At 66.2% G+C, this 113,948-nt stretch carries 103 protein-coding genes, 1 tRNA gene and 2 pseudogenes (2 of these 106 running past the window's edge); 37 read left to right on the top strand and 69 right to left on the bottom strand.

The window, feature by feature from the left end; genetic code table 11:
* The 3 genes in view from epsC to QE385_RS16070 are tightly spaced (each overlapping or abutting the next) and all read right to left on the bottom strand, a layout consistent with a single transcriptional unit that may run on beyond the window.
* A protein-coding gene (gene epsC / locus QE385_RS16080; RefSeq protein ID WP_307103536.1) for a serine O-acetyltransferase EpsC crosses the window boundary here: on the bottom strand, positions 1 to 935 show its 5' portion. 31 nt of this gene lie to the left of the window's left edge; 935 of the gene's 966 nt are visible here — the first part of the coding sequence; it begins with the start codon at positions 933 to 935; its stop codon lies off the left edge, out of view.
* On the bottom strand, positions 932 to 2,011 hold the full coding sequence (locus tag QE385_RS16075; RefSeq protein WP_307103534.1) for a histidinol-phosphate transaminase: 1,080 nt from the start codon (positions 2,009 to 2,011) through the stop codon (positions 932 to 934). Before QE385_RS16075 ends, epsC begins: the two co-directional genes overlap by 4 nt.
* Positions 2,011 to 4,647 (bottom strand): TonB-dependent siderophore receptor, encoded by a 2,637-nt coding sequence (locus QE385_RS16070; RefSeq protein WP_307103532.1) that lies wholly within the window; start codon positions 4,645 to 4,647, stop codon positions 2,011 to 2,013. Before QE385_RS16070 ends, QE385_RS16075 begins: the two co-directional genes overlap by 1 nt.
* 201 nt (positions 4,648 to 4,848) lie before the next feature.
* Here QE385_RS16070 and QE385_RS16065 point away from each other — a divergent pair, with 201 nt between their 5' ends.
* The 4 genes from QE385_RS16065 to QE385_RS16050 all read left to right on the top strand — a co-directional run bounded on the left by QE385_RS16065 (position 4,849) and on the right by QE385_RS16050 (position 10,485).
* Positions 4,849 to 5,538, top strand: a complete 690-nt coding sequence (locus QE385_RS16065) for a TetR/AcrR family transcriptional regulator (protein ID WP_307103530.1) — start codon at positions 4,849 to 4,851, stop codon at positions 5,536 to 5,538.
* A 150-nt stretch (positions 5,539 to 5,688) separates the two neighbouring features.
* Complete coding sequence (locus QE385_RS16060; RefSeq protein ID WP_307103528.1) at positions 5,689 to 7,893, top strand: TonB-dependent receptor; 2,205 nt, start codon at positions 5,689 to 5,691, stop codon at positions 7,891 to 7,893.
* A 22-nt stretch (positions 7,894 to 7,915) separates the two neighbouring features.
* Positions 7,916 to 9,238 carry an LLM class flavin-dependent oxidoreductase gene (locus QE385_RS16055; RefSeq protein WP_307103526.1) on the top strand — a complete coding sequence of 441 codons (1,323 nt, stop codon included), beginning with the start codon at positions 7,916 to 7,918 and terminating at the stop codon, positions 9,236 to 9,238.
* Positions 9,235 to 10,485, top strand: a complete 1,251-nt coding sequence (locus QE385_RS16050; protein WP_307103523.1) for an MFS transporter — start codon at positions 9,235 to 9,237, stop codon at positions 10,483 to 10,485. Before QE385_RS16055 ends, QE385_RS16050 begins: the two co-directional genes overlap by 4 nt.
* A 351-nt stretch (positions 10,486 to 10,836) precedes the next feature.
* Here QE385_RS16050 and QE385_RS16045 read toward each other — a convergent pair whose 3' ends face one another.
* The 4 genes and pseudogenes from QE385_RS16045 to QE385_RS16030 all read right to left on the bottom strand — a co-directional run bounded on the left by QE385_RS16045 (position 10,837) and on the right by QE385_RS16030 (position 15,291).
* Entirely contained in the window at positions 10,837 to 12,267 is a 1,431-nt protein-coding gene (locus QE385_RS16045) for an IS1182 family transposase (protein ID WP_307103522.1), read from the bottom strand.
* Positions 12,268 to 12,541: 274 nt separating this feature from the next.
* Positions 12,542 to 13,098 (bottom strand): annotated as a pseudogene (locus QE385_RS16040) (IS481 family transposase); the annotation flags it as partial.
* Positions 13,099 to 13,295: 197 nt separating this feature from the next.
* On the bottom strand, positions 13,296 to 14,282 hold the full coding sequence (locus QE385_RS16035; RefSeq protein WP_307103520.1) for an alpha/beta hydrolase: 987 nt from the start codon (positions 14,280 to 14,282) through the stop codon (positions 13,296 to 13,298).
* 181 nt (positions 14,283 to 14,463) lie between these two features.
* Complete coding sequence (locus tag QE385_RS16030; RefSeq protein ID WP_307103518.1) at positions 14,464 to 15,291, bottom strand: oxidoreductase; 828 nt, start codon at positions 15,289 to 15,291, stop codon at positions 14,464 to 14,466.
* A 106-nt stretch (positions 15,292 to 15,397) separates the two neighbouring features.
* Here QE385_RS16030 and QE385_RS16025 point away from each other — a divergent pair, with 106 nt between their 5' ends.
* A complete protein-coding gene (locus QE385_RS16025; protein WP_307103516.1) occupies positions 15,398 to 16,306 on the top strand; it encodes a LysR family transcriptional regulator in 909 nt (302 codons plus the stop codon).
* On the opposite strand, the gene QE385_RS16020 is transcribed toward QE385_RS16025, so the two are convergent.
* Positions 16,303 to 16,734 carry an Rrf2 family transcriptional regulator gene (locus QE385_RS16020; RefSeq protein WP_011632476.1) on the bottom strand — a complete coding sequence of 144 codons (432 nt, stop codon included), beginning with the start codon at positions 16,732 to 16,734 and terminating at the stop codon, positions 16,303 to 16,305. The genes QE385_RS16025 and QE385_RS16020 overlap by 4 nt on opposite strands.
* Before the next feature lie 87 nt (positions 16,735 to 16,821).
* On the opposite strand from QE385_RS16020, the gene QE385_RS16015 reads away from it, so the two are divergent.
* Complete coding sequence (locus QE385_RS16015) at positions 16,822 to 17,601, top strand: class I SAM-dependent methyltransferase (protein ID WP_307103511.1); 780 nt, start codon at positions 16,822 to 16,824, stop codon at positions 17,599 to 17,601.
* A gap of 235 nt (positions 17,602 to 17,836) precedes the next feature.
* Positions 17,837 to 18,772, top strand: a complete 936-nt coding sequence (locus tag QE385_RS16010; RefSeq protein WP_307103509.1) for a YiiG family protein — start codon at positions 17,837 to 17,839, stop codon at positions 18,770 to 18,772.
* Between the two features lie 361 nt (positions 18,773 to 19,133).
* Here the strand turns inward: QE385_RS16010 and QE385_RS16005 are convergent, their stop codons facing one another.
* Positions 19,134 to 19,934 carry a TetR/AcrR family transcriptional regulator gene (locus QE385_RS16005; protein WP_307103507.1) on the bottom strand — a complete coding sequence of 267 codons (801 nt, stop codon included), beginning with the start codon at positions 19,932 to 19,934 and terminating at the stop codon, positions 19,134 to 19,136.
* Here QE385_RS16005 and QE385_RS16000 point away from each other — a divergent pair.
* Positions 19,924 to 23,085, top strand: coding sequence for a bifunctional cytochrome P450/NADPH--P450 reductase (locus QE385_RS16000; protein ID WP_307103505.1), 3,162 nt, complete (start codon positions 19,924 to 19,926; stop codon positions 23,083 to 23,085). The genes QE385_RS16005 and QE385_RS16000 overlap by 11 nt on opposite strands.
* A gap of 213 nt (positions 23,086 to 23,298) precedes the next feature.
* Positions 23,299 to 23,931 carry a tyrosine-type recombinase/integrase gene (locus QE385_RS15995; protein WP_093334517.1) on the top strand — a complete coding sequence of 211 codons (633 nt, stop codon included), beginning with the start codon at positions 23,299 to 23,301 and terminating at the stop codon, positions 23,929 to 23,931.
* Positions 23,932 to 24,083: 152 nt separating this feature from the next.
* Here QE385_RS15995 and QE385_RS15990 read toward each other — a convergent pair whose 3' ends face one another.
* Positions 24,084 to 25,484 (bottom strand): HAMP domain-containing sensor histidine kinase, encoded by a 1,401-nt coding sequence (locus tag QE385_RS15990; protein ID WP_307103500.1) that lies wholly within the window; start codon positions 25,482 to 25,484, stop codon positions 24,084 to 24,086.
* The gene (locus QE385_RS15985) at positions 25,481 to 26,197 is read right to left on the bottom strand and encodes a response regulator (RefSeq protein ID WP_058752450.1); all 717 of its coding nucleotides are present in this window, start codon (positions 26,195 to 26,197) and stop codon (positions 25,481 to 25,483) included. Before QE385_RS15985 ends, QE385_RS15990 begins: the two co-directional genes overlap by 4 nt.
* 117 nt (positions 26,198 to 26,314) lie before the next feature.
* Between QE385_RS15985 and QE385_RS15980 the strand changes: the two genes are divergently transcribed.
* Positions 26,315 to 26,692, top strand: a complete 378-nt coding sequence (locus tag QE385_RS15980) for a hypothetical protein (RefSeq protein ID WP_307103498.1) — start codon at positions 26,315 to 26,317, stop codon at positions 26,690 to 26,692.
* Between the two features lie 4 nt (positions 26,693 to 26,696).
* The gene (locus QE385_RS15975) at positions 26,697 to 29,114 is read left to right on the top strand and encodes a TonB-dependent receptor (protein WP_058752448.1); all 2,418 of its coding nucleotides are present in this window, start codon (positions 26,697 to 26,699) and stop codon (positions 29,112 to 29,114) included.
* A 154-nt stretch (positions 29,115 to 29,268) separates the two neighbouring features.
* Here QE385_RS15975 and QE385_RS15970 read toward each other — a convergent pair whose 3' ends face one another.
* From QE385_RS15970 to QE385_RS15960, 3 genes are all read right to left on the bottom strand, one after another.
* Complete coding sequence (locus QE385_RS15970) at positions 29,269 to 30,519, bottom strand: aminotransferase class V-fold PLP-dependent enzyme (RefSeq protein ID WP_307103496.1); 1,251 nt, start codon at positions 30,517 to 30,519, stop codon at positions 29,269 to 29,271.
* Positions 30,519 to 32,918 (bottom strand): TonB-dependent siderophore receptor, encoded by a 2,400-nt coding sequence (locus QE385_RS15965; RefSeq protein WP_307103493.1) that lies wholly within the window; start codon positions 32,916 to 32,918, stop codon positions 30,519 to 30,521. The genes QE385_RS15970 and QE385_RS15965 overlap by 1 nt, the downstream gene beginning before the upstream one ends.
* Before the next feature lie 350 nt (positions 32,919 to 33,268).
* On the bottom strand, positions 33,269 to 34,183 hold the full coding sequence (locus QE385_RS15960; protein ID WP_307103490.1) for a helix-turn-helix domain-containing protein: 915 nt from the start codon (positions 34,181 to 34,183) through the stop codon (positions 33,269 to 33,271).
* Between QE385_RS15960 and QE385_RS15955 the strand changes: the two genes are divergently transcribed.
* Positions 34,149 to 34,436 carry a hypothetical protein gene (locus tag QE385_RS15955; RefSeq protein WP_307103487.1) on the top strand — a complete coding sequence of 96 codons (288 nt, stop codon included), beginning with the start codon at positions 34,149 to 34,151 and terminating at the stop codon, positions 34,434 to 34,436. The two genes, QE385_RS15960 and QE385_RS15955, sit on opposite strands and share 35 nt — an antisense overlap.
* 625 nt (positions 34,437 to 35,061) lie before the next feature.
* Positions 35,062 to 36,269 (top strand): IS3-like element ISGbe2 family transposase gene (locus QE385_RS15950; RefSeq protein WP_307098189.1). Its coding sequence is split into 2 segments (ribosomal slippage): positions 35,062 to 35,386 and positions 35,386 to 36,269, totalling 1,209 coding nucleotides; the frame shifts between segments, so codons are not numbered across the junction.
* A gap of 572 nt (positions 36,270 to 36,841) precedes the next feature.
* Here the strand turns inward: QE385_RS15950 and QE385_RS15945 are convergent.
* The 6 genes from QE385_RS15945 to QE385_RS15920 form a co-directional block, all read right to left on the bottom strand.
* Positions 36,842 to 37,333: a hypothetical protein gene (locus QE385_RS15945; RefSeq protein ID WP_307103485.1), complete on the bottom strand. Its 492-nt coding sequence runs from the start codon at positions 37,331 to 37,333 to the stop codon at positions 36,842 to 36,844.
* An 83-nt stretch (positions 37,334 to 37,416) separates the two neighbouring features.
* Positions 37,417 to 38,624, bottom strand: a protein-coding gene (locus QE385_RS15940; RefSeq protein ID WP_307098189.1) for an IS3-like element ISGbe2 family transposase whose coding sequence is annotated in 2 segments (ribosomal slippage) — positions 37,417 to 38,300 and positions 38,300 to 38,624 — 1,209 coding nt in all. Because the reading frame shifts where the segments join, the coding sequence is not laid out codon by codon here.
* 36 nt (positions 38,625 to 38,660) lie between these two features.
* Positions 38,661 to 38,975, bottom strand: coding sequence for a hypothetical protein (locus QE385_RS15935; RefSeq protein ID WP_307103483.1), 315 nt, complete (start codon positions 38,973 to 38,975; stop codon positions 38,661 to 38,663).
* A gap of 269 nt (positions 38,976 to 39,244) precedes the next feature.
* Positions 39,245 to 40,108 (bottom strand): hypothetical protein, encoded by an 864-nt coding sequence (locus tag QE385_RS15930; RefSeq protein ID WP_307103481.1) that lies wholly within the window; start codon positions 40,106 to 40,108, stop codon positions 39,245 to 39,247.
* A gap of 2 nt (positions 40,109 to 40,110) precedes the next feature.
* Positions 40,111 to 41,022, bottom strand: a complete 912-nt coding sequence (locus QE385_RS15925; RefSeq protein WP_307103479.1) for a DUF5677 domain-containing protein — start codon at positions 41,020 to 41,022, stop codon at positions 40,111 to 40,113.
* A 350-nt stretch (positions 41,023 to 41,372) separates the two neighbouring features.
* Entirely contained in the window at positions 41,373 to 42,056 is a 684-nt protein-coding gene (locus tag QE385_RS15920) for a hypothetical protein (protein WP_307103477.1), read from the bottom strand.
* 121 nt (positions 42,057 to 42,177) lie between these two features.
* Here QE385_RS15920 and QE385_RS15915 point away from each other — a divergent pair, with 121 nt between their 5' ends.
* Positions 42,178 to 43,521 (top strand): hypothetical protein, encoded by a 1,344-nt coding sequence (locus QE385_RS15915; RefSeq protein ID WP_307103475.1) that lies wholly within the window; start codon positions 42,178 to 42,180, stop codon positions 43,519 to 43,521.
* 656 nt (positions 43,522 to 44,177) lie between these two features.
* Here the strand turns inward: QE385_RS15915 and QE385_RS15910 are convergent.
* The 3 genes from QE385_RS15910 to QE385_RS15900 all read right to left on the bottom strand — a co-directional run bounded on the left by QE385_RS15910 (position 44,178) and on the right by QE385_RS15900 (position 48,761).
* The gene (locus QE385_RS15910) at positions 44,178 to 46,742 is read right to left on the bottom strand and encodes a DEAD/DEAH box helicase (protein WP_307103473.1); all 2,565 of its coding nucleotides are present in this window, start codon (positions 46,740 to 46,742) and stop codon (positions 44,178 to 44,180) included.
* A complete protein-coding gene (locus QE385_RS15905) occupies positions 46,739 to 47,755 on the bottom strand; it encodes a DUF1837 domain-containing protein (RefSeq protein ID WP_307103471.1) in 1,017 nt (338 codons plus the stop codon). The genes QE385_RS15910 and QE385_RS15905 overlap by 4 nt, the downstream gene beginning before the upstream one ends.
* 916 nt (positions 47,756 to 48,671) lie before the next feature.
* A tRNA-Ser gene (locus QE385_RS15900) sits at positions 48,672 to 48,761 on the bottom strand.
* Positions 48,762 to 48,907: 146 nt separating this feature from the next.
* Here QE385_RS15900 and hspQ point away from each other — a divergent pair.
* The 14 genes from hspQ to lptG all read left to right on the top strand — a co-directional run bounded on the left by hspQ (position 48,908) and on the right by lptG (position 62,491).
* Entirely contained in the window at positions 48,908 to 49,273 is a 366-nt protein-coding gene (gene hspQ / locus QE385_RS15895; protein WP_373424686.1) for a heat shock protein HspQ, read from the top strand.
* Positions 49,274 to 49,434: 161 nt separating this feature from the next.
* The gene (gene rplU / locus QE385_RS15890; RefSeq protein WP_007405484.1) at positions 49,435 to 49,734 is read left to right on the top strand and encodes a 50S ribosomal protein L21; all 300 of its coding nucleotides are present in this window, start codon (positions 49,435 to 49,437) and stop codon (positions 49,732 to 49,734) included.
* Positions 49,735 to 49,776: 42 nt separating this feature from the next.
* Positions 49,777 to 50,043: a 50S ribosomal protein L27 gene (gene rpmA, locus QE385_RS15885; protein WP_183951678.1), complete on the top strand. Its 267-nt coding sequence runs from the start codon at positions 49,777 to 49,779 to the stop codon at positions 50,041 to 50,043.
* A gap of 204 nt (positions 50,044 to 50,247) precedes the next feature.
* Positions 50,248 to 50,775: a GNAT family N-acetyltransferase gene (locus QE385_RS15880; RefSeq protein WP_307103469.1), complete on the top strand. Its 528-nt coding sequence runs from the start codon at positions 50,248 to 50,250 to the stop codon at positions 50,773 to 50,775.
* A 369-nt stretch (positions 50,776 to 51,144) separates the two neighbouring features.
* Positions 51,145 to 51,519 carry a TadE/TadG family type IV pilus assembly protein gene (locus tag QE385_RS15875; RefSeq protein ID WP_307103467.1) on the top strand — a complete coding sequence of 125 codons (375 nt, stop codon included), beginning with the start codon at positions 51,145 to 51,147 and terminating at the stop codon, positions 51,517 to 51,519.
* Entirely contained in the window at positions 51,516 to 53,135 is a 1,620-nt protein-coding gene (locus QE385_RS15870; protein WP_307103465.1) for a pilus assembly protein TadG-related protein, read from the top strand. Before QE385_RS15875 ends, QE385_RS15870 begins: the two co-directional genes overlap by 4 nt.
* Positions 53,136 to 53,196: 61 nt before the next feature.
* Positions 53,197 to 54,246, top strand: coding sequence for a GTPase ObgE (obgE, locus tag QE385_RS15865; RefSeq protein WP_307103463.1), 1,050 nt, complete (start codon positions 53,197 to 53,199; stop codon positions 54,244 to 54,246).
* Between the two features lie 190 nt (positions 54,247 to 54,436).
* The gene (proB, locus tag QE385_RS15860) at positions 54,437 to 55,537 is read left to right on the top strand and encodes a glutamate 5-kinase (RefSeq protein ID WP_307103461.1); all 1,101 of its coding nucleotides are present in this window, start codon (positions 54,437 to 54,439) and stop codon (positions 55,535 to 55,537) included.
* Positions 55,534 to 56,430 carry an SDR family oxidoreductase gene (locus tag QE385_RS15855; protein WP_307103459.1) on the top strand — a complete coding sequence of 299 codons (897 nt, stop codon included), beginning with the start codon at positions 55,534 to 55,536 and terminating at the stop codon, positions 56,428 to 56,430. The genes proB and QE385_RS15855 overlap by 4 nt, the downstream gene beginning before the upstream one ends.
* 67 nt (positions 56,431 to 56,497) lie before the next feature.
* Positions 56,498 to 56,743, top strand: coding sequence for an acyl carrier protein (locus tag QE385_RS15850; RefSeq protein WP_294272475.1), 246 nt, complete (start codon positions 56,498 to 56,500; stop codon positions 56,741 to 56,743).
* A 22-nt stretch (positions 56,744 to 56,765) separates the two neighbouring features.
* Positions 56,766 to 58,028 (top strand): aminotransferase class I/II-fold pyridoxal phosphate-dependent enzyme, encoded by a 1,263-nt coding sequence (locus QE385_RS15845; RefSeq protein ID WP_307103457.1) that lies wholly within the window; start codon positions 56,766 to 56,768, stop codon positions 58,026 to 58,028.
* Between the two features lie 117 nt (positions 58,029 to 58,145).
* Complete coding sequence (locus QE385_RS15840; RefSeq protein WP_373424728.1) at positions 58,146 to 60,011, top strand: ATP-binding protein; 1,866 nt, start codon at positions 58,146 to 58,148, stop codon at positions 60,009 to 60,011.
* A gap of 186 nt (positions 60,012 to 60,197) precedes the next feature.
* Positions 60,198 to 61,397 carry an LPS export ABC transporter permease LptF gene (gene lptF / locus QE385_RS15835; RefSeq protein ID WP_307103453.1) on the top strand — a complete coding sequence of 400 codons (1,200 nt, stop codon included), beginning with the start codon at positions 60,198 to 60,200 and terminating at the stop codon, positions 61,395 to 61,397.
* Positions 61,394 to 62,491, top strand: a complete 1,098-nt coding sequence (gene lptG / locus QE385_RS15830; RefSeq protein WP_307103452.1) for an LPS export ABC transporter permease LptG — start codon at positions 61,394 to 61,396, stop codon at positions 62,489 to 62,491. Before lptF ends, lptG begins: the two co-directional genes overlap by 4 nt.
* 421 nt (positions 62,492 to 62,912) lie before the next feature.
* On the opposite strand, the gene QE385_RS15825 is transcribed toward lptG, so the two are convergent.
* The gene (locus QE385_RS15825) at positions 62,913 to 64,007 is read right to left on the bottom strand and encodes a fatty acid desaturase (protein WP_307103450.1); all 1,095 of its coding nucleotides are present in this window, start codon (positions 64,005 to 64,007) and stop codon (positions 62,913 to 62,915) included.
* Between the two features lie 135 nt (positions 64,008 to 64,142).
* On the opposite strand from QE385_RS15825, the gene QE385_RS15820 reads away from it, so the two are divergent.
* Entirely contained in the window at positions 64,143 to 65,294 is a 1,152-nt protein-coding gene (locus QE385_RS15820) for an N-acetyltransferase (protein ID WP_307103448.1), read from the top strand.
* A 48-nt stretch (positions 65,295 to 65,342) separates the two neighbouring features.
* Here the strand turns inward: QE385_RS15820 and QE385_RS15815 are convergent, their stop codons facing one another.
* From QE385_RS15815 to QE385_RS15780, 8 genes are all read right to left on the bottom strand, one after another.
* A complete protein-coding gene (locus QE385_RS15815; RefSeq protein WP_307103446.1) occupies positions 65,343 to 65,600 on the bottom strand; it encodes a hypothetical protein in 258 nt (85 codons plus the stop codon).
* 28 nt (positions 65,601 to 65,628) lie between these two features.
* The gene (locus QE385_RS15810; protein WP_307103444.1) at positions 65,629 to 65,850 is read right to left on the bottom strand and encodes a hypothetical protein; all 222 of its coding nucleotides are present in this window, start codon (positions 65,848 to 65,850) and stop codon (positions 65,629 to 65,631) included.
* Positions 65,851 to 66,357: 507 nt separating this feature from the next.
* Entirely contained in the window at positions 66,358 to 67,134 is a 777-nt protein-coding gene (gene xth / locus QE385_RS15805; RefSeq protein ID WP_307103442.1) for an exodeoxyribonuclease III, read from the bottom strand.
* Between the two features lies 1 nt (position 67,135).
* On the bottom strand, positions 67,136 to 67,474 hold the full coding sequence (gene erpA, locus QE385_RS15800) for an iron-sulfur cluster insertion protein ErpA (RefSeq protein WP_307103440.1): 339 nt from the start codon (positions 67,472 to 67,474) through the stop codon (positions 67,136 to 67,138).
* Positions 67,475 to 67,644: 170 nt separating this feature from the next.
* Positions 67,645 to 68,385, bottom strand: a complete 741-nt coding sequence (locus QE385_RS15795) for a M23 family metallopeptidase (protein WP_307103438.1) — start codon at positions 68,383 to 68,385, stop codon at positions 67,645 to 67,647.
* Positions 68,386 to 68,474: 89 nt separating this feature from the next.
* Positions 68,475 to 69,299: a ferritin-like domain-containing protein gene (locus tag QE385_RS15790; RefSeq protein ID WP_307103437.1), complete on the bottom strand. Its 825-nt coding sequence runs from the start codon at positions 69,297 to 69,299 to the stop codon at positions 68,475 to 68,477.
* A gap of 2 nt (positions 69,300 to 69,301) precedes the next feature.
* Positions 69,302 to 69,757: a peroxiredoxin gene (locus QE385_RS15785; RefSeq protein WP_307103435.1), complete on the bottom strand. Its 456-nt coding sequence runs from the start codon at positions 69,755 to 69,757 to the stop codon at positions 69,302 to 69,304.
* A 4-nt stretch (positions 69,758 to 69,761) separates the two neighbouring features.
* A complete protein-coding gene (locus QE385_RS15780; RefSeq protein WP_307104768.1) occupies positions 69,762 to 72,422 on the bottom strand; it encodes a bifunctional [glutamine synthetase] adenylyltransferase/[glutamine synthetase]-adenylyl-L-tyrosine phosphorylase in 2,661 nt (886 codons plus the stop codon).
* A gap of 109 nt (positions 72,423 to 72,531) precedes the next feature.
* Between QE385_RS15780 and QE385_RS15775 the strand changes: the two genes are divergently transcribed.
* Positions 72,532 to 72,699: a hypothetical protein gene (locus QE385_RS15775; protein WP_307103433.1), complete on the top strand. Its 168-nt coding sequence runs from the start codon at positions 72,532 to 72,534 to the stop codon at positions 72,697 to 72,699.
* Between the two features lie 110 nt (positions 72,700 to 72,809).
* On the opposite strand, the gene QE385_RS15770 is transcribed toward QE385_RS15775, so the two are convergent.
* The 3 genes from QE385_RS15770 to QE385_RS15760 form a co-directional block, all read right to left on the bottom strand.
* On the bottom strand, positions 72,810 to 73,448 hold the full coding sequence (locus QE385_RS15770; RefSeq protein ID WP_307103431.1) for a sigma-70 family RNA polymerase sigma factor: 639 nt from the start codon (positions 73,446 to 73,448) through the stop codon (positions 72,810 to 72,812).
* Positions 73,449 to 73,566: 118 nt separating this feature from the next.
* Complete coding sequence (locus QE385_RS15765; RefSeq protein ID WP_307103430.1) at positions 73,567 to 73,704, bottom strand: hypothetical protein; 138 nt, start codon at positions 73,702 to 73,704, stop codon at positions 73,567 to 73,569.
* A 63-nt stretch (positions 73,705 to 73,767) separates the two neighbouring features.
* The gene (locus tag QE385_RS15760; RefSeq protein WP_183951702.1) at positions 73,768 to 74,568 is read right to left on the bottom strand and encodes a response regulator; all 801 of its coding nucleotides are present in this window, start codon (positions 74,566 to 74,568) and stop codon (positions 73,768 to 73,770) included.
* 270 nt (positions 74,569 to 74,838) lie between these two features.
* Between QE385_RS15760 and QE385_RS15755 the strand changes: the two genes are divergently transcribed.
* The 3 genes from QE385_RS15755 (at position 74,839) to QE385_RS15745 (ending at position 77,012) form a co-directional block, all read left to right on the top strand.
* Positions 74,839 to 74,988 carry a NepR family anti-sigma factor gene (locus tag QE385_RS15755; RefSeq protein WP_307103427.1) on the top strand — a complete coding sequence of 50 codons (150 nt, stop codon included), beginning with the start codon at positions 74,839 to 74,841 and terminating at the stop codon, positions 74,986 to 74,988.
* Between the two features lie 12 nt (positions 74,989 to 75,000).
* Positions 75,001 to 76,593 carry a sensor histidine kinase gene (locus QE385_RS15750; protein WP_307103426.1) on the top strand — a complete coding sequence of 531 codons (1,593 nt, stop codon included), beginning with the start codon at positions 75,001 to 75,003 and terminating at the stop codon, positions 76,591 to 76,593.
* 284 nt (positions 76,594 to 76,877) lie between these two features.
* Positions 76,878 to 77,012, top strand: a complete 135-nt coding sequence (locus QE385_RS15745; protein ID WP_007405456.1) for an entericidin A/B family lipoprotein — start codon at positions 76,878 to 76,880, stop codon at positions 77,010 to 77,012.
* Positions 77,013 to 77,237: 225 nt separating this feature from the next.
* Here QE385_RS15745 and tatC read toward each other — a convergent pair whose 3' ends face one another.
* From tatC to argS, 8 genes are all read right to left on the bottom strand, one after another.
* The gene (tatC, locus tag QE385_RS15740; protein WP_307103423.1) at positions 77,238 to 78,020 is read right to left on the bottom strand and encodes a twin-arginine translocase subunit TatC; all 783 of its coding nucleotides are present in this window, start codon (positions 78,018 to 78,020) and stop codon (positions 77,238 to 77,240) included.
* On the bottom strand, positions 78,017 to 78,490 hold the full coding sequence (gene tatB / locus QE385_RS15735; RefSeq protein WP_307103421.1) for a Sec-independent protein translocase protein TatB: 474 nt from the start codon (positions 78,488 to 78,490) through the stop codon (positions 78,017 to 78,019). Before tatB ends, tatC begins: the two co-directional genes overlap by 4 nt.
* Positions 78,491 to 78,519: 29 nt before the next feature.
* Entirely contained in the window at positions 78,520 to 78,756 is a 237-nt protein-coding gene (locus QE385_RS15730; RefSeq protein ID WP_007405493.1) for a Sec-independent protein translocase subunit TatA, read from the bottom strand.
* 141 nt (positions 78,757 to 78,897) lie between these two features.
* A complete protein-coding gene (scpB, locus tag QE385_RS15725) occupies positions 78,898 to 79,503 on the bottom strand; it encodes an SMC-Scp complex subunit ScpB (RefSeq protein ID WP_307103419.1) in 606 nt (201 codons plus the stop codon).
* Positions 79,500 to 80,225 (bottom strand): ScpA family protein, encoded by a 726-nt coding sequence (locus QE385_RS15720; protein WP_307103417.1) that lies wholly within the window; start codon positions 80,223 to 80,225, stop codon positions 79,500 to 79,502. The genes scpB and QE385_RS15720 overlap by 4 nt, the downstream gene beginning before the upstream one ends.
* Positions 80,226 to 80,566: 341 nt before the next feature.
* The gene (locus tag QE385_RS15715; protein WP_307103415.1) at positions 80,567 to 81,571 is read right to left on the bottom strand and encodes a glycoside hydrolase family 3 N-terminal domain-containing protein; all 1,005 of its coding nucleotides are present in this window, start codon (positions 81,569 to 81,571) and stop codon (positions 80,567 to 80,569) included.
* A gap of 52 nt (positions 81,572 to 81,623) precedes the next feature.
* Entirely contained in the window at positions 81,624 to 82,367 is a 744-nt protein-coding gene (locus tag QE385_RS15710; RefSeq protein ID WP_307103412.1) for an SPOR domain-containing protein, read from the bottom strand.
* The gene (argS, locus tag QE385_RS15705; RefSeq protein WP_307103410.1) at positions 82,367 to 84,091 is read right to left on the bottom strand and encodes an arginine--tRNA ligase; all 1,725 of its coding nucleotides are present in this window, start codon (positions 84,089 to 84,091) and stop codon (positions 82,367 to 82,369) included. The genes QE385_RS15710 and argS overlap by 1 nt, the downstream gene beginning before the upstream one ends.
* A gap of 224 nt (positions 84,092 to 84,315) precedes the next feature.
* On the opposite strand from argS, the gene QE385_RS15700 reads away from it, so the two are divergent.
* Positions 84,316 to 84,612, top strand: a complete 297-nt coding sequence (locus tag QE385_RS15700; RefSeq protein WP_307103408.1) for a hypothetical protein — start codon at positions 84,316 to 84,318, stop codon at positions 84,610 to 84,612.
* Positions 84,613 to 85,353: 741 nt separating this feature from the next.
* Here the strand turns inward: QE385_RS15700 and QE385_RS15695 are convergent.
* The 21 genes from QE385_RS15695 to QE385_RS15595 all read right to left on the bottom strand — a co-directional run bounded on the left by QE385_RS15695 (position 85,354) and on the right by QE385_RS15595 (position 109,496).
* Entirely contained in the window at positions 85,354 to 86,520 is a 1,167-nt protein-coding gene (locus QE385_RS15695; protein WP_307103407.1) for a deoxyguanosinetriphosphate triphosphohydrolase, read from the bottom strand.
* Positions 86,517 to 88,562: an SPOR domain-containing protein gene (locus QE385_RS15690; protein ID WP_307103405.1), complete on the bottom strand. Its 2,046-nt coding sequence runs from the start codon at positions 88,560 to 88,562 to the stop codon at positions 86,517 to 86,519. The genes QE385_RS15695 and QE385_RS15690 overlap by 4 nt, the downstream gene beginning before the upstream one ends.
* Positions 88,563 to 88,921: 359 nt before the next feature.
* Positions 88,922 to 90,439 (bottom strand): cell division protein FtsZ, encoded by a 1,518-nt coding sequence (gene ftsZ / locus QE385_RS15685; protein WP_307103403.1) that lies wholly within the window; start codon positions 90,437 to 90,439, stop codon positions 88,922 to 88,924.
* A 119-nt stretch (positions 90,440 to 90,558) separates the two neighbouring features.
* Complete coding sequence (gene ftsA / locus QE385_RS15680; RefSeq protein WP_307103401.1) at positions 90,559 to 91,818, bottom strand: cell division protein FtsA; 1,260 nt, start codon at positions 91,816 to 91,818, stop codon at positions 90,559 to 90,561.
* 7 nt (positions 91,819 to 91,825) lie between these two features.
* Positions 91,826 to 92,779: a cell division protein FtsQ/DivIB gene (locus QE385_RS15675; RefSeq protein ID WP_307103399.1), complete on the bottom strand. Its 954-nt coding sequence runs from the start codon at positions 92,777 to 92,779 to the stop codon at positions 91,826 to 91,828.
* Complete coding sequence (locus tag QE385_RS15670; protein WP_307103397.1) at positions 92,776 to 93,708, bottom strand: D-alanine--D-alanine ligase; 933 nt, start codon at positions 93,706 to 93,708, stop codon at positions 92,776 to 92,778. Before QE385_RS15670 ends, QE385_RS15675 begins: the two co-directional genes overlap by 4 nt.
* Before the next feature lie 169 nt (positions 93,709 to 93,877).
* Positions 93,878 to 94,765, bottom strand: coding sequence for a UDP-N-acetylmuramate dehydrogenase (gene murB, locus QE385_RS15665; protein ID WP_307103395.1), 888 nt, complete (start codon positions 94,763 to 94,765; stop codon positions 93,878 to 93,880).
* On the bottom strand, positions 94,762 to 96,177 hold the full coding sequence (murC, locus tag QE385_RS15660; RefSeq protein WP_307103393.1) for a UDP-N-acetylmuramate--L-alanine ligase: 1,416 nt from the start codon (positions 96,175 to 96,177) through the stop codon (positions 94,762 to 94,764). The genes murB and murC overlap by 4 nt, the downstream gene beginning before the upstream one ends.
* Complete coding sequence (gene murG, locus QE385_RS15655) at positions 96,174 to 97,325, bottom strand: undecaprenyldiphospho-muramoylpentapeptide beta-N-acetylglucosaminyltransferase (RefSeq protein ID WP_307103391.1); 1,152 nt, start codon at positions 97,323 to 97,325, stop codon at positions 96,174 to 96,176. Before murG ends, murC begins: the two co-directional genes overlap by 4 nt.
* Positions 97,322 to 98,503: an FtsW/RodA/SpoVE family cell cycle protein gene (locus QE385_RS15650; protein WP_307104767.1), complete on the bottom strand. Its 1,182-nt coding sequence runs from the start codon at positions 98,501 to 98,503 to the stop codon at positions 97,322 to 97,324. The genes murG and QE385_RS15650 overlap by 4 nt, the downstream gene beginning before the upstream one ends.
* Positions 98,504 to 98,550: 47 nt before the next feature.
* Positions 98,551 to 99,837, bottom strand: coding sequence for a UDP-N-acetylmuramoyl-L-alanine--D-glutamate ligase (gene murD, locus QE385_RS15645; RefSeq protein ID WP_307103389.1), 1,287 nt, complete (start codon positions 99,835 to 99,837; stop codon positions 98,551 to 98,553).
* Positions 99,834 to 100,904, bottom strand: a complete 1,071-nt coding sequence (gene mraY / locus QE385_RS15640; RefSeq protein ID WP_307103386.1) for a phospho-N-acetylmuramoyl-pentapeptide-transferase — start codon at positions 100,902 to 100,904, stop codon at positions 99,834 to 99,836. Before mraY ends, murD begins: the two co-directional genes overlap by 4 nt.
* Positions 100,904 to 102,283, bottom strand: a complete 1,380-nt coding sequence (murF, locus tag QE385_RS15635) for a UDP-N-acetylmuramoyl-tripeptide--D-alanyl-D-alanine ligase (protein ID WP_307103383.1) — start codon at positions 102,281 to 102,283, stop codon at positions 100,904 to 100,906. Before murF ends, mraY begins: the two co-directional genes overlap by 1 nt.
* Positions 102,280 to 102,411 carry a hypothetical protein gene (locus tag QE385_RS15630; protein WP_307103381.1) on the bottom strand — a complete coding sequence of 44 codons (132 nt, stop codon included), beginning with the start codon at positions 102,409 to 102,411 and terminating at the stop codon, positions 102,280 to 102,282. Before QE385_RS15630 ends, murF begins: the two co-directional genes overlap by 4 nt.
* Positions 102,408 to 103,838 (bottom strand): UDP-N-acetylmuramoyl-L-alanyl-D-glutamate--2,6-diaminopimelate ligase, encoded by a 1,431-nt coding sequence (locus QE385_RS15625; RefSeq protein WP_307104765.1) that lies wholly within the window; start codon positions 103,836 to 103,838, stop codon positions 102,408 to 102,410. The genes QE385_RS15630 and QE385_RS15625 overlap by 4 nt, the downstream gene beginning before the upstream one ends.
* Positions 103,839 to 103,848: 10 nt before the next feature.
* Entirely contained in the window at positions 103,849 to 105,567 is a 1,719-nt protein-coding gene (locus tag QE385_RS15620) for a penicillin-binding protein 2 (protein WP_307103379.1), read from the bottom strand.
* The gene (locus QE385_RS15615) at positions 105,564 to 106,226 is read right to left on the bottom strand and encodes a hypothetical protein (RefSeq protein ID WP_307103377.1); all 663 of its coding nucleotides are present in this window, start codon (positions 106,224 to 106,226) and stop codon (positions 105,564 to 105,566) included. Before QE385_RS15615 ends, QE385_RS15620 begins: the two co-directional genes overlap by 4 nt.
* The gene (rsmH, locus tag QE385_RS15610) at positions 106,223 to 107,194 is read right to left on the bottom strand and encodes a 16S rRNA (cytosine(1402)-N(4))-methyltransferase RsmH (RefSeq protein WP_307104763.1); all 972 of its coding nucleotides are present in this window, start codon (positions 107,192 to 107,194) and stop codon (positions 106,223 to 106,225) included. The genes QE385_RS15615 and rsmH overlap by 4 nt, the downstream gene beginning before the upstream one ends.
* 14 nt (positions 107,195 to 107,208) lie before the next feature.
* On the bottom strand, positions 107,209 to 107,724 hold the full coding sequence (locus QE385_RS15605) for a division/cell wall cluster transcriptional repressor MraZ (protein ID WP_307104761.1): 516 nt from the start codon (positions 107,722 to 107,724) through the stop codon (positions 107,209 to 107,211).
* Positions 107,725 to 108,181: 457 nt separating this feature from the next.
* Positions 108,182 to 108,430, bottom strand: coding sequence for a hypothetical protein (locus tag QE385_RS15600; protein WP_307103375.1), 249 nt, complete (start codon positions 108,428 to 108,430; stop codon positions 108,182 to 108,184).
* A gap of 100 nt (positions 108,431 to 108,530) precedes the next feature.
* Positions 108,531 to 109,496: a cysteine synthase A gene (locus QE385_RS15595; RefSeq protein ID WP_307103373.1), complete on the bottom strand. Its 966-nt coding sequence runs from the start codon at positions 109,494 to 109,496 to the stop codon at positions 108,531 to 108,533.
* 185 nt (positions 109,497 to 109,681) lie between these two features.
* On the opposite strand from QE385_RS15595, the gene QE385_RS15590 reads away from it, so the two are divergent.
* The 3 genes from QE385_RS15590 to aat all read left to right on the top strand — a co-directional run bounded on the left by QE385_RS15590 (position 109,682) and on the right by aat (position 111,654).
* The gene (locus tag QE385_RS15590) at positions 109,682 to 110,068 is read left to right on the top strand and encodes a hypothetical protein (RefSeq protein WP_307103371.1); all 387 of its coding nucleotides are present in this window, start codon (positions 109,682 to 109,684) and stop codon (positions 110,066 to 110,068) included.
* A 117-nt stretch (positions 110,069 to 110,185) separates the two neighbouring features.
* The gene (locus QE385_RS15585) at positions 110,186 to 110,899 is read left to right on the top strand and encodes a ParA family protein (RefSeq protein WP_307103369.1); all 714 of its coding nucleotides are present in this window, start codon (positions 110,186 to 110,188) and stop codon (positions 110,897 to 110,899) included.
* Positions 110,896 to 111,654, top strand: a complete 759-nt coding sequence (gene aat / locus QE385_RS15580) for a leucyl/phenylalanyl-tRNA--protein transferase (RefSeq protein ID WP_307103368.1) — start codon at positions 110,896 to 110,898, stop codon at positions 111,652 to 111,654. The genes QE385_RS15585 and aat overlap by 4 nt, the downstream gene beginning before the upstream one ends.
* Before the next feature lie 35 nt (positions 111,655 to 111,689).
* On the opposite strand, the pseudogene QE385_RS15575 reads toward aat, so the two are convergent.
* The 5 genes and pseudogenes from QE385_RS15575 to QE385_RS15555 all read right to left on the bottom strand — a co-directional run.
* A pseudogene (locus QE385_RS15575) lies at positions 111,690 to 111,923 on the bottom strand (DUF2155 domain-containing protein); the annotation flags it as partial.
* A 206-nt stretch (positions 111,924 to 112,129) separates the two neighbouring features.
* The gene (locus QE385_RS15570) at positions 112,130 to 112,522 is read right to left on the bottom strand and encodes an NADH:ubiquinone oxidoreductase subunit NDUFA12 (protein ID WP_307104758.1); all 393 of its coding nucleotides are present in this window, start codon (positions 112,520 to 112,522) and stop codon (positions 112,130 to 112,132) included.
* A 197-nt stretch (positions 112,523 to 112,719) separates the two neighbouring features.
* Positions 112,720 to 113,190 (bottom strand): DUF192 domain-containing protein, encoded by a 471-nt coding sequence (locus QE385_RS15565; protein WP_373424727.1) that lies wholly within the window; start codon positions 113,188 to 113,190, stop codon positions 112,720 to 112,722.
* A 36-nt stretch (positions 113,191 to 113,226) separates the two neighbouring features.
* Complete coding sequence (locus QE385_RS15560) at positions 113,227 to 113,790, bottom strand: cold-shock protein (RefSeq protein WP_307103364.1); 564 nt, start codon at positions 113,788 to 113,790, stop codon at positions 113,227 to 113,229.
* Positions 113,791 to 113,922: 132 nt separating this feature from the next.
* On the bottom strand, positions 113,923 to 113,948 hold the final stretch of the coding sequence (locus QE385_RS15555) for a regulatory protein RecX (protein WP_307103362.1). The gene runs 505 nt beyond the window's last position; 26 of the gene's 531 nt are visible here — the last part of the coding sequence; its start codon lies off the right edge, out of view; it ends in the stop codon at positions 113,923 to 113,925.

Here is a 113,948-nt window from a genome sequence, read left to right as displayed (position 1 = left end):
CGCGCGGCTTCGGTGACGTGTCCAATCGGTACGGCACTCCCCACCGTCTCGCGCTCCGCGAAAGCCTGATGGATGACAGCGCCAGGCGGCACGCTTTCGGTCAGCCACACGCTGCCGCCGATCACCGCCCCCGCACCGATCGTGACCCGGCCCAGCACCGTGGCGCCGGCGTAAATCACCACATGGTCTTCCACGATCGGGTGACGCGGCAGGCCCTTGACCAGCGAGCCGTCCTCCTGAGCCGGGAAGCTGCGCGCGCCCAGCGTCACCGCCTGATACAGGCGCACGTGGCTGCCGATCACGGCCGTTTCACCGATGACGACCCCGGTGCCGTGGTCGATGAAGAAGCGCTCCCCGATCGCGGCGCCGGGATGGATGTCGATGCCCGTGGCCGAATGCGCCAGCTCGGCAATGATGCGCGCGACGAGCGGGACACCGAGCCGGTATAGCCGGTGGGCGATACGGTGATGGATCATCGCCCGCACGCCGGGGTAGCAGAGCAACACCTCATCCACGCTGCCCGCCGCCGGGTCCCCAGCGAAAGCCGCCTCGACGTCACCGTCGAGAAGCCGGCGGATGTTCGGCAAGTCGTTCCCGAATGCGGCAACCATACTGCCAGCGCGTGCATTCACGTCGCCTGCCGCCGCCTCGTCACGATACGCCAGTTCCAGACGCACCTCGGCGCCCAGCTGAGGCAGCGCACGACCGAGCGTCTCCATGACATAAGCACGCTCATTGTCTGGACGTACGGTATCCGGGCCCAGCCGCAGCGGAAAGAGCGCGCCCTTCAGGTCGGCGAGGATGCCCTCGATCCGTCGCCGCGACGGGAAGCCTTCGACGCCCTGGTCGGCGCCGTTGCGGTGCCGGGCACGCCAATCGTCACGCGCGGCCCCCAGTCCGTCGGCTACTGCCGCCAGATTTGGCGCACCGGTCATCCGACCACCTGCCGCAGCACGGCAAGAAAGCGGTCGTTCTCCACCGGTCGTCCGACCGTCACGCGTACCCAGTCATCGAGCGGGGGGAAGGGTCGAGCAATCTCGATGCCTGCGGTGGCGGCCGCAGCGCGAAGGCGGCTTGCTGAGGGCGTGCGGAAGAAGACGAAGTTCCCATGCGCATCGGTGTGGCGGAGGGATAGCGCGTCGAGCGCCGTGTGAAGCCGCCGCCGCTCCCCCGCCGTCCGGTCGCGCACCATGGCGACATGGCCCTGGTCCGCCAGCGCCGCGCCGGCGGCCGCAAGCGCAGGACGGGACAGGGAATGCGGCGCGCCGATCCCCGCCTGACGCAAGGCGGTCGCCAGTGGTGCCTGCGAAACGGCATAACCGATCGACAATCCTGCCAGCCCATAGATCTTGGCGAGGGTGCGGAAGACGAGCACGTTGCGCCCCGCCCGCACATGCCGGATCGCCGACAACCCGGCGAGGTCGTCATATTCGAGATACGCCTCGTCCACCACAGCCAGCGTCCGGCGGGAGATATCCTCCAGAAAGGCGTGCCACGCCCCCGCCTCGCTGACCGTGCCGGAGGGGTTGTGCGGGTTCACCAACGACACGGCCAGCGTGTCCGCGCCGACCGCGCGGGACAATGCGGGCAGGTCGTTTTCAAAACGCGCATCAAGCGGCACCGGCCTGCCCCGCCCACCAAGCGGGGCCGCGGCATCGACCAGCGCCGTATAGCCGGGTGCCGAGAAGACGATCTCGCCGCCCCCTGCCCGCCTGCGCGCCAGGAACAGCCCGAGTGCTTCGAGCACTTCGCCGATCACGACCTGCTCGGGCGCGACGCCTTCGAGGCGGGCGATCTGCCGGGCGAGCGCGTCCACCTCGGCCTGCTCGACATAGCGCTCCACGCCAACCGCCGCCGCACGGATGGCGGGCGCGACATTTGGCGACGGCCCCCAAGCGTTCTCGTTGAGTGACAGCCGGGTCCGTGCGGCAAGACCAGTCCCGATCGCCGGTGTCGCGGCCACCGCCACGCCCATCGCGATCCACTCGCGCCGGTTGAGCAGCGCCGCCATCAGAAGCTCACTCCGGCACGAACATAATAAAAGGCACCGCTAAATCCGAAGGGTGAGAATTCGCTGTACGGAAAGACGCCGAACGTATCGGCGCCGGTCAGCGCGGCGGTCGACCGGATGTTCTCGGTCGGGTAGACATTGAACAGATTGTTGGCGCCCACCGTCACCGCCAGGTTGCGGTTGACCTGCCCGGTGAAGCTGAAATCGGTCACCCATTTGGGCTCCAGTTGCTGGATCACATCGACATTGCCCCGCGTCCCGGACTCGGTCGGCAATGTGCGATAGGGCGTCGATCCTTGCGCGATCAGGGCGACGGCGGCAGGCGTCTGGTTGGTCAGCGCTACTTGCTCGACACGGCCATAGCGGGTGGCGCGCACATCGAAGGTGATCGGCCCGGTCCGGAAGGTCGTCCCCAGCGCCACCTTGTCGCGCGGCTGGCCACGCTCGACGCGCGTCCGTTCGACGACGTCGAACAGCGGTGTCGTGATACCAAGCGCCGTGATTTGCGGGGGTGTTGCCGCGATACGGCGCAGCCGTGTCTGATTATGATTATACGCCGCCGTCAGCTTCAGGTCGCCCCATCCGCCCAGCGGAGTCGCATAGGCCGCGGTCACGTCGACACCTTGCGTCCGTGTGTCGACCGCGTTGGTGAAGTAGCGGACGCTGGTCACGCCCGGAATACCGATGCCGGCGAGATAGTCGCGCAGACGGCGGCTGCCCGACGCATCGACATAGTTGGACGACAGCATGATCCGGTCGTCGATGTCGATATGATAATAGTCGACCGACGCCGTCAGATGGCCAGCCGCGTACGTCAGGCCACCGCCGAAGTTGGTCGACGTCTCGGGTTTCAAGGCCTGGGCGCCAAGGGCCTTGGCGAGAGACGAGCCGACCGGCGCGGTGCGGACGAGGACGAATTCGGGGAAACCGGTCGTGTTGTTGACGATCGTCCGGCTGCTGGTCGAGCTGAAATATTGCTGGGCGAGGCTGGGCGCGTGGAAGCCGGTGCCGATGGACCCGCGCAGGGCGAACCCCGCCGGCAGGGCGAGGCGCGTCGACGCCTGCCCGTTCCAGGTGTCGCCGAAGTCCGAATAATGCTCATAGCGTCCGGCGAGATCGACCGTCCAGCCGCGCAGCGGTTCCAGCCCGGCTTCCGCAAAGGCGCTGATCGCGTCGCGGTGGACATCGACCACGTCGCTCGGCTGGATCCCTGCGAAACCCTGCGACCCGATCGTCGGGATCGCGCCGGCATTGGGGCCGTCGAGCACGCGTGCGGGCCCATATTGATAGCTGGCCAGTTCACCGGCGCCGATCTTGTAGCCGTCGCGGCGATATTCGGCCCCGATCGCGACGTCGATCGGCGCGGCCAGCCCCACCTCGACACTGTTCGACAGGGTCAGGTCGGTCGTCCACTGCGAATTCCCATAGCGGCCGTTGTAGAAGCGCGTCGGGCTGGCGGTGCCCAGCGTGGCGTTGAGCGTATTGCGGGTCCGATACTCGATGCGGTTGCCGCCATAGACGCTCGACAGGTCCCACTTCCAACCGGCCAGATCGCCGCGCAGGCCGAGCGCGCCAGTATAGTCTGTACTTTCTGTATCGACGAAAGGCAGGAAGCCGTTCGGGTAGATCGCACGGACATTCTCGTCCTGCCCCGGACGGCGGAACGAGGCGTTGCTCTTCGCCTTGCTCAAGCGATAGCCGCCAAAGCCATAGAGTTCGACGCTGCCGAGCGGCTTGCTGAGATTGACCAGGACGGATCCGTCCTTGAGGTCACCCTGATCGGCGAAGCGCCAGACGTTGCGGTCGACACTGGCCTCGCGCGGGTCGAGCCGTGTTCCCGTGACGCCGCCCGGCGGATTGAGCCCAATCCCCGGCCCATAGCGCGACGACAATGGCTGTGGCGCGCCCGTGGGCGAAAGGCCGAAATAGAATTGCCGCGTGTCCGGCTCGGCACGGTTTGCCGCCTGATGATCGCGATAATAGCCGGTGACGTTGACGAAGCCGTCCTCCCCCAGCTTCAGCCCGCCGCCCAGCGAGACCTCATAGGTGTCGCCACCGCCGTCATAGGTCGTGCCCGCGCTGGCCGTAGCGTGCAGCGCGGTATCGGTCTGAAGCAGGATGTTGATGACGCCCGCGATCGCGTCGGAGCCATATTGCGCCGAGGCACCGTCGCGCAGGATCTCGATACGGCCGATCCCTGCCGCCGGGATCTGGTTGAGGTCGGTCGGCGTCGCGCCCTTGCCGATCGTGCCGCCGGTATTGACCCAGGCCGCGCCGTGCAGTCGCTTGCCGTTGACCAGCACCAGCGTCTCGTCGGGTGACAGCCCCCGCAGCGAGGCGGAGTGGATATGGGTGTTGCCGTCCGGCGTCGTCGGATTGGCGAAGGAGAAGGACGGCGCAAGCTGGCGGAGCACCTCGCTCGTCTCCTGATAACCCGAAGCGCGCAATTCGTCGCCGCGCAGTACGTCGATCGGCACCGGTGAAGTCGTGACGGTACGTTCGCCAGTGCGCGTCCCGGTGACCACGATCACGTCGCCAGGCTCTACCTGTTCGGTACCCGCTTGAGGCGCCGCCTCCTGTGCGGCCGCCGTGATGGGTGCAACGCTGGCCAGCAGCCCCGCCACGATGATCTTCATCCATCAACCCCCTTGCTGATCGGGCGGAACCTATTGGTGCTCGCCTCTCGAGCATATCCCATGCATTTAGTAGGATTTGATAGAAATGATTGGGCGCGATTAAGCTCCAGTCTTCGCTCCCCGTCATTGCCAACCTCCCCCAAGGCCCGCTGCCGAAAACGACGATCGATTTCTCCCCCGACGCCTCTATCCTGACCGACCATGCCCAAGCTCATCGCCCATCTCAGACCCGTGACGCTGTTCGACATCGAGGGCGACGAAACGCCCTCGAAGCGCCGGCTGGCCGACGCCGGAGAGCGGCTGATGGGAACGCACGGCATCGACACGCCGTCCCTGCAGGAGATTGCGGCTGCGGCGGGTCAGGCGAACAAATTCGCGGTGCAATATCATTTCGGCGGGCGTGACGGATTGATCGATGCCATCTTCGCAATCCGGATGCGGCACATCGTCGCACGGCGCCAGGAATGTGTCCGCTTGGCCGAAGAACGCGGATTGATGGAGGATCTCAGCAGCTTGCTGGAGGCGGTGTTCCTGCCGATGTCTGAGCAAGTCGACGCGAACGGGCACCACAGCTACGCTCGGCTCCTGTTGCAATATACGACGCGGATCGGCTTCGATCCGCAGCGCCGCGATGATCCGTTCAATGCGCGACGAGGGCTCGCAGTGACCTTGATGGAGCGGATGGCCGGGCTGCTGAACCTCACGGCGCAGCAGTTCGAACTCGGCTTCTCCCAGCAGCATTTTGCGATGATCGTCGGGCTCGCGGCACGCGACAATTTTGCTTTTCGCGGGCGCGCCGCGCTGTCGCTGGAAGAGCTGATCGATCAGACCATCGCCATGGCCGTGCCGGCACTGCAGGCAGCGGCCCGGTTCGTACTTAACCGGGGCTGAGCCACCAGACGAAGCGAAAGTTGCATCAGCGCAACCAAAACCATCTTCAATCCCCATCAATCTAATGGGATAAGTGACAACACTTAATCCGCGCTAGATGCGTTCATGGGGGGAAGGTCGATGGCTGGTCGCCAATCCAAGGTTCCAGGCTTGGGATATGCATGGCTATGGCGTGCGGGCACGCTTGCCGCCGCGCTCGTTCCCGCCGTCGTCCACGCGGCCCCGCCACAGGACCAGACGGGGCCGCAGAATCAGACGGGGCTGTCCGACATCGTCGTCACGGCGCAACGCCGCAGCGAAAGTTCGCAACAGGTGCCGATCTCGATCCAGACCCTGGATGCGAAGGCGCTCGACACGCTCGGCGCGCGCCGCCTGAGCGACGTGGAGGTCGCCACGCCGTCCCTGTCGTTCGGCGACGGCAGCGAACAGGGGCGCACCGGCATTCGCGGCGTCATCGACTACTCGCGCAACGCCGGCTATGACTCGCGGGTCGGCGTCTATGTCGACGGCGTGTATTACAGCCGGTCCTGGATGAACAACCTGACGCTGCTCGGCATCCGGCAGGTCGATGTGTTGCGGGGACCGCAGGGAACGCTGTTCGGCAAGGACACCGATGCGGGCGCGCTCTCCATCACCACGATCCAGCCGTCGAAGGCGCTGGGCGGCGAGATCAGCGCGGACATCGGCAATTTCGGCTATCGCCAGATCGCCGCGCGCAGCAACCTGCCGCTGAACGACGACGTCAGCCTGCAACTCAGCGGCGCCCATGTGCAGAGCGATGGCTATTACCGCAACGTCCTGCTCGGCAAGCGCAACCAGGGCATCAACTCCGACGCGTTCCGCGCGCAACTCCGGCTCAACCCCAATGACGGGCTTGATGTCACGCTTGCGGCGGATTTCACCGACGACGACAATTCGACGCTCCACTATACCTATGTGCCCCCAGCGGGCAGCGATCCGTTCGAAATCCGATCCTATGTCGACGATGGGGCGCGTCGTCGGATGGGCGGCGTCTCGCTGACCGCGCAGAAGGACGTTGGCGGAGGATTCCAGGCCACGTCGATCACCGCGTGGCGATCGGGCCACCAGTTCCTGCACTTCAACAACGAAACCGGCCCCACGCCGATTCTGACCGCGGACCTGCGCCAATATACGGACCAGTTCTCGCAGGAATTGCGGATCGCTTCGCCACGCGAGCGCCGCTACGATTTCGTCGCGGGCGTCTTCTACTTCTGGGGCAACAACCGTGACCGGCAGGCGCTGACCTTCGGCTCGGGGCTGCGCGCACTCGGCCTCGGCAGCGCCGTGGGCAAGGTCGCGACGCTCGGCACGTCGGTCAGCAGCGACTCCATCGCCGGCTTCTTCCAGGCGAACATCCGGCCGTCGTCGCTTGTCGAACTGTTCGCCGGTGCGCGGCTGACCCATGAGCGCAAACGGCTGAACGACATCACCACCGCCGACCCGACCGGGCTGTTCTCTGCCCCAATCAGCGGCTACCGCGATGCGCTCGCCAACACCTTCTTCACGCCCAAGGGTGGCATCAACCTGCACCTGCGGCGTAACATGCTGTTGTTCGGCACGATCGGTCGCGGCTTCAAGAGCGGCGGGTGGAACGTCGAGGCGACCAGCCCCGCCGCCTTCGCCGCCGGCATCCGCTTCCGGCCCGAAACGGTGACCAGCTACGAAGTCGGGTTCAAGAGCGACTTTTTCGATCGCCGTGCCCGCGTCAACGTCACCGGCTTCTACGAGAAGTTCGACGATTTCCAGGTCTTCACCTTCGTCAACGCCACCGTCGGCGGCCGCACGGTGCTCGCCAGCAGCCTGTCGAACGTCGGCAAGGTTTCGTCCAAGGGGATCGAGACGGAGATCGCGGTCATCCCCGTCACCGGCCTGACGCTGGCAGCCCAATATACCTACAACCAGAGCGTGTACGACCGGTATCCGGGTGGCGGCGGTACGGTGGGCAACACCGTACTCGATGCCGATGGTGTACAGACGCCCTATGCGCCGCGTCACAAGGCCTATGTGTCGGCCGATTACGAGACAGCACTGGGTTCGGGTCTGCCGCGCTTGCAGGCACATGTCGGCTATAGCGTGCAGTCCTCCGAGAATTTCGACCCGAAGGTCGCGAACCCGGTGTATGGGAAAGCCTATTCCATTCCGGGTTACGACCTCGCCGATGCGCGGATCGGGCTGACGTCCGCCAATGGCCGATGGCGGGCATCGCTATGGGGCCGCAACATCTTCGACAAACACTATATCCGCTTCGCCAATCGCACCGCGATCCTCGGCAACGCCGCGCTCCTCTACGGCACGCCGCGCACCTATGGCGCAACGCTCGGCTACACGTTCTGAGCGCGCTGGAGGGATCATCGTCATGACCAACTCCCGCCAGATGAAGCTGGGCGCCTTTATCATGGGCGTCGGCCATCATATCGCCGCGTGGCTCCATCCCTCGGTCGAGCCGCGTGATCTGGTGTCGCTCGATCATTATGTTCGGATTGCACAGGCGGCGGAAACGGCGCGGTTCGACGCCCTGTTCTTCGCGGACAATGTCGCCGCCCCGCCGCTATCGCCTTTGTCCGCGCAGGCCGCCCCGGTCTATTATCTCGAACCGTTGATGCTGCTCGGTGCGCTGGTTCCGGCAACGGAGCGGATCGGACTGGTCGCGACGGTGTCGGCGACCTACCTGCCGCCCTATCACCTTGCCCGAAAGTTCGCGACGCTGGACCATATCAGCGGCGGGCGCGCCGGATGGAATTGTGTGACGTCCGGCTCCGATGCCGAAGCGCGAAATTTCGGCCTCGATGCCCAGATCGGCCATGCCGAACGCTATGAGCGGGCCGCCGAATACATCCACGTCGTCAAGGCGTTGTGGGACAGTTGGAACGACGGGGCGCTGCTGTTCGATCAACCGGGCCGCCGCTTCTTCGATCCTGCGAAGGTCCGGGCGATCAATCACGACGGGCGCCACTTCCGCGTTCGAGGCCCGCTACAAGCCGGACGCCCAATCCAGGGGCATCCGGTAATCGCGCAGGCCGGATCGTCGGCGGACGGCATCGCACTGGCGGCAGCCACCGCCGAACTCGTTTTCACCGCGCAACAGTCGCTGGATGAAGCGGTCGCGTTCGCCGACACGGTCCGCGACCGAGCCGTCGCGGCGGGACGTCAACGCAAGGACGTGGTGGTGATGCCCGGATTGATGCCCTTCGTTGCTGACACGCAGGAAGAGGCGCAACGCCTGCACGATGACCTGCAGGCGCTGGTCGATCCGCAGATCGCAATCGGGCTTGCTTCTGCGATGATGGGCGCGGACCTCGGCCAGTATCCACTCGATGGTCCCGTCCCCGACCTTCCGCCCACCGAGGGCTGGCAGAGTCGGCAGAAGCTGTTCTTCGACCTTGCCCATGCGGAGGGGCTGACAATCCGCGAACTGGCCGTCCGCGTTGCCGTCGCGCGCGGTCACAAGGTCGTCATCGGCACTGCTACGCAGATCGCTAACGAAATGGAGGCGTGGTTCCAGGCTGGGGCAGCGGACGGGTTCAACATCATGCCGCCGACCCTTCCGTACGGACTGAACGACTTCGCCCGGCTCGTCGTCCCCGAACTGCAGCGGCGCGGACTGTTCCGTACGGAATATGAGGGCGATACGCTGCGGGCGAACCTGGGGCTGGCCCGCCCGGCAGGACACACGTCATGAGCACCCGCTCGCTCTATCGCGGTTGGCATATGGTCGGGGCGGTGCTCGTCGCCCTGATGCTCTGCGGGACCACAACCATCGTCGCGACCTTCGGGATCGTTACCGCGCATTTGACCCGTTCCTTGGGCTGGACCCAGGGCGCGATGGCAACCGCGCTGTCGCTGTTCCTGCTCGCGACGACGCTGGCAGTGCCCGTGGTCGGCATCGCCGTCGACCGTTTCGGGTCGCGGCGCACGGCGGCGGCAGGCATTATCGCCTTTGCAGCACTGCTTGCCCTGGCCGGAGGAACGATCACCTCGCTGCGCGGGCTGATGCTCTTCTATTCCCTGTTCGGCGCAGTCGGCGCGTTCACCAATCCGATCGTCTACATCAAGGCCCTATCCGCCTGGTTCGATCGCCGTCGCGGCTTCGCGCTTGGCCTCGCGGTCGCGGGCCAGGGTGTAGGCGGTGCGATCCTGCCGATGGCCGTCGAATATGTCAGCGAAGCCTTCGGTTGGCGTTACGCCTTCTATGCTCTGGCCGCTGCCTTGATGCTGTTCGTCCTGCCGCTGGTCGCCCTGTTCGTGCGCGACGATCCGGCAGAGGCCGCCGCCGATGCCGCCGATCCTGAGCATATCGATCATTCTATGGCGCAATCGGGCCTGACGGTCGCCCAGGCCCTACGGACCCGCGCCTTCTGGATCATCATCGCGGTTTTCCTGCTGTTCGGCATGACCAGCTACGCGCTGACAGCGAATTTCGTCGCGCTGATGCTGGAACGTGGGGCCGGCACGCTTCCGCAGATTGCGATGCTGTCGTCGCTCGCCGGCGTCGCGATGATCGCCGGCAGATTGGTATTCGGCTGGCTGCTTGATCGCTTCCCCGTCCCGATCGTGGGCGCGGGCGGCGTCCTGTGCGCAGCAGCCGCGTTAGCCATCCTGCTACGCGTAGACACCATCGGCATTGCCGCCGTCACGATGAGCGTGCTGATGGGCATTGCGATGGGCGCCGAGACCGATCTCCTCTCGATCCTCGTGGGACGATATTTCGGGCAGCGCGCGATCTCGCGTATCTATGCATGGCACAACGTCAGTTTCCTGCTCGGTGCCGCGATGGGACCGCCCCTGTTCGCCACGCTGCTCGGCCGTTTCGCCAGCGCGGACATCCCCATCCTCACGCTGATAGCCTTCGTCATCCTGTCGGCAGCGCTGCTCTTGATGCTCAGGAAACCTGAGTGGTTAGTTGAACTTCAGCGTCAACTCCCCTGACCAGGCGTTCTGGTTCGATAACTGGTTGGTGTTGTCAGTCCAATGCGAACCGCTCTCCGCCCGATACATCGCGGTCTTTGAGGGCACCGGCTTAGCTTGCAAGGTTATGCCACTCCACCAGCGCGGCGGAGCGTCGTTCCCGGTAGGTCTGGCGATCGATGAGGTGGCGCCGAAAATTGGCCTTCGAGGATGCCAGACCGTCCGAAAACTCGCTGGCTGTGGGAGCTGCAGGGGTTCCTCTTGGCGAACTGGCGCAAGAACCGGGATCTTGCCTCTATGTGCGCCGTGCGGCCGGGATATGCATCCTACCCGCTGTCCAGGACATGACGATGGCGTGTTCAGCGATGTGGCTCACATCTGCACCGCTCGGATCAGTCCCGGCACGCCGATGAGGGTGATGGCGCGCCTGAGATTGTAGGCGAGCGCCGTCAGACTGAACTCGGCACGCACCTTCTCCAGCCCGCGCATGAGGAACGCGCCCTGGTTCATCCACTGCTTGATCGAGCCGAACGGGTGTTCGACCGTGGACTTGCGGATGGCGAGGATGCCGGGCCGTTCCGCGAGGCGTGCCGCCATGCGCTCGATGACCGCCTCGTGCTCGCCGCGATTGACGCGCCGCCAGCGCCCCTTGGTGCAACGTGCCTTGATCTGGCAGCCGGCACACGCCGCGGGGCTGGAATACTGGACCGACAGATGCCCGCGCGTCACCGAGGCGTAGCGCGTGTCCAGCACCTGTCCGCCGGGGCAGTGATAGACGTCGGCCTCGGGATCGTAGCGGAACCGCTCCTTGGGAAAGAGGCCGTTGCCGGCCGCGGTGCCACGATGCGGGCGGGGGATGTAGGGCGTGATGCCGGCCGCCTCGGATGCGACGATATCGTCGCCCGCGTGATATCCCATGTCGGCGACCGCATCGATCCGCTCGACCCCGAGTGCCTCCATCGCCGCACCGGCGGTGGGTGCCAGCAGGCCCATGTCGTTGCAGGCATTGGTGACGTGCTGTTCGACGATCAGGCTATGTTTGGCGTCGACTGCCACCTGGGCATTGTAGCCGACCGTGACTTTCGAATGCGCGACCATGAGGCGCGCATCGGGATCGGTGAGCGAGATCTGCCCTTCGCCGCTGTCCTGCAACTGGCCCAGCAACGCTGCGCTCGCCTGGCGCTGCTCACGCAGCCGCGCGATCTTGGTCGCCAGCGCCTCGCCGCGACCGGTGCCGGCACCATCCTCACCGCGGTCGATCTCGTCGAGTTCGGCCAGGTAGCGCTCCAGTCGCGCATCGGTCGAAGCGAGATACGTTGCCAACCGCTCGCGGCTGAAGTTGCGCGCCCGGCTGTTCACCGCCTTCAGCCGCGTGCCGTCCACCGCCAGCAACTCGCGCCCGAACAAATCCAGCTTGCGGCACAGTATCACGAAGGCGCGGAACACCGCCTTGAACGCAGCCCGGTTTTCGCGACGGAAGTCGGCGATGGTCCGGAAGTCCGGCCGCACCCCGCGCAGCAGCCAGATCAGTTCGAGATTGCGCGTCGCCTCCATCGCCAGGCGCCGGCTCGACCGCACCCGGTTGAGATAGCCGTACAGATACAGCTTGAGCATATCGGCCGGATCGTAACCCGGCCGTCCCGTCGCCTTCGGCCGTGCGCGCTGGAAACCGGAACCGCCCAGATCGAGGTCGTCGACGAAGGCGTCGATGAACCGCACCGGGTTGTCCGCCGCCACATAGTCCTCGACCGACGCCGGCAGCAGCAGCGCCTGGTTCCGAGCATGTCCCTCGATGTACGCCATGCCAGACGATTACACCGCCGCGATGCGCACGGGAATCATGATCCGCGTTTTCGGACGGTCTCGATGCGGAAACGGGAATGGTCGGACCGAACCAATTGCCGCTTGCGGGAGGACAGATTTCCTGCCCCAGCTTCTAGGTTTGGGGCGAAAGCGGATGCCCTCCCCTTCACCTCGATGACCCACTTGCAGACGCTCAACGCGCCCGAGTCCAGCCCTACAATCGGACATCCATTCATCTCGGCTTGAGCAGCGACCTCCGGTGGCGGTGCTCCCATACGGCTTTCAGCAGGTGTTCGAGGAACTCCCACGCTGTCCGGCGATCGGCCTTGTCGACCAGTTGCGTGACGGCGAACTTGCTTGTGCGGTCGATGCCAACAAACAGGTATAGCTTGCCTTCGGCGGTCTGGACCTCGGCGATATCGATGTGGAAGAAGCCGATCGGATAACGCTTGAAGCGCTGCCGCTTCGGTTTGTCGCCTTCGATGTCGGGCAGGCGGGAGATGCCATACGCTGCAGGCAACGATGCAACGCTGACCGCGTCAGGTGCGGCATCGGCGGCTGCAACGCATAGAGACAGTCGTCGAGCGGCAGCAGCGTGTGGCGCCGGAACGCTACAACCATCGCCTCCTCCGCCTCGGACAAGGTCGTTGAATGAGGGGCCTTTGGCCCGGTCTTCAGGTCCTCAACGGTTGCTCGCTTGCGCCATTTCGCGACCGTCTTCGGGTTGATCCCCAGCTCACGGCTCAGCGTCGAGAGCGAAGCTTGCGATCGCTGTATTGCTGCTCGGACGGCGTGCGCGGTCGTGGCGCATCCATGACGAACTTGTCCCATACAGCCTCCTTCCATTCCAACGAAAGGATCGCACCATCAAACCGTGGGATCAAACACCTAGCCGGGTCTGAAGGCGCCGATGCGGTGAAAATCTGCGACAAATGGTCAAAGTAGCGGCAGCTCGACTATGAGGCATCAAGTCGCATTGAAACCGAATGCATCGCTGTTTTCATTGGGTACAATTTTGAAAGAGTACGTCACTGCCAGCGAGCTTTAACGAACCGGGCTAGCTCGGCCGCCAAGTCGTCGTCCTCCGGGGTGTTCCCTTGAAATCCTCCGTGCGGCATCCCTTCAAAGACATGCAGTTCGGCATCCACATCCGCTTGGCGCAGTGCACGGTGCATCCGTACAGCGTTGGACAGGAAGAGGTCTCGCGTGCCGGATTGAAGGAAAGCCGGCGGCAGGCCTTTTAAATCTCCGAACAATGGCGAGAGATAAGGATGCGACAGGTCTGCCCCACCGGCATACAGCGCGTTGTTCCGCATCAATGATCCGGGCAGCACGACATCCACCATCTGATTAACCTGGAAACTGTCGCCGGACTCGGTCAGATCGACCTCTGGAGACAGGAGAACCATGCCGGCGGGCATGGGCAGCCCTTCGTCCTTCGCGCGCAGGAGCATCGCGACAGCAAGGTTGCCGCCCGCCGATCGCCCGCCCACGACGATGCGCGACGGTGCGTGCCGTTCCAGCACGTAGCGATACGCCGCCATCGCGTCATCCAATGCCGCCGGATAGGGATGCTCGGGCGGCATCCTGTAATCGACGCCGTAGCTGAGCGCCCCAAGCCGATCCGCCTGCATTCGCGCCTGCACGCGACACGCCTCGCCGCCACCAAACACGAACGCTCCGCCATGGAAATCCACATAGGCGCCATCCGGCACCGATATGGTCTCGGGCGTCGCGACATGGATCGTGGTCTCGCCGATGCGAAGCGTCTCGGCGCTGGCACGCAACGTACCGGCCAGCGCTTTCACTGCAGCCGCATAATGCCCGTCCGCTGCCGCCTTGATCTTCATCCAGCCCGCATGATCGTCCGGCGGTGGCATCAAGTAGAGCGCGTTGATCGGGACGCCATCGTCATTCACCAGTCGTTCGAGACTGGCGCGAGCCTCCTGGCTTATCGATGAGGGGAAGGGTATCAAACGGCCCTGGACCATGATGCCGCTCTTCTGGTCGGTCATGTCGTTGCGCTCCTCATGACGCGCGCCGGATCGCAGCTGCGCCGCAAGCGATGATGACAGGGCCCAAGCATTGCGTCAAAGCGCCCCCTCCCCTATTCCCGCAAACGGACCTTGAGCGGGTTGGTCTTGCACCGCTGGGTGGCGCCGTCGTTTAAGGTGATAGCTGCTCAGGCCCAGCCGCTCAGGCATCTTCCTCATAATCGGTCGAACGCGTTACGCTTTCCCAGCGATCCATCTCGTCGATCACCACGTCGAGCTTCTCTCGGGCACGTCGCAGCGCGTCGCTCCCAAGCAGCAGATGAAGCGGCGGATTGGGCGTGTCGACCAATTCGAGGATCGCCGCAGCCGCCTTGTCCGGATCGCCGATCTGGCGCCCGGCCATCGCGTCAAGCCGTGCGATTCCGGTCCCGACGCTTTCGGCATACTGCTCGCCGCCCTGACTGCGGCGGATTGAATGACCGCTGAGAAAGTCGGTGCGAAAGGCACCGGGTGCGATGGCCGTGGCCTTGAGACCGAAAGGCGCGACTTCCTGGGCTAGGCTCTGTGTTAGGCCTTCGAGCGCGGATTTGGTCGCCGAATAGAGGCCGGATGATCCCGCCGGCGCACGGCCTGCGATCGAGGTGATGTTCAGGATGTGACCGCTGCCCTGCCGCCGCAAGACGGGAAGCGCGGCGCGGATGATGGCAAAGGGTGCAAAGACGTTGACCGCGAACAGCCGTTGAAACTCGGCGTCCGTCGCTTCCTCGATCGCCCCGAGCAGGCCATAGCCGGCGTTGTTGACCAGCACGTCGATGTGGCCAACCTTGTCGAACGCCGCACTTACAGCCGGTGCGATCGCCGCCGCATCGGTGAGATCGACGGTCAGGACATGCAGCGTACCATGACCCACTTCCAAATCCGGCGCAGCCTCGCGCACCGTGCCGACGACGGTGTCGCCTCGAGCGAGCGCTGCCTGCGCGAGCGCCTTGCCGAGGCCGCGGGAAATACCCGTGATGAACCATGTCTTCATAGCTGTTCTCCTTCACCGCCAGATGTAGCGCTTCACTCCAAGCGGATAATCGACCATTTGCTACCCAGGCTTGTAAGGTCAGCTTCACAATGCTGAGATGCCCCCTATGATCCATCCCAGCGAGTTCGGTGCCTTGCGCGCCTTTGCAGCCGTCGCCGAGCAACGGAGTTTCAGCCGGGCGGCCGAGCAGTTGGGGGTATCGTCCTCGGCGCTGAGCCAGTTGATCCGCGGCCTGGAGGAGCGGCTAGGCATCCGCCTGCTCCATCGCACCACCCGCAGCGTGTCGTTGACCGAGGCTGGCGCCGCGCTGCTCGGTGATATCGCACCCGCGATCAACAGCCTGACGGGCGCCCTGGAGCAGGCGCGTACTGCCGCGAAGCTGCCGGCCGGTACAGTCCGCCTGCACTGCTTCCATGCTGCCGCAGACAGGTTCGTGGTGCCGATCCTGCCAAGGCTGGCGCGCGCATTCCCCGACATCACGCTCGATCTCACGATTGATGACACGGTCGTCGACATCGTCGGCAGCGGCTATGATGCCGCAATCCGTATCGGCGAGGTGATCGAACGCGACATGGTCGCACTTCGGCTAGGCGAGGATATTCGCCAACTGGCTGTAGCCGCGCCCGCATACTTGGCCGAGCACGGCGTTCCGCAAACGCCAAAGGATCTGCTCCAGCATCGTTGCATCCGCTGGCGCTGGCCGGGGCAGCCCGGCCCCTATGCATGGGAGTTTTTCGAGAAGGGCCACTGGTTCTCGGTGGCGGTCGAAGGGCCGTTGATCACCAGCAGCCGCGCCGTGATGGTGGACGCCGCGCTTGCTGGCATCGGGATCGCCTTCCTCAAGGAGGAGTCTGTCGTCGACGCTTTTGCGCAAGGTGCCCTCGTTCCGCTGCTGGCGGAGTGGTCGGTTCCCTTTCCCGGCTATTATTTGTGTTACCCCCAGCAACGGCAGATGGCACCGGCCCTGCGCGCGGTAATCGATATGATCAGATCGGGTGAGGATGCGGCTTTCTAGCTAGCCGCATCGCAGTGTGCGTCGAAATCGCGCGCCAGTTCGGCCAGGCTGACGGAATCGAGGCGCGCCACCAGGAGCGCCTCGGCGTCACGGAGCACACCCTCCAGCGCAGTATTAACGGCTTTCTCGACAGCGCAGTCGGCATTGGCGTTCTCATGGCCGATAGCGAACAGGCGGGGTCCGCCAACCGCGCGGTGTACGTCCAGCAACGAAACATTCTTCAAGGGCTGCGCGATCACCCAGCCGCCGCCATGGCCCTTTTCCGACCGCACATACCCTGCATCTCGAAGACCAGCCATCGTGCGCCGTACCACGACCGGGTTGGTACCCAGCATGCGGGCGAGCGCCTCGGAGGTCATTGGTCCCTCATGCCGCGCCATGTGGAGCAGCACATGGAGCATTCGCGAAAGGCGGCTGTCGTTACGCACGATGTGATCCTTCACGGCGCCATCGAGATTGGCAAGGGCTCAGTATCACGATACTTATAATGTTACATGATTCGCGGAGCGTCGATTATGCCTGCCTATGAAAACCCAGATCATTGGGACACAGCCGCCCAGCATTATGAGAAAACGGCGCATCCATTCACGTCCCTTTATGCCGAGGCGGCACTCGCAAAGGTCGCTCTGACATCAGAAAGCCACGTGCTGGACGTGGCGGCCGGGACTGGCGCGCTGACGTTGGCAGCGGCGCGTACCGGCGCACCCGTGCTTGCGACCGACTTCTCCCCCGGCATGGTGGCGCGCATCGCTGCTGCGAACCTGCCCAATGTCGAAGCATGCGTCATGGATGGACAGGCCCTAACTCTGGAAGACGGCCGTTTTGATGCGGTCTTCTCGATCTTCGGAGTCATCATGTTTCCTGACTGGCGCAAGGGTCTATCGGAAATGGCACGAGTAACGCGGCGGGGTGGCCACGGCGTGGTCACGACTTGGCAGGATGGCGGGGCGGCAACCTTTCTCCTGCTCGGCCAGATCCGTCGCAAGCTGTTTCCCGGGCGCGACGGCATGACCATGCCGAATGCGGTCAAGGCGTTGAGCGACCCGAGCGATTTTGCCCGCGAATTCATCGCCGCGGGATATCAGGATCCCCAAATCCAACATGTCACCCACGACTATGCGCTCGATGTCAGCGCACTTGCCGAGCCCGATACCTTGTTCGGTATGTCCCCCGACTGGATCAGCTTGAGCGATACCGAGAGGGCCGCCGTCGTTGCTGAGGTGCGAGACATGGCTGGTGATCAAATGATCCTGCCCATCCCTTCAACCGCTCTCATCGGTGTAGCCAGGCGCTGACCATCATTGTGCTACGAGATAGCGATCGCAATCGAAGAACAGCAGATCCACTTGGATGGAGCACAAAACTTTACCCATCAGTGCGGTTATAAAAATTCCCAAATTTGAAAGGCGTACCCAAGGGGGGCATAGGGAGCGCCGCGGTCCGAAAGTCTTTCCAGCCAAAGACTTTCAGCCGCCTGTTGGCATCAACCAAACTGAGGTCGTTTTTGTGTTCAGGATACTGCTTCGCTCCATGGCTCTTCCCGCTTGCGTGCTCGCGCTCTCCGCGTGCGGAAGCAAGGGAGAGGGAAATTCAAGCGCGGTGACAGCGGCTGCCGACCAGAACGAGATGCAGAAATACAATGCCTATGTCGAAGCGGCCAATACGGCGCGCACGCCCTTTGCCGACATAGTGGCCACCTATCAGCGCTCTATCAAACCGGTTTTCGACAGCGGCAAAGACCTGACAAAACTTTTCTTTCCGTCCGATCCGGGCATCGACCGGATCAAGGCGCAGTTGGACAAGGCTTTAGCCATGAAGCCCGCCATGCCGGAACTCGACGCGGCGGCCCGAACCTATAGCCAAGCGCTTGCCAAGGTCGCGCCGCTCTATCGTGATATGGCGAACTATATTGAGGCCAAGACTTATGTGAGCGACAACGGCGCCCATGGCCGCGAGCTCCAGCCAGCGCTGCTTACCGCCTTGAACAATGTTGCATCGGCCCAGGCTACCTATGCAAAAGCCATCGACGCCGCGGACCGCGCGCGCATCAAGGCGGCGTTCGAGGCAGCAAAGAAGGATACCCTGGACTATTATCGCAAAGGCACGGTCTATTATCTCAAGGAAAGCATGGATCATGCCTCCGGCGTGCTTGATGGCAAGGGATTGGGCGACCAGAAGGCGGCATTCAAAGCGTCCCTGGACCAGTTCAACACCATGGCCGTCCAGTTCGACAACAAGGTCCGCGAGAAGGACAAGACGGCATGCGCGAGCTTTATGCTGCACGCCAATGCCTATCTTGCAGCCGGGCGCGATATCATCCAGCGCACCGAGGACGGCACCTATGCCAAGGATCGCAAGAATGGCGCCTCGTTCCAGATGATGAAGCCGAAGGCGGTAGAAGACGCCGAAACGCTACTCCAGACCTACAATAGCGTCGTCAATGACCTCAATGTCAGCCAGTGCTGACATCTGAGATGGTTTTGTGAACCAACTGGCATCCCATTCCTCGATTTCGTAGGAATGGGATGCTGAGGCGAACGGCACCAAAAACGGGCGGACTTTTTACAAATGACACACTACCGGACATTCAGGATGCCTTATCCGCTTCCCAATTCCAGACGCTTGTTCACGTGCATCGTAGGCGTTAATGGACAGAGTATATCGGTCGATTGACGTTTACAGAGGCTGTATTGCGTCTGCTACCATGCCTGAGTAGCACACGTCCGGACTGATCTTCCGCCGACCATTTCCAGAACTAGCAAGAGGGGCAACCAGTCAGTCTCTTTCGAGAGTGTGGGATATGATCCTGCAAAGTGCTGGGTGTAGGTCAGCAAGCGTCCAAGAGAACACCGGTAAGAAAAATGGTGACGGCACGCTCAATAAGACGCTGCAATCCGGTATCAGTCGGCGGGCCTGACAAGCCAAGCGCGGCGTCGCGCAATACATCGGCCACGACCATCGAGACCAGCATCATCGCGGTGCCGTCCGGGTCGTCAATGGTCATTCGCCCTACCGACATATAGGCGGCAAGTTGGTTGGCGAGCGGCCTGATCCCATAAGTCTTGATCGTCTCAATATAGATACGCGCGACATCGGGGAACTGCGCGCCTTCGCTCATAACGAGGCGGTAAGAGGTTATGCCTTCGTCCGAGAAGGCGAGATGGCAGAACGCCGTCAGATAGCCCGTCAACCATACCCTGGGCGGCGCATCGGGGTTGGGCGGTCCGGCCGTCGCGGCCAGTTCGCCAACCACAGAGCGGATCACCGCGAAAAGCAGTGCCTCCTTCGACGCCACATGGCGATAGATTGTCTTTTTCGACATCATCGCGGCCGTCGCGATCCGCCCGACATTGGCCTTGGCAAAACCGTGACGACCAAATTCCGCGCGTGCGCTTTCCAAGAGGCGGGGCGGCAGACGGTCGGTCAGAGGCGCTTCATTCATCCTCGTCCGATACGCCAATTCCGCCAAAAAGAGCACCTTGGAAACCGATGGGTTTCCAATTCTCATGTGGGCTCCTACATAGCGGATGAGGAGCAAACCGATGGGTCGTCGACACGATCGTCCGAACGCCGGGTCGATCATCGATGCCGCCGTCATGACCTGGAGGCACTGAACGATGGCCACCATTCCGCAACCCAAAGGCTATCCCCTGATCGGCAACATCGCCGCGCTCGATCCCAAGGCGCCGGTGCAGAGCCTGATGCGGCTGGCGCGTAAGCATGGCCCGCTGTTCCGCATCGAGATGTTCGGACGCGGTCTGGTGATCGTCGGCAGCCAGGCCCTGACCGAGGAGTTGTGCGACGAGACGCGCTTCAAGAAGGCACTGCACCGCCCCTTGCAGGAGGCACGCTATGTCGGCGGAGACGGCCTGTTCACGGCGCATGACGAGGAGCCGAACTGGGGCAAGGCACACCGCCTGCTGATGCCCGCTTTCGGTCCGCTCGGGCTGCGATCGATGTTCGACCGCATGTACGATATCGCGGAACAGATGATGGTGCGGTGGGAGCGGTTCGGCGAGGGTGCCACCATCGACGTGGCCGACAATATGACCCGGCTGACACTCGACACGATTGCACTGTGCGCCTTCGATTATCGGTTCAACAGCTTCTATCAGGACGCGATGCACCCCTTCGTCGCGGCGATGGTGGGGGCGCTGGAGGAATCCGGACGGCGGTCGCGGCTGCCACCGGGGGCGGGCAAGCTGATGCTGCTGCGCAATCGCCGGTTCGAAGCCGATATCAGGATCTTGCGCGACGTCTCCGACCTGTTGATCGCGGAGCGCCATGGCGACCCGCGCCTGGGCGAACGTGGCGACCTGCTGGACCGGATGCTGACGGCGCGCGATCCCGAGACGGGCGAGATGCTGAGCCGCGAAAATATCGGCTATCAGATGATCACCTTCCTGGTGGCCGGGCATGAGACGACCAGCGGATTGCTCAGCTTCGCCACCTGGCTGCTGCTCACCCATCCGGAAGCGCTCGCCAAGGCGCAGGCGCATGTCGACGACGTGCTCGGCGGCCATGTGCCGACGATCGACGATATCGGACGGCTGACCTATGTCGAGCAGGTCCTGCAGGAGACGCTGCGGCTCTGGCCCACCGCGCCGGCGTTCGGCGTCCATCCACGCGAGGCGACGACGATCGGCGGCCGCTATGCTGTCAGCCCGGATGACACGCTGCTCATCCTGACGCCTGTCCTTCACCGCGACCCCACCGTCTGGGACGAGCCGGAAGCGTTCCGCCCCGAGCGGTTCGCGCCCGAGGCCGCCGCCAAGCTGCCGCCCCATGCCTGGAAGCCGTTCGGGAATGGCCAGCGTGCTTGCATCGGGCGCGGCTTTGCCATGCAGGAGGCGATCTTGGTCATGGCGCTGATGCTCCAGCGCTTCGACATCAGCCTGGCCGACCGCGACTATAAGCTCGAGGTGAGCGAGACGCTGACCCTGAAGCCCGCCAACCTCCATATCCATGCGCGTCGCCGGGACGGAGCGACGGCACGGCCGCGCAGCACGGCGCAAGACGCCCCGACACGTCCGCTGACCGCGCCAACAGAACCGAGCCCGGGCGACAATGGGCCCCTTCTCGTCCTTTACGGCAGCAACACCGGCACCAGCGAAGCCTTCGCCCAGCGGATCGGCGCCGATGCCGCCGTGCAGGGCTATGCCGCGACCGTCGCGCCGCTGGACGACTACGCCTCCGGGCTGCCCGAGGGCGTGCCCCTGATCGTCGCCACCGCTTCCTATGAAGGACGCCCGCCCGACAATGCGGCGCGGTTCGTTACTTGGGTCGAAGGCTTGCCCGACCATGCGCTGGACGGGCGACGTTATGCGGTGTTCGGGTGCGGCAATCGGCAATGGGCCCGCACCTGGCAGGCGATCCCCAAGCGGGTCGATGCCGCATTGGCCAAAGCAGGCGCGCAGGCCCTCCATCCGCGCGGCGAAGGCGATGCCGCTGGCGATCTGTTCGGCGCTTTCGAGACTTGGTATGCCGGTCTCTGGCCGTCGCTTGCAGCGTCACAGGGACGCGAACCGGCCGTTCAGGCGCAGCCCCGGATCGACGTGGAAGTGCGGCGCGGGACGCGCGAACGCCTGCTCAAGCTCGACGAGCTGCGACACGGCACCGTCCTCGCCAATCGCGAGCTGGTCGACTTGCACCGCCCTAGTGCCCGCTCGAAACGGCATATCGAGATCGCCCTACCCAAGGGCATGACCTATCGCGCTGGCGACTATCTGGCGGTGTTGCCGAGCAATCCGCCCGAAACGGTGCGCCGCGCGCTCACTCGCTTTGGCCTGGAGCCAAACACGGAAGTGATCGTCCATGGCGCGCCTGGTTTGCCCTCTGCCCTGCCCGTCGACAGGCCGGTCACGGCCGAGACGCTGTTCGGCGACTATCTGGAGTTACAGCAGCCCGCGACGCGTGGGCAGATTTCGGCGATCGCCACGACCATAGCCTGCCCGCCGGAGCGCAAAGAGGCCGAACGGCTGGCGCAGGAGGACGTCTATGCCGCGGAGATATTGGCGCGGCGGGTGACGCTGCTCGACCTGCTGGAGCGCTTCGCATCGGCTGACATGGCACTTGGCACGTTCATCGCGGCCCTTCCCCCGATGCGCGCCCGCCAATATTCGATCGCCTCGTCACCGCTCGTTGATCCAAACCGGTGTGCGCTCACGGTATCGGTCCTGCAGGCGCCGGCACTGGGGGGCGATCGGTTGCATCAAGGCGTCGCGTCGACCTTCCTCGCCCGGCTGAAGGAAGGCGATACGCTCGGCGTGGCGGTGCGACAGAGCCAGGCGGGATTTCATTTGCCAGCCAATCCGCTGACCCCGGTCATCATGGTTTGCGCGGGTAGCGGTATCGCGCCGTTCCGTGGCTTTCTTCAGGAACGTGCCGTGCGCAAGGCCGCCGGCGAACTGCTTGGCCCGGCCCTGCTCTTCTTCGGCGTGCGCGATCCCGATGGCGATTTTCTGTATCGCGAGGAACTGGAGGGTTGGCAGGACACGGACGTCGTTAGTCTGCGGATGGCCTTTTCCGCGACGGGTCAGGACGGGATCGTTCACGTCCAGGATGCCATCTGGCGGGATCGTGAGGAGATAGCTGGTCTGTTCCGCGCGGGGGCACGCATCCTCCTCTGCGGCGATGGCGAGCACATGGCGCCAGCCGTGCGCGAAGTCTTCATCCGCATCTACGAGGCTGAAACCGATGCCAGTCACGTCGAAGCACTGGCCTGGGCGGAGCGGATCGAGCGGGAGGGCGTACGCTATGTCGCCGACATTTATGCATGATGTCAGGTCGAGCGCTTATCTTCGACAGGTGCATGCCTTGCCGGGCACTAAAACGGCCTACCCCAATCCCAGTCGTTCATAGAATTCCTAGGCGGCACCTGAAACCGACCGCTCGTTCAGCATGACCATTGGCCAATCAACCACGTTTCAGAACGATCGGTTTACCCCGCCTGCGTAAGCTGCTTTGGCAATTTGGCCCGATGGAGGTGATCAATGGGTCATTCGTCGATGGACCCTGCCTTTCATGAACTTCGGCCTTGGAACGAGGGCCGGCTGATCGGTGCGAAGCGCGCTCTGAAACAGCAACAGGTATGGGCTATTCGCTTCTGGCTCGACCAGCATAGACGACTGCGCGACCGCGCGTTGTTCGACTTCGCCATCGACAGCAAGCTGCGCGGCTGTGACGTGGTCAGGGTGCGGATCGGAGATGTAGTTTCTGGCGGCCGGGTCCGTGACCGAGCCGTCGTGGTTCAGCAGAAGACCAGACGGCCAGTCCAGTTCGAACTAATGGACACGGCACGCAAGACGATGCGGGCATGGCTGGAGCGTCGTGGCGGAACACTGAACGACTTCGTTTTCCCAAGTCGAAACGACTACATGGCCCACATGAGCACCCGCCAATACGCTCGCCTCGTGCACGAATGGGTGGTCGGCATCGGCCTTCCAGCTCAAGATTATGGTACACACTCGCTTCGGCGCACGAAAGCATCGATCATTTACAAGGCGACCGGCAACCTCCGCGCTGTTCAGATTCTTCTCGGCCACGCCAAGATCGACAGCACAGTGCGGTACTTGGGGGTTGATGTTGAGGATGCCTTGGAACTGGCAGAACGCACCGAGGTCTGAACAGACCCAGATGCGGTCATTCGGGATTGCCCGGTAGCTTCCCGCATTCTGCCGTTCGTTCATATCGAGACAAGGGTAGTATCGGGCCCTCACCCAGCATAGGCCACCGAGCCCAGTACACTGGCAAAGCCGCTAATTCTTGCTTCACGATCCTATTGGACAAGCGCAGGGACGGCCAACTTCGCGATCGTCCCGCCGCCCTCCGCCTCGTCCAACGATAATGTCCCGCCGTGTAGATCCGCAAATGTCTGCACGATACTGAGCCCCAGTCCCACTCCGCCCGTGTCTCGGCTGCGCGAGGCGTCGCCACGCTCGAACGGGCGCAATAATCGAGCACGGTCGGCGGGCGGGATGCCGGGACCTGCGTCGATCACACGGACGATGGCGGCGTCGTCTTCGGTGGCAATCTCAACCCGGCCGCCCCCGGCATAGTCTTCGGCGTTACGAACAAGATTCTCGACCGCGCGGCGAAAGGCCGGCTCGACTGCGATCACCGTAACCTCCGGTCCGTCGATCAGACGCACAGTCAGCAGGTCTGCCACAATCTCGGCGACCATCGTCCGGACCTGCACCGGGTGTCGCGATGCGTTGGCGGTGCGGGCATAATCAAGGACATCGGCGATCATCGCGCCCATGCGGTCGGCGTCGGCGGCCATGCGGGCGCGCTGTGGCTCCGGCACCGCTTCGATCCGCAGCTTAAGGCTGGTCAGCGGGGTACGCAGGTCGTGTGCGACAGCGGTCAGCATGCGCATGCGTTCATCGGTTTCGGCGGACAGGCGCGCGCGCAGGTGGAGGATCGCGCGCGCGGCATCCTGCAATTCGCGCGGCCCTTGTGCTTGCGGTGGATCGCGGCCGTCATCGATCGCCAACGCCAATGCGCGAAACGGTCGGGTGAGGCGTCGGGCGAACAGCCAGACTAGGGGCGCTAGCACCGCGAGGCTGGCGACGAGCGCGACCAGCACCTTCAACCGCCACCCGCCAAAGGTCGGGGATTGTGGCGCAACGGTCAGCCATCGGCCATCCGCCAGACGCACGCTGGCGGTAAATGCGGGTTGTGGCAATGTGAGCAGGACCTTGCCGATCAGCGAATCCGTCATACCTCTCGGAACGATCCGCATGGGCAGCACGCCCTGGCGGCGGATAACGACCGGTCCGCTGGGCCGGGTGCCGCCCGGCCACAACATCTTGCCGGCGGCCTCGCCCTTGCCGCGCGCCGTGAAGACGACGACACCGTCACCGCGGGTCGGACGCGCAGCTCGATCGAGCCAAACGACCCGTACGTCCGCAATGGGACGGCCGATTGCCTGCGCCAGAACCGGCTGGAGCAGCACCGCCGGCGACCCGTCCGGGGGACTGCCGAACGTGCGGGCCAGACCGGCGTTCGTACCCCGCAGCGCTGCGACGGCCTCAGCGACGGTCATACGCACAGCGGGCGGATCGGGCATCAGCAGGACGATGCTGGCGGTGATCGCGACGCTGAGCACGGCGATCGCGACGCTGAACCCACCAATCGCGGTCAGGGCGCTCGGTCGCCGCCAGACGCTGCGCATCATGCCGGTCGAACCGCGGGCAGAAAGCGATAGCCAGCCCCCCGAACCGTTTCGATCAACGGGGCACTATCACCTTCCGCCAGCTTGCGACGCAACCGGCTGATGGCGATGTCGATCGCCCGATCATAGGACGCAGCGTCAATACCCCGCGCGACGTCCAGCAGCGTGTCCCGGCTGAGCACCCGTCCGGGGCGCCCCACGAAGGCAGCCAACAGCGCATGCTCGCCTTCGCTCAGCAGCAAAGGCCGCCCGTGCGGATCGCGCAGGCGGCGCTCGTCGGGGCTGAACCACCAGCCGGCGAACGCGACCGCATCGCCGTGTGCCGCTGGGCTCTCCATGCGCGGTCGCCGCAGCAACGCTCGTACGCGCGCCAGCAATTCGCGCGGCTCGAACGGCTTGGCCAGATAATCCCATGCCCCGACCTCTAGCCCGACGACGCGATCGGTAACGCCATCGAGCGCACTCAGCATTAGAATCGGCGTACCGGTCGGAGCCAGACGCCGGCACAGCGACAACCCATCCTCTCCCGGCATCATCACGTCGATCACCAGCAGGTCGGCCGGCGCCTCGGCTAGTAAGCGACCGCAGGCAACGGCACCGCTGGCCGTGCGGACTGCGTAGCCATGATCGCCGAGATACTCGGCCAAGGCGTCGCGGATGCTGGTGTCGTCGTCCACCACGACGATGCGATCTCGGGATATGGCAGCGCTGTGCATCGCTTCAGGCGATAGCACGGCTTTGTAGCATCTTCGTATCACGCGCCGTCACGAACGCGGCATCGTCCCGCTACCTCGATCTGCTTTCCTTGACCCGGCTTCAATTTGGAGAGCTGTATGATCGCGACCATTCTTCTCGCCATGGCCTCGCCCGCCGCGGCGCCGGCGCCAGCGCCGGCGCCGCCGTGCGCATCGACGCAGCCTGCCGATCACCTCGCCGGACACTGGATCGGCGCATTCGCAGGGGCCAACTGGACATTCGAACTGACCCGCAATGCGACAGGGTGGTCCGGGCGCTACCAATCGTCGAGGGCGCAGGTCTGGCGACCGCTCGAGGCTGTGTCCGTGACCGCGGGCTGTGCAACGTTCAGCCTGAAGTCCGAACCCCGAGTAACCTTTGTCGTGACGCTCGATGCCGGGGGCACGGCGCTGACGGGCGATGTGCATATCACTGGCCTCGCAACCTTGCCCTTCGCGGCGAAGCGAGCCTCGTGACGCGATGACGACGATCATCGGCATAGGTCTGCTCGCCGCAGCACAGGTAACGCCCCCCGCTGCGTCCCCGCCCCCGCCGCCTGCCATCCAATTCCACGGACCGGACGGCCAGCCGCTACCCGAGGACGTCGAGCGGAAACTGCGCGAGCAGTACAAGGACGCACTACCCGCGGCGCGGCCGGCGACCGCGTCTGGCGACATCGTCGTCAACGGGCGCCCGCCGCGTGGTTCGGTCATCGGCGATATCAAGCCCGAACGCACGCTATCGGCCCTCGACATCCGATCTTATGGCACGGCAACAGTGTCCGAACTGATCCAGGCGCTCGGCGCGCAGGTGTCGAGCGGACGCAACGATACGTCGGCCGATCCGATCGTCCTGCTGAACGGCCGCCGCGTGTCGAGCTTTGCCGAAATAGCCCGGCTTCCCACCGAAGCGATCGAACGGACAGAGATTCTGCCTGAAGAGGTCGCACTGAAATACGGCTATCCGGCCGATCGCAAGGTGGTGAACGTGGTCGCCTTCGAACGCTTTACGTCGCGGATCGTCCAAGGGAACCTCGCCGGGCCAACCGCGGGAGGACAGGCGACGACTGCGGGCGGTGCCAGTTATCTGCGCATCCGCGGCGATACGCGCACGATGCTCGATGCCGATCTCAGCCGGTCGAGCGCCCTGCTGGAGAGCGAGCGCGACGTGCGGCAGCCGAGCGGTGATCGGACGCTCGGCGACTATCGGACGCTGTTGCCCGCCACCCACCGCGTCACCCTGAATGCGACCGTCGCGGCCAATCCGATTGCCGACGTGGCAGCAACGCTCAACGGAAGGGTCGAGACGAGCAAGACCAAGGCGCTGGTCGGGCTGGGACCGGATGGCGTGCTGCACCGCGACGTTGACAGCGCGACGCTACATCTCGGCACCACGATCGGCGGGCGGCTGCGCCAATGGCAATGGACCGCGACCGGCAACCTCGACCGCACCACGAACGACAGCACGACCGACACCGGCGTTCCCGTCACCCCGCAGAATCTTGCACGCTTCGCCACCCTGACGGCCAACGCCGACTTGCTGGTCAACGGATCACCCTTCACCCTGCCGGCCGGGTCCGCGTCGCTCAGCCTGCGATCAGTCGTCACGACGCGCGACGTCAGCAGCCGATCCCAACTGGGTGCGTCGACGCGGGTCGGGTCGCTGGAGCGCGACACCGCCAGCGTCCAGGCCAGCATTGACCTGCCGATCGCAGGGGCCGCCACACCGTCACTCACGTCGATCGGTGCGCTGTCGGCCAACGCGACCGTCGCCGCGGAAAGACTGTCGGACGTCGGCACGTTGTGGACCCTGGGCTACGGCCTACACTGGACGCCCCTGCCTGGGCTATCGCTGCTCGCATCGGTCAGCGACACGCGATCGGCCCCGACGGTCGAACAGCTCGGGGCGCCGTTGATCGTCGTGCCCAACGTTCGCACCTTCGATGCGCGCCGTGGAGAGACGGCCGATATCACGCGCAGCTTCGGCGGTAATCCCGGCCTTCACGCCGACGATCGCCACGTCCTTAGCGCAGGCGCCACCTTCAAGCCGATGGCCAGGACGGATCTGGTATTCACAATCGACTATATCCGCACGCGGATCGACGATCCGATCGCTGCCTTTCCTATCGCGTTGCCGCAGGTCGAGGATGCGTTCCCGGATCGCTTTACCCGCGACACCACCGGTCGCCTGCAGCGTATCGACGCGACGCCGATCAACTTCGCGCGATCGAACCAGCAGCAGATCCGCTGGGGCCTGAGCTTCATGAGGCCGCTAGGCCCGTTGCCGCCCGGTCTTCAGAACGCCAACGTCCGCGTGTTCTCTAGTCTCGAAGAGGCCAAGCGCCGCCTCCCGCCCGGCGCGCGCCTGGAGACTGTAGAGGCCGGGAGTCCCGCCGCCCGACGGGTTGAAAACCTTACGAGCCGGCTGATGCTGTCGCTACAACACAGCTGGCGGCTGGAGGATAGTGTATTGCTGCGCCCCAGCGGTCCGGTTCTGAACCTGCTCGACGGGGGTGCGCTCGACGTCCGGGGCGGCCGTTCCCGGCACGAGGTTGAGTTCCAGGCCAGCGCCTTCAAGCGCGGCCTCGGCGCCCGATTCACCGCGACATGGCAGAGCGGAACATCAATTCGTGGATCCGGCACACCGGCGGGAGATCTGAAATTCGGCGACCTGGCGACGATCAATCTCGCGCTATTCGCCAACGTTGGCGACTATCTAGGACGAACGAAGGCGCCCTCGTGGCTCAAGGGCATGCGCATGACGTTAGGCGTTACCAACATCGTCGATTCGCGCCAGAGCGTGCGCAATAGCTTGGGCACCACGCCCTTGATCTATCAGAATGCCTATCTCAACCCGGTGGGCCGGACGGTCGCATTTGGTTTGCGAAAAATGCTATAGCGTAGGTGATCGACAAAAGGACCCACTTGCGGACGTTCGAAGCCCCCTGCCCGCCCCCCAACTTCGGAAACTCATTCATGTCAATTTCGGCGACGGCAGCGTCGCCTAAATCAGTGGTGAAAATGGCGCAAAATGGGGGGAAGCCGACATGCCTCTAGGATAATTCCCTCAGCGCTTTGGCGAAGTGATCAATGTCGTTCATCGAGGTAAACAGGGAGGGCGTCACTCTCACGCAAGCGCCCTTAGCTGCCCCCACGCGATGAACAGTGAAGACGCGCTGCCGTTCGAGCAGTCGCTGGGCAATGGCGGCGTTCGCTTGCGGGCTGCTTATCCCTTGAAGCCGGAACGAGGTGATCGCGCCGTGCAACATGGGATCGTCTGGCGTCAGTATTTCAATGCCGGGGAGCGCCCGTGCCTGCCGTACCCAGCCATCGCGAAGGGCGCGCAGCCGGGCGGCGCGCGCGGCCCGATCGACCCGGTTCTGGAATGCGAGCGCGGCGGGGACGGTGAGCCAGGAAGCGTAATCGAGCGTCCCGGTATGGATGCGGGCCATGACGGTGTCGAGACCGTCGGCGTCTTCGGCGGGATCACGGTCGATCCGGGCGAGCGCGCCTTTGCGAATATGAAGAATGCCTATGCCGAGCGGCGCGCCGAGCCACTTATGCCCGTTCAGGCCGACAAAATCGCAATCCAGATCGGGCAGAGCGAAGTCGAGCTGTTGCCAGCTATGCGCGGCATCGACGATGACATCGATACCACGCATACGCGCCATCGCCGCGATCTCCCTGACCGGGATCACCAGGCCGGTCCGGTGACTTAGATGGGTCAGAAGGATGAGCTTCAGCCGTGGTTCGTCGGCCATCGCCTGCGCATAGGCGTCGATCAGGCTGGCGCGTGTTGCGGGTTCGGGCAGCACGATGCGGCGGACCCGGACGCCGCGACGTTTCGCCAGGCTCTCCATGCACGCCTGCATGCTGTCATAGTCGAGGTCGGCATAGAGGATCGCATCGCCTGGGCTCAGCCGGTTATAGCCGAGGATCAGCGCTTTCAGCGCTTCGGTGGCGTTGCGGGTGAAGGCGATCTCGTCCGCAGGCACCCCGAGTTCGGCGGCGACGGCGGCACGAGCGGCGGCAAGGTCGGCCAACATCCCACGGCGGGCGTAATAGCTGGTGTCGCGGTTCACGCGCGCAACCGTCTGTTCGTACGCGGCGCGGACCGGGCGAGGCATGGCGCCCCAATTGCCGTTTTCGAGCTGGATGACGTCCCGCGGCACGTCATAGTCCGCCGCGACCGTCGCCCAGAACGCTTCGTCGTCCGGGGCGGGGCGTGCCGGACCGCCGGCGCGCACGGGCAGCGGAAGGGTCGCGGCCATCCCGCCAGCCAATAGTGCACGCCGGTCGATCATCAGAAGCTCAACCCCAGCCGGACATAGTAACGACCGCCATCGGTGTCGTAGGGGGCGTTGCGCGAATAGATCAGGCCGCGATTGGCCTGGTTGGTCGCCTCGGCCGGATAGGTACCGAAGACGTTCTCGGCCCCGCCACGGACCGAGATGTTCGGCGTCACGCGATAGGTAAGCGACGCATCGAATAGCGCCAGGCCGCCGAAGCGCTGGAACAGTTCGCCGGTCGCGTTGCCCGTCACGTCGGTCCACGGCCCGTAATAACGGCCGCGCAGCATCACGCCAATGCGGCCGATATCATAACCGAGCGTGCCGGTCGCATTATGCTGCGGCAGGCGTTCCTGGAAGATGCGGCGCTGCGTGTCGTTGGCGATCGCCGCGCTCGTGCCGCTGCGAACGGTCGTGCGGTTATAGTTATAGGCGAGCGTCGCGCTGACCCGGCCGTCGCCCAGGGTGCGGGCATAGCTGACCACGACATCGACACCGCGCGTGCGGGTGTTGAAGTCGTTGGTGAAATAGCTGATCGACGTGAAGCGGTTGGGGTTGGCGAAGCCCGCCGGGATGGAGATGGTCGCCGACTGGCTGAAGCGGTCGTCGACATCGATCTGGTAGAGATCGACCGTCGCGCCCAGCCCGATATGCGTCTGCGCGACGAGCCCCGCGCTGATATTGCGCGACGTTTCGGGACGCAGCGGCTTGGCACCCAGCGCGACTGCGAGCGGGTCGGTGGGCGCCAGGCGTCCCTGGTTGAAGACCTGCAGCGTCCGGGTGTCGAGGCCCTGGCTCACCACCCGCGTGTTGAGCTGCGCCGGGGTCGGCGCACGGAAACCGGTGGAATAGGTGCCGCGCAGCGCCAGCCATTCGACCGGCTCGACCCGGCCCGAGAATTTGTACGTGAACTTGTCCCCGAAGCTCGAAAAATCCTCGTAGCGGCCCGCCGCGCCAAGCGTGAGCATCATCACCGGATGCCAGGCCAGATCGACATATCCGGCATTGCTCGTCTGCTGAAAACGGCCCGCCTGCTGCGGGCCGAAGCCGGGGAAGCCGTTGGAATTGGGCGCAAGGCCGGTCGCGGCGCCCGCACCGATCGCATAGGAGGCGGGATCGCCGGTGCCAACCGCGTAGCGCTCAATCCGACGTTCGCCGCCAAAGGCGATGTTGAGCGGCTCGACCCCGCCGACGGGCAGGCGGTAGACGAAGTCAACGTTGAGGTTGGTCTCCCGCTGGGTCAGGCGACCCAAATAGAAGCTGGTCGGACTGGCGGGCCCGAGCGATGCGTTGAGCGTCTGGGCAATCGTATAGTCGATGCGGCTGCGCCCCGCCGAAGCACTGAGATCATAGCTCAGCGCATCCGACAGATTGCCGCGCAGGCCGCTGACCAGCTGCAGATCGGCGAATTGCGTGCCGAAGCGCGGGGTGAAGCCCGCTGGATAGAGGCTACGGAAGCTGAACCCCGGAAAGGCGCTGCTGGCATTGTAGACGCTGCCGGTATTGCTGGGGTTGCGCCAGTTGAAGTCGGTCAGCCCTTCGCCCTGCTGCACGGTGCCGAAGGCATAGACCTTGACGGCATCGGCGAGGTCGTAATGCATGTCGACCGCACCGCGCACACGCTCCTCGTCGGGCTGGCCCCAGCGCTGCACCGGATTGGGCACGGAAAGGGTCGGGTTAGCTGCCTGGAAGGCGAGAGCGTCGGGCCGCTGGCGGGTGCGTGAGGTAGCCTCGCCATGTTCGAACTGCCCTGTGAAAACGATCGCGCCCTTGTCGTCGAGCGCGATACCGCCGCGCGCGCCGGATTGGTAGTTGTTGCCGTCGCCCGCGTAATATTGGCTGAACTGGCCATAGGCTTCCATTCCCGGCTGATCGTCGAGAATGATGTTGATGACGCCGGCGATCGCATCAGAGCCATATTGCGCCGATGCGCCGTCACGCAGCACCTCGATGCGCTTGATCGCCAGGCTGGGTATGCTGGCGAGATCGGGCGCTTGTGCGCCACGCGTCCCGAGCAGCGCCGACCGGTGGTAGCGTTTGCCGTTGACGAGGACGAGGGTCTGGTCGGCAGAGAGGCCACGGAGTGTAGCCGGTCGGACGAAGGCCTGGCCGTCTGCGGCGGGGAGGCGCTGCACGTTGAACGAGGGCAGAAGCTGCGCCAGCGCGTTATTGAGATCACCCGAGACACTGGACCGGACAAGGGTTTCCGGCAGTACGTCAACAGGTGCCAAGGTATCGAATTGCGTGCGACCACGCTCCCGCGTTCCGGTAACGACGACGTCGTCACTGCCAGCGACATCCGGCGCAGGCTGGCCGATGGCCGATTTGGCCTGGGATGGGTCAGACTGCGCCAATACAGCAGGAGCCAATAGAGCGTTTAGCGCCACAACGGCGCTTGCGGTAACGAGTTTCATGGTGAAGCAATCCCTGCAGAGCGGCTCTTTTGGCGCCTGGGGAATGGGCGCTAGAGGCCCTTTGTTTCACCGCCATTGAGGTCTAGCGGCAAAGGCATGTCGTATTAATGAAGCTTTTGTGTCAGCTCGCCCAATATTGGCAATTCGATGGAAGCAGCCCCCTGCCCATCGTCACGAAGACCCAGTTGCGGTCATTCGCGGGTTTGTCTCGGCTCCCCAGCTTCTGCCATTCATTCATGTTGGCGGCAGAGCAGCCGTTGACCCTCGACCTTCCCCGCTTCCGTTCGGCTTTCCCAGATATTTTGGAAACGGCCTGCGAGTCTGTCGGTGTGCGGCGGCTTCCTGAATGCTCAAAGCGCTGGAACCTTTGAGCGGACATATCGGCCTGGAGTGACGCCGATCGCCCGGCGGAACATGGCGATGAAAGCGCTCACGTTTCCGTAGCCAAGATCGATCGCGATTGTCGTTACCGCCGCCCCTTCCGCCAGGAGTTCGATGGATCGCAGGGCGCGCGCTCGTTGGCGCCACTCGGTAAAGCTGAACCCTGTTTCGTTGGCGAAGCGGCGCGCCAATGTGCGCGGAGCGATAGCCGCCCATGCCGCCCACGCGTCGAGCGGCCGGTTATCGGCCAAGTCGGCGAGGATGGCATCGGTGACGCGCCGCACGCGCGGATCGGATGGGTGGGGCAGTCCAAGCGGCTCGGTCGGCAATGTCGCGATCTCATCCAGCACGACGCCCGCAAGCCTGCGCTCGCGTCCGCTTTCCGGTGGACCCGACCAATCTGCGGCACGATGCACCGCCTCTCGCAGGAGGCCGCTTACCCGGATCGTACGAGGCTCCATTGGCAGCTCCGCGCATGCGCCGGCGGTGACATAGACGCTCCACCCCGAGAATGGGCCATGCGACCGCATCGAATGCGACTTCCGGCTCGGTATCCAAATGGCGTGGGTGGCCGGCACCACCCAGGACCCGCTTTCGGTAGTTACCGACAACAGGCCGGCCAAGCTCCCAATCAGTTGGCCCGCGTCGTGCGAGTGCGAGGCCGTGTCCCGTACGTCGTCATCGCTCTGTTCGACAACGAAGATGGGGCCGATTGTGCCTTCCTCAATGAGGCTAAGGGGGATGAGAGGAGCTATCATGGCAGAAGCACCGTATTCTTTGGCATGGATCAGGCAGCATCGCCACAACCGCCGCGCTAGTTCATGGGCTCCAACCTGATGGAGATTGAACATGGACTTTGAGCCAAACCCGAACAGCGTCACCATGCGCCCAGAGGATGTTCTTCCCGATGAGACCGATCGAGCCGAAATCAACGGCATCTCTGTCCGCAAGGGCACGGTCGCCGCGTTCCTGCAAAACGCGATGCGGTGGAGCGATGCTGCAACGGCTGACGCCGACCGTCAGAAGCTGGGCCGCGAAATCACAGACTCTATACCCGCGCTTCGCGCCCTCGGTGTATTCGCCGTGTTCGAGGTCCGTGATGAACGCCTCAGGGCTTTTATGATAAGTGGTGGATAAGTGCGAGTGAGTGCTGGAGAGGCGAAATATCGCTCTGGCCGTTCCCGATTAGGAAGTTTCAGAGAGACAGCATTGGGAGGCTCACATTCCAGATGCCTCCTGATGCAGCCCTTTTCCCAAAACCTGTTCCCAATTGCATTTTCCCGAAACCGCCTGCCGGACATGGAGAAACGGGACTGTTGCGAGTAGTTCGAACGGTTGGTTTCGGGATGCCGCGCCGAATGCTAGATCGGCGAACAACGGGTCGGTTTTGCACGTCAGGCTGAGACAGCAAGACCCAAAGTCGGCCGTTCGAAGCGACATTGCCCCTGCCCGAAACCCGACCTTCATTCAGCAATCGCATCAGACGGACATGCGCCTCCCGAGATCTTCGCTTTGTTCATCTTGATCGAACGCAGGGTGACGAAACCTGGATGGCCTCGTATTGCTGAGCTAGCTGTCAGAAGTGAGGACGAGGTGTTGATGACCACAGGAGCCGTCACAGCGATCAAGACCATCCTTGCCATTTCGACGGCCATTCTATCGATTTTGGCTGCCGGACTTTGGTGGTGAGCTGGCCCCCATTTCGACCGGACGGATTCAAGCCTAAGAAGGAGGCTTGGGGCTATCCCCTAAGCATAGGCTTATGTCCGTGTCCGAAATCATCACCGACGGCGGTCGTCGCCGTCACTGGAGCACGCCTGAGAAGCTGAGGATCGTCGAGGAGACGCTCGATGGTCGCGAGAGCATATCGGTGGTGGCACGCCGCAACGGCGTGGCGCCGAACCTGCTGTACCGCTGGCGGCGGCTGATGCTGGAGGGCGGGAGCGTCGCGGTCGCCGGCGACGACGACGTGACCAGCAATCGCCAGGTCCGCGAGATGGAGACCCGCATCCGCGAACTGGAGCGCCAGCTCGGCCGCAAGACGCTGGAGGTCGAGATCCTGAAGGAGGCGCTGGAGCGCTCACGCCCAAAAAAAGCGAGCTTGCTCATGCACTCGCCGTTGCCGGAGACTATCCGGTGAGCCTGGTCGCCAAGACGCTCGGGGTCGGGCGCTCGACGGTGTACGACCGCCTGACCGGCCGCACCCGGACGCGCGGGCCGTACGCCAAGGCCGACGACGCGGACCTGCTGCCCCGCATACGCCAGATCGCCGCGCAGCGGCCCACCTACGGCTACCGCCGCATCGCGGCAGTCCTCAATCGACAGCAACGCGCCGAAGGACTGGCGCCGGTCAATCACAAGCGCGTCTATCGCATCATGGCCGCGGACCGCCTGCTGCTGGCGCGGCGCTACACCGAGCGGGCCGACTATGGCCATGACGGCGTCGTGGTGGCGATCCGCTCGAACCTGCGCTGGTGCTCGGACGGCTTCGAGTTCACCTGCTGGAACGGCGAGGTCGTGCGCGGCGCCTTCATCATCGACGCCCATGACCGCGAGATCATCGCCTGGCGCGCGATCGCCAATGCGGGCATCAGCGGCTCGGACGTGCGCGACATCATGCTGGAAGCCGTGGAAACCCGCTTCGGCGGTATGCGCGCGCCCGTGCCGGTCGAGATGCTGTCCGATAACGGCTCGGCCTATACTGCCCGCGAAACACGCACCTTTGCCCGGCAGCTGGGCCTCAAACCCTGCTTCACGCCCGTTCGCAGCCCGCAGTCCAACGGCATCTCGGAGGCCTTCGTTCATACCCTCAAGCGCGATTACGTCCGCGTCTCGCCGCTGCCTGATGCTCCCACCGCGTTGACATCGCTTGCCGGATGGATCGAGGACTACAACGACAACCACCCCCATTCAGGGCTCAAAATGCGTTCACCGCGCGAACATCGCGCACTGGTTTCTGCAACCGCCTGAATCCGTCCGGTGAAACGGGGGCCAGATCAGGTGGCGATCGGCTGTGGTCAAGGTCTCTCCCGAAGCGGCCAGCCGAATGCGGGAAAAACACTTCGCAAAACACGGCCGCTCCGGCTACGCGGCTTGGACGTTATGCGACGGCTCGGACATGGAGTTCACGTTGAAGCGGCAGAGCGAATGGAGCCGGTGGGCCGCAATCGCAGCATCAGCTGCTGCGTTATGCCAATCGCTTTACGTCGCGGCTGATTGGATCCCGACCGAGAAGTAGATTCGTGCTTCGCCCCAGAAACAGACGTCCGACAGCGGATCTTTGCTCCCCACTTTCAGCCGTTCGTTCATGCCGGAAGCAGCCGGCGCACATACTTGGCTTCGCAAAGATCAGCTTGCCAGCTGGCGACCGGGGCCGGGAAATCGGCTACCCGCATCTCCTGCACACTTCGTGTCCTCTATCCGATGAAGCTCGGCCGGAGCTTGATATGACGATGGGTGTCGCCCGATGGCTTCGAAACATGGGCTTCTCCCTAGTGCAGGGGCCTAGGTGCTGTGTAACGCGTGGCGGAGCACTCTCCACCTCACGACTGCGCCGAATTACTGAACAGCGGCGACTCGGCATCCTCCTTCCGCGCGCGGGCCAGCTCATCGGCCGGGAACTGCGAGATCGCCTCGGGGTGCCTCCCTACCATCCGCAGCATGGATCGCCGGAGGCATTCCGTCGCTACAAGAAACGCAAAGGCCGGCAGCTCCATCTGCTTCCTGCTAGGCGTGAAATAGTCGATTTCGTGCTCCTCCATGCGCATAAAGCTCACTGGAGAGGAGTGGGCATGAGCGGACAGGTACGAGTATGTGCCGCCAAACTTGCGCTCATCCCAGCCCATCATCTTAACGGCCACGGCTCGCATCCCGACCACGAACATTTCCTCGCCCGTCATCAGCCGTTCGCGCCGATGCTTCGGCACGTTCCCGAACCGAGGGTGAGCCTGCAACTGTGCGACGAGCTGCTTGCGTCCTTCCCGGAGATCATCGGCCTCGCCCTCCAACGCACTAACGAGGTGCAGCCTGTTCACTGTGTCATGCAGCTTAAGCAGGAGATAGCGGAACCTGTCCTCCTCCTCATCAACTGATCTGGCCCCCGTTTCACCGGACGGATTCAGGCGGTTGCAGAAACCAGTGCGCGATGTTCGCGCGGTGAACGCATTTTGAGCCCTGAATGGGGGTGGTTGTCGTTGTAGTCCTCGATCCATCCGGCAAGCGATGTCAACGCGGTGGGAGCATCAGGCAGCGGCGAGACGCGGACGTAATCGCGCTTGAGGGTATGAACGAAGGCCTCCGAGATGCCGTTGGACTGCGGGCTGCGAACGGGCGTGAAGCAGGGTTTGAGGCCCAGCTGCCGGGCAAAGGTGCGTGTTTCGCGGGCAGTATAGGCCGAGCCGTTATCGGACAGCATCTCGACCGGCACGGGCGCGCGCATACCGCCGAAGCGGGTTTCCACGGCTTCCAGCATGATGTCGCGCACGTCCGAGCCGCTGATGCCCGCATTGGCGATCGCGCGCCAGGCGATGATCTCGCGGTCATGGGCGTCGATGATGAAGGCGCCGCGCACGACCTCGCCGTTCCAGCAGGTGAACTCGAAGCCGTCCGAGCACCAGCGCAGGTTCGAGCGGATCGCCACCACGACGCCGTCATGGCCATAGTCGGCCCGCTCGGTGTAGCGCCGCGCCAGCAGCAGGCGGTCCGCGGCCATGATGCGATAGACGCGCTTGTGATTGACCGGCGCCAGTCCTTCGGCGCGTTGCTGTCGATTGAGGACTGCCGCGATGCGGCGGTAGCCGTAGGTGGGCCGCTGCGCGGCGATCTGGCGTATGCGGGGCAGCAGGTCCGCGTCGTCGGCCTTGGCGTACGGCCCGCGCGTCCGGGTGCGGCCGGTCAGGCGGTCGTACACCGTCGAGCGCCCGACCCCGAGCGTCTTGGCGACCAGGCTCACCGGATAGTCTCCGGCAACGGCGAGTGCATGAGCAAGCTCGCTTTTTTTGGGCGTGAGCGCTCCAGCGCCTCCTTCAGGATCTCGACCTCCAGCGTCTTGCGGCCGAGCTGGCGCTCCAGTTCGCGGATGCGGGTCTCCATCTCGCGGACCTGGCGATTGCTGGTCACGTCGTCGTCGCCGGCGACCGCGACGCTCCCGCCCTCCAGCATCAGCCGCCGCCAGCGGTACAGCAGGTTCGGCGCCACGCCGTTGCGGCGTGCCACCACCGATATGCTCTCGCGACCATCGAGCGTCTCCTCGACGATCCTCAGCTTCTCAGGCGTGCTCCAGTGACGGCGACGACCGCCGTCGGTGATGATTTCGGACACGGACATAAGCCTATGCTTAGGGGATAGCCCCAAGCCTCCTTCTTAGGCTTGAATCCGTCCGGTCGAAATGGGGGCCAGCTCATCAACGGGATCGAGCAGGTAGGCGATCATAGTCGAGCCCTCGACGACCATGCGCGCGAGTGCCATCATCGCATGATGGTCGAACATTTGAGACAGTTGCGCGATCGTGACGATCGAGTTGGCATGGGCGCAGCACTTGGCAAATACCATCGAAGCGAGACGACCCATCTTCGTCGTTTGACGCCCCGTCAGCTCCATCGAAACCTGATTGGCAAGGGTGCTTAGCTTGGCTAATTCCTCGAGCTGTTGTTTAACGGGCTCATGAAGCGGGTGCATGACAGGGCGTTCCGCCGCAGTCCTGCCCTTCGCGCGTCTGAGTTTCCTGTCAATGCCTGCCATTGACCTCATGTACATCATAGAGGCCCACGACGCACCCCGGACAGCGTTCTTGGCGACGCGGGTGCAACCGGGCGAACCTAGATGTGGCCGTTCAGAGGCCCTTCGAAAGGGCTCGCGACTTGGCGCTCAGTCAAATGGGTTACCCAACAGCCTTTAGAGAGCTCTATCGATTCAGCGAACTATCTCAGCTGGCTAGATTCTTGGGCTCAGGTCGAAGCCGAATCAGCGAAGCCAGGAATGCGCGACAGCCTGTCCGGCCAGCGTCTCGAAGTATCCGCGAGAATGCCCGCGACCGTCTCCCGCTGCCGCGAAGAGTCGAAGTCCGTCGTCGTGACGACGAGTGGCTCGCCACCGCCGAGCATTCGATCCATCAGCGGCGCGATGTGGCGCTCGGCTCCAGGCCGATGGATGTGGGCCACCAAGCCGTCCAAGTAGAAGCGGAAGATTGGCAACGTTGGCCCGTCGAGGCGCCCGATGTTCAGCGGCCTACGCTCCGCCACCGGCGTGTGATTGTGGATCGCGCCGCGCGCTACGATTTGGTGCAGCGAAATCGGGTAGAACGACAGCGGTGCCGGGTCGCGCGCCAGCAATATGCGCCGGAGCCGCCGCAGGTCTGACGAGCGGATGTCGATCTGCCCGAATTCAGGGAGACGGCTAATGGCGGCGCGCCAAAGCAAGCTGAGGAAGAACAGCCTCAGCCTAGGCCCGTCCACGCCGTGGATCACTCGCAGCCCGCCCCCCGGAATGCCGGGCATCGGCGGCATTGGCACGTAGTCATCGGAGACCAGCGCGTCGGCGCCGTCCCAGCCGCTCCACACCAGTCGATGCGTGCGAAGTTCGGCCACGGCGAAGTTGTCGTATTCGGCGAGGATGTCCTCACCGGCACGGGTGACGATCGCCGGATCATACCAACTGCTCCAACGCTTGATCGGCGGATGCTCATCGCCTGCCTGAGCGAAAGGCAACCCCTTCTCGGCTGGATAGGTCAGGGCCTTCGGCAGAATATGCGCGTCGACGAAACGGCCGGGCTCGCCCGTGAGCCTGCAGATGCCTTCACGCCTGCCGGCCATCCTCATCGACCCCTGCGGGACGTACGCCCCTGCTCTCGCTCGACGTTTGCCCGGACCTGCGCGTCCGTGAGGAACGGCGGCCGCGTCTCCGCGTCGGGAACTATATCCAGCTGGGTCGCCGCGGCGAGGCCTAAAAAGTCGATCGCGAAGCCCATCGCGATCAGCATGTATCGCTTTTCGTGCCGGGTCTCGACACCCGTCCCGCGATCATGCTCCAGCATCCTGTAGAAAGAGATCGGGCCGGTGTGCGTGTGCTGCGAGAAGAACCGGTAGGTCATCCTGAACGCGACCGGGTCGAACCCCATCTCCGCCAGCACGTCGTCCTGAATGAATGGCGTGCGCTCGCCCCGAAGCGCCACCCGCCGGCGCTTCTCGTCCCAGGTCGACAGCACCGGGTTCGAGTCAAAGCGTCGGGTAAGGTCTTCGAGCACCTCCGGATCGAAGTCCTCATCCGGGAGCAAGCGCATTCGAGAACCGTGGTCGTGTAGGTGAAACAAAATGAAACGGGCGGCGCGCTCGTCCTCGTCAAGTCCTGCGGCGCATAGCCAGTGGTGGACGAGGCAGGCCTCGAAGAGGTTGCGCGCCAGCGAAGCGGCGGCGCTGAAGTCCCAGTGCTCGCCAGGCTTCGGATCGGGCAACATTCTGTCCATGCTCTTCGCGGTGACCACGATGCGCGTGAACAGGACGGAGCCCCAGAACATCCTGTTGCCCGTGGAGACGATCCCGCCCGATCCACGCGAGATCCGCTTGCAACGCTTCAGCGTCTCGCGAAACTCACGACGTACGTCGAGGTAGAGCCTAGTTACTCCCGGATTATCGAGCGCCCCGACCTCGTCAGCAAATTGTTGCATCTCGGGCGTGACAGCGGACGCGGAATAGAGGCTGATGATGTCCGACGGCATGGTGGATGGCATACCATATTGCTTCGACCTGAAGCGATGCCCGAGGCTCTACCTTTACAAGTCGCTTGCGGCGGGGCGTGACTGCCGGTGCACCGCTTCCGAACGCGGCAAGGCAGTCACTGCCGTTCCGTCCTAAAGCTCCCGAAGACCCATATTCGGCCGTTCAATGTGCCCCTTCCACTTCCCAATTTCCGACGTTCATTCAGGGCGGTCTCATATCTGTCCATAGTCGGCCTGAGCAGCAGTTTTCACCGTAAAAATGGGCGCAATCGGACGCTTCCCCTGAAAAATGGGCGGGTATGCGCGCGGCCCATCGCAGGTCCACCGCAGCCGCGCAGCGGCGGGTCAGGCCGCGGATCGATTTACGACCGATAGGGCGTCCAGCCCTCGAGGGTGCCGGCATGTTCTATGGTCAGCAGCGTAGTGACCTTAAAAACCCCGTAAAAGGTATGCACGACCGAAATGTTCTTCCACGCATCGGGCTCTCCAAAGATCGACGCCCGGTAAATCTGAGTGTTACGTAGATCCGGAGTGCCAAACTCGAAAAGAGCTAACGGCGGGTCCCGGTAGAACTCATCGATAGTGTCCGCGACCGTGCGATCAATTTCGTGATTGATCATAAAATTGTGATAGATATGATTCTGCTTATAACCGGACGGGAGCGAGTGGCGCTTCAGCTTGTAGATCAAGCCACAGCATACCGCGTCGAAAAATCCGTCCATTCGTTTCCGGTCGACGATGTAACGTCGTTGACCGTCTACCACGCCCGAGTCCTTCAATACTGTTTTGGCGAACGCCCGGTTATTGTGCTCGAGTTGGGGCGCGATGCGCTTCAGCCAAACCTCCCGCGAGCGGTTCGCTGGCGAACTGGCCATCGCGATATGAGTCAACGCGTAAAGGTCATCGTTGCTTTTGGCTGTGTTGTGCTTGTCGCACGACGGCACCGTCAGAAGCTGGACACGCTGGTCTTCCGGGAAAAAACTTTTCGGCGGCACATGCTCCTTCGAGCTGTGATCATTGACGCAGTCTTGGAAATAGCACTTCATCGAAGAGGCGACCCGTCCACCATACCGTGGTGCAGCCCGCTTCTACCGCTCTTGCTCGCCCCGTTCCAGGTCCATCATAACATAGGCGCAACAGGCCGAAGGGTCAGAATAGGGAGCAGATATGCCGTATCGCTGGGCGACGCATCGGGTGGTCGATAGCACGGGTACGGAGGCGATCGGCACGGCTCCGATCTCGTTATGGTGGATCGCGCGCGCCGCTGCGGAAGAGACGTTGCAGGGTGGAGCTATGGTTCCTGCTTGGCTCACCTTGTTCCAAAGCCATCTGAGCGCCATCGACCTGCACAATCTGCGATGGGCCGATGACCTCGCGGTTAGCACCGAACTGCGCCGCTCGTATTCAGGGCTGTACGGGAGGTTCGTTGCCCGGGCGCTGCTAACTCACCATCTGGGCCTGACCCGGTTCAATTCGCTCACCCGGAATGGCATCGCTCTACCGCATTCTATCACTGTGTCCCGCTCCTCCGATGGCGATATCCCAGATTGGCTTGCTTGGGACCGACGCCGTCGCAAATTCGTGCTCTGCGAGGCGAAAGGTAGCTTGTCGGGAACGGACTTCCTGACCGGGGACCCACCTAGCTGCATCAGAAAGGGCAAGGAGCAGTTTGGGCGTGTGTCCAGCACGGTCGCTGGCCGGAGTTATCGGCCAGACGAGTGGGTGGCGGCGACGCTCTGGTCAACGGACACACGGTCTCATACGCCGGTGACCATCCTATGGGATCCTCCGGTCGAGCAAGCACCTTTCTCGCCCGACGAGGCCGAGCACCATCAACGCGTGATTACGCGCGCTTGGCTGGACAGCATCGCGGTCGGTTTCGGCGTCGATAACGCCGACGCGATCCTTCGTGCGGCAAAGGAAGATCAGACGGTTGAGGTCAGGGCCACGCCAGGTCCCTCTCCTGAGCGACCGGTCCCGCCGCCCGACCCGCGCGAACTCCCGCTAGAGGAGGGCTTAACCGTCAAGGTCGACCATGCTCCCGAAGAATTTCCTTCTAGCGAACGTCAGTTCAGGGACGAGCGTGAGCGGGAAGGGGGGGATGTATCGCCACAGCTTGACCTTCCGGCACCGCCGCCCGACCGACGCCCGGCCCGCCCAATGATAGAACTAGCGGCTTCAGCCGCGCTCGTCGGCCCGTCGATTCTTGAGCCGCGCCCGCCGGAGGCGGCACCGTTCCAAGGAGCATTTCTCACAGCGCTAGTCACCCGCCTGGGGGTGCGGCCGATTAGGACCAAACGCGACTTCGAAACCCTCCAGATCGCGCAGGAACGGGCGCGCTCGTTCGGCGAGCCGGCGATGCTGATCGGCTTGCCGCGCGATATCAGCCCCGAGCGTGATCAAAGCGGTGTCGAATGGTCCGACGCCGCCGGCGTCGTCGCGCCGAACGATCTTGCGGTGTTCGACCTTCGGGTCGCGGAAGCTGTCGTTCCGGGAAACCTGCCGAGATGAGGAAGCGCCGCCGCGCATGTATAGCGATCCACGATGCTCAAGATGCCGCCCCATTGGCAATTTGTCGGATCCTTCGAGATGCCGCCTATGGCGATCGCCGATTTCCGGGAGGCAATCGCCAAAGATCACCCGCCAAGGAGAAGCTTGGGCAATCGTCGAGCTATTCAAGACCAAGTTCGGCAAAACGAGGAGCAGCTCGACGACCCAGAAGCAGTCGTGTTGGGTCCCCGGTCCGCCCACCGACTCCGGCCGCTCGTTCATTTAGGTACCAACCCTTGTTGGAACCGCCCAAAACGGTCGAATTTGCCTGATTTGAGAGGTTAGCGGACGCTAGGCGATAAGGCCCCTTGCCGGTATCCGAGCTTGGAGCTGCCTGGTGTGCTCAGGGTGCCGCGGGTCGCCGTGCCCAGCCAAGCAGTTTGCGATAGCCCAGATCGTCGGCCAGCTCGGGCGAACTGGCTACGAGCGTTTCCAGCATCGAGGCAAGCGCTGCGGGTACAGAATGGATGCGATCCGCCCCATGCGGGTAGTAAGCCATCTCAGCCGCAGGAGTGTGCGTTCGCCGCGGCGTGACCCTACAGCTGCACCGCCGCTGGCAGGCGAACTAGTTCCCCCATAACTTCTTTCCCAAGCTCCGCCTCAATTAAAGCGCGTGTTCACACATTTTGAAGCACTCGTCTAAGTTCACCAGCCACGTACGGCGATAGCCCTGCGGTCTCGGGTGTTAGCTGGGAGAGGAAGCGTCGTGCTGCTCCTAAATCCATATCTCTGTTGATCGTCAGACCGGACAGGATGTGCGCCGTGTGGCGAGAGAGGCCGAGGCCGATAAACTGGATCATCGTTTGCGATGCTGCTCCAAGCTCCAGATACAGAGTGAGGGACGGTATCCTCACGATGTGAGAAGCGTGCCCGGTTGCGATCAGGGCCTCTTTCAGCACAGCTCCGTAGCAGCCCAGCATATTCACGTATTTGAACCGGAGACTGCTTTCCACATCCGTCAGCACCTCTCGGATGACCGTCCGGCTGGACCGGTTCTTTCCCTGGCTTTTATGGTACCTGATTGCCTCCTCGATGATCATCGGCAGCGGCTCACCGCGCATCCAACGAAGAGCCAGAGGAGCCCAGTAGCGATGATGCTGACCGCTCTTCAGTTCAAGATATTTATGCACGCGGGCAAAAACTGGTCGCAACTTGTCGAGCGCATCCTTCCACCCAGCGCTCGGATGCAGAGGGATCAGATAGTCGGGACCCTTTTTCCCGATCTTCTCGATCATGTAATCGTAGAGTTCTTGCTGCCGGTAGCCCGAAATCTGCGGGCTCGCCGCCAGCGTTTCAACTTTCAAGCCGATCTGATTGTCAGCGATGGCCAGGGCGGAGGTGATGCTCGCCCGTGTCTGCGGCGACAATCCGCTGACGCGGTCAAAGGTGTCGTCAAGTTGCCCTTGCCGATGGTCGCGTAGGAGCTTTGAGAAGGCGGCCTCCAGATGCGGAGACTCACCTGATGGACGGTCCGTCGCCGCAATATACTCCAGCAACTCGGCCGATGTGTCGGTCAGGGCGACCTCAAGCGATGGCTTGATGGGCTCGTCCTTCGGTCCTGAGAGCGGACTCGAATCCCATTCGTCGTAGTCAACGAGAAAGACATTCCCCTGGAAGTCCTTGCCAAGGCGGCCGGCACGCCCCGCAAGGTTCCAAAAATCGACGGGCTCAATCGGGTTCTCTTCCCCCTTATGGGGGTTCTGCATGAACACGTTGCGCGCGGGCAGATTGACGCCTTGCAGCAGCGTGCTTGTACAGACGATGTAGTTGAGATGCCCGTCAGCAAAGGCACTTTCAACCGCGTTCCTCAGCAGCGGAGGAATGCGACCGTAGTGGAAGCCGACGCCGCCCTCCACCGTTTCAGCAAGCACGTAGCTCGGATGGACCGCCTCTTTCGCAAAGGCAGTCAGCTCCTTGCGAACCTGCACCGATCGCTCATCAGGTCCGGAGGAAAGCACCAGTTCAGCGACCGCCGGGTCTCGCGATAACTCTTTTATCTTAAAGGCAATATCCTCGCATGCCGCAGGACCGACAGCGTAGACGAGGCTTTGGGATACGTTTCCAAGAGCCCAGCTCAGATACACGAGGCCATCATGAGAGTTGTAGATCGGGATCGCGGCATCAATCTCGGCAAGCGGCGTCTTATTGCCGTCCCGCCACAGCAGCATTTCGATCTTCTTATCGTCGCCAGCTCTGCGGTTCAGTAGGATTATGTTCTGGGCGACGGGGGAGTCTTTAGTCTTGACCACCTTGACGCCCTCGCGGCCGACCACCGTGCCGAAGACGGCCGGATCCCGAACTTGCGGAGACGAGAACAGGAACTGCACCTCGGGGTGTCGGCGCTGAAGGTCCTGCAAAACTGAGTGCAGGACCACTCCCCGGGAGCCCTCGCCGATAAGATGCGCCTCATCTACGATGGCGACGTCGAACTTGAGTCCAGGAGCCGTATGAAACAGCACCTGAAGCCGTTCCGGCGTGAGCACATAGATCGGCGTACCTAAAACAGTTGGCGCTGCAGGTATCGGCACCGTCGTAACATCAAACGCCTTATCGAGGCTTGCCGAGCGCAAATCCGTGGCAACTTGGCTGATCAGCGCGCGGCTCGGCACAAGATAGACCAGGTTGGCGTTCGGACGCATTCGCTTAAGCTGTTCAATATACGCCAGGAACACGAACGACTTGCCGGCTGAGGTGGGTGCCGAAAGCGCCAGCGAGGAGCCAGATGCCAAGGCATCCCAAACCGCCCGCTGCATGTCGGTAAGGACGGCGCTGCGCTCGCCGATGCGGACGGTATTGTCCAGCTGACGGCCGAGGATCTCGTAAAAAACCCCTTCAGTGAGCGTCCGCGGCTCCGTCTCGCCCTTGAATGCGAATTTAATCGCGGGATAGTTTCCAAGGCGCGCCAAGATAAGTCTCGACGCACTCCTGATCCCAGCGAGAGTGTCGCTATAAGCCAGCGATCCGACGCTGATGCGGTAGGCAAGCTGCCGCCATTCTGCTTCCTCAGATTGCGCAAATATTGTGGCGCTTTGAAGGAGCCGCCGCAAGACTTCCTCTTCAAGCGCGTGACCGTCAGCAAAGCCCGCGCCGCCCATAATTGATTGACGCAGTATGGCCTCATAGTCGGCCACAAAGCGTGGATCGCCGCTAATCGTTTCACAAAGCCCGTCCACAAAGCTCATGCCGTCACTCCGAGCTTCTCATAGAACGCCGCCCTGAAGACCTGCAGAGACGGGAACGGCAGAAGGAAGAGATGCAGGTTCGTGGTGATGGGCAAGCGCTTGCCGTAGTGACGCTCGATCACGCGGCAGGCGCTGCCGATCCTCTTCTTGTATTTCTCTTCGAATGCCGAGGCGACTTTGCTGGGTTCGAGTGCAAGGATGCGGTTGTAAGCGGAGTATTCGAAGCCAAGCAGGCATGCGTGAACGATACGCTTTTGCAGCGTTAGCTGCGACATTGAATATGGGTTTATATACTCCGCGATCTTCGCTCGAAATACTGAGTCCAAGCTGTCGATGTCAGACAGATTGTTCAGGATCTCAATTTCACGAGAGATTTGACCGGTATTCGCCAGGAGCTCGGCCATGGAGGCGAACGCAGCGTCAGCCGCTGACGAAAAGTTTTGATATATTTTGGATTCGCCAAAATAGACGGTCAGGAGGTCCTTGGCTTCGTCATAGCCAAGATGGATACCATCCGTGCCGTGCACGGGCATGTTGTTATTGGTCTTCAGGTACATCTTCGAGACCAAGCGCGGTGCCTTCAGCACCCATTCCAGCAAAGCGTATAGGATTAACTCTCCCGGCTCTCCGCCGGACTCGAGTTGATTTTTTGCTTTAATAAACAAGCTTTTCGCATCGTCGCCAAGTCTGATGATGCGGTGATAATCGAGAGTGGGGTCGATCCCCTGTAGCGCATCCCGGACTTTGCTCTTTGGTAGACAGTACGGGATCAGGCAGTCGTAAAGGTACTCGACGAATTCCTGAACCGTAGGAACGCCATCAGCGAAGGTAATGTAGTGGAAGCTACCGGAAAGCCGGTGCATCCCAGACGTCCAGTCGAAAGGAACCTCTTTCAGTCGGATGCCGAGGCCCGCGTGGTCCTTCAGAAGCGCAGTCATCGCTTCGGCGAGCGCGGACGGCTTCGTCGCTGCCGCGTCTTTTTCCTCCACCCCCGTCATCTTGATGCTGACCAAGCTCCCGCCTTTGAAGCAGATTAGTTCAACATCAACGCGGAATCTATGACCTTTTGGTAACGGGTCTTACACGCGCGTATCGCTCGCTCGGGTGTTCGCTTTCTGTGCTCGAGATTGAGTAGTTCCGTCGCGGTCGCCAGGAGTGCCTCGCTCGTAAGCGTGCTGACCGTAAACCGGCATTCAGGACTTCCATCGTCACCATGATCGTCCGAGATGCGGGCGTTCGAGCCCCCTGCCCTCACTGCTGAACGAACGGCAGCTTACCCCGGTGTGTCGCTCGAAAGCGGACAGGCCGCTCTCCACCATGAACGCCCTTCCGATACATAATCTGATCGGCAGGCGAAGCTGATGGGCCGCTCGATCGCCAGAGTTCCGACGCGTCGGTTCGCGGCACAAGGTTTGAAGACGACGCAGACCGTCATCCATTTGGGATGTTTCGGTCGCTGGCCTTTTCCAGGGCGAACGGCAGGTATTGTCGGGACCAGACGTTTGCCGCAGCGAACGCGGAAGACTGGGTCTGGTCCAGAGCGGTCGGGCGGCCTCCTCAAGACGGAAATCCAGCGGCGAAGGACGGGATCCATTAAAACTATCTGGACGACCAGAGCGTGTGCCTACAACGCGACGCCCAGGCGGAACAGGGGCCAACTGACAACGAATTAAAGTTACCTCGAGTCTCATGCTGCCCAAGAGTTGAGCGGGCTCGCAAGTAAACTGTTCGATCCGTCTGAAACGGGTTTGGCCAGCATCGAGGCGGCGACGACTCAAGGATCAATACGACAGTGCACATGCCGCAGCGCGACCCATGCGGGGTCCGCGCAAAGTCACAACGGTTCGTACCGATCCGCCGCTCAACTTGGGTTGAAACTTGGGTTGCGAGGCGCAACCTTCAAAAAAACCCAATTATTACAACGGATCATGGCGGAGAGGGAGGGATTCGAACCCTCGGTACCGTTGCCGGCACGCCGCATTTCGAGTGCGGTGCATTCGACCACTCTGCCACCTCTCCGCGAGGACGATCCGAAAAAGGCCGGTTGGCCTTCGGGGCTGATCGATTGGAGGCGCGCTGTTAGATCAGCTTTTTGCGCATTGCAAGCGCCTAAACTTGTGCGGCGCGATAAAGACATTAAATCGGGCGATATGGACGCCACCGACATGATGCCCCTGACCTCGCGCCTGGATGTGGACGCGCCGATGATCGCGACCGCGCGCTTCGCGATCGGGGATGTCGTGCGCCACCGCATGTTCGACATTCGCGGCGTCATCTTCGACGTCGACCCCGTCTTCGCCAACAGCGACGAATGGTATGACGCCATTCCCGAGCAGATCCGGCCCGCCAAGGACCAACCCTTCTATCACCTGCTCGCGGAGAATGCCGAATCGAGCTATGTCGCCTATGTCAGCCAGCAGAATCTGTTGCACGACGACAGCGACGAACCGATCGAGCATCCCGCGATTCCCGGCCTGTTCACCGGCTATGCCGATGGGCGTTATCTGCTACGGCGCGAACATCGCCACTGAGTCGGCTGCGGCATCGGGGATTTGGGGTGCGCGGAACCCCTGACCCGGCATCAAAAGCTGCAATCCTTGGTTGACAATCGGGCCACCTTTGCCTAGCTGACCCTTCTTTCCCGACGGGCATTCCCGCGCGGGAGCCATGCATTTGGGAAGTGATAAGAGCCATGTTCGCAGTCGTGCGCACGGGCGGCAAGCAGTATCGCGTCGCCGCCGGAGATAAGATCGTCGTCGAGAAGATCGAGGGCGAAGCCGGCGCGTCGGTGACGCTGGGTGACGTTCTGCTGGCGGGCGAAGGCTCGGAGCTGAAGGCCGTCGACGGCATCACCGTTGCCGCCGAAATCATCGCACAGGCGAAGGCCGACAAGGTCATCGTCTTCAAGAAGCGTCGTCGCCACAACTATCGTCGTCGCAACGGCCACCGTCAGCAGCACACGATCCTGAAGATCGTGTCGGTCGGCGCCTGAATCTCAGCCGCGCCACCCAACGAAATCCAGGAGTAGTTCGCAATGGCACATAAGAAAGCAGGCGGTTCGTCGCGTAACGGTCGTGATTCGGCCGGCCGTCGCCTTGGCGTGAAGAAGTTCGGCGGCCAGGAAGCCATCGCCGGCAACATCCTCGTGCGTCAGCGCGGGACCAAGTTCTATCCGGGTCGCAACGTGGGCATGGGCAAGGACCATACCCTATTCGCGCTCGTCGATGGCCGCGTCTCGTTCCACGAGGGCAAGCTGGGCCGTAAATTCTGCTCGGTCGAACTGGCCGCAGCGGCCGAATAATCGGGCAACCGCGCCGGGTTGCCCACCAGGGTGACCCGGGTTCCGCGCAGGAACCAGCAAAAAAGGGAGACGGGTCACCCCGGCTCCCTTTTTTTCATGCTCCCTCCACCGCCCCCGCGCCTGTCTCCGTCCCGTCATCGGGGCGTGCCACAGGCGCCGGGCGTGACGAGGAGTTGTCGAGTGATGTTCGCGCGGACCCCAAGATTGTTGTTACGGCCAGCCTGGCCGGAGGATGCCGGTGCCCTGACCCGGGCGATCGGCCATGAAGCCGTCGCCCGGATGGCGGCGCGTGTTCCCTACCCCTATACGCAGGCCGATGCCGAGCGCTGGCTGGCCTTGCCCTGCGACGCGACCGAGCCGCGCTTCCTGATCACCGCGCTGGATCGCGGCGGCGCGCCCGAGCTGATCGGCGGCATCGCGATCATCACGGGGGATACCGGGCATGAACTCGGCTATTGGCTGACCCCGGCGGCCTGGGGGCGCGGCTATGCGACCGAGGCGGGCCGCGCGGTCGTCGACATGGCGCGCCATGCCCTGCCGATCCGGCGGCTGGGCGCCTGGCACTTCGCCGACAACCCCGCCTCGGGGCAGGTGCTGACGAAGCTGGGCTTCCGCCCGAGCGGACAGCGCATGGCCCGCGCCTCCGCCGCGCGCGCGACGCTGTCGCCCAGCATCCACTACGCGCTCGACCTGGATGACGACCGACGGGCGTCCATGCCCCTCGCCGCCTGAACCTCTTCGCCTTTCCCACACCGGAGAGGCGAAGCCGGGCACCGTCCGAATCACCCCGACTCGGGGGATGGGCCATGTCCTCCATGCGAGAGGCCGCGCGCGTTAACCATTCTCGCTTTGAACACGTTATCCGCGCGCAACGACGCGATTCCTGCCCGATATGGTCGCTTCTGCGAGCATGCCCAAAAATTCACGGGGTCAGTGGGATAGATTTAGGCGATTGATAAGGATCAACGCCCCTGATGTGCTATATCCATCAGCCGTCAGGGGAAATCGATGGTCCATATTGCCCGTTCGCAGCCCTCACCCTGGGCGCTCCGATTTAGGCTCTCTCTCCCGACCTCTTCGCTCGGGCGCGATCGTCGGGGCGTGGCGGTGGTGGAACTGGCGCTGGTGCTGCCCATCCTGCTGGGGCTGTTGATGGGGATCGTCAGCTTCGCCGACTATTTCCTGACCGCGCATATGGTGCAGCAGGCCGCCAACGACGCCGCCCGCGCCGCGCTGGCCGGGATCGATGCGGGCGAGCGCCGGACGATCGCGGTCGATACCGCCCGGCGGCTGCTCGGCGCGGCGGGCACGCTTCGGCCCGAACGGGGCGAGATCATCGCGGTCGAACAGAATAATATCCTGACCGTCTCGATCCGCTATGATGCGCATGACGATCCTCTGCTGAACCTACCCTTCGTGCCGACGCCGGGACGCATGCTGTCGGCCCGGGGCGTGGCGATGATCGGCGGCCTGTGAGGGCACGGCTCCGCGACGACCGGCGGGGCGGCGTCAGTATCCTGACCGCGATTTCCGCCATGGCGCTGATCGGCTGTGCGGCGCTGGGCGTCGATATCGGCATGCTCACCCTGTCGCAGCGCAAATTGCAGGGGGTGGCGGACCAGGCCGCGCTCGCCGCCGTTGCCTCCAGCCCCGAGCGGCGGGCCGAGGCGGTGCAGCGCCTGCTCGCGGCGAACGGCCTGGTCCATGTGTCGAGCACGCTGGCGATCGGCACCTATCGCGCCGACCGCTCGATCGCGCCGGAAAACCGCTTCGCGACGGGCGCGGATGGCGGGGCGATCCGGGTGGTGCTGCGCCAGCCGGTGCGGCTGTTCTTCGGGCGGGTGCTGACCGGCGATGCCGAGCGCCCCGTCGCGGCCAGCGCGGTGGCGCGGCGAGTCGATCTTGCCGCCTTCTCGCTGGGCACCCGGCTGGCGCAGGTCCAGGACGGGCTGCCCGGCGCGCTGCTCAGCGGCCTGGCAGGCAGCAACCTGTCGCTGTCGCTGCTCGATTACCGGGCGCTGGTCGATACGCGAATCGAACTGCTGCCCATGATCAAGGCGCTCGGCACGCGGCTGAACCTGACCAGCGCCAGCTATAACGAGATACTGGCCGCCGACGTCACCCTGCCCACCTTGTTGAACGCCATGGCCGACACGACGGGCCAGGCGGGCACGGCCACGCTGCTGCGCCGCCTGGCCTTGCGGGTGCCGGGATCGCCAGTGCCGCTGACCCGGCTGATCGACCTGGGGCCGCTGGGCGATGCGACATCGGCGACGACGCGCGACCTGATCGGGGTCGATGCCTATTCGATGCTGCGCGAATCGCTGGCCATCGCCAATGGACGGCGGCAGGTGGCGCTGGACCTGGGCGCGTCGGTGCCCGGACTGGTGTCGACCAGGGTGCTGCTGGCGATCGGCGAGCGGCCCGCCGCCTCGCCCTGGCTGGCGGTGACGCGCGACGGGTCGACGACCGTCCGCACCGCGCAGCAGCGGTTGCTGGTCGACACCCAGATCGGGGTGCCGTTTCTCGCCAATATCCAGTTGCCGCTGTTCGTCGAGACCGCCTCGGCCCAGGCGCGGCTGAACGCGGTGCGCTGCACGGGCACGACCCCGGCGGTGACGGTCGACAGCCTCCCCTCGCCCGGCACGCTGGCGGTCGCGCAGGTCGACCGCACGCTGTTCGACGACATGAACCGCGCGCCAATCACCGGCGCGGCGACGCTGCTCCAGATTCCGCTCGCCAAGGTCATGGGCCATGCGCGGATCGACCTGGCGAGCGACACCGCATGGCAGCAGATCCGTTTCGACCAGACCGATATCGCCAATGCGACGACCAGGACGGTCACCGCCAATTCGGCGGTGCGCGGCATCGCCCAGTCGCTGATCCGGCAGGTCGACCTGCAACTGGTGCCGCTGGGCATCCCGATCGGGCTGGGCGGACTGACGGGCGCGGTCGGCGCGGCGCTGTTGCCGGTCGCCCCGACGCTGGACCTGCTGATCGGCAATCTGAGCGACCTGATGGGCCTGCATGTCGGCCAGGCCGATGTGACGATCAACGGCGTGCGGTGCGGCGGCGCCGTGCTGGTGGCGTGAATGGCGGGCAGGATGACGGGCGGGCTGGCCTCTTGGCGCGGCCCGGACTAAGAGCGCAGCCATGCATTTTCTCGATCAGGCCAAAATCTTCGTCCGCTCCGGCGCGGGCGGCCCCGGCGCCGTTTCCTTCCGGCGCGAGAAGTTCATGGAATATGGCGGCCCCGATGGCGGCAATGGCGGCAAGGGCGGCGACATCATCTTCGAGGCGGTCGCCGGGCTGAACACGCTGATCGACTTCCGCTATACCCAGCATTTCCGCGCGCCGCGCGGCCATGGCGGGTCGGGGTCGAACCGCACCGGCGGCGGCGGCGACGATCTGGTCATCAAGGTGCCGGTCGGCACCCAGGTCCTGTCCGAGGACAAGGACGAGGTGCTCCTCGACTTCACCAAGGTCGGCCAGCGCGAGGTGTTCCTGCGCGGCGGCGACGGCGGACGCGGCAATGCCAGCTACAAGACCTCGACCAACCGCGCGCCGCGCCAGCACGGCACCGGCTGGCCGTCCGAGGAGGCGTGGGTCTGGCTGCGGCTGAAGCTGCTGGCCGATGCGGGTCTGGTGGGCATGCCCAATGCGGGCAAGTCGACCTTCATCAACGCGGTGACGAACGCGCAGGCCAAGGTCGGCGCCTATGCCTTCACCACCACCCGGCCGCAGCTGGGCGTGGTACGGCATCACCAGCGCGAGTTCGTCGTCGCCGATATTCCCGGCCTGATCGAAGGCGCGGCGGACGGCGCCGGGATCGGCGACCGCTTCCTGGGCCATATCGAGCGGTGCCGCGTGCTGCTGCATCTGGTCGACGCCAATGACGCGGATGTCGCGCAAAGCTACCGCATCGTGCGCGACGAGCTGGAAGCCTATGGCGGCGGACTTGCGGAAAAGCCGCACATCATCGCGCTCAACAAGATCGACACGCTGGACGACGAGCTGATCGAGGCGCTGTCGGCCGAACTGGCCGAGGCGAGCGGCGCGGACGTGATCCCCTTGTCGGGCGCGGCCGGGATCGGCGTCGACTGGGTGCTCGACAAGCTGCTCGAGGCGATCGGGCCGGGGCCGGATTCGGTGCCGGAGGGCGACGAAGGCGAGGACGAGATCACGTGGTCGCCGCTGGCCTGACGGTGCGGGCGGCTGGCTCGGTGAGACACCCTGCCCTCCCCCATCCCCTCCCGCTTGCGGGAGGGGAGAGCCAAGGTCGAACGCTTGCCCCACAACCTCTCCCCTCCCGCAGGCGGGAGGGGTTGGGGGAGGGAAACGTGCCTCGCAGAGACCAGCGCTCACGACATTCCTATCCTATGACCATTTCTCAATGATCTTCCCCCCCACCACCTGCCAGCGGCTGATCGTCAAGGTCGGCTCCGCCCTCCTCGTCACCCCGGAAGGCGAAGTCCGTCGCGACTGGCTGACCGGGCTGGTCGCCGACATCGCCGCGCGCGTCCGTGCAGGCCAGCAGATCGCGATCGTCTCCTCGGGCGCGATCGCGCTGGGTGCGCGGCGACTCGGCCTGCCCAAGGGCGGCCGCGCGAGCCTGGAAGACGCACAGGCCGCCGCCGCGACCGGGCAGATCGCGCTCAGCCAGGCCTGGGCCGAGTTGCTCCAGGCGCAAGGGCTGACCGCCGCCCAGATGCTGGTGACGCTGGACGATCTGGAGGATCGCCGCCGCTATCTGAACGCGGCCGCGACGCTGGGGCGGTTGCTCGGGCTGGGCGTGGTGCCGGTCATCAACGAGAATGACAGCGTCGCGACCGAGGAAATCCGGTTCGGCGACAATGACCGGCTCGCCGCGCGGGTGGGTCAGGCGGCGGGCGCCAACGGGGTGTTGCTGCTCTCCGACGTGGATGGGCTGTACGACAGCAACCCGCACACCAACCCCGCCGCGCGCCATATCGAACGGGTCGATCGGATCGACGCGGTCAGCGGCATGGCCGATGGCGGCTCCGCCTCGGGCATGGGCTCGGGCGGCATGGTGTCCAAGATCGCCGCGGCGCGCATCGCGGTCAGCGCGGGCGCCCACCTTGCCATCGCGTCGGGGCGGATCGAGCATCCGCTGTCGACCCCTGCGCGCCACACCATCTTCATCGCCGAAAAGAGCGCACCCGCGCGCAAGGCATGGCTGGCGGGCGGGCTGACCGCGCGCGGCGCCATCATCGTCGATGCGGGTGCGGCCAGGGCACTGGCCGAGGGCGGCAGCCTGCTCGCGGCGGGCGCGACCGGGGTGCAGGGTCATTTCGCGCGCGGCGATCTCGTGACCGTCGAGGGGCCGGGCGGCACCATCGCGCGGGGCCTCAGCGAATATGATTCGACCGAGGCGCGCGCGCTGATCGGCACGCGGTCGGACCAGCAGGCGCGGATATTGGGCCATGCCCCGCGCGCCGCGCTGATCCATCGCAACCATCTGGCCCTGCTATGATCGTCGCCGTCACGGGAGCGACCGGATTCGTCGGTCGCGCGGTGGTCGACCGTGCCGCCGGTTCGGGGCTTGCCCTGCGCGCCCTCACCCGCCGCGCCCAACCGTCGCGCGCCGGGATCACCTGGATCGCAGGCGCGCTCGACAAGCCCGATAGCCTCGCCACGCTGGTCGAGGGCGCCGACGCGGTGCTGCATATCGCGGGCGTGGTGAACGCGCCCGACCGCGAAGGGTTCGTCGCGGGCAATATCGACGGCACCCGCGCCATGGTCGAGGCGGCGAAGGCCGCGGGCATCCGGCGCTTCGTCCATGTCTCCTCGCTGTCGGCTCGCGAGCCGGACCTGTCCGTCTATGGCTGGTCCAAGCGTCAGGCCGAGGATGTGGTGACGGAGAGCGGCCTCGACTGGACGATCGTCCGGCCGAGCGGCATCTATGGCCCCGGCGATATGGAGATGCGCGACATGTTCCGCGCCGCCAGGCTGGGCCTCGCGCTGATGCCGCCGCCGGGCAAGCTATCGCTGGTCGCGGTCGAGGATTTCGCGCGGCTGTTGACCACTTTGGTCGCCACCGACGGCCCGCGCGCGGTGCTGGAGGTGGATGACGGGCAGGTCCTGACCCATGCCGACCTGGCCGCCGCGATCGGGGCGGCGGTGGGGCAGCGCGTGATGACCTTCCACCTGCCCAAGGCGCTGCTGAGCCTGGGCGCGAAGATCGACCGCAAGCTGCGCGGGAATGGCGCCAAGCTGACCCCCGACCGGGTCGGCTATCTCTGCCATCCCGACTGGACCGCCGACCCCGCGCGCCGCCCCGACCCCGCGCTTTGGGAACCGGCCATCGCGCTTTCCAAGGGGCTGGCGGATACGGCACGGTGGTATCGCGCCAACGGCTTGCTATAGCGAACGCCATCACGCGGTCGAAAAGCCGCCGCATTTGGGTGCCACTGGCCCCCTCGAAAGGATCATCATGAGCGACCGCCAAGCCATTTTCGACACCGTCGCGGCCCAGATCGCGCCCTTCAACAAAAAGGGTGTCGAACTGACCGAGGCGACGACCTTCCAGGGCGACCTGGAGTGGGACAGCCTGACCGTGATGGATTTCGTCGCCGCGATCGAGGACGAATTCGACATCATCATCACGATGAACATGCAGGCCGAGATCGAGAATGTCGGCCAGCTGGTCGACGCGGTCGAAAAGCTGAAGCAAGCCTGATCGCCTCCAAACGGACACCGACATGACCGAAGCCGCTGCCCAGCCCCACGCCCTGCCCGCCGACCCCGAGACGGTCGCCCCCGAGCATGACCTGCTGTCCAAGTTCGACGGCCTGATCGCCGAGCGGCAGAAGCTGCTCGACTCGGGCGTCACCGATCCCTTCGCGATCGTGATGGAACAGGTGAAGTCGCCCACCGAGGCCGTGATCCGGGGCAAGGACACGATCCTGCTCGGCACCTATAATTATATGGGCATGACCTTCGACGCGGACGTGATCGCGGCGGGCAAGACGGCGCTCGATCAGTTCGGCTCGGGAACGAACGGCAGCCGGATGCTCAACGGCACCTTCCACGACCATATGGAAGTCGAACAGGCGCTGCGCGATTTCTACGGCACGACCGGCGCGATCGTCTTCTCGACCGGCTATATGGCGAACCTCGGCATCATCTCGACGCTGGCGGGCAAGGGGGAATATGTCATCCTCGACGCCGACAGCCATGCCTCGATCTATGACGGCTGCCAGCAGGGCAATGCCGAGATCGTCCGCTTCCGCCACAATTCGGTCGAGGATCTCGACAAGCGGCTCGGCCGACTGCCCAAGGAGCCCGCGAAGCTGGTCGTGCTGGAGGGCGTCTATTCGATGCTGGGCGACATCGCCCCACTGAAGGAAATGGTCGCGGTCGCCAAGAAGCACGGGTGCATGGTGCTGGTCGACGAGGCGCATTCGATGGGCTTTTTCGGCCCCAACGGGCGCGGCGTTTACGAGGCGCAGGGACTGGAAGGCCAGGTCGATTTCGTCGTCGGCACCTTCTCCAAATCGGTCGGCACGGTCGGCGGCTTCGTCGTGTCCAACCATCCGAAGTTCGAGGCGGTGCGCCTGGCCTGCCGCCCCTATATCTTCACCGCCTCGCTGCCCCCCTCGGTGGTGGCGACCGCGACGACCTCGATCCGCAAGCTGATGACCGCGCACGAAAAGCGCGAGCGGCTGTGGTCGAACGCGCGCGCGCTGCATGGCGGGCTGAAGGCCATGGGCTTCCGCCTCGGCACCGAAAACTGCGACAGCGCGATCGTCGCGGTGATCCTGGACGATCAGGAACAGGCGGTCATCATGTGGCAGGCGCTGCTCGACGGCGGTCTCTACGTCAACATGGCGCGCCCGCCCGCGACCCCGGCGGGGACCTTCCTGCTGCGCTGCTCGATCTGCGCCGAGCATACGCCCGAACAGATCGAGACGGTGCTGGGCATGTTCCGGGCGGCGGGGCAGGCGGTCGGCGTTCTCGCCTGATCGGCCTATGCCCCTGGCGGCTTTGCAATATCCCATGCTTGCGATAGCGTGGCGACCGTGATCGAACAGGAGGACCAGGGAAGGGTCGGCCGGTGGCGGACCTTTGCGCTGATCGCCATGGCGCTGACCGGCGCGGCGACGCTGGTCCTGCTCATCGTCACGCTGGGCCATGCCAATCGCGAGCGGGACCGCGCGCTCGACCTGCAAAGCCGCAGCTATGACGTGATGATTCTGGCCCGCACCGTGGAGGGCACGATCGCCCGGTCGGAGGCGTCGCTGGGGCGGTACGTCATCTCGGGCGACAACAAGATCGGGCAGATCTATTCGGAAGAATGGTCGCTGGCGGCGGCGCAGCTCGACCGGCTGGACATGCTGGTCGAGGATTCCCGGCAGCAGCGGCTGGTCGACCAGCTGCGCGCCGCCTATGAGGCACGCGGGCGCGAGCTGTCGGCCATTGCCCTGTCGACCACCTATCACCGCGATCGCCAGGCCTATGCGCTCTATCACCAGGCGCGGCGGGCCGAGGCGCTGTTGCAGATCAACCGGACGCTCAACGTCCTGATCGCGGGCGAGCGCCGCCTGCTGGAACAGCGCACCGCCGCGGCGCGCGACACGGTGCTGCACTCCAACCGGATCGCCAGCGGGCTGGGCCTGTTCGGGCTGGCGCTGGCGCTCGGCGCGATTCTGCTGGCCTGGATGATCGTCCATGCCGTCGGCGAGCGGGCGGAGGCGCGCGCCGAGGCGCATGCCGAACGCGCCCGTGCCGAGGAACTGGCGGACGCGGTCGATGCCGCGACCGAGGAGCTGAAGCTCCAGGAAGCCAAGCTGCGCCAGGTGCAGAAGATGGATGCGCTGGGCCAGCTGACCGGCGGGATCGCGCATGATTTCAACAATATGCTGGCGGTCGTTCTGGGCGGGCTGGAACTGGCGCGCCGGGCGGACGGGGTGGAGGATGTCCGCCGCCATCTCGACAGCGCGACCGAGGGCGCGCACCGCGCCGCCGCGCTGACCCGGCGATTGCTGATGTTCAGCCGCGAGGAGGCGCTGACCCCCGAGCCGCTGGTGCCCCGGCAACTGGTGGCGGGGATGCGCGACCTGCTCGACCGGACGCTGGGCGACGGGGTGAAGGTGACGGTCGAGGACCGGACGACCGGCTGGATGCTGTTCGGCGACCGGACGCAAATGGAGAACGCGATCCTGAACCTCGCGGTGAATGCCCGCGACGCGATGGACGGGCGCGGCGAGCTGACCATCCGCACCGCCGAGGCGCATGTGATGGCAAACGAGCTGCCGCGCGCGGCGGCGGGCGACTATATCCTGTTGTCGGTGACCGACACCGGCGCGGGCATGTCGCCCGAGGTCGCCGAACGGGTGTTCGAGCCCTTCTTCACCACCAAGCCCGCGGGCAAGGGCACCGGGCTGGGGCTCAGCCAGATTTTCGGGCTGGTCGGCCAGATGGACGGCGACGTCACTATCCGCACCGCCCCCGGCGCGGGCACCACGGTCCATCTCTATTTCCCGCGCCACCACGCCGCGACCGCCCCCGCCCCCGTGGCCGAGCCGGTCGCCCCCGCGCCGGACGCCGAGGACACCGGCGGCATGCGCATCCTGGTGGTCGAGGACGATCCGCGCGTGCTGTCGGCGACGATGGCCGCGCTGACCGAGCTGGGGCATGATCCCCTGCCCTGCGGCGATCCGCGCGAGGCCGAGGGGATGCTGGCGCGCCAGGCCGACATCAGGCTGATCGTGTCGGACGTGCTGATGCCGCACCAGACCGGACCGGAGATGATCGCCGCGCTCCGTCCCCGCTACCCCGAGGTCGCGGTGTTGTTCGTCACAGGCTTTGCGGGCGATGCGCAGGCGACCGGGTTCGAGGGCTATGAGGTGCTGCGCAAGCCCTTTACCCTGGTGGGGCTGGAACGGGCGGTGGCGGCGGCGCTGGCGCGCAATGTCGGGGACGGGTCGGTCAGCGCGGCGGCTTGAGCCGGGGTGGGGCATGGCCCTCGATGTCACCCGGACTGAACGGTTTTTGCTGCCCCGTCCCGCACGCGACCTCGGTTCGGTCCGGGCGAAGTCGAAGGCCACGCCGATCCATCGCAAACAAGGGGTGACGCGCCCTTCCCCCGATCGTATAGCCATGGCCGTTTTATCGCGCGAGTGATGCCCCGCATGAAGTCCATCGATCGCTACATGGCCCGGCTGATCGCGTTGCCGCTGTTCGCGACGCTGATCATCTCGGCGATGCTGCTGGTGCTCGATCGCATCCGCCGCCTGTTCGAATTCGTCGCGACCGAAGGCGGGCCGATCAGCGTGGTGTGGCGGATGCTCGCCAACCTGCTGCCCGAATATCTGGGGCTGGGCATTCCGATCGGGCTGATGCTGGGCATCCTGCTGGCCTTTCGTCGCCTGGCCACCTCGTCCGAGCTGGACGTGATGCGCGGCGTCGGCATGAGCTATACGCGGCTGCTGCGCGTCCCCTATATGTACGCGATCGTGCTCGCCGCGCTGAACCTGGCGATCGTCGGCTATATCCAGCCGATCGCGCGCTATTATTATGAGGGGCTGCGCTACGAGCTGCGCACCGGCGCGCTGGGCGCCTCGATCAAGGTCGGCGAGTTCACCCATCTGGGCGACCGTATGACGCTGCGCATCGAGGAGAGCCGCGAAAATGGCCGCGACCTGTCGGGCATCTTCGTCCACGCCAACACCTCAAAGGGCGACTGGATCGGCGTGACGGCACAGCGCGGGCGCTTCCTGGCGACCGACGATCCCAATGTCATCATCTTCCGGCTGACCAACGGCACGCTGATCCACAACCGGCCCGAGTTCAAGGCGCCGCGCGTGCTGAGCTTCTCCAGCCACGACCTGCCGATCGACCTGCCCAAGTTCGACAATTTCCGCCAGCGCGGCGGCCGTGACCTGGAGTTCACCCTTCCCGAACTGGCCCGCCACGGCCAGGATGCCCAAAGCGCCGAGGCACGCGCGGGCAGCCGGGCGGAATTCCATTTCCGCGTGGTCGAGGTGGTGACGATGTTCCTGTTGCCGCTGCTCGCGGTGTCGCTGGGCATTCCGCCCAAGCGATCGACCTCGGCGCTGGGCGTCTTCCTGTCGATCGTCATGCTCGTCACCTATTTCAAGGTGAACCAATATGCCGCCGATATCGGCGCGCTGGGCAAGGTCGATCCGCTGCTGGCGCTATGGGGGCCGTTCGCGGTCTTTGCGGGGCTGGTCCTCTGGATGTATTATGTGACCGCCTATGTCCCAGGCGGCCAGCCGATCGGGGCGCTGGAGCGCGGCGTGGCCAAGATCGCCAAGGCGATCGGCCGCTGGCTGCCCGGCCGCCGCCGGAAAAAGGCCTATACGGCATGAGCCTGTCCAACATTTTCCCGTCCAGGACGATCGCCATCTACATGGCGAAGATGTTCCTGATCCGCACCTTCGCCATCCTGTTCGCGGTGGCGCTGGTGCTCCAGACGCTGGACGTGTTGAGCGAGTCCGGCGCGGTGCTGGCCGCGCCCGGCAACGGCCAGGCGCAGGTGTGGCGTTACGTGTCGCTGCGCGCGCCGCAGATCATCTCGTTCCTGCTACCCTTTTCGGTGCTGCTCGGCACCATCCTGACCTTCTTCACGATGAACCAGAATTCGGAAGTCATCGCGCTGAAGGCGGCGGGCATGTCCGCGCATCAGGTGCTCGCCCCGCTGCTGATCGCCAGCGCGGGCGTGGCGGTGGTCAGCTTCGTCTTCAACGACCGGATCGTACCGCGCGCCAGCGCGACGCTCAGCGCCTGGCAGAAAGTCCAATATGGCCCGCTGCCCATCGACAGCGGCGACAGGTCCAATGTCTGGGTGCGCGACGGCGACGACCTGATCTCGGTCGATCTGATCCAGGGGCGCGGCGCCAGGACCCAGCTGGGCGGCGTGACGCTCTATGACCGGACGGGCGGCAGCCTGGTGGCGATCGTGCGTGCGCCGCGCGGGCAGCGCGACGGCGATGGCTGGCGGATCGGCCCCGCCACCCGGTTCCAGGTGGCGTCGGGCAAGGTCACCACCTTCCCCTCGCTGATCGTCGGCCGGGGGGTGACGCCCGAGCAGCTGACCCTGGCCAGCGTCAGCGCCGACAACATGTCCTTCGACGCCTTGTCGAGCGCGATCGATGACCTCCGCGAAGCGGGACGGCCCACGACCTCGCTGGAGGGATCGCTGTGGCACAAGCTCTCCGCGCCGATGTCTGCGATGCTGATGCCGCTGCTGGGCGCGGTCGCCGCCTTCGGCATCGCGCGTTCGGGCAAACTGTTCGTCCGCGCGGTGATCGGCATGGCGCTGGGCTTCGCCTATTTCGTGGCGGACAATTTCTCGATGGCGATGGGCGACCTGGGGGCGTACCCGCCCTTCCTCGCGGCATGGGCGCCGATCCTGCTGTTCCTGCTGATCGGCGAAGCGGTCCTGTTCCGGACCGAGGAATAGGGGCCAGATAGGATCGACATTTGACCATGCCTTTCCTTCCCTCGCCCCTCGCAGAGGGGAGAGGGTTGCGCAGACTTGGTCTTTGCGAAAGCAAAGGCTTAGTCGGAGCTGGGTGAGGGGTGGGCGCCCGCGAAGCGAGCGCGCGAGCCTCTGGGCTCGCTCAACCCCTCACCCAAGCTGCGCTAGCCAGCAAGCTTCGCTAACCTCTCCCCCTGTCCAGGGGAGAGGGAAGAAGAAGCAATGCTGAATGTTGATCCAACCCAGCTTCGTCAGAGGCGCGGGCTAGGGATAGCAGCTGGACAGGGATTTCCCTTGGCCTTCAAATGCGCTCAGGCTGAACGGATGATGGGATTATCGGGAAGGCCGTTCGCGCCGAGCCAAGTCTAAGCGCACGCCCCTTCCCTCATCCGGCGCCTTTCGCTCACTTCCCCCGGTGGAAGGTGCTCAGTCCGATCTTCGCGACCAGCCCCGGCAGGCCCTTGTAGCTGGCCTTGTGATAGGGCGAGTTCGGCTCCAGCGCCGCGCTGATCCGGCGGTGCGCCTCGCCCAGCGCATGATAGGGCAGCGACGGCAACAGGTGGTGCAGCGCGTGATAGCGCAGTCCCACCGGTGCCCACAGGCCGGGCAGCAAGGCGGGCGGCGGCACATTGACCGAGTCGAGATATTGCGCGGTCACGGTCATCGGCTCGCCCTCATTCTCCCAGAGATGGGCGACGAGCGTCCGGACCTGGTTCAACACCGCCACCGCCGAGCCGATCGCGAACCCGATCGCAAAGCCGCGCACCGGGATCACCCCCGTCGCGACCATCGCCACCAGCGCGATCGCCCAGATCGAGGCCGCCGCATCGGTCCGGTTGAAGCGGACCAGCGCCTCGCCCTCGGGCATGCGGCGGCGGAACTGCGGGTTGATCGCCAGCGCCGAATAACGCTCGACCACGATCCGGCGGAGCCCCGGCACGACCCAGGACAAGGGCGACAGGATCGCGAAACGGATCAGCAAACCCAGCGGCGCCAGCGCGGACACCAGGACGAACATCGGCAGCGTCCACGGCTTCATCAGCGCCAGCGGCAGATATTCGGGATCGTCGGCCGTGCCATAGCGGGTCTTGGCATGGTGCAGATTGTGCACGCCCTCATACATGAAGGCGGGGGTCAGCAGCGGCACGCCGACCAGCGCGTTCCAGCCCTCGCGGAAACGCGGCAACGCCGAATGCTTCATATGGCTGACTTCGTGGATGAACAGCAGCGCGCGGTACAGCGCCAGCACCGACACGACCGACGCCGCGACGATCACCCCCGTCGACGAGGCGGTGACCGCCACCGCCAGCGCGGCATAGCCGACCAGCGCGCTGCCCACCATGTCGGCCCAATAGAGCCCGGGACGCGGCGCGATCAGGTCGCGGGTCAGTTCGGCGGCGGCGCGCAGCATCGCCTTGTCGTCCGCGATCGGGACACGCGCGGCGGGCGTCGCCGCGGCGGCTGGCACGGCCCGTTCGAAAGAAAGCGTCGATTCCATAGCTCTATCCTTTGCCCCCACATAGTGGCGACACGGTGGCATTCCCACGTCCGGCAATGACGGAATCCTCACTCGCCATGATCGAACCAGACGGTTAGGACATGGTTTTCCCGTTTCCGCTGGACCCGATCAGACATGGCCCTTTCGATCCGCCCCGTCGCCACCAAGCGCGACCGTAAGACCTTCGTGGACTTTCCCTTCGGTCTGTACGCGAACGATCCGCACTGGGTGCCGCCGCTGAAGGGCGAGGCTCTGGGCCTGATCACCCCGGAGAAGAACGGGTGGTACAGCCATGCCAAGGCACAGCTTTTCCTGGCGGAAGAGAATGGCCGCGTCGTCGGACGCATCTCCGCACATCTCGACACGCTGGCGCTCGAGATGGATCCGTCCAAGGGGTTCGGGCCGGGCACCGGCTTCTGGGGCCTGATGGATGCCGAGCGGCAGGAGGTGTTCACCGCGCTGCTGGCCACGGCCGAGGGCTGGCTGCGCGAACAGGGCATGACCCGCGCGATCGGCCCCGTGTCGCAGTCGGTCTGGGAGGAGCCGGGCCTGCTGGTCCAGGGTTTCGACCAGGACCCGACGATCATGATGGGCCATGCGCGCCCCGAATATCAGGGCTGGATCGAGGCAGCGGGTTACACGACGATCAAGCAGCTCTTCACCTATGAGCTGGACATCACGCAGGAATTTCCGCCGATCGTCCAGCGGATCATCAAGTCGGGCGAGAAGAACGAGCGCATCCGCGTCCGCGAGGTGAACAAGGCCAGGTTCGAGGAAGAGGCCGCGATCATCCTGAGCATCCTGAACGATGCATGGTCGGACAATTGGGGCTTCATCCCGCTGACCCCGCCCGAGATCAAGGATGTCGGCGTCAAGCTGAAGCCGATCGTGTTCAACGACCTGATCCGCATCGCCGAACTGGACGGCAAGCCGGTCGCCTTCATGATCACCCTTCCCGACCTGAACGAGGCGATCAAGCCGCTCAAGGGCAGCCTGCTGCCCTTCGGCTGGGCCAAGCTGCTGCTGTGGCTGCGCGCGCCCAAAGTGCGGACGATGCGCGTGCCGTTGATGGGGGTGGTCAAGGAGCTTCAGTCGTCGCGCATGGCCAGCCAGCTGGCCTTCATGATGATCGAATATATCCGCCGCGCCTCGGTGACGAAATATGGCGCGTCGCGGGGCGAGATCGGCTGGATCCTCGACGACAATCAGGGGATGCGCTCGATCGCCGAGACGATCAACAGCCGGGTGAACAAGACCTACAATGTCTATGCCCGCGATCTGGGCTGATCGCGGCGGGCGGGGCCGCCCGGTCGCGGCGGCCCCCGCCCTTCACGGTCACTTGCGTCGGCCGATATAGTCGAGCGGGTCGACGCCGTGCCACATCCACTGGGCACGGGTGCGGCAGAGCTTGCCGACGACGATATGGTCTTCCTGCACGTTGCGGAAGCAGTAGCGGACCGTCTTGGCCGGGGCCAGGCCGGGCGCCTGGGCGGGCGGGACGGCCGCCGCGACGGGCACGGGCTTGACCTCGGCCTCGTGCGAGGGGGCTGCGGTCAGGCTGGCGGCGGCAGCGGCGATCAGGGCGAACAGCATCGTTTCTCTCCTTCCCTCGGGGCGGCGATCAGCGGGTCTTGACCGGGACGCCGGGGACCTCGCCCTCGACCGCGATCCAGTCGGCCGCAGTGCGGCAGATCTTGCGAGGGATGCGCGAGCCGGTGATGTTCGCGATGATGCAATAGCGGGTGGTGTCCGACACCGCCGTCCGGGCCGATGAAGGCGACGGCGTCGCGGCCGGTGCAGGGGCGGCGGAGAGGGCGGAGGCGATCAGCAGCGAAGCGAACATGGTGGTAACTCCCTTTGGCGTCGGATCGGCTCCGACGGGTGAGTTACTGCATTATGCGTGCCATACAGTAGAAACGTTGAAAAACCGGGATTTTCTATTTTTGGATATGGCATAAACCGCCAAATTCCGAGGAAATATGCCAATAGAGTTGGCGAAATTCACCGGCGCGCCCGACCTATCGCTTCTTCTTCCCCTCTCCCCTGGACAGGGGAGAGGGTTAGCGGAGCTTGCCAGCTCGCTGGCTAGCGCAGCTTGGGTGAGGGGTTGAGCGAGCCAAAAGGCTCGCGCGCTGCGCGCATGCACCCCTCACCCAGCTCCGACTAAGCCTTTGCTTTCGCAAAGACCAAGTCTGCGCAACCCTCTCCCCTCTGCGAGGGGCGAGGGAAGGAAAGGCAGCGCTGAATGTCGATCGGCCCCAGATCCAATGCCCCCAGCGAATGTCGGGGACCTTGGAAACGGGGGCGGCGCGCAGGGGGCCAGCCTTAACCGGGATGGCCCGGCCCGGCGTCAGTCGTCGCGCAGCCGCACCCAGGTCGGGGCGTGGTCGCTGGCCTTTTCCCGGCCGCGATAGCTTTTGTCGACCCCGGCATCGACCAGCCGGTCCGCCGCCTGCGGGCTGAGCAGCAGATGGTCGATGCGGAAACCCGCATCGCGCTGCCACGACCCGGCCTGATAGTCCCAGAAGGTCCACACCCCGCCCTTGGGCGCGCGGGTGCGCAGCGAGTCGGTCCAGCCCTGCGCCAGCAACCGGCGATAGGCCGCGCGGCTCTCCGGCTGCATCAGCGCGTCGCTGGCCATGGCGGGCACCGAGAAGGTGTCGTCGTCATTCGGGATGACGTTGTAATCCCCCGCCAGCACCGCGGGCACTTCCTCGGCGAGCAGCGCCCGCGCCCGATCGGCCAGCCGCTCCATCCAGCGCAGCTTGTAATCGAATTTCGGCCCGGGCTGCGGATTGCCGTTGGGCAGATACAGCGAGGCGACGACCAGATCGCCGACCTGGCATTCCAGATAGCGACTATGCTCGTCCTCGGGCTCGCCCGCCAGCCCGCGCTGCCGCTCGACCGGCTGGGTACCGCGCGCCAGCACCGCGACGCCGTTCCAGCTCTTCTGCCCGTGCCAGACCGCGCCGTACCCCGCGGCCTCGATCTCGGCGGCGGGAAAGGTCTCGTCGCTGGTCTTCAGTTCCTGGAGACAGACGATATCGGCGTCCGCCTCGGCCAGATATTCGAGCAGGCGGGGCAAACGGGCCTTGATCCCGTTGATGTTGTAGGTGGTGATCTTCACGTCAGACCGCGAAGCTGGTGCCGCAGCCGCAGCCCGAGGCCGCGTTGGGATTGGTCACGCGAAACGCCGCGCCGCCCAGCGATTCGACATAATCGACCTCTGCCCCGCGCACGAGGTCCAGGCTGATACTGTCGACGACCAGCCGGACGCCGTTCGTCTCGGCGACCGTGTCGTCCTCGGCGGGACTGTCGGCCAGCCCGAACTTGTACTGGAAGCCCGAACAGCCACCCCCTTCGACCGAGAGGCGCAGGATGGCGGGCTTGTTCTGCCGCTCGGCGATCGCCGCGACGCGGGCGGCGGCGGACGGAGTCAGCGCGATGTCGGAAATCTGGGTGGCCATGGGGATCAGATAGGCGCAGGGGGCCGGGTGAACAATCCCGATCGCACTATTCCTCCCCAGCAAGGGGAGGTGGCCATCCGTAGGATTGACGAAGGGGTGTCCCGGCCAGCGAGACACCCCTCCACCATGCCGAGCATGGTCCCCCTCCCCATGCAGGGGAGGAATATCGATCAATCCTGCGCGGCCGGACCGTCGGTCGACACCGGGATCTGGTGGATCGCATGATCCTGCGACGCCATCAGATAGTCGCCGGTGGTCAGGAAGGGCACCGGGTTGACCGCATGACCGTCCATGCGGACTTCATAATGGAGGTGCGGGCCGGTCGAGCGGCCGGTCGAGCCCATCAGCGCGATCAGCTGGCCGCGGGTCACGCGCGCGCCGTCGGCGACCAGGATCTTCGACAAATGGCCATAGCGGGTGGCGATACCCTTGCCATGGTTGATCTCGACCAAATTGCCATAGCCGCCCTGCCAACCGGCATGGTCGACGATGCCGTCGGCGGTGGCATAAATGGGGGTGCCGACCGGGCCGGGAATGTCGACCCCGGCATGCATCGCGGCGGTGCCACGGAACGGGTCGGAACGGATGCCGAAATTGCTGGTGAACTTGAGCTGTTCGACCGGCTGGACCGACGGAATGGCGATCACGCCCTTCTGGACCGAGTCCATCTTCTTCCAGGTCTGGAACAGGGTCCGGAACTGCTGGTCGGTGCGCAGGTCGGCGGAGGCTTCGGCGCTGTTGGCGGGGATATACTCGCCGCCGACCGCCTTGGCGGGAGCGGCATGGCCTGCGGGGCTGTGGGTGGCGGGGGCACGGCCGGTGGCGGCGATGGCGCCCTGGCCGGAAAGGGTGACAGTCAGGATTCCGACGAGTGCCGCAATCGATTTACCCCACGTATGACGCTGCTTCATCGAACCCCGGCAATTTTCCGGCCGAGCGCACCCATTGTCGGGATCGCCCGGCTTTCGTCCATCCAATGCTGTTTCGCAGCCCCACCGCGTTACAGACGGTCAGCTTGTGCCGTCGAAGGTTCCTCGTCCGCAAGGGGCGCATAGAAGTCGCGCGTCAGACCGGCAGCGGCGCGCGCCGAGTCGTTGAACGGTGGCTTAACGACGCCGCGAAAGTGGCGGCGGACCAGCATCCGCCAATGCTCGGCGGGCGCGATGTCATGGTTCGCGGCGAGATAGCCGAACCATTTGGCGCCGAATCCGACATGCCGGATCTCGTCGGTATAGATACGCTGGAGGATGCGCGCGGACACCTCGTCGCCCCCGGCGCGAACCCGCGCGACCGTCTCGGGCGTGACGTCCAGCCCCCGCGCCTCCAGCACCAGTGGCACCACCGCCAGCCGCGCCATCGCGTCATGCGCGGTTTCCTCGGCCGCCTCCCACAATCCGGCATGAGCGGGCAGTTCGCCATAACCCGAGCCCAGCGCCCGCAGCCGCCGATACAGCACCGCAAAGTGCATCGCCTCGTCCGCGCCGACCGAGATCCAGTTGTCGGCGAAGCTGCGCGGAAACTGCGCGCCGAACCGGCCCGCCGCATCGAAGGCCAGGTCGATCGCCGCGAACTCGATATGCGCCAGCGCATGGAGCAGCGCGATCCGCCCCTTTTCCGATCCGCCGCGCCCGCGTTTGGGCATGCGGTTGGGCGGCAGCAATTCGGGACGCGCGGGCCGCCCCGGCGCGTCGGGCATCGCCGCGTCGAACCGATGCGCCAGATCGCCGCGCCGCCACGCGCGCGCCGACGCACGGGCCAGCCGCACTTTGGTCAGCGGGTCGCTCTCGCGCAGCACCGCCGCGCACGCCTCGGCCAGGCTGGTCATGGTCAAAGCGCGCGCGCCGCCTCCAGCACGGCCTCGGCATGTCCCGGCACCTTCACCTTGCGCCAGCTGGTCGCCAGCCGCCCCACGCGATCGAACAGGAAGGTCGCGCGCTCGATCCCCATATAGGTCTTGCCGTACAGCTTCTTCTCGCCCCACACGCCGAACGCCTCGCACGCGGTGCCGTCCTCGTCGCTGGCGAGTTCGACGGTCAGCTCATATTTCGCCGCAAATTTCTGGTGCTTGGCGGGGCTGTCCTTGGAGATGCCGATCACCCGCACGCCCGCCGACCGGAATGCCTCGGCCAGCGCGGTGAAGTCCTGCGCCTCGCGGGTGCAGCCGCTCGTATCGTCCTTGGGATAGAAATAGACGACCAGCGGCCCCGCCACCTCGCCCAGCGCCAGCGGCTGTCCCTCGGCCGTGGTCACCGTGACCGCCGGAATCGGATCGCCCTTGTCCATCGCTTCATTCTCCTTGCCAGACGTGGAGCACCTCCTGCCGCGTCGCCTCCAGCGTGGCAACCACCGCCGCCCAATCGGGCAGCCCCATGGCGCGCGCGATCAGCGGGCGGGTGGCGACGGGCGGCTCCTGCCCATCGGGGACCAGCAGGCGGAAGGCGACCAGCGCGCGGGTCAGTACGTCATGCGCCTGCGCCATGGCGGGCGGCATCAGCCCCTGCCCGACCAGCGCCGCGATCGCCTGCGCAAGATCGGGGGCGAAGCCGGTCCGCTCGGCCAGCTGGGTACGATGCACCGCGAACTCCAGATCGACCAGGCCACCGGGCAACAGCTTCACGTCGAAAGGCCCCTGCGGCGGCTTATGCCGCGCCATCTCGCGGCGCATCTCGCCCGCCTCGGCCTGCACATCGCGCGGCGGGCGGCGGCCGCCCAGCACATCGGCGACGATCGCCGCGACATGCGCGCGCGCCGCTGCCGATCCGAAGATCGGCCGCGCGCGGGTCAGCGCCATATGCTCCCAGGTCCAGGCATCCTCGCTCTGGTAACGCGCGAAACTGTCGACCGAGACGACCAGCGGCCCCTGCGTTCCCGAGGGGCGCAGCCGGGTGTCGACCGGATAGAGCGGCCCCGCCTGGGTCGGCACCGACAGGGCCGCCGTCACCCGCTGCGCCAGCCGGTTGTAATAGAGCGTCGCGCCCAGCGGCTTGGGTCCGTCGGACTCGGCCGCGAAATCGCCGGTGAACAGATAGACGAGGTCGAGGTCCGAGGCATGGGTCAGCGCCGCCCCGCCCATCCGGCCCAGCGCCAATATCACCAGCTCGCTGTCCGGCACCCGGCCATGCGCCGCGACGAATGCGTCCACCGTCGCCTGCGCCAGCACCCCGACCGCCGCCTCGGCGACGCGGGCATAGCCGCCCGCCACCTCCAACGGATCGGCGCGCCCCGCCACGATCTGCGCCCCCAGCGCGAACCGAAGCTCCCCGACGACGCGGCGGACATGGTCCAGCCGGTCCTGATAATCCTGCCCCGCCTCGCCGCCCCGCATCGCGCGTTCGAGGACCGCGATCGCGGGCAGCGGCTCGAAGGCGGAAGCGTCGATCAGCCCGTCCAGCAAGGCCGGTCGCCGCGCCAGTTCGGTCGCCAGCGGCGCGGCATGGCTGAGGATCGCGACGGTCAGGCTGGCGAGCCCCGGCCGCGCCTCCAACAGGCGGAAGATGTTGATCGCGCTCGTCATCCGCTCGAACAGCGAATCGAGCTTGAGCAGCGCGGCATCCGGATCGGGCGCCTCGCCCAGCGCCTCGACCAGGGTGGGCAGCACCGCGTCGAGCGCCTCGCGCGCCGCCGGGCTGCGCAGCGCGGGATAGTCGCCCCCACGCCAGGCCGCGATCCGCCGCGCCGCCGCCTCGATATCGCGCAGGCCCGCCGCGACCAGCCGTTCGCTCAGCAGCACCGGGTCGTGCGGCAGCCGCGGCCGCTCGTCGGCGTCCAGCGCATCATAGCATTGCCCCACCCGCGCGGTGACCGGGGCCAGCGTCGCGACCAGCGCCGCACCGTCCGCCAGCCCGTGCAGATGCGCCACCCGGTCGAGCGCCTCGCTTTTGGGCAACTGGTGAGTCTGGCGGTCGTCGATCATCTGCACCCGGTGCTCGATCGTGCGCAGCAGGACATAGGCGTCGGACAGCGCCGCCGCCTCGCCCGGATCGATCCGCCCCGCCTCGGCCAGCCGCGCCAGCGCGTCGCGGGTGGCGGGCGCGCGCAGCGACGGGTCGCGGCCACCATGGATCAACTGGTGGATCTGCGCGAAGAACTCGATCTCGCGAATCCCGCCGCGCCCGCGCTTCAGGTCATAGCCGGGGCCCAGCGCCTGCCCCTGCGCATGGTGATCGCGGATTCGCCGGGTCAGGTCGCGAATCTCGCCCACCGCGCCGAAATCGAGCGCGCGGCGCCAGACGAAGGGCCGGATCGCGTCGAGGAAACGCTGGCCCAGCGCCATGTCCCCCGCCGCCGCGCGCGCACGGATGAACGCCGCGCGCTCCCAGGTCAGCGCCTGGCTTTCATAATAGGCGATCGCCCCCTCGACGGGAATCGCGATCGGCGTCGCCTCGGGCGAGGGCCGCAGCCGCAAATCGACGCGCAGCACATAGCCATCGCCGTCGCGCGCCTGGAGCAGTTCGACCACCCGCTTGCCGATCCGCACCGCCGCCTCTTCGGGTTCCTCACGCGGGCGACGGGGCAATGTGGCGGGATCGAAGATCAGGATGGGGTCGATATCGGAGGAATAGTTCAGCTCGCGGCTACCCTGCTTCCCCAGCGCGATGGCGGCGAAGCCGACCGGCTCGGCATCCGGCGTCCGCTCCAGGATCGCCGCGCGGATCGCATGAGACAGCGCCTCGTCGGCAAAGTCGGTCAGCCGGCAGGTCACTTCGGTCAGGTCATAGACCCCCGCCAGATCCCCCAGCGCGACGGTCAGCGCCAGCGCGCGCCGCCGCCGCCGCAGCGCGGTGCCGACCGGCAGCGTGGGGTCGAGCATCGGCAGATCGGCCAGCCGCCCTTCGCTCGCCATGCCTGCGATTTCCGGCTCGCGGTCGAGCAGCATCGCCAGAAAGGGGGAATGACGCCGCGCCCGGTCGAGGGCATCGGGCAGTTGCGGACAGGCGGGGACATTCATGCCGCCACTTCTACCCTCTTGCGCGCGCACCGCAAAAGGCTTTCCCCGAGGTTAACGAAGCAGCTTCACAATTTTTGCAACCTGTCAAGCCTTCATCGGTTATGATGGCATGACGAGCACAGAAGCATGGACCGGACCTATCCATATCGTCCCCGCCCCCCGGCGGGTGGACGATATTGGCTGCGCGCTGCGCGCCGCCTTTTCCGATCCGCTGCGCCTGCCCGACCATTGGGTCCGCCTGCTCGCGCGACTGGACGAGCCCGCGCAGCACCATTGATCCGGCCGCGACGCTCGGGCCGTTATGCCATGTCGGCCCGGCCCCATGTCACGAAAACGGCCGCCCCACCCCATCGGGCAGAGCGGCCGGGAAAAATTCGTCGGGTCGGCTTAGCGACCGCCGCTCAGCTGGTCGACGTCGCCCATGATGCTGTCGAGCGCGGTCTTGCTGCTGTCGGTTTCGTGCAGACGACGCGATGGCAATGCGCCTTCGCTCAGGATCGCCTCCAGCGCGACGCGCCCCCGTGCGACCCGGCTCTTGATCGTGCCGACCGCGACGTTGCAGATTTCCGCCGCTTCCTCATAGGCGAAGCCACCCGCGCCGACGAGGATCAGCGCCTCGCGCTGCGGCTGCGGCAGGTGCATCAGCGCACGCTGCATATCGCCCAGCTCGACATGGCGGTCCTGGCTGGCGGGGGCAGCAAGGATGCGGTCGGCGACCAGATCGTCCCACTCGCCCTTGAAGCGCGCGCGGCGCATCTGCGAGAGATAGAGGTTGCGCAGGATGATGAAGGTCCAGGCCCGCATATTGGTGCCCGCCTGGAACCGCTTGCGCGCCGCCCAGGCCTTGAGCAGCGTTTCCTGCACCAGATCGTCGGCCAGGTCGCGGCTGCCCGACAGAGAGCGCCCGAATGCGCGAAGATGGGGAATCACGCGCGCCAGCTCGGTCTTGAACTCGGAATCGGGCAGGGCGACGTGCTCGACGGGGGCGTCGACCTCGATATCGTCCTGCATCAGTGGCTGCGTCATGAAAATCCGATCGTCGGAAGCGGCCGCATGCGCGACCGTTTCGAAATATAGGGTTGCGGGCCCAAAATTGCCAGCCGGTCCAAAGCCATAATGGACCCGCCCGAAGGCCGTATCGCGATCAGCGGAGCACCAGCCAGGCAAAGATCGCGATGACCAGCACCAGCGATATGGGCAGGATGTACCGCGTCACATGCGGGGTCGATCCTGCCCGTGCGTCTTCCTTGGAGACATGGATGGGATGTTCGGGATCAGCCATGTCCACCTCAACGCCTGTCGACCGTTTTGGGTCCGTAACCGATGATCTTTCGTCCCGACGGCCTTATTCGGCCGGAACGGTGCTCTGGTCGAAGAACAGCGCCTGGCTGATCGCCGCCTTCACCGTCGACCGCTGGAACGGCTTGGTGATGAGGAAGGTCGGCTCGGGCCGCTCGCCGGTCAGCAGACGCTCGGGGAAGGCGGTGATGAAGATCACCGGCACCTCGAACTCGGCCAGGATATCCTTGACCGCGTCGATGCCCGAGCTGTCGTCGGCCAGCTGGATGTCGGCCAGCACCAAGCCGGGCCGGTCTTCCATCGCCAATGCCACCGCCTCGTCGCGGGTCACGGCGACGCCGGTCACCTCATGCCCCAGGTCGCGGACGATCGTCTCGATATCCATCGCGATGATCGGCTCGTCCTCGATGATGAGGACGCGGGCGCGGGTCTGCTTCTCGATCTCGGCCAGCGCCTCGGACACGAGATTCTCGACCTCGCTCGGCTCGACATCGATCAGATAGGCTGCATCCTCGGGCGTGAAGCCCTCCATCGCGGTCAGCAGCAGCGCCTGACGCGACAGCGGGGTCATCCGCGCCAGCCGGGCGCGCGCCACGCCCTCATTGCCGTCGGCATCGACGCCGTCATTGTCCAACTCGTCGTAATTGGCCGACGACCAGATGCCCTGGAACATGCGGTAGAGGCCCAGGCGCGGATCGACGTCGCGCGGAAACTGGTCGGGGGCCGCGACGATCGCCTCCAGCGTGGCGCGGACATATTTGTCGCCGTGCATCTGGCTGCCGGTCAGGGCCCGGCCATAGCGCCGCAGGAAGGGAAGATGGGGCGCAAGCTGCTGTCCAAGCGACATGGGTAATGATCACTCCCTGAGGTATTCGCGAAAGCCTGATGTGCTGGCCGCCGCGCGTGTTTTCAATGCCGTTTTCTCCGAAATCCCCGATCGACGCGCCGCATGGACGTCCGTCCGGTTTTTTCGTATCGCATCGGGAACCAACAAGATCGAATTTGGTTTCATCGCCACATCAACTATGGCTCTGGCGTAACGCCGACCGGCGGCGCGATTGGGTCGCCATTGCGTCGGTTGCCCCGCTAGTGGGTCGTGCAGGGGGATATTTTGAGTTTGGGCAACAAGACCAAGAAGACGCCTTCCTCGACGCCCGAAAACGGTGGCGAGAAGGATGCCGGCTCGGCCCTGCGCCAGGCATATCAGAAGACCGTCGACGAAAAGATTCCTGACGAGATGCTTGACCTTCTCAGCAAGCTGGACTGACGATCCGGCCGCATGGCCAACGCCCCCATCATTCCCGCCCCGGCTGACCCCGTCGAATGCCCCCCGGTCCCGGCACCGCGTCTGACCACGGGCGCGAAGCTCGTTCTGGTGCTGGGCAGCACGCTGCTGATTCTGGCGGCCATCGCGGTCTTTGCCACGTTGCAGACGACCCGGCTGGCCGACAGCGAGGCGAGCGGCCGCCTGCGCATCGCCGCGAACGAGGATGCGCGCGCCATCGCCACCGAACTGGTCGGCGACATGACCGCGCTACGCGTGGCGGTCCGTGCGCTGGGCCAGGACCCGCTCGACACGCCCAGCTGCGCCCGCGCCCAGGGCGTGTTCGCGCAACAGTCGATGACCGGCGCTCGCTTCGTCATCACGGACCGGACGGGCAAGACGCTGTGCGGCGACCCGCTGCCCGCCGCATTGCCGGTGCTGGCCGACGGATCTCCGATCGGCGCCGATATCCTGGCCGGACAGGGCCTGGTCCTGTCGGTCGTGCATCAGGACGGCCGGACCCAGGCGCGCGCCTTCTTCCCCCTGCCCTTCCTGCGCACGCTGATCGACCAGAGCAATCACACCAGCGCGGTCGCATCGGTGATCGAGCTCGACGGCGAATCCCTGCCGCTGGCCAGCCTGCCCGGCCGGGGCGCGCTCGCGCGGATGAAGTCGATCCGGACCGAGCTGGGCATTGGCGGCCTGGTGCTGCGGACCTCGGCCCCCAGCGCGCCGATCACCTCCTCGCTGATCGTGGCGCTCGCGCTGCCGCTGCTGATGTGGCTGGCCGCCGTCGTGCTGGGCTGGTTCATCGTCGACCGCCTGCTCATCCGCCCCCTGCGCCAATTGCGCGGGATCGTCGCCGCCTATCAGCCGGGCGAGACGCTCGACATCTCGCAGGTGGAGGCCGCGCCCGCGCAGGAGATCCGCGACCTGGCCGATACGTTCGAGGCGATCACCCAGACGGTCGCCACCCACGAGGCCGGACTGGCCGAAGGGCTGGTCCGCCAGACCAAGCTGACCCGCGAAGTCCATCACCGGGTGAAGAACAACCTCCAGGTCATCTCCAGCCTGATCAACTTCCACGCGCGCGGTGCGACGGGGCCGGAGGCGATGGCCGCCTATTCCTCGATCCAGCGGCGCGTCGATGCGCTGGCGGTGGTGCATCGCCATCACTTCGCCGAGCTGGAGGAAAATCGCGGGCTGAACCTGCGCACGATGATCGGCGAGCTGGCGGCGAACATCCGCGCCACCGCGCCGGAGAACGCCGCCGGGATCGGCATCTCGCTCGACGTCGCGCCGCTTCTGGTCAACCAGGACGTGGCGGTCGCGGTGGCCTTCCTCGTTACCGAGACGATCGAGCTGGCGATGAATTGCGACCCCGCCGCGCAGATCCGTGTCGCGGTCAAGCCCGCCGAGCAGGAAGGCCGCGCGGTCGTCCGCGTCGTATCGCGCGCACTGGTCGAGACCGACGAGCTGCGGCACCTGATCGGCAAGCGCTATGGCCGGGTGATGGAGGGACTGGCGCGACAGCTTCGTGCGCCGTTGCACCATGATCCGCTGACCGGAGCCTATGAGATTTCCATCGCGATCGTCGGGCGCGACTGAAAAATCGGCGAAAAAGATTCGCAACTGCGAAAAAGCCGGGAACCCTTGCCCCGGCAGAGGGTTCTGCTCTTCGGATAGCGAACTTATGCCCCCCCGCTCTCGCTATCCAAGCCATAGGCCTGGAAGCGTCCACCCTCCCCCCCCGGTGACGCTTCCAGGCCTTAATCTTTTCTGCAGCCCAAGATTCCGCCGCTTCACCGCCCGTGTCGCCACCCGTGACAGGGCCGGAACGAATGCCGTGTTGACGCATTGGACGCGCAAGGATTTCACAAAGGAGACTGAGAATGCGTAAGCTCATGGGTCTGGCAATCGTCGCCGGTGCGTTGCTGGTCAGCGCATGCAACACCGTCGAGGGCGTGGGTCGCGACGTGAGCTCGGCGGGCAACACCGTCGCCAAGACGGCGGACGACGCCAAGTAAGCCCTTCACCCGGCTGAAGACAGGAAAGGCCCTGGCGGTTTCGCCGGGCCTTTTTTGTTGGGGTTCAGTCCGTGGCCTTCGACTTCGCTCAGGCTGAACGGCGTTTGGGGCCTTGGAGCCCTTCCCTCGCTCCGTTCAGCCTGAGCGAAGTCGAAGGCCAAGCGAGCACCAAAGAAAAAGGCCCCGGCTCTCACCGAGGCCTTTCCAGAACCATCCACACCGACATCACGCCGCCGCGTCGGCTTCCTCTTCGGGCGCCTGTCTGGCCCGGCTCCGTTCGGTGAACCAGATGCCGATGATCGCCAGTTCGTAGAGGATGATGAGCGGCACCGCGAGCAGCACCTGCGACATCAGGTCGGGCGGGGTCAGCACCGCCGCGATCGCGGTCGCCGCGACGATCGCATAGCGCCGAGCCCCGATCAGTTGCTTGCGCGTCACGATCCCCGCCCGCTCCAGCAGCATCAGCAGCACCGGCAACAGGAACGCCAGGCCGAAGGCGAACAGGAACTGCATGATGAAGGACAGGTAATTGCCGATGGCGGGCAAGGCCTCGCGCCGCACGCCGCCGACGACCCCGTCAAAGCCCAGCAGGAAGTGGAGCGCCATCGGGATGGCGATATAATAGGCCATCGCCGCGCCCATCAGGAACAGCACCGGCGTCGCCAGCAGGAAAGGCAGCAGCGCGCGCTTTTCCTTGCGGTACAGGCCCGGCGCGACGAACTGCCACAGCTGGTTGGCGATCACCGGAAAGGCGATCATCATCGCGGCGAAGAAGGCGACCTTCACCTGGACGAAAAACGCCTCGAAAATCTCGGTATAGACCAGCTTGCCCTGCCCGGCCGCCAGCAGCGGCTTGGCGAGGAAGCCGAAGATCGACTCCGAGAAATACATCGACACGCCGAAGCCCAGCGCGATCGCGACGATGCAGTAGAGCAGCCGACGACGAAGCTCGATCAGATGGTCGAGCAGGGGGGCGCGGCTGGCGTCGATCTCGTCATGGTCGGTCACGACGCCGCCCCTTCATTGGGGCGCGGGGCCGGATGCGCGGAGGGATCGCCGGGCGCGGGGGCGACGACGGGCTTCTCGACCATCACCGGCCGGTCGCTGTGATCCTCGTGCGCGGGCGCATGAGCGTCGGGCAAGGAGGGGACGGGCGCGGCGTGATCCGGCGCCGTGTGATCGGGCGCGGCGTGGTCCGGCGTCGTGTGATCGGGCGCGGGATCGACGACCGGCGGCACCTCGGCGGCATGCTCGCGCATGATCCGCTCATTCTCCGCCGCCCAGCGCTTTTCCATTTCCTCCAGCTCGGCCTCGCGGACCATATTGTCGAAGCCCTGCCGGAACTGGCGCGAGACGCCGCGCGCCTTGCCGACCCAATAGCCGACGACGCGCATCGCCTTGGGCAGATCCTTGGGACCGATCACGACCAGCGCGACGATGGCGACGAGCAGGAACTCGCTGGAGTCGATATTGAACATGGACGTCCGGTATCAGCTGGCGGACGCGATCAGCGATCGTCGCGCACGCGCTCGCCATCACGGTCGAAGGCGGGCTCGGCCGACTTCTGCGCCTCGATCCGGGCGGACGGCTTGGCGGGCTTTTCGTCCTCTTCGGCCATGCCCTTCTTGAAGTTCTTCACACCCTTGGCGACATCGCCCATCAGGTTGGAAAAGCGGCCGCCGCCGAGCAGAAGGATGGCGACGATCGCGAGGACGAGAAGGTGAATCGGGCTAAAGCTGCCCATGGCACGTCTCCTGGGAATTCATGGTCTATCTAGGCCTTGGCATCGCCAGCGGCAATGGTTCAGCGATGCGTGCAAAGCCCCGAACGGGGAGCAAGGAGCCGTGCCGCCTCATTGTGACGTGGGCGTGACGCAAAGAAAAGCTCAATCGCCCTCTGGCGACGTATCGGATGCGGCCTCCTCCTCATCCTCCAGCCGCTCCAGCGCCAGATCGACGGGATCGAGCAGCCCGGCCGCGCGCAGATCCTCCAGGCCGGGCAGATCGCGCCGGCTGGTCAGCCCGAAATGCTGGAGAAAGGCGGGCGTCGTCGCATAGATCAGCGGCCGCCCCGGCACCTCGCGCCGCCCCGCGGGCCGCACCCAGCCCGCCTCCATCAGCACGTCCAGCGTGCCCTTGGAAATGGCGACGCCGCGGATCGCCTCGATCTCGGCGCGGCTGACGGGTTCGTGATAGGCGATGATCGCCAGCGTCTCGATGCCCGCGCGCGACAGGCGGCGCATTTCCTCGCGGTCGCGGCGCAGCAGATGCGCGAGATCGGGCGCGGTCTGGAAATGCCAGCGGTCGCCGCGCCGGACCAGCGCGATCCCGCGCCCGGCATAATGCGCCTCCAGCGTGTCCAGCGCGGCGCGGATGTCGGCCGCCCCCTTCGTCACGCCGACATGGGCGCGGATCGAATCCACGCTCATCGGCTCGGGCGAGGCGAACAGCACGGCTTCCACCGCGCGCACGGTCGGGTCGATGGCGCTCATCGCGGCTGGCGTACCAGAAGCGGCGCGAAGGGCGCGGCCTGGCGCAGCTCGACCTTGCCCTGCCGCGCCAGTTCCAGGACCGCGAGGAAGCTGGACGCCAGCGCCGAACGCCGCAGCCGCTCGCTGCCGTCGGGCAGGAACGTCTCGATCGCCGACCAGTCGATCCGGCTGCCGACCAGCATCGACACGCGGTCCAGCGCCGCCTCCAGCGTCATCACCTGCCGGTCGGCGACGACATGCATGACCGGGCGGGTGCGCGCGTTGATCCGGCCATAGGCGGCGATCAGGTCATAGAGCCCGGCCTGCCACTGCGCCTTGCGCTGCACCGCCAGCCCCTCGGGCGCGCCGCGCGCGAAGACGTCGCGGCCCAGCCGGTCGCGCGCCATCAGCCGCGCCCCCACCTCGCGCATCGCCGCCAGCCGCTCCAGCCGGAGTTGCAGCCGCAGCGCCAGATCCTCGGGGTCCGGCTCCTCCTCGGGCTGGCGGGGCAGCAGCAGCGAGGATTTGAGATAGGCGAGCCACGCCGCCATCACGAGATAATCGGCGGCCAGTTCCAACTGCATCCGCCCCGCCCGGTCGATGAAACGCAGATATTGCTCGACCAGCGCCAGGATCGAAATCTGCCGCAGATCGACCTTTTGCGAACGCGCCAGCGACAGCAACAGGTCAAGCGGCCCTTCCCACCCGTCCAGATCAAGCGTCAGCTGTTCCCCCGTCATCATGCGCCAGCTTAGCGGCGATGCGAAGCCATGGCGAGACGGGCGGGGTTTATCTTTCCGAAGCGGAAGGGGGGACGAGCATCCCTCCCAGGTGAAGTGCGCGCCCGTGCCCCTCCACCACCGCTTCGCGGCGGTCCCCCTCCCCAAGCATAGCTTGGGGAGGAATGAGGAAACCTGCCGAGTGCCATTTCAGTCCTCCCCAAGCTTGCTTGGGGAGGGGGACCATCGCGTAGCGATGGTGGAGGGGCGCCGTCGCAGACGGCGGCTGACACCGCCCCCCCTCCACCACACCCTGCGGGCGCGGTCCCCCTCCCCATCTTCGATGGGGAGGAATGGGGTGGCTCCTATTCCGCCAGCGCCAACAGTGCGTCGCGGCGGGCGATCAGTTCGGCGAAGTCGCCCTCCCCCGGACCGACACTCGCCATCGCGCGGTCGAGCCGGGCGCGGGCCACATCGGTGATGGCGGGCACCCGCCCCGCAATCTCGACCATCTCGTCCATCCGCGCCCAGCAATCGAGCACCAGGTCGCATCCCGCCGCCAGCGCGCCTGCCGCCTTCTCGCCCGCCGTACCGCTCAGCGCCTTCATGTCGATATCGTCGGTCATCAGCAGCCCGTCGAACCCGATCCGCCCCCGGATGATCCGCTCGATCACGGTCGGCGACAGCGTCGCGGGGCGCTCGGCGTCCCAGGCCTCGAACACGATATGGCTGGTCATGCCCATCGGTGCGGCGGCCAGCGTGCGGAAGGGTTCGAGATCGACCGCCAGCTCGGCCTTGCTCGCGGTGACGGTGGGCAGGAGGTGATGCGAGTCGACCAGCGCGCGGCCATGGCCGGGCATATGCTTGATTACGCCGACGACGCCCGCCGCCGCCAGCCCCTCCAGCATCGCGCGGCCCAGCGCCGCGACCTGCATCGGCTCGGCACCATAAGCGCGGCAGGCAATCGCCTCGGTCGTATCCGGCTGCACAACGTCGAGCAGCGGCGCGCAGTCGACGCTGATCCCCACCTCGCGCAGCATCAGGCCCAGCGCCTGGCCATTGGCGCGCATCGCCTGGATCGCCGACATCGGCGCGGTCTCGTACAGTCGCGCAAAGACCGGCCCGGCGGGGAAAGCAGGCCATTCGGGCGGCCCCATGCGCGCGACCCGGCCGCCTTCCTGGTCGATCAGGATCGCCAGATCGTCGCGCCCCGCCAAGTCGCGCAAGCTGTCGGTCAGCGCACGGACTTGCGCCCGGTCGACGATGTTGCGCTTGAACAGGATATAGCCCGCCGGTTCGACCGCGGCGAAGAATGCCCGCTCGTCGGGGGTCAGCACCGGGCCCGACAGGCCGAAAATGACGGGGATCATGAACGCACACTCCGGCCCCTTTCCCGCATGGGCGGGAAAGGGGCGTGATCGATCAGCTGGCGACGAAGCAGCTCTCGCCCGCCACGCGCAGGCGACCGCAGATATCGGCGGCCTGGTTGGCCGACCCGGCATTCACCCGCAGGCGGTAGAGGGTCTTGCCGTTCGAGGCGACCGGCTGGACCACCTTGCCCAGCGCGCCGACATAGGAGAAGCGCTTGGAGAAGCGGTCCCATGCGGCATTGGCCGAGGATTCGCTGGGATAGGCGCCCAGCTGGACCATCGACCCGCTGCCGATCGCGGCAGCGGGGGCGGGACGCGCCGCCGCCACGGGCGCGGGCGCGACCAGCTTGCCGCCCGATTCGGGCACCTGCGCCACGGCGTTGCGGCCGCCATTGGGCTCGGTGGGCTTCTGGACGACGCGGGTGCCGTTCATCGGCGCCTCGGGCACGGCGCGCAGATCGATCGCGCCGGTGCCGCCGGGCTTGCCCGCGCTGGTGGCGATCGCGGTATTGCCCTCGCCCTTGACCTTCAGCCCGCCCGGATCGGCCGGACGCACCTTATAGTCGCCCTCGGGCGCGGCAATGATCGCGCCGTCGCCATCGGCGGCGGCGGTGTGCGCCTGCCACTTGTACAGCGCGAAGCCGATAAAGGCGAGAATGGCGAGGCCCAGGATGACCAGCGCCACGACCTTGCCGATGCCGACGCCCTCGGGCTCGTCCGCCTCGACGGTTTCCAGCCAGGGAAGACGATCGTCCTCCTGTTGGTCATAGCCGCGCAGGTCCATCTCGTTCGCCATCACTTCATCTCCGACACGGCCTCGACGCCCATCAGCGCCAAGCCGTTGCGGATAATCTGCCCGATCCCTTCGCTCAGGAAAAGCCGCGCGCGCGTGACATCGGGATTCTCCGCGATCAGGAAGCGGCGATCGACCCGGTCGTTGCCGACGTTCCACGCGGCATGGAAGGCCGCCGCCAGATCATAGAGATAGAAGGCGATGCGATGCGGCTCGCGCGCCGCCGCCGCCGTCTCGACGATGCGCGGGAATTGCGCGGCCAGCTTCACCAGCGCCAGATCCTCGGTATCGAGCAGCGACAGGTCGGCGGTGCCCCCCTCGATCCCCGCCTCGGCCGCGCGGCGCTTCAGCGAGGCGATGCGGGCATGGGCGTATTGGACGTAGAAGACGGGATTGTCCTTCGACGCCTCGACCACCTTGGCAAAGTCGAAGTCCATCTGCGCATCGGCGCGGCGGGTCAGCATGGTGAAGCGGACCACGTCCTTGCCGACCTCGCGCACGACATCGGCCAGCGTGACGAAATTGCCCGCGCGCTTCGACATCTTCACCGGCTCGCCACCGCGCAGCAGGCGGACCATCTGGACCAGCTTGACGTCGAACTTGGTCTTGCCACCGGTCAGCGCCTCGACCGCCGCGACGATCCGCTTGACGGTGCCCGCATGGTCGGCGCCCCAGATGTCGATCAGCTGATCGGCGGACTGCGCCTTCTGATAGTGATAGGCCAGGTCGGCGCCGAAATAGGTCCAGGCGCCGTTCGACTTCTTGATCGGGCGATCCTGATCGTCGCCGAACTGGCTGGAGCGGAACAGCGGCAGCTCGACCGGCTCCCAATCCTCGGGCGTCTCGCCCTTGGGCGCTTCCAGCACGCCGTCATAGACCAGGCCGCGCGCGCGCAGCTCGGCCTCAGCCGCCTCGGGCTTGCCCGCCGCCTGCAGCTCGGCCTCGGAGGAGAACAGGTCGTGATGGATGCCGAGCAGCGCCAGATCCTCGCGGATCATCGCCATCATCGCCGCCACCGCGCGGGTGCGGAACAGGATCAGCCATTCGCCCTCGGGCGCGTCGACATAGGCATCGCCGAACTCGGCGGCCAGCGCCTCGCCCACGGGCTTCAGATACTCGCCCGGATAGAGCCCCTCGGGAATCTCGATCGTCGCGCCCAGCGCCTCGCGGTAGCGCAGATGCGCCGAGCGGGCGAGCACGTCGACCTGGCCGCCCGCATCGTTGACATAATATTCGCGGGTGACCTTGTGGCCCGCAAATTCGAGCAGCGTGGCGAGCGCATCGCCCACCACCGCGCCCCGGCAATGGCCCATATGCATCGGGCCGGTCGGGTTGGCCGAGACATATTCGATATTGACCGTCACGCCGCTCCCGCGCGCCGAGCGACCATAATCGCCCCCCGCCTGCGGGATCGCCGCCAGCTCGTCACGCCAGGCGGCGTCGGTCAGCCGCATGTTGAGGAAGCCCGGCCCGGCGACCGCGACGCTGTCCACCTCGTCCAGCTTGCCCAGCTCGGCGGCCAGCGCCTCGGCCAGCGCGCGCGGGTTGGTCCCGGCGGGCTTGGCCAGCACCATCGCGGCGTTGGTGGCGAGGTCGCCATGCGACGCGTCGCGCGGCGGCTCGACCGTGACGTTGCGGCGATCCAGCCCGCCGGGCAACGTGCCGGCGGCAACCAGCGTGTCCAGCGCCGCATCGATATGCGCGGCAAAGCGGGTGTAGAGGGTCATCGCATCGTCCGATCGGGGATAGGAAAGCGTTGCGCTCTAGCGAAATCGGGCGCGCGCTTCAAATCATGCTTGGCGGGCGGGCCGGGCGAGCGATTGCGCGCAGTGCATCCATGCCCCAGCCCTTTGCAGTTGCCGTCCATGCTGCGCCGCAATAACTCGGTATACGAAAGTTACAGCGCGAGAGGACCTGATCCGGCTCAACGCAAAAAGCGGGAGTTTCGATCATGCGCAAGACCATTCTGATCCTGGCCGCGGCCGTCGCCGCCATCCCCACCGTCGGCGCGATCGCCGCCGAGGGCGAGCAGCGCTTCGTTCATGAAGGCCAGACCTATGTCTATACCCGGTCGACCGAAAACGGCAATCCGGTGATCCAGGGCCGTCGCTATCCGGGCGGCGAGCCGTTCCGCTTCGTGGTGAAGGGCCACCGCGTGACCGGCACGACCGGCACCACCCAGGTCGCCTTCACGACCGACGAAGCTCGTGGCGCACTGGGCGCAGGCGTCGAGACCAGCGCTCGCTGATCTCCGCCTTACGGCTTGAGAGAAACGGCCCGTTCTTCCGGTGGGAGGAGCGGGCCGTTTCCTATTCGGGGCGACCGACAGGCGTGTTCACGCACCGCTGATCTTCTGTCCCGAATGCCCGCCCTCCTTGTCCGATTTTCCGGAGGCGGTCTTCTTCGCGCCGGTGCCCGTGCCACCGCCTCGCCCGGTCCCCAAGCTGCCACGCGCGCCGTCTCCGCCTTTGGCCGTAACCGCTCCGGGATTACCGCCTGCGCCCTTCTGTGCCATGATCGATCTCCTGTCCAACCGGTCAAGAACAGGACCGAACCCCGGCGCGTTCCATGCAAATTCAGTTACTTAGATCACATTGAGCTGGTGCGACCCTTATCGGGGAAAGTCGCGCACGTCATAGTGGCTGAACCGTCGCCCCGCCCGGCGATCGCGCCATGCGTGCAGCTTCATCACGAGGTAGACGAGGATCGCCGGGACCACGGCCAATGGAGCGTAGACCAGGGGCAGTCCCAAATCACACAGTCCGCCATAGCTGAGAAGGGTCAAGGGGAAGGCGATGCGAATCCATAGTCGCCACCGATAGAGATCGTGATCGGACCGGAATGGCGGCGGTTCCGCACGGCTCGCTTCGGCGGCCGGACCATGTGCAGGTCTTCGAGATCGCAACCAACTGGTCGAGCGCTGTCGCATGACGGCACGATAGCGCTTGTCGGGCCTCGATTGCCGCCAATCCCAAACACCGCCTTCCGGTCAGAAGCCGTCCGGCAGGTCGATCGCGCCGATCTCCTCGCGATAGCACCGCACCGCATAGCGATCGGTCATCCCCGCGATGAAGTCGGCGATATGCCGACTCCGCGCCGGTTCATCCTCGGGCAAACGCTCGCGCCATTCCTCGGGCAGTTGCGCGGGGTCGGCGCGATAGGCGGCGAACAGGCCCTGCACGATGCCGTGCGCCGCATCCGCTGCCGCCAGCTGGCGCGGGTGGTGGTAGAGGTTGGCGTACATGAACCGCTTCAGGTCGCGCTCCTCGGCCCGCATCGCGTCCGAGAAGCCGACCAGCGCCCGGCCCGCCGCGCGGACATCGGCGACGTCCCCCACCCCGCTATCGGCGATGCGCGTCCGCGTCTCGGCGACGAGGTCGTTGACCATCACCCCGATCTGCGAGCGGATCAGCTCGCTCGCCAGCCTCTTGGGTGCGACATCGGGGAATTGCGCCCGCGCCACGTCCCATCCGCGCGCGACCAGCGGCACGCTCAGCAGCTGGTCCAGGGTCAACAGCCCCGCGCGCAAGCCGTCGTCGATATCGTGATTGTCATAGGCGATATCGTCCGCCAGCGCCGCGACCTGCGCCTCCAGCGAGGCATGGCTGTCTAGGTCGAGCGGAAAGCCCGCATCCGCCTCCCGCAGCGCCCAGCCGGGATGGCGGACCGGGCCGTTATGCTTGGCCAGCCCCTCCAGCGTCTCCCAGCTGAGGTTCAGCCCGTCCCAGCGGGGATAGGGCCGCTCGATCGCGGTCAGGGTGCGCAGCGTGTGGCCGTTATGGTCGAACCCGCCATGATCGGCCAGCGCCGCCTTCAGCGCATCCTCGCCCGCATGGCCGAAGGGCGGGTGGCCGATGTCATGCGCCAGGCACAGCGCCTCGGTCAGATCCTCGTTCAGCCCCAGCGTCCGCGCGATCGTCCGCCCGATCTGCGCCACTTCCAGGCTATGGGTCAGGCGGACGCGAAAATGGTCACCATCGGGCGCCATGAACACCTGCGTCTTGTGCCGCAGCCGCCGGAAGCTGATCGAATGGATGATCCGGTCGCGGTCGCGCTGGAACGCGTCGCGCGGGCCGCGCTCCAGCCCCTTGGCCTCGTCATGGCGCCGGCCCCGGCTCCGGTCGGGATAAGAGGCCCAGGGGGCAAAGCGGCTCACTTCGCGTCGAGCCGCGTCACCGCCTGCCCTGCATCGCTGGTCACGGGGAAGGCCGAAACCCCCTTCTTGGCGAGCTGGTTGACGAAGGCGCGCGCCTCCGCCTCGGTCTTGAACGGGCCGGTCAGGACCCGATGAGTCGCGCGCAGCGGGGTCTTGTAGCCCTTGCGCGCGGCGAACAGCTCGGGGGCCTTCGCCTTGGTCGCGGCCCAGGCCTTGGGCAGATCGTCCTCGTTCGCGCCGCCTGCGACCTGGACCCAGATGCGCTCGGGATTGGCCCTGGCGCGCTTCTTTTCCTCGGCGGCTTCCTTGGCTTCGGCCGCCTTCTTCTCCGCCTCGGCCTTTTTGGCGGCAAGCGCCTTCTTCTCGGCGGCCGCCTTGGCCGCGGCGGCCTTGCGCTCGGCGGCGGTCGGCGTCTTGCTTTCCTTCGCGGCGGGCTCGGCGGCCTCGCTCGCCCTTTCGCGCGCCTGGTGATCGCGATCGGCCTTGGCGCGGGCTTCCGCCAGGACGCGCTGTGCCCCGCCCGATACCGGCGTGTTGGCGGCAACCACCGCCGGACGCTCGGGCCCTTCGACCCCCAGTTCGGAGGCGGGGATGGAGAGATTGGCGACGATCCGTGCCAGCACCGAATCCTCGCGCAAGGCGTGCGAGGCGGCGAGCGAGGGACGACGCGACGCCGTGCGGGCCGGGCGCGACGGAGGCGTCGGTTCGCTGGTTTCGACCGGTATCGGCTGGACCATGGGGCTGGTCTCGGCCTTGGCGAGCTGGACCGGCGGAGCGGCGGGCGTCGGCTCGGGCGTGGTCGGAACCGCCTGGACCATCTGGACCGGCGGCGTGGTGACCGGTGCTGGGGCGACCGGCGCCGTGGCGGGCGCGGGCAAGGGCTGGATCATCGGCCGTGCGGGCTCGGCGGCGGCCAGCGCGACGGGAGCCGTGGGCGCGGCGGCCGGTTCCGCCGGGCGCGCGGCGGGCGCGGTCGGCAGCGCGGAGGTGAAGCCCGGCTGCGGCTGGACCGGGCGCATCGGCGAGGCGGCGGCCACGACGCGGTTCGTGTCGGGCAAGGGCTGGATCATCGCGGTCGACGCGGTCCGGACCGGAGCGGGAAGCGCCGCCGTCGCGACGCCGGGATCGCGGCGCGACGAACCGCGACCGCCACGGCGGCGCTCGTCGCGGGTGGTCGCCTGCTGCACCGGTGCGGGCGTCGCCACCGTCGTGGAGGCCAGCGCGACGGGCGCATCCGGGGTCAGCACCGGCAGGCTGGGGGCCAGCCGGGCGTCCGCCAGCCGCTCGGGCGTGGCGCGCGTCTCGCCGAAATGGACGGCGAAGGCGCGGTCGGTGGCGGGCAGCGTCGGCAGGCGCTGGAAAAAGGGTTGCAGCCCCTGCGCCAGCTGGGCGGGCATCATCGTGCCCGCGATGCGCGTCGCTTCGGGCAGGTCGCCCGCCATCGCCAGGATGAAGGCGCGGGCGCGCCACGCCGCGCGGTCGGTCTTGCGGAGCAGCGGATCGAGTTCCTGCAACGCCCGCTCGCGCTGGCCCGAAATGCCCAGCGACAACGCATAGCGGCGGACGATCTCGTCATTCGGCTCGCTCGCCAGCGCCAGCCGATAATCGCGCTGCGCCCGCACCTGATCGCCGACCAGATCATAGGCCAGACCGCGATCGGCGGCGAACTTCGCCGGGGCCAGTCCCGCCGCCTCGGCCTGCGCGAAATAGCGCAGCGCCTCGCCCGGTCGTTCGGACCGGACCAGGATCGATCCCATCCCCGCCTTGATCCGGGGATCGCGCGCATCGACCTTTTCGGCGCGGGCGAACAGCGACGCCGCGCCCGACAGATCGTCGAGGCGGATCGACAGCTCACCCGCCTCGATCAGCGCGTCGATGTCGCGCGGGTTCTGCGCGACGCGGCGCATCACATCGCCCAGCCGGTCGGCATCGGTCGTGCCGGGAAGCGGCTGGACCATGGCCTGCGCCAGAAGCGGAACGGGGGCCGATGCGAGCATCAGGGCGAGCGCCAGCGAAGCGCGGGAAAGATAGGGGAACGTCATGGGACCGATCCGCATAAAGCGCGTTTTGCCGTGCACGGCAATGCCCTTCCCGCCCCCGACGCGCCCGATCGCTCCACGCCGTCGACCAACAGGCGCGGCGACCGACCGCCGCCCCGGCCAAGGCTGGGGCCTTTTGCGGCATCGGGCCGAGGCGTGACACCTCGAACATTCGGCAAGGGACACCCCAGCGCCGTCGCCCCGGCAAAGGCCCGGCCTTTCGCTGCGGGGTCGGGGTTCGGGACGCCCCCAGCCTCACCGGCATGACGGGACGGAAACGGCGTCGCGGAGCCGCCGCCCAACGAAAAAGGCCCGCGCGAACGGATCGCGCGGGCCTCTCGTCCATCCCTTGCGGGACGGGATTACTGGTTGTTCTGCCGGTGCAGGAAACGCGGAATGTCGAGCGACGAGTCGCCGCCCTGCGCATTCTCGTCACGCTGCGCACCCCGTGCGGCGTTGGACATGCGCTCGAACAACGTGCCGCCCAGCTTCACGCGCGGCGCGGGCTGGGCCGGAGCCTCGCCCGCTTCGCTGCCCGGGGCCAGCCAGCGGCGACGGGCATCGTCGCCACCCGCCGCGGGAGCGGCCGGGCTCGCGGGCGTGGCGGGCGTTGCGGACGGCGCCGGGACCATCGTGTCCGCGCCCAGCACCAGTTCGTCTTCCTCGGTCGACTTGGGGGCCGTGGTCGGCGCGGCGGCAGGCGCCGGGGCGGGCTGCGCCACCGGGGCGGGTGCCGGGGTGGCGGCGACGGGCGGTTCGACCGGCGCGGCCGGGGTCACGCTCGCCTGCGGAGCGGGTGCCGGGGCGGCCGGCTCGCTGGGGCGATAGCTGGGCGTGTCGTCGGTCTTGCGCGCCATGCCGCCCATGCTGAAGCCGCTGCGGTTCGACTCGCTGGGCGACGGCGCGACCTTCACCTCGGCGTCGATGCCGGTGGCGACCACCGACACGCGGATGCGGCCTTCCAGCTCGGGGTTGAAGGCCGAGCCCCAGATGATGTTCGCGTCCGGATCGACCAGCTCGCGGATATGGTTCGCGGCCTCGTCCACCTCGAGCAGGCGCATGTCGTCGCCGCCGGTGATCGAGATGATGACACCCTTGGCCCCCTGCATCGACACGCCGTCGAGCAGCGGGTTGGCGATCGCCTTCTGCGCCGCCTCGATCGCGCGATTGTCGCCGGTCGCCTCACCGGTGCCCATCATTGCCTTGCCCATCTCCTGCATCACCGAGCGGACGTCGGCGAAGTCGAGGTTGATGAGGCCCGGCATGACCATCAGGTCGGTGATGCCGCGCACGCCCTGCTGCAACACCTCGTCCGCCATCGCGAACGCTTCCTTGAAGGTTGTGTTGGCATTGGCGATCAGGAACAGATTCTGGTTGGGGATGACGATCAGCGTATCGACGTACTTCTGCAGCTCCTCGATGCCGCCATCGGCCGACTTGGCGCGACGATTGCCCTCGAAGGCGAAGGGCTTGGTCACCACGCCGACGGTCAGGATGCCCATGTCGCGCGCCGCCTTGGCGATGACCGGGGCCGCACCCGTGCCGGTGCCGCCGCCCATGCCCGCCGCGATGAAGCACATATGGCTGCCCTCGAGCAGCTTCGACAGGTCGTCGATCGTCTCTTCGGCGGCCGCGCGGCCGATCTCGGGACGGCTACCGGCGCCCAGGCCCTGCGTGATCTTGGCGCCCAGCTGGATACGCTGCGGCGCGATCGACTGCTTCAAAGCCTGCGCGTCGGTGTTGGCGACGAGGAAATCCACGCCCTGCACCTCGGCGCGCATCATGTTCGCGATCGCGTTGCCGCCGGCACCGCCGACACCGATCACCGCGATGCGCGGCGTCAGTTCGTCGACCTCGGGTGCGATGAATTCGATGCTCATCCCAATATTACTCCGCCGTTCCCGGTCGATACGCTAAGACCGGGCCCCTGATTGATCGTTAGTGCACCAGAGGACTGCCCGGTGCCAACATAAAACCGTCCAGTTTGGAAGGCTTTTCGTTAATAATTGGCTTTTGCCGCCTGAATTAATCGCCGGAACAGCCCCATGCCGCTCGGCCGGTGGACCGTCTGGTTGACCGGAGCGATGCTGCGCAGGTCGATCGGATCGGTCGCGGCATAGAAAGCCAGACCCGCGAGCGTCGCGAAAGCGGGTCCACCATGCGCATCGGGCAGACCGGCCAGCCCGCGCGGCCGGCCGATGCGGACCGAGCGGCCCAGCGCCTGCTGCGCATAGTCGGCAATACCCTTCAGCTCCGCGCCGCCGCCGGTCAGCACGACCTGGCGCCCCACCGGCCCCTCGAACTTCAGATGCTGGAGCGCCTTGCGGATCTCGCCCATCTGATGCTCCAGCCGCTGGCGGATCACGCCGATCAGCTGCGCCTTGGTGATCTGCATCGTGTCGCCGCCATCCTCGGCGGAAATCGGCGTGACCTGGATCATGTCGTGATTGTCGCGCGGGGACGCATTGGCCGAGCCATGGAAGCACTTCATCCGCTCGGCCATCTGCCGCCGCGTCCCGAAGGCGGACGCCACGTCGTCGGTGATATCCGCCGCCCCCATCGGCAGCGAACACAGCCCGACCAGCATGCCCCCGGCGAACAGCGAGACATTGGTGATCCCCGCCCCCATCTCGACCAGCGCGACGCCCAGCTCGCGCTCCTCGTCGGACAGACAGGCCAGCCCCGTCGCGACCGGCGCGGCGATGATCGACTTCACCTCCAGATGCGCCGAGCGGACGCACAGGTCGAGGTTGCGCACCGGCGACCCGTCGGCGGCGACGACATGGATATGCACGCCCAGCCGGTCGGCATGCAGACCCAGCGGCTTCTTCACCCCGGTCAGTCCGTCGAGCGTGTAGAGCGCGGGCTGCGCGTGCAACACCATCCGCCCCTGCGGATCGATCGAGTTGCGCCCGGCCGCCAGCAGCGCGTCGATATCGCCCTGTTCGACCTGATGGCCGCCCAACTCGAACTCGACCTCGGCCACGTCGGACACCAGCCCCCCGGCCGAGAAGCCGACCCAGACATTCTCGATATTCAGGCCCGCAATGCGTTCGGCCTGTTCGACCGCCTCGCGCACCGCCGCCTCGGTCGCGCCCATATCGGCGATATAGCCGCGCTTGACGCCCCGGCTCTCGCGCTGGCCGGTGCCCAGCACGATCAGCTCGCCGCCATCGCCTTTCCGCGCGATCAGGGCGGACACCTTGGACGATCCGATGTCCAGTGCGGTAATCAGTCCCTCGGGTGCGATCTTCGCCATGCCCCTGTTACCCCTGTGATGTCCCGTCGACCGCCGCCGCATCCGCGCCGTTCCCCGGTCCGACGTCGCCCGCCATGCCTCCGGCCTTCGCCGGATCGGCCAAAGCGTGATTCTGATTCAAACCGGGCCTGCGCGCAACCAGCTTTGCAGGGTCGCGCATGTCGAACCGCAACCAGCCGCGCCCCAGCAGCGGCCGCGATCCGTCCATCGCCGCGAACTTCATCAGCGCGGCCGGTGCGCCGTCCTCGGGCAAGGCCAGCGTCTCGCCACTGTCGAAGGTCAGGTCCCAGCGGCGATTGCCGATCCAGGTCGCCGCCTTCACGCGCGGCTTCAGCGCGGGCGCGGCGGACAGCAGCGCCTGATAGCCCGGCTCCTGCAAATTCGCGCCCGGCCCGATGATCAGCGGCAGGTCGGGCATCGCCTCGGGCCGCACCGGCTCCAGCAGCACGCCGCCCGCGTCGATCAGGGTCAACTGGCCATTGTCCTGCCACACCGCCGCCGGGCTCCGCTCCTCGATATCGACGAGCAGCGTGTCGGGCAGACGGCGCGAGACATGCGCGTCCTTGATCCAGCCGTAACGGAGCAGCTTGGCGCGGACATCCTCCAGATTGACGAGCGGCATCGCCCGGCTCTGCTGGTCGAGCGCGACGGCATAGACCGTCATCCGGTCCATCCGCTTCAGGCCCGTGACCTCGATCTGCTGGACGCGGAACCCCGCATGGCCCGCCTGTTCGGCGATGGCGGTGCCGATCATGCCGGGCACCCCGACCCAGGTCGCCAGCGCCAGCGCCGCCGCGCCCGCACCGCCCAGGATCGTCCAGGTCACGGCCTTCTTGACCGTCTCCTCGCTGACCGGCAGCTTCGCCAGCAACCGTTCGGAAAGCGTCGCGCGCTTGACCGGCTGGCGACGGCGCGGCGCCGGGCGGCGGGGCGAGGTGCCGCGCTTGATCGTCCGGCTCATCCCGCCTGGTCCTTGTACCAGTGGACCGCCTCATCGACGATCGCCTGGACCACCGCGTCGTAATCCATGCCGACATGGCGGCCCTGTTCGGGCACCAGGCTGAGCGGGGTCATGCCCGGCTGGGTGTTGACCTCCAGCAGGAACAGCCCGTCGACGCCGCGTTCATCGTCCCAGCGGAAGTCGGAGCGCGAGGCCCCGCGACAGCCCAGGATGCGGTGGGCCTCCAGCGCCAGCGACTTGCACGCCTCCGCGATCTCGTCCGGAATCTGCGCGGGGCAGACATGCTCGGTCAGGCCGTCGGTATATTTGGCGTCGAAATCGTACCAGCCATTCTTCGGCTTCAGCTCGGTCACGCCCAGCGCGCGGCCGCCCAGAACGGCGGTGGTCAGCTCGCGGCCCCGGATATAGGGCTCGGCCAGCAACTCCTCGAACTCGGCCCAGGGGCCCGCCGCATCGCGCGCGATCGGGTTGCCATGGTTGCTGGTGTCGGTGACGATCGCGACGCCGACCGACGAGCCTTCATTGACCGGCTTCAGCACATAGGGCCGCGGCAGGGGATCGCCCGCGAACAGCTCCTGCGACTTCACGATCCGGCCGCCGGGCATGGGGATGCCGTGCGGGACCAGCGCCTGCTTGGTCAGCACCTTGTCGATCGCGATGACCGAGGTGGCGAGCCCCGAATGGGTGTACGGAATGCCCATCAGGTCGAGCATCCCCTGCACCGTGCCGTCCTCACCGGGCGAGCCGTGGAGCGCGTTGAAGACGAGGTCGGGCTTGGCCTCGACCAGTTTCGCCGCAACATCGCGGCCCATGTCGATCCGGGTGACGCGGTGGCCGTTCCGCTCCAGCGCATCGGCGACGCCCGCCCCCGACATCAGCGACACCGGCCGCTCCGCCGACCAGCCGCCCATCAGTACGACGATATGCATCACGCGATCCTTGTTGTTTGCGTGGGGTCTTCTTCATTCCTCCCCAAGCTACGCTTGGGGAGGGGGACCAGCCGCAGGCTGGTGGAGGGGCAAGCCCCTCGCCCCTCCACCACCGCTTCGCGGCGGTCCCCCTCCCCATCTACGATGGGGAGGATGGAGGTGGCGGCCTTCACTTCGGCACCCCGACGCGCTGGATTTCCCATTCGAGGCAAACCCCCGACTGGGCCTTCACCCTGGTCCGGACTTCCTCGCCCAGCGCCTCGATCTCCGCCGCCGTGGCGCCGCCGAGGTTGAGCAGGAAGTTGCAATGCTTCTCCGACACCTGCGCATCGCCCAGGGTCAGGCCGCGACAGCCCGCCGCATCGACCAGCGCCCAGGCCTTGTGCCCGTCGGGATTCTTGAAGGTCGAGCCGCCGGTCTTGGAGCGCAGCGGCTGCGACGCCTCGCGCGCAGCGGCGATGCGGTCCATCTCCGCCTGGATCGCGTCCGGCTCGGCGGCATGGCCCTGGAAGACCGCCTCGACCACCACCGTGCCGTCGGTCAGGTTGGAGTGGCGATAGGTGTATTCGAGATCGGCGACACCCAGCGTCTCGACCGTGCCGTCGCGACGAACGACCGTGGCAGAGACCAGCACGTCCGCTACCTCGCGGCCATAGGCCCCACCGTTCATCCGCACGAAGCCGCCGACCGTGCCGGGGATCGAGCGTAGGAATTCCAGCCCGCCAATGCCTGCATCGCGCGCATTGGACGAGACGAGGATACCCGACGTGCCACCTCCACAGGTGACGAGGTGCCCCTCCCCTGCCCGCGCATAGCTGAACGGCTTGCCGAGCCGCACGACCACGCCGGGCACGCCGCCGTCGCGCACGATCAGGTTGGAGCCGAGGCCCAGCGCCATCACCGGCACGTCCGGCGCAAGCGCGCGAAGGAACGCCGACAGGTCATCGACGTCCCTGGGCTCCAGCAGATATTCGGCCGCTCCGCCCGCCTTGAACCACACCAGCGGCGCCAGCGGCGCTCCGGGGGTCAGTCGGCCGGCGGTATCGGGCAGGGTCATCGGCGCGCCTCGATCGCGCTCGCCAGACCCGCCGCCCATTTCGTGATGTCGCCCGCCCCCAGGCAGACGATCATGTCGTCCGCGCGGATCGAGCCCGCCAGTTCCTCGGCGAGCGCATCGGCATCGGCGACCGTGGCGGTCGAGCGGTGCCCGCGCCGCTTCAGCCCCTCGACCAGCGCCTGCGCATCGACGCCCTCGATCGGCTGTTCGCCCGCCGCGAAGACCGGCGTCACCAGCACGCGGTCGGCATCGTTGAAGGCGGTCTGGAACTCCTCCATCAGATTGCCGAGCCGGGTGAAGCGGTGCGGCTGCACCACCGCGATCACGCGCCCCCGCGCGCCTTCCCGCGCGGCGGCCAGCACCGCGCGGATCTCGACCGGGTGATGGCCGTAATCGTCGATGACGGTCGCCGTGCCACCGTCCACCGCGATCTCGCCGACCTTGGTGAAGCGCCGCTTCACGCCGCCGAACTGGCCGAAGCCCTGCTGGATGGTCGCGTCCTCGATCCCCAGCTCCAGCGCGACGCCGATCGCGGCCAGCGCGTTCTGGACATTGTGGCGGCCGGGCATGGGCAGCTCGATCCCCTCGATCGAGCGGCTGGAGCCATCGCGGTTGCGGATGATCGCCTCGAACCGGTTACCGCCGGGGATGGGTGTGACGTTGACGCCGCGCACGTCCGCCTGCGCCGAGAAGCCATAGGTCACGACGCGGCGGTCGCGCACGCGCGGCAGGATGTTCTGCACTTCCGGATGGTCGAGGCAGAGCAGAGCCGCGCCGTAGAAGGGGACATTCTCGACAAACTCGACGAACGCGTCCTTCACCCGGTCGAACGAGCCGTAATGATCGAGATGCTCGGGATCGATATTGGTCACGACCGCGATCGTGCCGTCGAGGCGCAGGAAGCTGCCGTCGCTCTCGTCCGCCTCGACCACCATCCAGTCGCTGGCGCCCAGACGCGCGTTCGAGCCATAGCTGTTGATGATGCCGCCATTGATGACGGTCGGGTCCACGCCCCCCGCATCGAGCAGCGCCGCGACCATCGAGGTGGTCGTCGTCTTGCCATGCGTGCCCGCCACCGCGACGGTGGACTTCAGCCGCATCAGCTCGGCGAGCATCTCGGCGCGGCGCACCACAGGGATGCGGCGTTCCAGCGCGGCTTCGACCTCGGGGTTGGAGCGGGTGATCGCGGTCGAGGTCACCACCACCGCCGCATCGCCCAGATTGTCGGCACCGTGCCCGATGGCGACCGGGATTCCCTTGGTCCGCAGCCCCTGCACCACATAGCCCTCGGCCACGTCGGAGCCCTGCACCCGGTAGCCGAGATTCTTCATCACCTCGGCAATGCCCGACATGCCGATGCCGCCGATGCCGACGAAGTGGATCGTGCCGATATCCGTGGCGACGCCCTTCATGCGCCCATCCCTGCCAAATTCCGTGTCCTTTGCAATTTGCCCACCGGCAAGACCATGCGCGGCGCGTCGAGGCTTTCGACCAGATCGGCGAGATCGCTCGCCGCTTGCGGTCGACCACAGCCGCGCGCCCGCCCCGCCGCATTCTCCAGCGCCGCCGGGTCGAGGCCCAGCTTCTGCATCTGCTTGGCCAGTTCGACCGGCGTGAAATCCTTCTGCGCGATGGTCCGCGCGCCGCCCGCCTTGGTCATCTCGCGCGCGTTCACCGTCTGGTGATCGTCGGTCGCGGAGGGTAGCGGCACCAGGATCGCCGGGCGACCCGCGACCGTCAGTTCGGCCAGCGTCGAGGCCCCTGCCCGCGCGATGACCAGATGCGCCCAGGCCAGCTGCTCGGGCAGGTCGGGCAGATAGGTGGCGAGTTCGGCCGGAATCTCATGCTCGGCATATTTGGCGCGCACCGCGTCGATATCCTCGATCCGCGCCTGATGCGTCACCTGCAACCGCCGCCGGAAGGTGACGGGCAGCATGGCCAGGCCATCGGGCACCACCTTGGACAGGATGCTCGCCCCCTGGCTGCCGCCGGTGACGAGGACGCGGAAGATGCCGTCCTCCTCCAGCAGCGGATAGGGCCGCGACCGCAGCGCCAGAACCTGGTCGCGCACCGGATTGCCGATCAGCCGGGTCTTGGCGGCGTGCTTGGCGCTCAGCCGCTGGGTATCCTCATAGGACAGCGCGATCGCATCGACCTTTCCCGCGACCAGCCGGTTGACCCGGCCCAGCACGGCGTTCTGCTCGTGGATGGCGGTGGGGATTCCGTCCGCGAACGCCGCCAGCAGGGCGGGCATCGCCGGATAGCCGCCAAAGCCGATGACGGCGGCGGGGCGGAAGGTGCTGTACAGCTCGCGCGCCATCGCCCGGCCGCGCCACATCTCACGCAGTGCCTTGGCCCAGCCGACCGGCCCGCCCGCAAAGCGCCCGGCGGGCAGGACATGGGTCTGGATATCCTCGAACAGCCCCGGAAAGCGCACCCCGCGCGCATCCGATACCAGCGCGACGCGGTGGCCGCGCCGGGTCAGTTCGGCCGCCAGCGCGGCGGCGGGGACCATATGGCCGCCGGTACCCCCGGCGGCGAGGACGAAGTGACGGCTCATTGCCCGCTCCACCTGACTACATAGGGGCTGCGCGTCAGGAACGGATTGCGCCGGGTGAATGCCAGCAACAACCCCATCCCGATCGACAGCGCGATCATCGACGACCCGCCATAGCTGATGAACGGCAGGGTCATCCCCTTGGACGGGGCCAGCCCCGTATTCACCGCCATCGAGATCAGCGCCTGCGCGCCGAACTGCACGGCAAGGCCCGATGCGGCGTAGAGCTTGAACTCGTCCTGTTCGTCAAGCAGCTTCACGAACACCCGCACCACGATCGCCAGGAAGACCAGCGCGATGATCGAGCAGGCGATCAGCCCGAACTCCTCGCCGATCACCGAGAAGATATAGTCGGTATGCGCTTCGGGCAGGCCGAACTTGGCCGTGCCGCCGCCGGGGCCGGTGCCGGTCCAGCCGCCCGCGGTCAGCGTGTTGTGCGCCGCGTTGACCTGGAAATGGTCGGCCGCGCCCTCGCCGTCGACATCGGGGAAGAGGAAGGCGTTGATGCGGTTCCGCGCCACGCTGTAGAACATATAGGCGGTGACCAGCCCGACCGGCGCCATCGCCCCGATCGCCAGCATCACCTTGAGCGGCGTGCCCGAAATCATCAGCAGCGCGACCCAGACCAGGCAGAAGACGATGGTCTGCCCGAAATCGGGTTGCAGCATCAGCAGGCCCGCGACCAGTCCCGTCATCCCCATGGTGATGAGCGTGGCGGGCAGGTCGCGCTCCTTGGCCTTCAGCGACAACAGCCAGGCGGTCGTCACGATGAACATCGGCTTCAGGAATTCGGACGGCTGGAATTGCGCGATGCCGAAGCCGATCCAGCGCCGCGCGCCGTTGATCTCCACCCCGATAAAGGGCGTCACCGCCAGGATCGCGATCAGGATCCCCGTCCCCAGCACCGCCATGCGCCGCGCGGTGACGACCGGCAGCATCGAGACGCCGAACAGCACGGGCAGCGAGACGCCGACCCACATCACCTGTCGCCAGAAATAATAGAGCGGGGCGAATTTGCGGTGCTCGCCCGAATAGCGCATCGCGGTCGCCGGGCTGGCGGCCGCGACCGCGACCAGGCCGATGGCGATCAGGAACAGGGTGAGCAGCAGCAGCACCCGGTCGATATCCCAGAACCAAGTGCCCAGCGGCGAACGATCGCCGCGCCCGCCCCGGCCCTTCATCGATCCGATCAGGCCGGGACGCGGGCCTGGCTTGGGAGCGCGGTCGGTCACGCCAGAGCCTCCACCGCCGCGCGGAAAGCGTCGCCCCGCGCTTCATAATCGCGAAACTGGTCGAAACTGGCGCAGGCAGGCGACAGCAGCACCGTGTCACCGGGCCGCGCCGCCGCCGCCGCATGCGCGACCGCCGCTTCCAGCGTGCCCGACTGCTCGACCACGGGCACCTTGTCCTTCAACAGATCGAAGAACAGCGGTGCTGCCTCGCCGATGGTATAGGCCGCGACGACATGGTCCAGATGCGCGGCGCAGGCGTCGAGATCGTCGCCCTTGCGCTTGCCGCCGACGATCCAGTGCACGCGCGGAAAAGCCCCGAGCGCGGGCGCGGTGGATTCGGGATTGGTCGCCTTGGAATCGTTGACGAAGGCCACGCCGTTTCGCGTCGCGACCTGCTGCATCCGGTGCGGCAGGCTGGCATAGCTGGCCAGCCCCGCCTCGATCGCATCCTCGGCGATACCCAGGGCGCGCGTGACGGCGATGGCGGCCCGGGCGTTCTGGGCATTGTGCGGCCCCTGCAAGGCGGGCCAGCGACTCTGGTCGATCGGGTCCGATGCGATGGTGACGAGATCGTCGGTCCGCCCGGCAAGCCCCTGCGCGATATTGGCCGACGCCTCGTCGCCCGTGCCGACCACCGCGACATGCCCGGCCGATTGCATCGCGAACAGCCGGGCCTTCGACGCAGCATAGCCCGCGAAGCCGTCATAGCGATCGAGATGATCGGGCGTGATGTTGAGCAGCACGGCCACATCGCAATCGAGGCCGGTCGTCAGGTCGATCTGATAGCTGGACAGCTCCAGCACATAGACCCCGCCCTCGGGCAGCGGTTCCTGCCCCAGGATCGGCAGGCCGATATTGCCGCCCATCAGGGTCGGCACGCCCGCCGTCTTCAGGATGTGATGGACGAGCGCGGTGGTGGTCGACTTGCCGTTGGTGCCGGTGATGCCGACGACCCTGTGCGACGGCAGCTCGCGGCGCGCCTGGGCGAAGAGTTCGATGTCGCCGATGATCGGCACGCCCGCTGCGCGCGCGGCGGCGGCCAGCTTATGTGTGTTGAGCGGCACCCCCGGCGATACGACCAGCGCGTCGAAACCTGAAAGGTCATCAAGCGGCGCGATGCTCAACTGGTCATCCAATGCGAAGGCCGCGCGCTTGTTGGCATCGCTGTCCCACGCCACGACCCTCGCCCCGCCCGCCAGCAGCGCCGAAACGGTCGCGGCGCCGGAGCGTGCAAGCCCCAGCACCGCGTAACGTTTTCCCGCCCAGTCCCGCGAAACGATCATCGCAGCTTCAACGTCGACAGGCCCGCCAGCGCCAGCACGAAGGCGATGATCCAGAAGCGGATCACGACCGTCGGCTCCGACCAGCCGAGCTGTTCGAAATGATGGTGGATCGGCGCCATGCGGAACACCCGCTTGCCGGTCCGCTTGTAGAAGAAGACCTGGATGATGACCGACATCGCTTCGACCACGAACAGGCCGCCGATGATGCCCAGCACGATCTCGTGATGCGCGACGACCGCGATGGTGCCCAGCGCGCCGCCCAGCGCCAGGCTGCCGGTATCGCCCATGAACACCGCCGCCGGGGGCGCGTTGAACCACAGGAAGGCCAGCCCCGCGCCGACCACCGCGCCGCAGAAGATCGCCAGCTCGCCCGCGCCCGGCACATGCGGAATGCCCAGATAGTCGGCGAACTTCGCGTTGCCCGCCAGATAGACGATGACCATGAACGCGACGCTGGCGATGATCACCGGCATGGTGGCGAGGCCGTCGAGCCCGTCGGTCAGGTTCACCGCATTGCCGAACGCCACGATCGTGAAGGCGGCGAACAACGGATAGAAATAGCCGAGGTCGATATACATGCGCGAGGTGAAGGGCAGATACAGGTGCGGCCCGTTCTGCCCCATGATGATCCATGCCGCGATGCCCGCGATCGCGAATTCCAGCAGCAGCCGGGTCCGCCCCGACACGCCCGCCGTCGAGGCCTTGCGCACCTTGTCATAGTCGTCGAGGAACCCAATCGCGCCGAAGCCCAGCGTGACGAACAGGCACGCCCAGACATAGGGGTTGAAGACGTTCATCCAGATGATGATCGCCAGCGCCATGCTGGTCAGGATCATCAGCCCGCCCATGGTCGGCGTGCCCCGCTTGGCGAGATGGGTCTGCGGCCCGTCGGCGCGGATCGGCTGCCCCTTGCCCTGGCGGACGCGCAGCCAGCCGATGAAGCGCGGGCCGATGATCAGGCCGATGAACAGCGCGGTCGCCACCGTCGCGCCGGTGCGAAAGGACTGATAGCGGATAAGGTTGAAAAGCCCCGGAAAACCCAGATGCTCCGCGATCCAGTACAACATTAACCCTGCGCCCCGCCCAGTCGAGATTCGCGTCCCAGAGCGGCGACGACCCGCGACAGCCCGACCCCGTTGGAACCCTTGATCAGCACCACGTCGTCGGGCGCGATGATCGAGGCCAGCGCGGCTTGCGCGGCCTTAGCATCGGCCACATGGACGAAATCGACCCGCCCCTCAAGCGCGGCGGCCAGCGACGCCATCGATTCACCGACCAGCAGCGCCCGTTCGACGCGCGCGGCCAGGATCGGCTCGGCCAGGCCCGCATGATAGGCGGCCGAATCCTCGCCCAGCTCGCGCATCTCGCCCAGCACCGCGACGTGGCGGCCGGGCTCCTCGGCCAGCACCGCCAGCGTGGCGCGCATCGAGGCGGGGTTGGCGTTGTAGCTTTCGTCGATCACCAGCGCGCCGTTCGCCATGCGGAACCGCGCGCCGCGCCCGGCCAGCCCGCCCATCTCGGCCAGCGCAAGCCCCGCCAGCCCCAGATCGCCGCCCGCCGCATCCACCGCCGCCAGCACCGCCAGCGCGTTGGACACCCAATGCTGCCCCGGCTGCGACAGGGTGAAGTTCAGTTCCTTGTCGCCCAGCCGGGCGGTGACGAAGCTGCCGCCATTGGGCCCGCGCATCGCCTCGACCGCGCGGACATCGGCGGCGGGATCGAAACCGAAGGTCACGATCCGGTCGGCATAGGGCTTGGCCGCCGCGATCAGGCGATCGCGATGCGGGCTGTCATAGGGGACGATGGCGGTGCCGCCGGGCTGGAGCCCCTGGAAGATCTCGCCCTTGGCATCGGCGATGGCGGATTCGTCGGGGAAGAATTCGGTATGTGCGGGCGCGATGGCGGTGACGATGGCGATGTGCGGGCGGACCATCGCGGTCAGCGCGGACAATTCGCCCGCATGGTTCATCCCCATCTCGAACACGCCCGCGCGGACGCCCCGCGGCATGCGGGCCAGGCTCAGCGGAACGCCGGTATGGTTGTTGTAGCTCTTGACCGAACGGTGCACCGCCCCGCGCCAGCCCCGGTCCAGCGCGGCATAGAGCGCTTCCTTCGCGCTGGTCTTGCCGACCGATCCGGTGACGCCGATGATCGTTGCCTGGGTCCGGGCCCGGCTGGCGCGTGCGAGGTCCTCCAGCGCGTGGAAGCTGTCGACGACGCGGACATGCGGATGATCGGTCGGCTGGCTGACCAGCGCGCCCGCCGCGCCCTGCGCAAAGGCCTGGTCCAGGAAGCGATGGCCATCGGTCGCCTCGCCCGCCATCGCGACGAACAGATCGCCCGGCCCGACCTCGCGACTGTCGAAGGCGACACCCGACACGGCGAAATCGCCCGATGCCTGCCCGCCGGTCGCCGCCGCGATCTCCTGCGCGGTCCACAGGGTCATTTGCGCTCCTCGGGCGTCTTGGCACCATAATGCAGCGACAGCTTGGGGCGCACGCGTGCGGGCGCGTCCGGCTGCACGGAATCGGCCTTGTCGACCGGCGGCGTCTTGGTGGGGGCCTGGGACGTCATGCCGCGCACTCCCGCGCCACCGACACATCGTCGAAGGGCAGGACGAGGTCGCCGACGATCTGGCCCTGTTCATGGCCCTTGCCCGCGATCAGCACGATATCCTGCTCGCCCGCCTCGGCGATGGCGGCGGCGATGGCCTCGCGCCGGTCGCCGATCTCGATCGCGCCGGTCGCGCCGCGCATCACCTGCGCGCGGATCGCGGCGGGGTCCTCGGTCCGGGGATTGTCGTCGGTCACGATCACCCGGTCGGCATGCAGCGAGGCGACCTGTCCCATCACCTCGCGCTTGCCCGGATCGCGGTCGCCCCCTGCGCCGAACACCACGATCAGGCGTCCGCCCGCATGCGGCTTGAGCGCCGCGATCGCCGCCTCCAGCGCATCGGGGGTATGGGCATAGTCGACATAGACCGGCGCGCCGCTGCGCGCGATGGCGGCGCGTTCCAGCCGCCCGCGCACCGGCTGCAACCGGGCCAGATCGGCGACCGTCCGCGCGACGTCGCCGCCAGTCGCGATGACCAGGCCAGCCGAGACCAGCGCATTGGCGGCTTGGTAGGCCCCGATCAGCGGCAGCTGCACCTTGTGCACCGCGCCCTGTTCATCCTCGATCATCAGCCCCTGGCCCAGCAGGGTCGGATGCCGCTCGACCAGCTTCAGCGTCGATCCGCGCGTGCCGACCGTCACCAGCCTATTGCCGCGCGCGCGCGCCAGGTCGATCACCCGGCCGCTTTCCACGTCATCGGCCCACACGACCGCCGTGCCCTCGGGCGACAGCACCTCGGAGAACAGCCGCATCTTGGCCGCCAGATAGGCCCCCATGTCGCCATGATAGTCGAGATGGTCGCGCGACAAATTGGTGAAGGCCGCCGCCGACACCTCCAGCCCCTCGGTCCGATACTGGGTCAGGCCGTGGCTCGACGCCTCGAACGCCAGATGGGTCACGCCCTCACGCGCCAGCCCCGCAACATTGGACAGGAAGGTCACGACGTCGGGCGTGGTGAGGCCGGTATAGGTCCGCTCGTCGGCGGTGGTCACGCCCAGCGTGCCGATCGAGGCGGCGTGATGCCCCGCCATCCGCCAGAGCTGGCGCGTCATCTCGACCGTCGAGGTCTTGCCGTTGGTGCCGGTCACCGCCACCGCGGTCGCCGGGAAGGGTGCGAAGAACGCCGCCGCCAGCCGGGCAAAGGCCGCGCGCGGTTCGTCGGAGGCGATGTGCACCGCCCCCTCCACCCGCACGCCCGGCCGGGCGACGACCGCCACCGCGCCGCTGCGCACCGCATCGGCGATGAAATCCTCGCCGTTCACCCGCGCGCCCTGGAACGCGCCGAAGATCGTGCCCGGCGCGACCTTGCGATGGTCGATCGCGAAACCGGAGACGAGGGCGTCGCCGCCCTCGCCCGTGATGTCATGGTCCAGTTGGTTCAGCTTCATGCCGCGCGCCTCATCGTCCATCCACGGGCGGCGCCTTGGGGTCCTGCCACAGGGTCGGCAGAATGTCCGACACGTCCACATCCTTGTTGGCGTCCGGCACGACGCCCAGCATCGCACCGACCCGCGTGATCGTCCGCCCGACCACCGGCGCGGCGTTCCAGGCTGCGGTCTTCCACCCGAACGTCTCCTTCGTCCCCTTTGGCGAGTCGAGCATCGCCAGCACGACATAGCGCGGCGCATCCATCGGAAAGGCCGCCGCAAACGTCGCCACGTTGCGCGAACGGTCATAACCGCCCGCCACCGCCGCCTCGGCCGTACCAGTCTTGCCCCCGACGCGATAGCCCGGCGCATCGCCCTTGCGCCCCGTGCCGCGCATCACGACCAGCCGCAGCATCTGGCGCATCCGCGCGCTCGTCGCCTCGCTCAACACGCGGCGTCCCTCGGGCGCATGGCCGGGCGCCACCTTCAACAGCGTCGCGGGCCGCCAGATGCCCCCATTGACCAGCGCGGCATAGGCCGAGGCGAGGTGCAGCGGCGTCACCGCAATGCCATGGCCATAGGCGGTCGTCATCGTCGTCGTCCGCGCCCAATAGGTGGGGAGCAGCGGACGGCCCTTTTCGCGCAGCTCGATATCGGGCTTGGTATCGAAGCCCAGCTTCTTGAACATCGCCTGCATCCGCTGCGGCCCGATCTCGTCGGCGACGCGCGCGGTGGCGATGTTGGAGGAATAGATCAGCGTCTCGGCCATGTTCAGCCAGCGCTTCGGATCGCCCGCCTCGTCATGGATGGTATAGCCGCCGACCTTGAGCGGATGGGTCGCGTCGAAGCGCCGCGCCATGGAGGTGACGACGCCATTCTCCATCGCGGTCGCCATGGTGATCGGCTTGAAGGTCGAACCCAGCTCGAACACGCTCTGCGTCGTGATGTTGCGCAGCTGTTCGGACCCCGCCATGCCGACCCGATTGGGATTGAAGGTCGGCAGCGAGACCATCGCGATCACCTCGCCCGTCGCCACGTCGAGCACGATGCCGCCGCCACCGCGCGCCGAGAAGGTCGTCATGGCGCGGCCCAGCTCGCTCTCCATCGCCGCCTGGACGCGCGTGTCGATCGACAGCGCGACCGGCTTGCCCGCCTGGGCCGGGTCGAGCAGCCGCTGGTCGAGGACGCGCTCCATGCCGCTCATGCCGTGCCCGTCGGTCGACAGGAAGCCCAGCGCGTGCGCCGCCAGGTTGGATTGCGGATAGAGGCGCTGCGTCTCTCGGTCGAAGACCAGCCCCGGCTCGCCGATCGCATTCACCTGCTCGACCAGCGTGGGGCTGGCGCGGCGTTGCAGATAGACGAAATTCGCCTTGCGGGTCAGCTGGTTGTAGAACCAGGCCTGATCGCCGCGATCGGGCATCAGCGCGGCGAGGCGCGCGGCGATCTCCATCGGATCACCGATCAGCTTCTTGGGATGGACCGCGATCGTCCAGCTGTCGATCGTGCGCGCGAGCGGCGCGCCGTTGCGGTCGACGATGTCGCCGCGCGCGGCCAGCGTCGCGGTGCGCGCCGCCGCGTCGGCCGGACCGGCGAAGATTGCCAGCATCATCAGCCGCCCGATCACGACGAGCACCGCCGCGCCGAACAGCATCATCAGCATCATCAGCCGCATATGCGTCGTCGCGACCAGCGCATGGCGCTGGCCGGCGGTACGCTGCGTGCCGGTGGGACGTGCGACGAGTACGCTCAACGCGGCCGCCGCGATTCGGACTTGGCCCCCTTCAGAATGTCGCCCAGCGTCGTGTCGGACAGCAGCTGGCGGTCGAGCATCGCCACCGCCTGCGGCCGGACCTTCGCGACGGCGGCAGCGGTGCGCACGGTCGCGATCGGCGCGGGCTTGGCGCCCTTGGTCGCGACGACACGCTCGGACACGGCCTTGACGATCTGGGCCTTGGGCAGCTCGACCTTGGCGAGCCGGACGACGGGAGCGGGCGCGATGGGCTTGGCGGCGGCGGGGGCGGAGACCGGCGCGTCCGGCTGGGCAACCGGAGCGGGCTGGGGCTGCGAGGGGACGAGCAGCGCGGCGGTCTGGATCGCACCGGCGGCGGGCCCCTGCGTCACGTCGAGCGAGGCGAGCTGCGACTCGTCACCCACGAACTGCCCCGCGACCGGCGCGGTCAGCGCCAGCGTGTCGCCATTCCACTTTTCCAGCTGGACCAGGTTGGCGCGGGTGTCGAACTCGGTCTCCAGCGCGCGGATGTCGCGCTGCGCGGCGGCGATGCGGGCGTTGACGTCGTCCAGCTTCTTGCGCTCCGACGCGACCTGGAGCGAGACCAGGTAAAAGCCCAGGACCACCGCGACGCAGCTCCCGAACCACCCGATCCCCTTCAACCGATACGCCGCCGTCATACGCCCAACTCCTGATTCAACTCGCCCCCCGGCAATCCATTCGATCCCGCCGACCAGGCGGGGGACTCGGTCCGCGTCGCAAAGCGCAGCGTCGCCGAACGCGCGCGCGGATTGCGGGCCAGCTCCGCCTCGCCCGCGCGCACCGCCTTGCCGACCTGGGCAAAGCTGGGCGCGGCGGCGGCGGCCTGTTGCGGCAGGTGACGCGACCCGCCCGGCATCTGACCGGCGCGCTCGCGGAAGAAGCGCTTGACCATGCGGTCTTCCAGGCTGTGGAAGGTGACGACCACCAGCCGCCCGCCCGGCTTCAGCGCGCGCTCCGCCGCCGCCAGTCCCTCGGCCAGTTCGTCCAGTTCGCGGTTCACATGGATGCGGATCGCCTGGAAGGTCCGGGTTGCCGGGTCCTTCTTGTCATGCGGGCGATAGCCCAAGGCGCGGCGGACCACGGCGGCCAGTTCGCCGGTGCGGGTCAGCGGGCGTGCGGCGACGATCGCCTGCGCGACGCGGCGCGAACGCGGTTCCTCGCCATAATGATAGAGGACGTCGGCGATCGCGGCCTCATCGGCGGTGTTGAGGAAATCGGCGGCCGACTCCCCCTCCTGCGCCATGCGCATGTCGAGCGGCCCGTCCCCCTGGAACGAAAAGCCGCGTTCCGCCTGGTCGAGTTGCATCGAGGACACCCCGATATCGAGCACCACGCCATCAACGCGGGTATCGAGTTCCTGATCCAGGCGAGAAAATTCCCGGTGGATCAGCGTCAGCCCCGGCGCGGCCGCGACCAGCGCCTGGCCGTTGGCGATCGCGTCGGGATCGCGGTCGAAGGCGACGACCTTCGCCCCCCGGCCCAGCATCGCACGCGTATAGCCGCCCGCGCCGAACGTGCCGTCGACATGCGTCTCGCCTGGATGGATGGCGAGCGCGTCCAGCACCTCGTCCAGCAGGACAGGGATGTGCGGGGCGTCGGCGGGCATGGTCACGGGATCGCTCACAGCGCGATCCCCTTTTCCTGGCAGTGATAGCGCGCGGCCGAGATCATCTTGGGCGGCAGACCCGGCGTCTCGACCAGCGTCCTGGGGTCCCAGATTTCGATATAGTCGAACGTGCCCCAGAAAAAGGCATGGCCGGTGATCCCGGCATGGAAACGGGGAAAGCCCGGCATGATGAAACGGCCCGACCCGTCAAAGGGCACGGCCTCGCCATTCGCCAGATCGCGCTTGATGTTATAGTCGATGCGGCCGTCGGGCCCGCGCGACATCTCGGTGCGCGCGTCCAGTTCCTTCTTCAGCACCGCGACATAACCCGGGTCATAAGCGATCAGACAACGTTCGGTTTCGTGTACGGCGATGATGATGGTCCCGCCGTCCTTTCCATCGGGGCGCGGCGCGTTCTGAGCCAGGGTGGAACGAAGGGCGTTGGGGATGGCCACGCGGCCCTTGTCGTCGACAAGGCCAATGCCACTTCCCTGATACAAACCCCTTTCGGACACGCCAACCTCGCACATGGCGCGCACGGCCTCACATCTTCGAAACCCGGCCGATGCCGCGCTCCGACCCATTGCTGGACAATGATGAGCCTGCCCCTCTGTTGGGAATGGGTTTACCTATAGCGTCAACGGGTGGCAACGGGATTTTTGGGGATGATCGGGGAAACGGCTCCTAAATCGCTGTATATGCGACGAACGGCTGGGCGCGGCGCGGGAGGGAGCGCATCGGCGAACTGGCGGAAAAGTGCCGAAAAACGGGCGCGCGAAGCACCGATCCCCGGATTTCCCCGAAGGATTCCCCTCATCGCCAAACGGCGTCGGGAGGTGGCGAGAAAGGCCGCGGGGCGCGACGGCCGAGCCGGGTCATGGGTCGAAGCACGCCCGAATCGGTCTTGATTCGAATCAATCGACGCAATCAGGCGTCGGACCGCACCGCCCCGCTATGACGGGACCGGGTCCAGGCCGGTGTCGCGGATCAGCGGGCGGGTTCGGCGGGCGACTGGGCGTTGACGGGGGCGGGCGCGACGCCGAGTTCGGCCAGCGGTTCGCTGCTGGGGGCGGCCGCGTTCGCCACGGCCATGTCGGCCACCATGTTGCTTTGCGCCGCCCCGGCCGTCTCAACCGGCGGATTGTCGCGATTCAGCGATCCCAGGATGGTGCTGGCGATGGCGATCAACAGGATGACCGCCGCCAGGCCGATCATACCGACCTTCACACGTTGCATGATATGATGGTGGTCGGGTGACTTCATGAAGTGGGTGTAACTATCCTGCGCCTGCACCGATGTCGACCTCTACCACCGGAACGGCCCCACCGTCCCGGATTTAAAGACCCTTCTCCGCCCGCCACGCCGGATTATGGAGCGTGGAGAGGTAGCGAAACCCCGTATCGCACAAAATGGTTGCGATACGCTTGCCCGGCCCCAATGCCTTGGCCAGCGCCACCGCGCCGCCGACATTGATGCCCGACGACAGGCCCAGGCACAGCCCTTCCTCGCTCAGGAGCCGCTGCACCCAGTACCAGCCTTCCGCGTCGGAAATGCGAAATTGCGTGTCGATCGGCGCGCCGTCAAGATTGGCGGTGATCCGCCCCTGCCCGATCCCCTCGGCGACCGACGAGCCTTCGGACTTCAGCTCGCCATGCGCATAATAGTCGTAGAGCGCCGCGCCGTGCGGGTCGCTGAGCGCGATGACGACCGACTCGTCATGCGCCTTCAACCCCATGCCGACGCCCGCCAGCGTACCACCCGTGCCCGCCGCGCAGGTGAAGCCGTCGATCCGCCCGTCCAGCTGGGTCCAGATCTCCTCGGCGGTGCCGACGATATGCGCGCGGCGATTGGCGATATTGTCGAACTGGTTGGCCCAGATGGCATTGTCCGTCTCCTCGGCGATCCGGCGCGAGGTGTGGACGAAGTGACAGGGGCTGGAATAGGGCGCGGCGGGCACCAGGACCAGTTCGGCCCCCAGCGCGCGCAGCGTGTCCATCTTCTCGCGGCTCTGCGTCTCGGGCATCACGATGATCGTGCGATAGCCCTTGGCATTGGCGACCAGCGCCAGCCCGATGCCGGTATTGCCCGCCGTCCCCTCGACGATCGTGCCGCCGGGGCGCAGCGCCCCGCGCGCCTCGGCATCCTCGACGATGAACAGCGCGGCGCGGTCCTTCACGCTGGCGCCCGGATTGGCGAATTCGCATTTGCCGTAAATGTCGCAGCCGGTGGCCTCGCTCGGCCCCTTCAGACGGACGAGCGGGGTGTTGCCGATCAGGGCCAGCGTGTCGGGTGTTGCATCCATGCCCGCTAGATGGCCCCTGCCCCGCCGCTCGGCAAGCAAAGCCTTGCTTGGGAAGCCCCAAGCGCGAGGCCGGGTCGCGGGGCGCGGAGGACGCGGCGGCGCATGCGGAGGCCGGACATTTCGATCCTGACAGCCATCTGCGCGCTTGACGGGGCATTGCTGCATTTGCGAAGCAACGCCTCGCTATGAAGAGCCTTCTCCCCCTCATCGTCGCCGCACCGCTGCTCGCCCTGGCAGCGTGCAATTCCAAGCCCAGCCAGCCCGAGGTGGTCGACACCAACCCCGATCCCATGGCCAATGTCCTGGCCAACCGCGCGCCGGTCGAACTGCCGCCCGCGATCAAGGCCGAAAAGACCTTCCGCTGCAAGGACCAGAGCCTGGCCTACGTCACCTTCTTCCAGGGTGACAAGCAGGCCAATGTCCGCCTGAAGGAAGGCGAGACGCCGGTCGTGCTGAAGGCTCCGGCCGCCGGTGAGCCGCTGACCGCCGAGGGCGGCTGGCGCCTGACGGGTGACGAGAAGACCATCACCCTGACCACCCCGAAAAAGGCTGCGCAGAGCTGCCACGTCTAAGACGTCTTTCTCCATCGTTCCGCAATCGGACGATAGGGACTTGATCGAAATCGGGCCGGCGGGGATACCTCGTCGGCCTTTTTCTTGGGGCAGGCTCGGGAGGTCGGGGGACGAATCGTGGCGGCGATCGCGATCTACAGCATGAAGGGCGGCGTGGGTAAGACCAGCATGGCGGTCAACCTGGCCTGGTGCGCGGCGACCCAATGCGCGCGCCGCACGCTGTTATGGGATCTCGATCCGCAGGCCGCGTCGACCTGGCTACTGGGCGGCCCGGCCCCCGGCGATCAGGCGCAGGCGATCTTTTCGCGCGACGTCGCGGTCGAACGGCTGGTGCGCCGGACCGACACGCCCAACCTGTCGCTGATCGGCGCCGACACCTCGTTGCGCGGGCTCGACCTGCTGTTCCACCAGCTCGACAAGAAGAAGCGGCTGGGCAAGCTGATCGACGGGCTGGATGGCTATGACCGGGTGCTGCTCGACTGCCCGCCGGGGCTGACCGAAACGACCGACCAGGTGCTGCGCGCGGTCGACCTGATCGTGGTGCCGGTGGTCCCCTCCGCGCTGTCGACCCGCGCGCTGGAGGTGGTGGACAGCCATGTCCGGGGCCGCGTGCCGATCCTGCCGGTCCATGTCATGGTCGACCGCCGCCGCCGCCTTCATGCGGAGGCCGTCACCGCCCAGCCCGACTGGCCCGCCATCCCCATGGCCAGCCTGGTCGAAGCGATGGGCGAGCACCGCGCTCCCATCGGCGCCTTCGCCCCGCGCAGTGCGGCGGCGCAGGCCTATGCGACGCTGTGGCGGGCGGTCGAACGGCGGCTGTCGGGCAAATGAGCCGGCGGGATCAGCCGGGCCCGGTCGAGCGGCTGACTCCCCATCTTGTGCTGGGCGCCTATGCCGTGGGGGTGTTCCCCATGGCCGACACGCGCGAGGCCGACCATGTCTATTGGGTCGAGCCCCGCAAGCGCGCGATCCTGCCGCTCGACGGCTTTCACTTGTCGCGCTCGCTGCGCAAGACGGTCGCCGCCGACCGGTTCCGCGTGACCGCCGACACCGCGTTCGAATCGATCATCCGGATGTGCGCCGAAAGCGTGCCCGACCGGCCCGAGACCTGGATCAATTACGCGATCGAGCGGGTCTTCATCGACCTGTTCGACATGGGCTTTGCCCATTCGATCGAATGCTGGGACGGCGAAGAGCTGGTCGGCGGGCTGTACGGCCTGGGGCTGGGCCGCGCCTTTTTCGGCGAATCGATGGTCAGCCGCCGGACCGACGCGTCCAAGGTCGCGATGGTCTGGCTGGTCGCGCGGCTGCGCGCCGGGGGGTACAGCCTGCTCGACTGCCAGTTCCAGACGCCGCATCTGTCGACCATGGGCGCGGTCGAGATCGGGCGCGACGATTATGTCGCGCTGCTGTCCGATGCGTTGGCCGGGGTGGTCGCGCCGGGCGCCTCCGCCTCGGGCGTGTCGGCGGCGGGCGACTTCGCCGCGCTCGACCGCCTGGGCGCCGCGCCGGACGAGGCGGCGGGCACCGTCTCCGGGCCGGTTTCGGGCCAGGACATCGTGCAGCTCTTGGCCCAGACGTCATAGACCGGGTGCTGCACGACGTTCAGCGCCGGGCGTTCCTTGTACAGCCATCCCGAAAAGACGCGCTGCCACCGCTGATTGGCCCCGCGCACGTCCAGCTGGACGAAGGCGCCGGTCAGCTGTTCGGGTTCCCAGGATGCGGTCTTTTCGCAGGCGCGCAGGCGCACGACCGCGTCGCCGACGCGAATCGCCTGGCCCGGCCTCAACGTCAGCTCGCGCGAAACGCCGTTGCGCTTGTTGAGCAGGCCGACCACCGCGACGCGCTCGGCCATCGGCGTGCCGCCGCTGGGCAGGTTCGCCTGGCCCGCATCGACCGATTCGATTCCCGACCCGCCACCGGGGCGGTCGGGCAGGATCTGGCTGACCGCCGCATCCTCGGCGGTCGCCCCGTCCTTATGGGTCAGGGCGTGATAGCCGAACCAGCCCCCCATGCCCAGCGCGGCCGCCAGCGCAGCGCCAGCCAGCCAGCGAGCCGTCTTCACCCCTCGGGCGTCCAGGCTTCGTAATCGCCCGTCGCGGCGGCGCGCTGGCCACCCTTTTCGAGCGCACCGGCCGGGCGATAGGCCATGGCGGTGCCGGTCTGGTTGGGCAGGGTCGGCTTCTGCCACGCGCGACGCAGCGGCAGCGAGCGGTCGGGCACATCCTCGATCTGATGATGCAGCCAGCTGAACCATTCCGCCGGAACCCGGCTGGCATCGTTCGAGCCCTTGTAGATCACCCAGCGGCGCGGGCGTCCGGCGGTGTCGCTGCCGCCTTCATAATAGACATTGCCGTGGGCATCCTCGCCCACCTGCGCCTTGCCGCGCAGACCGAACCAGGTGCCGATGGTGGCGCCGTTCCACCAGGTGAAGGGGTTGAGGTTGATGCCCATGACGCGCCGTGTAGCCCGGCTGTCGCCGCCCTTCAACCGCGTTCCGCATGCATGGGGCACATGAAGCCCCTTCGCCCGGCAGGGGGAGGGGTTTGGGGTGGGAGAAGCGCCGCAAGGGGTTGGCTCGGTGAGCCCCCTGCCCTCCCATCTTCGGGAGTGGCTTGGCGTGGTTCAGAGGTTACCCGCCCCGAACGGCCTCATTTCGCCCAGGACACCGAATCGCCCTCCGACAGGCCCAGTTCGGCCGCGCGGCCGCCGACCAGTTCCAGTACTGCCGCGACCGGCTCGTCCGAGGGGATGGGGGTTTCCGAGAAGGGCGTGGTATTCTCCGCGATGCGCGCGATGGTGCCGTCGGCGCGAATGAAGATGATGTCGAGCGAGGTCGGCGTATTCTTCATCCAGAAACTCGCCTCGCGCGGGCCGCCGCCCTCGGGCGGATAGGGCGCGAACAACATGCCGTCATCGCGCTTCAGGTCGGTGCGGTACATCAGCCCCTGCTGCTGCTCGGCGGCGGTGCGGGCCTGTTCGACGTGCAGCTGCTGCTTGCCCGATGCGGTGGTGATGGTCACCGGCACTTTCGGCGCCTGCTGGGTATCCGCCGTCTTGGCCTGTTCTGAGCCCGAACAGCCGCTCAGCTGGATCGCGGCCAACCCCAGCGCGAGCGCCATGCCGCGCCCCGCCCCCATAGCCCGCTGTCGCACGCCTTACATCCTTTCCGTCACCACCACCGCCAACGGCCCCTTGGGCCCATCGACGATCCGCGCGGCCAGCGGCTGTCCCGGCTCGACCGTGATAAGGCCGCCGCGCCGCAGCGTCTCCATATGCACGAAGATATCCGCCCCGTCGCGGTCGCGCAGCAGAAAGCCATAGCCTTTCAGCCGGTTGAACCATTTGACCGCGACCAGTTCGGGATCGCCCGCGGCATCGACCAGCGTCTCGGGATCGATCCTGTCGGGCGAGCGGGGCCGCTTGGGCATTTCGGGCACGGCATGGGTCAGGTCGATGCTCAACACCTCGCGCGCCTGATAGCCGCGCCCGCGCTCCACCGCGAGCATCTCCACCCGCGCGCCTTCGGGCAGGCTGCGCCGGGCATGCGGCTGAAGCACGGTGAAGTGCAGCAGCACATCCCCGTACGCCCGATCGTCCGCGACCGCGAAGCCGAAGCCGCGCGTCACATCGAACCACTTGACGACCCCCGTCAGCCTTACGGCCGCATCCGCCGCTTCGCCGTCGATGCCGCCCCCTGTATTTGGCGTTTCATCCAGCATCATCGCACCCTTGGATGCATTGCTAGCATCTTTGTTCGCACCCGCAATGCGAGGCGGATCACTTTTTGCTGGTCCGGAGTGGGACGAAACGGCCAAGATTCTTTGCTTGAAGGAAAATTTGCCGAATTTGGATCAATATTCCCGGTCGTCGATCATCT

It is taken from the genome of Sphingomonas sp. SORGH_AS_0950, assembly GCF_030818415.1.
In the GTDB taxonomy this organism is placed as follows: domain Bacteria; phylum Pseudomonadota; class Alphaproteobacteria; order Sphingomonadales; family Sphingomonadaceae; genus Sphingomonas.
Note: the sequence above shows the minus strand (reverse complement) of the source record. Positions and strands in the feature narration are given on the sequence as shown.

Coding starts and splice junctions, on each gene's coding strand:
- QE385_RS16075 (WP_307103534.1), bottom strand. CDS start 2,011: ATGGCGGCGCTGCTCAACCGGCGCGAGTGGATCGCGATGGGCGTGGCG.
- QE385_RS16070 (WP_307103532.1), bottom strand. CDS start 4,647: ATGAAGATCATCGTGGCGGGGCTGCTGGCCAGCGTTGCACCCATCACG.
- QE385_RS16065 (WP_307103530.1), top strand. CDS start 4,849: ATGCCCAAGCTCATCGCCCATCTCAGACCCGTGACGCTGTTCGACATC.
- QE385_RS16055 (WP_307103526.1), top strand. CDS start 7,916: ATGACCAACTCCCGCCAGATGAAGCTGGGCGCCTTTATCATGGGCGTC.
- QE385_RS16050 (WP_307103523.1), top strand. CDS start 9,235: ATGAGCACCCGCTCGCTCTATCGCGGTTGGCATATGGTCGGGGCGGTG.
- QE385_RS16045 (WP_307103522.1), bottom strand. CDS start 12,267: ATGGCGTACATCGAGGGACATGCTCGGAACCAGGCGCTGCTGCTGCCG.
- QE385_RS16035 (WP_307103520.1), bottom strand. CDS start 14,282: ATGACCGACCAGAAGAGCGGCATCATGGTCCAGGGCCGTTTGATACCC.
- QE385_RS16030 (WP_307103518.1), bottom strand. CDS start 15,291: ATGAAGACATGGTTCATCACGGGTATTTCCCGCGGCCTCGGCAAGGCG.
- QE385_RS16025 (WP_307103516.1), top strand. CDS start 15,398: ATGATCCATCCCAGCGAGTTCGGTGCCTTGCGCGCCTTTGCAGCCGTC.
- QE385_RS16015 (WP_307103511.1), top strand. CDS start 16,822: ATGCCTGCCTATGAAAACCCAGATCATTGGGACACAGCCGCCCAGCAT.
- QE385_RS16010 (WP_307103509.1), top strand. CDS start 17,837: ATGGCTCTTCCCGCTTGCGTGCTCGCGCTCTCCGCGTGCGGAAGCAAG.
- QE385_RS16000 (WP_307103505.1), top strand. CDS start 19,924: ATGGCCACCATTCCGCAACCCAAAGGCTATCCCCTGATCGGCAACATC.
- QE385_RS16005 (WP_307103507.1), bottom strand. CDS start 19,934: ATGGTGGCCATCGTTCAGTGCCTCCAGGTCATGACGGCGGCATCGATG.
- QE385_RS15995 (WP_093334517.1), top strand. CDS start 23,299: ATGGGTCATTCGTCGATGGACCCTGCCTTTCATGAACTTCGGCCTTGG.
- QE385_RS15990 (WP_307103500.1), bottom strand. CDS start 25,484: ATGATGCGCAGCGTCTGGCGGCGACCGAGCGCCCTGACCGCGATTGGT.
- QE385_RS15985 (WP_058752450.1), bottom strand. CDS start 26,197: ATGCACAGCGCTGCCATATCCCGAGATCGCATCGTCGTGGTGGACGAC.
- QE385_RS15980 (WP_307103498.1), top strand. CDS start 26,315: ATGATCGCGACCATTCTTCTCGCCATGGCCTCGCCCGCCGCGGCGCCG.
- QE385_RS15975 (WP_058752448.1), top strand. CDS start 26,697: ATGACGACGATCATCGGCATAGGTCTGCTCGCCGCAGCACAGGTAACG.
- QE385_RS15970 (WP_307103496.1), bottom strand. CDS start 30,519: ATGATCGACCGGCGTGCACTATTGGCTGGCGGGATGGCCGCGACCCTT.
- QE385_RS15965 (WP_307103493.1), bottom strand. CDS start 32,918: ATGAAACTCGTTACCGCAAGCGCCGTTGTGGCGCTAAACGCTCTATTG.
- QE385_RS15955 (WP_307103487.1), top strand. CDS start 34,149: ATGGACTTTGAGCCAAACCCGAACAGCGTCACCATGCGCCCAGAGGAT.
- QE385_RS15960 (WP_307103490.1), bottom strand. CDS start 34,183: ATGGTGACGCTGTTCGGGTTTGGCTCAAAGTCCATGTTCAATCTCCAT.
- QE385_RS15935 (WP_307103483.1), bottom strand. CDS start 38,975: ATGCACCCGCTTCATGAGCCCGTTAAACAACAGCTCGAGGAATTAGCC.
- QE385_RS15930 (WP_307103481.1), bottom strand. CDS start 40,108: ATGGCCGGCAGGCGTGAAGGCATCTGCAGGCTCACGGGCGAGCCCGGC.
- QE385_RS15925 (WP_307103479.1), bottom strand. CDS start 41,022: ATGCCATCCACCATGCCGTCGGACATCATCAGCCTCTATTCCGCGTCC.
- QE385_RS15920 (WP_307103477.1), bottom strand. CDS start 42,056: ATGAAGTGCTATTTCCAAGACTGCGTCAATGATCACAGCTCGAAGGAG.
- QE385_RS15915 (WP_307103475.1), top strand. CDS start 42,178: ATGCCGTATCGCTGGGCGACGCATCGGGTGGTCGATAGCACGGGTACG.
- QE385_RS15910 (WP_307103473.1), bottom strand. CDS start 46,742: ATGAGCTTTGTGGACGGGCTTTGTGAAACGATTAGCGGCGATCCACGC.
- hspQ (WP_373424686.1), top strand. CDS start 48,908: ATGATGCCCCTGACCTCGCGCCTGGATGTGGACGCGCCGATGATCGCG.
- rplU (WP_007405484.1), top strand. CDS start 49,435: ATGTTCGCAGTCGTGCGCACGGGCGGCAAGCAGTATCGCGTCGCCGCC.
- rpmA (WP_183951678.1), top strand. CDS start 49,777: ATGGCACATAAGAAAGCAGGCGGTTCGTCGCGTAACGGTCGTGATTCG.
- obgE (WP_307103463.1), top strand. CDS start 53,197: ATGCATTTTCTCGATCAGGCCAAAATCTTCGTCCGCTCCGGCGCGGGC.
- proB (WP_307103461.1), top strand. CDS start 54,437: ATGATCTTCCCCCCCACCACCTGCCAGCGGCTGATCGTCAAGGTCGGC.
- QE385_RS15855 (WP_307103459.1), top strand. CDS start 55,534: ATGATCGTCGCCGTCACGGGAGCGACCGGATTCGTCGGTCGCGCGGTG.
- QE385_RS15850 (WP_294272475.1), top strand. CDS start 56,498: ATGAGCGACCGCCAAGCCATTTTCGACACCGTCGCGGCCCAGATCGCG.
- QE385_RS15845 (WP_307103457.1), top strand. CDS start 56,766: ATGACCGAAGCCGCTGCCCAGCCCCACGCCCTGCCCGCCGACCCCGAG.
- QE385_RS15840 (WP_373424728.1), top strand. CDS start 58,146: ATGGCGCTGACCGGCGCGGCGACGCTGGTCCTGCTCATCGTCACGCTG.
- lptF (WP_307103453.1), top strand. CDS start 60,198: ATGAAGTCCATCGATCGCTACATGGCCCGGCTGATCGCGTTGCCGCTG.
- lptG (WP_307103452.1), top strand. CDS start 61,394: ATGAGCCTGTCCAACATTTTCCCGTCCAGGACGATCGCCATCTACATG.
- QE385_RS15825 (WP_307103450.1), bottom strand. CDS start 64,007: ATGGAATCGACGCTTTCTTTCGAACGGGCCGTGCCAGCCGCCGCGGCG.
- QE385_RS15820 (WP_307103448.1), top strand. CDS start 64,143: ATGGCCCTTTCGATCCGCCCCGTCGCCACCAAGCGCGACCGTAAGACC.
- QE385_RS15815 (WP_307103446.1), bottom strand. CDS start 65,600: ATGCTGTTCGCCCTGATCGCCGCTGCCGCCGCCAGCCTGACCGCAGCC.
- QE385_RS15810 (WP_307103444.1), bottom strand. CDS start 65,850: ATGTTCGCTTCGCTGCTGATCGCCTCCGCCCTCTCCGCCGCCCCTGCA.
- erpA (WP_307103440.1), bottom strand. CDS start 67,474: ATGGCCACCCAGATTTCCGACATCGCGCTGACTCCGTCCGCCGCCGCC.
- QE385_RS15795 (WP_307103438.1), bottom strand. CDS start 68,385: ATGAAGCAGCGTCATACGTGGGGTAAATCGATTGCGGCACTCGTCGGA.
- QE385_RS15790 (WP_307103437.1), bottom strand. CDS start 69,299: ATGACCAGCCTGGCCGAGGCGTGCGCGGCGGTGCTGCGCGAGAGCGAC.
- QE385_RS15785 (WP_307103435.1), bottom strand. CDS start 69,757: ATGGACAAGGGCGATCCGATTCCGGCGGTCACGGTGACCACGGCCGAG.
- QE385_RS15780 (WP_307104768.1), bottom strand. CDS start 72,422: ATGAATGTCCCCGCCTGTCCGCAACTGCCCGATGCCCTCGACCGGGCG.
- QE385_RS15775 (WP_307103433.1), top strand. CDS start 72,532: ATGACGAGCACAGAAGCATGGACCGGACCTATCCATATCGTCCCCGCC.
- QE385_RS15770 (WP_307103431.1), bottom strand. CDS start 73,448: ATGACGCAGCCACTGATGCAGGACGATATCGAGGTCGACGCCCCCGTC.
- QE385_RS15765 (WP_307103430.1), bottom strand. CDS start 73,704: ATGGCTGATCCCGAACATCCCATCCATGTCTCCAAGGAAGACGCACGG.
- QE385_RS15760 (WP_183951702.1), bottom strand. CDS start 74,568: ATGTCGCTTGGACAGCAGCTTGCGCCCCATCTTCCCTTCCTGCGGCGC.
- QE385_RS15750 (WP_307103426.1), top strand. CDS start 75,001: ATGGCCAACGCCCCCATCATTCCCGCCCCGGCTGACCCCGTCGAATGC.
- QE385_RS15745 (WP_007405456.1), top strand. CDS start 76,878: ATGCGTAAGCTCATGGGTCTGGCAATCGTCGCCGGTGCGTTGCTGGTC.
- tatB (WP_307103421.1), bottom strand. CDS start 78,490: ATGTTCAATATCGACTCCAGCGAGTTCCTGCTCGTCGCCATCGTCGCG.
- QE385_RS15730 (WP_007405493.1), bottom strand. CDS start 78,756: ATGGGCAGCTTTAGCCCGATTCACCTTCTCGTCCTCGCGATCGTCGCC.
- scpB (WP_307103419.1), bottom strand. CDS start 79,503: ATGAGCGCCATCGACCCGACCGTGCGCGCGGTGGAAGCCGTGCTGTTC.
- QE385_RS15720 (WP_307103417.1), bottom strand. CDS start 80,225: ATGATGACGGGGGAACAGCTGACGCTTGATCTGGACGGGTGGGAAGGG.
- QE385_RS15715 (WP_307103415.1), bottom strand. CDS start 81,571: ATGATCCCCGTCATTTTCGGCCTGTCGGGCCCGGTGCTGACCCCCGAC.
- QE385_RS15710 (WP_307103412.1), bottom strand. CDS start 82,367: ATGGCGAACGAGATGGACCTGCGCGGCTATGACCAACAGGAGGACGAT.
- argS (WP_307103410.1), bottom strand. CDS start 84,091: ATGACCCTCTACACCCGCTTTGCCGCGCATATCGATGCGGCGCTGGAC.
- QE385_RS15700 (WP_307103408.1), top strand. CDS start 84,316: ATGCGCAAGACCATTCTGATCCTGGCCGCGGCCGTCGCCGCCATCCCC.
- QE385_RS15690 (WP_307103405.1), bottom strand. CDS start 88,562: ATGACGTTCCCCTATCTTTCCCGCGCTTCGCTGGCGCTCGCCCTGATG.
- ftsZ (WP_307103403.1), bottom strand. CDS start 90,439: ATGAGCATCGAATTCATCGCACCCGAGGTCGACGAACTGACGCCGCGC.
- ftsA (WP_307103401.1), bottom strand. CDS start 91,818: ATGGCGAAGATCGCACCCGAGGGACTGATTACCGCACTGGACATCGGA.
- QE385_RS15675 (WP_307103399.1), bottom strand. CDS start 92,779: ATGAGCCGGACGATCAAGCGCGGCACCTCGCCCCGCCGCCCGGCGCCG.
- QE385_RS15670 (WP_307103397.1), bottom strand. CDS start 93,708: ATGCATATCGTCGTACTGATGGGCGGCTGGTCGGCGGAGCGGCCGGTG.
- murB (WP_307103395.1), bottom strand. CDS start 94,765: ATGACCCTGCCCGATACCGCCGGCCGACTGACCCCCGGAGCGCCGCTG.
- murC (WP_307103393.1), bottom strand. CDS start 96,177: ATGAAGGGCGTCGCCACGGATATCGGCACGATCCACTTCGTCGGCATC.
- murG (WP_307103391.1), bottom strand. CDS start 97,325: ATGAGCCGTCACTTCGTCCTCGCCGCCGGGGGTACCGGCGGCCATATG.
- QE385_RS15650 (WP_307104767.1), bottom strand. CDS start 98,503: ATGAAGGGCCGGGGCGGGCGCGGCGATCGTTCGCCGCTGGGCACTTGG.
- murD (WP_307103389.1), bottom strand. CDS start 99,837: ATGATCGTTTCGCGGGACTGGGCGGGAAAACGTTACGCGGTGCTGGGG.
- mraY (WP_307103386.1), bottom strand. CDS start 100,904: ATGTTGTACTGGATCGCGGAGCATCTGGGTTTTCCGGGGCTTTTCAAC.
- murF (WP_307103383.1), bottom strand. CDS start 102,283: ATGACCCTGTGGACCGCGCAGGAGATCGCGGCGGCGACCGGCGGGCAG.
- QE385_RS15630 (WP_307103381.1), bottom strand. CDS start 102,411: ATGACGTCCCAGGCCCCCACCAAGACGCCGCCGGTCGACAAGGCCGAT.
- QE385_RS15625 (WP_307104765.1), bottom strand. CDS start 103,838: ATGAAGCTGAACCAACTGGACCATGACATCACGGGCGAGGGCGGCGAC.
- QE385_RS15615 (WP_307103377.1), bottom strand. CDS start 106,226: ATGACGGCGGCGTATCGGTTGAAGGGGATCGGGTGGTTCGGGAGCTGC.
- rsmH (WP_307104763.1), bottom strand. CDS start 107,194: ATGCCCGCCGACGCCCCGCACATCCCTGTCCTGCTGGACGAGGTGCTG.
- QE385_RS15605 (WP_307104761.1), bottom strand. CDS start 107,724: ATGTGCGAGGTTGGCGTGTCCGAAAGGGGTTTGTATCAGGGAAGTGGC.
- QE385_RS15600 (WP_307103375.1), bottom strand. CDS start 108,430: ATGCAACGTGTGAAGGTCGGTATGATCGGCCTGGCGGCGGTCATCCTG.
- QE385_RS15595 (WP_307103373.1), bottom strand. CDS start 109,496: ATGGATGCAACACCCGACACGCTGGCCCTGATCGGCAACACCCCGCTC.
- QE385_RS15590 (WP_307103371.1), top strand. CDS start 109,682: ATGAAGAGCCTTCTCCCCCTCATCGTCGCCGCACCGCTGCTCGCCCTG.
- aat (WP_307103368.1), top strand. CDS start 110,896: ATGAGCCGGCGGGATCAGCCGGGCCCGGTCGAGCGGCTGACTCCCCAT.
- QE385_RS15570 (WP_307104758.1), bottom strand. CDS start 112,522: ATGGGCATCAACCTCAACCCCTTCACCTGGTGGAACGGCGCCACCATC.
- QE385_RS15565 (WP_373424727.1), bottom strand. CDS start 113,190: ATGGCGCTCGCGCTGGGGTTGGCCGCGATCCAGCTGAGCGGCTGTTCG.
- QE385_RS15560 (WP_307103364.1), bottom strand. CDS start 113,790: ATGCTGGATGAAACGCCAAATACAGGGGGCGGCATCGACGGCGAAGCG.